The organism is Escherichia marmotae, from assembly GCF_002900365.1.
GTDB classification, from domain to species: domain Bacteria; phylum Pseudomonadota; class Gammaproteobacteria; order Enterobacterales; family Enterobacteriaceae; genus Escherichia; species Escherichia marmotae.
Genome location: NZ_CP025979.1, coordinates 913,297 through 1,028,639, shown reverse-complemented (window position 1 = coordinate 1,028,639; position 115,343 = coordinate 913,297). Strand labels below are relative to the sequence as shown.

Here is a 115,343-nt window from a genome sequence, read left to right as displayed (position 1 = left end):
TCGGGTTGGCGAAGATCATGAAGTGCATGTTGATGTGCGGGTGATTTGCGCGACGCAGAAGAATTTGGTTGAGCTGGTGCAAAAAGGCGTATTTCGGGAAGATCTCTATTATCGCCTGAACGTGTTGACGCTGAATCTGCCGCCGTTGCGTGACTGCCCGCAGGATATCATGCCGTTAACCGAATTGTTCGTCGCGCGCTTTGCCGACGAGCAGGGAGTGCCGCGTCCGAAATTGGCTGCCGATCTGAATACCGTGCTGACACGTTATGGTTGGCCGGGTAACGTGAGGCAATTGAAAAATGCGATTTACCGTGCACTAACGCAACTGGATGGCTACGAACTGCGCCCACAAGATATTTTGCTGCCAGATTATGACGCTGCTACCGTCCCTGTGGGGGAAGATGCGATGGAAGGTTCGCTGGATGAGATCACCAGCCGATTTGAACGATCGGTATTAACCCAGCTTTATCGCAATTACCCCAGCACGCGCAAACTGGCAAAACGTCTGGGTGTTTCCCATACCGCGATTGCCAACAAATTGCGTGAATACGGCCTGAGTCAGAAGAAGAGCGAAGAGTAAACACGTAAAATGCCTGATGGCGCAATACCATCAGGCATAATAACTTACGCTTTCAGTACAGCCAGAGCTGCGTCGTAATCCGGCTCGGTGGTGATTTCATTCACCAGTTGGCTGAAAATCACATTGTCATTTTCATCAATTACGACAACTGCGCGCGCTGCCAGACCTTTCAAGGGGCCTTCAGCGATCTCAACACCGTAAGCTTTCAGGAATTCGCTATTACGGAAAGTGGAAAGGGTGATTACATTGTTCAGACCTTCCGCACCGCAGAAACGAGACTGGGCGAATGGCAGATCGGCAGAAATACACAGTACAACGGTGTTATCGATTTCTGTCGCCAGTTGGTTAAACTTACGTACTGATGCGGCGCAAACACCGGTATCAATACTCGGGAAAATGTTCAGCACTTTGCGTTTACCCGCAAACTGACCGAGGGTGACGTCAGACAGATCTTTTGCCACGAGAGTAAAAGTCTGCGCTTTGCTACCCACTTGCGGGATGGAATTGGCGACTGTAACCGGGTTGCCCTGGAAATGAACGATTTGTGACATGATTATCTTTCCTGTTTACATATAGTTAACGTCACATCTAGTTTATGCTAACTGTCAATAACACAGCAAACGCTATTTGCGCTTAATCCGCAAACCACCGCGGCAACAAGGAGTAAAGATGAGAACCGTAAAGGTATTTGAGGAGGCCTGGCCGTTACATTCCCCGTTTGTGATTGCGCGAGGTAGCCGTAGTGAAGCGCGTGTGGTGGTGGTTGAACTGGAAGAGGATGGTGTTAAAGGCGTAGGGGAATGTACTCCCTATCCGCGCTACGGTGAAAGTGATGCTTCGGTAATGGCGCAAATTATGAGTGTTGTGCCGCAACTGGAAAAAGGACTGACACGAGAAGAGTTGCAAAAAATTTTGCCCGCTGGTGCGGCACGCAATGCGCTGGATTGTGCGTTGTGGGATCTCTGTGCGCGTAAACAGCAGCAGACGTTAGCTGAATTTATCGGCATAACGCTTCCCGACACTATTACCACGGCGCAGACAGTGGTTATTGGTACGCCGGATCAGATGGCCAGCAGTGCATCAGCACTCTGGCAGGCGGGGGCGAAATTGCTGAAAGTGAAGCTGGATAACCATCTTATTAGCGAGCGGATGGTGGCGATCCGCGCAGCGGTTCCGGATGCGACGTTGATTGTTGATGCTAATGAATCCTGGCGCGCGGAAGGGTTGGCGGCGCAATGTCAGTTGTTGGCTGATTTAGGCGTCGCTATGCTGGAACAGCCGCTCCCGGCACAGGACGATGCGGCGCTGGAGAATTTTATTCATCCGTTACCCATTTGTGCTGATGAAAGCTGCCATACCCGCAGTAACCTGAAGGCGCTGCAAGGGCGCTATGAGATGGTTAACATCAAACTCGATAAAACCGGCGGGCTAACAGAAGCGCTGGCGTTGGCGACCGAAGCGCGTGCACAAGGTTTTAGCCTGATGTTGGGCTGCATGCTATGTACTTCACGCGCCATTAGCGCCGTTTTACCGCTGGTGCCGCAGGTCAGTTTTGCTGATCTTGATGGCCCGACCTGGTTGGCGGTGGATGTGGAGCCGCCGCTACAGTTTACGACCGGCGAATTGCATCTTTAGGATGCCAACGCAGTAAATTCGCCATTGCAAAGAGATACTTTTCGCTGGCTTCATCTGAGGAGACAGGCGGAAACTCGGCGGTAATACAGTGCAAGTTCAGATCAGCACACCAACTGCCGAAGGAGCCGGGCGTTTCATAGCCGACGCTGGTCACCAGCGGTAATTCAAACGCCTGAGCCAGCCATTCACCTAATTCACTGTGCCTGGGATCTTCAATACAAGCCAGCGGATCGTGAAAAGAGACTATCCAGGCGGGTTGGATACGATGAATGAGCTGGCACAACGCCTGGGTTTCAGGTTCTGAGCCTGGTTTATCTCCGGTCAGCAAGACCACGTCGCGCTTTTCGGCGGCGCTGTTCCAGCGGTACACCGTTTCACCTTCTTTCCAGTTCGCTGCAGGAAAGTTTCTGTTCAAATCCACACCATTAGCATTGGCTCGTAAACCAAGCTGGCAACCGTCAGGATTCACACAGAGCACGACATGATGGCGGCGCAGAGAAGGGGTTAATGTGCGTAATGCGCAGGAGAGGGTGACGACGGAAGAATTTTCGTCGCCGTGGGTGCCAGCCAGAATCAACCCACTTTCGCTGCTGGCTGCAGACGCCGGAAACCAGATCAATGGTGCACCTAATAATGAACGTCCGTAATGTTCGGTTCCTGGCGGAAAAGCGCCCCGTTCGGCGCGCGGGCGGGTCACGGTCATAATCGTCTCGAATATAAGAAGTATTACAGGCAGTGTTGTGCAAATTTTGCGGATTATCAAATCCTTTTCGACAACGATATGTTATCGATCCTTTATCACTTTTTTACCGGAAGTTATTTGCATTTCTTCAAGGAGAAACAAATAATTACGCATCAATCTTAACATCGTTTTGAGGGTATCTTATGAAGCACTCTGTTTCAGTCACTTGTTGTGCGCTGTTAGTCAGCAGCATTTCCCTGTCGTATGCTGCAGATGTTCCGGGCGGCACAGTACTGGCAGAGAAACAGGAGTTGGTGCGCCACATTAAAGATGAGCCTGCATCATTAGACCCCGCGAAAGCCGTGGGTTTGCCAGAGATTCAGGTCATTCGCGATTTGTTTGAAGGGTTGGTGAATCAGAACGAGAAAGGCGAGATTGTGCCTGGCGTTGCTACCCAGTGGAAAAGTAATGACAACCGCATCTGGACTTTTACCCTGCGCGATAACGCCAAATGGGCCGATGGTACACCGGTAACGGCACAGGATTTTGTCTATAGCTGGCAGCGTCTGGTGGATCCGAAAACGTTGTCTCCGTTTGCCTGGTTTGCCGCACTGGCTGGAATCAACAACGCCCAGGCAATTATTGATGGTAAGGCTACGCCAGCTCAACTTGGCGTCACCGCTGTTGATGCCCATACTCTGAAAATTCAGCTTGATAAACCGTTGCCCTGGTTTGTGAATTTAACCGCTAACTTTGCTTTTTTCCCGGTGCAAAAAGCCAACGTTGAAAGTGGTAAAGAGTGGACGAAGCCCGGGAATTTGATCGGCAATGGTGCTTATGTACTTAAAGAGCGCGTAGTAAATGAAAAGCTGGTCGTCGTGCCGAATACCCATTATTGGGATAACGCTAAAACGGTGCTGCAGAAAGTGACTTTCCTGCCAATTAACCAGGAGTCCGCCGCGACCAAGCGCTATCTTGCAGGTGATATTGATATCACTGAATCCTTCCCAAAAAATATGTATCAGAAACTACTGAAGGATATTCCAGGGCAGGTTTATACGCCGCCGCAGTTGGGGACGTATTATTATGCATTTAACACGCAAAAAGGGCCAACGGCAGATCAACGTGTCCGTCTGGCATTAAGCATGACGATTGATCGTCGTCTGATGGCAGAAAAAGTATTAGGTACAGGTGAAAAGCCGGCATGGCATTTTACGCCAGATGTTACCGCCGGATTTACGCCAGAACCTTCGCCGTTTGAGCAAATGAGTCAGGAAGAACTGAATGCCCAGGCGAAAACATTGTTGAGCGCTGCCGGATATGGTCCACAGAAACCGTTGAAACTTACACTGCTGTATAACACTTCGGAAAATCACCAGAAAATTGCTATTGCCGTCGCGTCGATGTGGAAAAAGAATCTTGGTGTAGATGTCAAATTACAAAATCAGGAATGGAAAACCTATATCGATAGTCGTAACACCGGTAACTTTGATGTTATTCGCGCCTCGTGGGTCGGGGATTATAATGAACCATCGACTTTCTTGACGCTGTTAACATCAACGCACTCAGGGAATATTTCACGTTTTAACAATCCGGCATACGACAAGGTACTGGCTCAGGCATCGACTGAAAATACCGTTAAAGCGCGCAACGCCGATTACAACGCGGCAGAGAAAATCCTGATAGAACAAGCACCGATTGCGCCGATTTATCAATATACTAATGGTCGGTTAATCAAACCGTGGTTGAAAGGTTATCCAATTAATAACCCGGAAGATGTGGCGTATAGTCGGACTATGTATATAGTGAAGCATTAATATGATGTCATCTGGCGCGGTTAAGCGCGCCAGATTTAACAATCCCGATAAAATCCCTTCTTTTTTTAAATCCTCCCTATAAAAAATCATTCCAACGATGGAATTTTGAAATTTTCTGGCAATATCGAACATAAATAATAATCAAATGTTTTATTTGTCAGGTGTATTACATACGCTGAATATAAGCTGTGCTTTACTTTTCTTTACAACGTAAAGTGAATTGCATTCCTGGTGAAATATCTTCATTAGAAAACAGACATACAGCTAAAAAATGGGGTGGTAAAATGAAAAAACTTTCAGCTATTCCGTTAGTTATCTCGTTATTATTCATTAATTATTCCTCTTTAACGCTGGCCGCAGAATCACTGCCCGATGCCTCATCGCTGGGACTGGAAAACTTAACGAATGATCTCTCCCGGCAAGAATTGTTTGTGAAAATTCTGGAATCGGATCCTTCGCGTGATAAAGAGTTTGATTCCTTTGCTGTAAAAAAATATTTTAAATTTCCGGCTGATGTTGCTTACGATTCAGTATTGAATCAACCACGACCCAGTTCTTTATTTGGTGTGGATATCAGCCATCATAACGGCAGGAACTTCCCGATCGAACTGTTGGCAAAAAATAAGTCTGTGTTCTTGTATATGAAGTCCAGTCAAGGAACACGTTATGTTGATCCTGAATTCGCCGGCTTTTGGCAGCGGGCCGGCGATACTGAACGAGGGATAAAACTTCACCGTGGAGCCTACCACTTTCTTTCCAGCGGTACACCGGCAGACGACGCAGAATTGTGGGGACGCAAGCAGGCAATGACGTTTGTCAAAGTTATCAAAGCTAACGGTGGGCTAAGGGCGACAGACATGCCACCGGCAGTGGATGTTGAGTGGGATGTGGATTCATTAACGGGTAAGGACCGCTGGCAGAAGCGCAAACCTGCGGAAATTATAACAATGATCAAGGCTTTTACCGCGCAGGTAGAAGCCGATTTAGGGCGTAAACCGGTTATCTACACTGCACGTGCGTGGTGGAAAGATGCCGTTGGTGGGGAAAATAGTTTCGCCCAGGTCGCAGAACATAAACTGTGGCTGGCTGATTACTCTAATCAGGCACAGGCCAGTGAAACCCCGCGTTCAATTAACCAGACAAAATGGGCAATCTGGCAGTTTACCGATGCTGCACAGCTTAATTTGGGATCGAGTAAGAAATTCGATGCCAGTATTTATAAAGGACCGACTGCTGAGTTTTATTCCACTCTTGGTGTTCAGGAGTTTTAAATTATGAATAAACGATGGCTAATTTTATGTAAATCGGCCCTTGGGCTGTTCATTGCAGGAATATCACTGGGAATGACTGACGTCCTGGCAGATGATATTTGCAAAAATGGTGCAATGGTCCCTGATGAATATTGTCATTTTTTTATCCATTATGGCTCTGAGAACCCTGGGAGACTGGATATCCGAATTAGTGACGCATTAAAAATACCTGATCAGGATGCAGCAAAAACTCGCTCCATCGGGTTGATTATTGCAATTTCAAAATATCCACTTTTGCATGAGGATATTCCTGCCGCAGCGGTAGATGGCCAAAGAATGGCTGATTTTCTTATCAACGGACAGAAGTTTGATGAGGTTATTTTATTAAAAGATCAGGATGCATCGCTGGATAATATTAATTATTTTTTGAAAGAATATCTACCTGCCAGAGGGACGATGTTTGATAAAAAAGCCCGTTTGTTAATTGCTTATTCAGGACATGGGCGTTTTGGTACTCAAAATGGTAATTCTGATAAAGCACCGGCATTTGTTTTGAGTAATGCTACAGATATCGATGGTTCAAAAGGGATGTATGAAATGCCAGCGCTGAATGCACAGCTTAATATTCTGGCAAAGCGTTATTTCCATGTTCTGACTTTAGTCAATGCTTGCTTTGGTTCTGGCTTGTATGGCATGACCATCGGAGCGGGTAACTCTAACTCGTACAGTAATCCGGGTGCGTATGCAATAGCTGCCGGTGACGATAAAACAGAGGTTTACTCGCTGGATGCAAAGCGCGGAAGTGTCTTTTTTGATACAATTATCAAAGGGGTAACGAATGGTGTTGCCGACGAACGTTTTGGTAAGTCATATATGGTAAAGGTAGATGGTAAGAAAGAATACTATGCCGGAATAACCAGAACGTTGAGTTTATTTATCTATGTTAACGATAATATTCAGATATTAATGAAAAGCTGGATGAACAAGGGAAGGGGTTACATTTAAGTGATGCCTGGATTGGTGCAACAGAAATACCCGCAGGCCCTGGGGGATTCTTCTTCATCAATGAGCCTGCGGCAAGTCGTCTGGATAATAAGACTCAACTGGCTGCGGGAAAAGCAGGAGAGTTTACTAATATCGATGTGGCATCATTCTCTATTGATAAGCCAGATTCTTCCCCCGCAGATAATCAAGAAAAAGATAATAAATCAATTGAGATTCCTTATGGTCCCGTAAGTGCAATTCCCAATCGTCCTGATATTCGTATTTTTAAAACGCCGGAGATTTATCCGATCCATGGACATGATATTTCATCTAATGATGGTGAGATCGACTGGAAATTGTTTCAGGAAAAATCGTCTGCGCGTTTTGTATATACGAGAGTAGTTGGCTGGAGAGGTCCAGATTCATCATTTAAGTCTCACTGGAAACAATTAGCTGATTCCAAATTTGACCGTGGAGGTTATTTCAAATTTGATTTTTGTCGCACTCCTGAAGCACAACTGGAAACGGCAAAAAGCCTCCTGTCTGCTGATCCAAATATGTTACCGCCCGGTATTTTATTGGTAAATCCTGAAGGTGAAGATACAACTCAACTAGCCTGTTTTAAAAAATCGGGAATGGCGAAAGCACGTAATGATATTTTGCACTTTGCTGGTCTGGTCTATCAAAATTATCATAAGACCCCCATATTTTATGGCAATCATAATAATCTGTCCCACTTCATGGATAGTCGATTCGAGCAGTATATGGTGTGGATGGGGTATTGGGGACAAGCTGGCGTGAAGCTTGAGGGGCGCAATCCCTGGACGCTTTGGCAATATTCAGGGAATGAAACTGTACCGGGGATCGGCCACAGCACTGAGTCGGAAGTTTTCTTTGGTACTGAAGAACAGTATGTTCAGTTTAAAGCGGGTGAGAATAATGTAGCACTGGCTGCTGTTAATTGAAAAAATAAATAAGACTGGATGGCAAATATGTATATCGCCATCCAGTTTCTACGGGTTGTTACTTCATCTGATCCGGCGGTGTAATATTATCCATATACAACGTCTGGCTTGGGAAGGCAAAATCTGCGCCATGCGACTGTACAATATCGATAATCTTCAAATAAACATCCTGTTGGACTGCCAGCCATTCGGCCCATACCGTGGTTTTGGTAAAGCAATAAACCATGATATTTAATGACGAGTCAGCAAACTGGTTGAAATAGACCAGTAAGGTTTGTCGCTGATCGATGTCGGGGTGATTTTTCAGCATTTCGCGTACAGCTTCGACAACGGCACCCACTTTTGCCGCGTCTTCATAACGTAAACCGATGGTCGTAGTAATACGACGGTTGGTCATGCGTCCCGGGTTTTCTACGCTGATAGACGAAAACAGCGAGTTTGGCACGTACAGAGGACGGTGATCAAAGGTGTTTATTTTAGTGATACGCCAGCCAATTTCTGCCACCGTACCTTCGATATTTCTGTCCGGTGAACGGATCCAGTCGCCAATGCTAAAGGGGCGATCGAAATAGAGCATAATCCCGGAAAAGAAGTTACTCAAAATATCTTTACCGGCCATACCGACAGCAAGACCACCAATACCACCGAAGGTCAGCAACCCGGAAAGGCTCATACCAAAATGTTCACCGTAAAGCAGAACAATCACCACAATTATGCAGATTTTGATGATACGTGACATAATCCGCGCACTGGTGATATCACGGCCTTTTTTTATCTGTTGTTTTTCAAACTGGTTAATCAGAAGGAATAACTTAACCGTCAGAATAAGCGCAATCAGTGACGTACAAATAAAATCAACGGCGTCTGGTGTGATAAATTTGAGTTTGTAATTTTCAATGACATAATTAATGATGCTGCCAACAGCACTAATAATTATGGTGTAGATCAAAAATTGAACCGCATGGAATAAGAATCCTTTCTTGTTACGATTCCCACGACGAAACAAAAAGCTCATCAGAATCAATGCTGCGCAGCTACCGAAAATAATGACCAGATTAAGCGCATTATTTGTAAACAGTTCAGCGATCATTGTTTTATCAGGCTCCTCCAGATTGGTTGAAGTCATGCCGGAAACCCCTGGCGGGGCTATTTTACCGCGACAAATGATTCATATCATCAATAGTAAGGGAAGGAAGTAGCAACATCAGCGAATTGATCAATAGATTGATGATATAAACGTCAACAATCTGACGCCTTCAGAGCAGACAACGACAAAATGTCATGGTATTGTTACGCATAAGTAACAGAGAGTTTGTTTGCACAAGGATTACATTATGATCATGATGAAATTAAAGTCAGCGAGGGGAAGAAAGTTTCTCTTAGGCTTGTTGGCGGTTTTTATTATTGCGGCGTCGGTGGTGACTCGCGCAACCATTGGTGGTGTTATTGAACAATATAATATTCCGCTGTCTGACTGGACGACATCAATGTATGTGATTCAATCTTCGATGATTTTCGTGTACAGCCTGGTTTTTACCGTGTTGCTGGCAATCCCGCTGGGAATTTATTTCCTCGGCGGCGATGAGAAATAAGCAAGAAGAAAAGGCCCGAAGTATCGGGCCTCGTGAGTAATTAAAGAACGATTAATCGTCGTCGTCTTCTTCTTCGTCATCCAGTTCAACAGGCGTCTGGTATTGATCGGGTTTGATTACCAGCAGGTCGCAACGGAGATGATCAATCACCTGTTCCGCCGTATTGCCAAGGAATGCCGCGGAAATTCCGGTTCGTCCTACGGTGCCAAGAACGACAATTCCTGCCTGCAAATGTTCCGCCAGATCAGGAATCACTTCTTCCGGCAGACCTTTTTCGACGTGCGTCATGTTTTCATTAATACCGAATTTCTGCCGCAGGGCTTTCATCGCCAGCAAATGTTGTCCGCGGATAGCGTCGTTATAAACGCTTGGATCAAATTCCGGCAGCTCAATAGCAATATTAATAGGAGTAACGGGATACGCGCCAACCAGATGGACTTCGGTGTGATTCACCTGTGCAGCCAGTTCAATCGTCTCTTTCACCAGTTTTTCATTGAGAGCATTATGATACGGCTCTTCGCTGGCGAGATTTACTGCCACCAACGCCTTACCGCCTTCCGGCCACGGTTGATCTTTCACCATCCACACCGGACTTGGGCATTTACGCAACAGATGCCAGTCGGTAGGGGTAAAGATAACCGCTTCCAGACGATCATGTTGGTGTGCCATTTTCAGGACTAAATCGTGCCCACCGCTGACCACTTCCTGAATGATGGCTTCGAAAGGACGGTTATGCCAGACCACTTTGATTTCAATGGGGACGCCAGCGTTAAGATAATATTTCGCCTGCTCGTGTATCCACGCAGTTCGCTGACTGATAACACCCTGACGCATGGCGGTGCGCTCGTCCGGGGAGAGCAGGGTAGTCATTTCGTATGAGAAATCATAAATCGGCAAAAAAGCTTTAATTTTGCCACCAATCCGTTGATGTAAATAAACAGCTCGCCGTAATGCTGGTTGATCGTCCTGGTTAGGATCGATAACAACGAGCATGTTCTGATACATAGCCATACAGGGTCTCCTTACAACAACTGTCAATGCAGTTTGTAATTAAAAGATTAACCCATATCTGGTGAATGAAACAGTGATGAACCTTCTGCCAGATCAATAAATCAGAAAAATTTAATGATATGACAGAAGGATAGTCGATTATGCGGAAAAATCAGGCGACGTTGCGCGTATGACCAGCAAGCAGGGCCAGCGCATCGTTATTTTCGATGGTGATGTATTTACCTTTGACTGCCAGCATGCCGCTTTTTTGGAAGCGTCCCAGCAGACGGCTGATGGTTTCTACCGTCAGGCCCAGGTAGTTGCCGATATCGCCACGAGTCATCGTCAGGCGGAATTCACGAGGGGAGAAGCCGCGTTGGGCAAAACGACGGGACAGGTTGTAGATAAAAGCAGCCAGACGTTCTTCTGCATTTTTCTTCGACAGCAGCAGAATCATGTCCTGATCGCCTTTAATTTCACCGCTCATCAGACGCATCATCTGCTGACGCAGATTCGGCATTTTACCAGACAGATCGTCCAGTGTTTCGAACGGGATTTCACATACCATTGACGTTTCCAGCGCCTGGGCGAAGCTAGGGTGATGACCGCTGCCAATAGCGTCAAAACCTACCAGATCGCCTGCTAAATGGAAGCCAGTGATTTGCTCGTCGCCTTGCTCTGTGATGGTATAACTTTTAATCGTACCGGAGCGGATGGCATAAAGCGATTTAAGTTCATCACCAGCCTTAAACAGCGTCTGGCCTTTCTGAATAGGCTTCTTTCGCTCAATGATATTATCAAGCTGATCAAGCTCATGTTCGTTTAGTGTGAACGGGATGCAAAGCTGACTGATGCTGCAATCCTGGCAATGGATAGCACAACCGCCAGACTGAATGCGCCGTATAATTCGCTTTTCCGGGATCATAGGTCTGCTCAAGCCGTAATTGATATTTGTCAATTTTAACATCTTTTTAGGGAGCAAGTAAGTCTAAGCAAACCTTAACAGCGGAGAATTCCGATAATAGATGTAAATATATATCTATCTACTTGAAAATTCTTAAATTATTAAGGATGGCTTTACATAAAACTGTGAGCAAACCGGCACAAATTGTTTAAGGTCTACAGCAGTAGATAGCCTTCATGGCGCAATAACCACTCTTTTCGCTGCACTCCGCCTGCATATCCGGTCATCGTGCCGTTTCGTCCAATAACCCGGTGGCAAGGTACGACAATACTGATCGGATTTGAACCGTTCGCCGCGCCAACGGCGCGCGCTGCGCCCGGACGACCCAGATGTTCTGCCAGTTGACCGTAATGCATTACCTGGCCACAAGGAATAGTGCGCAATGTTTTCCACACTTCCCGCTGAAATGGAGTACCACCAGTAGCGGTAGGAAGGGTATCAATAATGCTAAGATTACCGGCAAAATAGTCGCGAAGTTTGTCGCTAAGACCGCCGGGATTGGTTGCGGAAATTCGCTCATAACCTTCTTTGCGATAATGGATGTCCAGCAATTGCACCATGCGATCACTGTACTCTTCCCATTCAACCGCCCGCAGACGGAATTGTTCATCGCAAATCACCCATAGTGGACCCAATGGGGTGGCAATTTTTTCTTCAAGTAATCTCAGCATCCGTTCTCTCTCAAGACAAACGTGGGTAAAACCCGGACTAATCAGTAGACCGACAAGATACCATGCCAGCAATATCAGCAGCCATACCACCAAGAATATAAGAGGAGACAGTAAGGCTAACAAATTGTAGGTATCCAGTTTGGCGGCTGGCTTATATCGTTGCAGAAGTCAGAGAAACAGAGATATTAGTGCTGATGGTTATATAGAGGTGCAAACAATGCAAAAAAGGGGGCAGGCAGCCACTGCTGATCGCGTTTTTAGTCTGCGAATGTGATTATCTTCTGCGCACGCATAAAAAAATAGAGCCTGTCGACATCCGCCAGACTCTACAGTACACACAGCAGTGCATCCGCGTCTTTATTCCGGCCTGGGTTCCTGTCTGCCGGTGACAGTGTTATAACGGTTTTACCACTCTGTTGCCAATTTTCTTCAGTGACCGGTTTCACGAAAATATAAGTTAAATCAGCCGCTATACAACTGAGTCATCATGCATTAATGCTTCGCCGTAATATATGTTGTTCCTAATCTGCATACGGGAAATTGCGCCAGACCGTTGTCGGCCTGATGGGGCACAGTTATTATATCGCGCTCTGTATTGCGTGAGGATGCTACATGAACCCTGACGACAAATCGCTGTTTCTTGACGCCATGGAAGATGTCCAGCCACTGAAATGCGCTACTGATGTCTACTGGCATCCAACGCGTAACCAACGTGCGCCGCAGCGTATAGATACGCTGCAACTTGATAATTTTCTCACCACCGGATTTCTTGACATTATTCCACTAACCCAGCCGCTGGAATTTCGTCGGGAAGGGTTGCAACATGGGGTGATTGATAAGCTACGCAGCGGCAAATATCCGCAGCAGGCCAGCCTGAATTTACTGCGCCAGCCGGTGGAGGAGTGCCGTAAAATGGTATTCAGTTTTATTCATCAGGCGCTGGCGGACGGCTTGCGAAATGTGCTTATTATTCATGGCAAAGGGCGGGAAGATAAATCACACGCGAATATTATTCGTAGCTATGTGGCGCGTTGGCTGACGGAGTTCGAAGACGTACAGGCCTATTGCACCGCACTACCGCATCATGGCGGTAGCGGGGCATGTTACGTCGCGCTGCGTAAAACGGTGCAGGCGAAGCTGGAAAACTGGGAACGCCACGCTAAACGTAGTCGATAATTAAATGACGCTTCCGCGTTTTTGAATATATCAGGCGGCTAACACGCGGTTGCGTCCGTCATTTTTTGCCCGATACAAGGCATCATCAACACGCTTAAACAGTTCATCGATGTTTTCATTTCCTTCGTGATGCGCCACGCCAATACTGACTGTGAAGCGCGGTAAGCCCGAAATACTCACTTTTGCCACGCTCAAGCGGATAGTTTCAGCCAACGAAAGTGCAGTATCCAACGGGGTTCTCGGCAACAATAAGACGAACTCTTCCCCCCCCAACGAAACACCAAATCGCCTTTGCGGGCGCAACTTTCAAGAGTATGGGCAAGCGAGCATAACACTTCATCTCCTTTCTGATGACCGTATAAGTCATTGATATGCTTAAAACGATCGGTGTCGATGAGCAACAAACTATAATCCTGAGCTATTGCCAGGTGCTGCATCTGTCCGGGGTCAGTTATGTGATAAAACTGCCGACGGTTGAGTAATCCCGTTAGTGCATCATGGTGGGCTGCATGTTCCAGTTGTTCCTCCAGCCGTTTTTGCTCTGTAATATCATGTACGATGCATAACATTAACCTGTCGCCGTAAATCTCAATTGGCCCGGCATAAGTTTGCACATGCCGAATGGAGCCATCTGCCAGTTTATGGACAAAATTGAGAGGCTTATGGCCGCCGGGCAACCGTGAAATTTCATGCATGACTGGCATGATGCGACGCCCAAGCATATTTATTTCCCAGGTGTGCTTCTGACACATTGTTTCATGGTTGTAGCCGTAGATATTGAGCGCGGCCAGATTAGCATCGACGATTTGGCCATCACGTGAGGGATCAATTAACAGCATCGGTGCAGAGTTGGTCAGAAAAAAACGAGCATAAAACCCTTGTTTTTTACGCTGATAATTCGCTGAACGACTGGCTTTTAACCCCAGTGTTGCTGGAGTTTCCATTCCTTCGAAGATAATTACTTTTCCCGTCTCACTCATCTCTTTGAGGGGCAATCGGCAGCTTAATGCCGCCTCTTCACCATTACGCTGGACAGTGAGAATTTCTACAATATCGAGCTGGTTATGCAAGTCTGTGAGGTATTTAAGAAGCTCGTTTTGCGAGGAGATGGAATAGAGGCCGGTACGTAGCTGACTAAAGGTGAGTTCTTGCATCAAAAGTCGCGCTGCACTATTGGCATAAATTAATTGTTCTTCAAAGGGTGAAACGATCCAGACAGGACTGGTTAATAAGTCCAGAGTATTGAAGTTGTGCGTATTCATTGAAATCCCGTTATTTTTATCAATCTTTTGTTACTACCTGATCGCAAAAATGCCACGACAAATGATCAGATAATTCTGATAATGATAGACGCTATTTAACGCTTTACACGTTTTCAAATCAGGAAAAGTATTTTGCTTTCTGTATTTAATTTTGACAGGACTTTATTAATCATTTCAGGGTAATGGGGTGATGAGATGTTGCGTAAGATGACCAGAAGACTAGACTACAAAATAATGCGTTGACAATGGAGGCACTGTGGAAGTGATTAAGGGAGCGGACGTAAATGTCCCGGATGCAGTATTTGCCTGGATGTTGGATGGTAAAGGCGGAGTTAAACCGCTGGAAAATACAGATGATATAGATGAAGCGCATCCTTGCTGGCTCCACCTCAATTATGTGCACCATGACAGTGCCCAATGGCTGGCGACAACACCCTTGTTGCCAAATAACGTACGCGATGCGCTGGCGGGGGAAAGCACGCGGCCCAGGGTCAGCCGTCTTGGGGAAGGGACGTTGATTACTTTACGCTGCATTAATGGCAGTACTGATGAACGTCCCGATCAACTGGTCGCCATGCGTGTTTATATGGATGGACGGTTAATTGTCTCGACCCGACAACGTAAAGTGTTGGCGCTGGATGATGTGGTTAGCGATCTGGAAGAGGGAACCGGCCCGACCGATTGCGGTGGCTGGCTGGTGGATGTGTGTGATGCGTTAACCGATCATTCCAGTGAGTTTATAGAACAACTGCACGATAAAATTATCGACCTGGAAGATAATCTGCTCGATCAACAAATACCGCCGCGCGGTTTCCTGGCGTTGCTGCGTAAACAATTAATTGTGATGCGTCGCTATATGGCACCGCAGCGTGATGTTTATGCTCGCCTTGCTAGTGAGCGTCTGCCGTGGATGAATGACGACCAACGCCGCCGAATGCAGGACATTGCCGATCGTCTCGGACGCGGCCTGGATGAGATTGACGCCTGTATTGCCCGAACCGGCGTGATGGCAGATGAAATCGCTCAGGTCATGCAGGAAAATTTAGCGCGTCGTACTTATACGATGTCGTTGATGGCAATGGTCTTTTTACCCAGTACGTTTTTAACTGGGTTATTTGGTGTCAACCTCGGTGGTATTCCTGGCGGGGGATGGCAATTCGGCTTTTCGCTTTTTTGTATTCTGTTAGTTGTTCTTATTGGTGGTGTTGCTTTATGGTTGCATCGTAGTAAATGGTTGTAACAAAAGAAAATTTGTCTACTTCCTGTATATAAAAATGCCGTAAAGTTTGAGCGAAGTCAATAAACTCTCTACCCATTCAGGGCAATATCTCCCTCGCAGGTGAATGCAACGTCAAGCGATGGGCGTTGCGCTCCATATTGTCTTACTTCCTTTTTTGAATTACTGCATAGCACAATTGATTCGTACGACGCCGACTTAGATGAGTCGGCTTTTTTTTGCCTGTAATTTTTCAGCGTCTACCCTTTAAGAGTCCACCCCATGACCGGAGGGAAATATGACGACACTCATTTATTTGCAAATTCCTGTCCCTGAACCCATTCCTGGCGATCCCGTACCAGTGCCAGATCCCATCCCTCGTCCGCAACCCATGCCAGACCCGCCGCCAGATGAAGAACCGATTAAATTGTCGCATCGTGAGCGTAGATCTGCGAGGATACGCGCCTGCTAATTTTGCGTCGATGACCACGAGAATAGATTGTGACCGCTTTTTCTACCCTGAACGTTTTGCCTCCCGCCCAGCTCACTAACCTTAATGAGTTGGGCTATTTAACCATGACGCCGGTGCAGGCCGCCGCGCTTCCGGCGATCCTTGCCGGAAAAGATGTTCGCGTGCAGGCGAAAACTGGCAGCGGCAAAACGGCGGCATTTGGCCTTGGCTTGTTACAGCAAATTGATGCGTCGCTGTTTCAGACCCAGGCTTTAGTGCTGTGCCCGACCCGTGAACTGGCGGATCAGGTTGCCGGAGAGTTGCGCCGGCTGGCGCGTTTTCTGCCGAATACCAAAATCTTGACCTTATGCGGCGGCCAGCCGTTCAGCATTCAGCGCGATTCGCTGCAACATGCGCCGCATATCATCGTGGCAACGCCGGGTCGTTTGCTCGATCACCTGCAAAAAGGCACTGTATCGCTGGATACCCTGAATACGCTGGTAATGGATGAAGCCGACCGTATGTTGGATATGGGATTTAGCGACGCAATTGATGACGTCATCCGTTTTGCGCCTGCTTCTCGCCAGACGCTTCTGTTTTCTGCAACCTGGCCGGACGCAATTGCCGCGATTAGCGGTCGTGTACAACGCGATCCTTTAGCGATTGAGATTGATACGTCAGATGCTTTACCGCCTATTGAACAACAATTTTATGAGACATCCAGCAAAGGCAAAATTTCGTTGTTGCAGCGGTTATTAAGCTTGCATCAGCCATCATCTTGTGTGGTGTTCTGTAATACAAAAAAAGATTGCCAGGCTGTGTGTGATGCTCTGAATGAAGTAGGGCAAAGTGCATTGTCGTTACATGGCGATCTGGAACAACGCGACCGCGATCAGACGTTGGTTCGTTTTGCCAATGGTAGCGCACGTGTGCTGGTGGCGACCGATGTCGCGGCACGTGGTCTGGATATCAAATCTCTTGCGCTGGTGGTGAACTTTGAGCTGGCGTGGGACCCTGAAGTTCATGTACATCGCATCGGGCGTACTGCGCGAGCGGGGAATAGCGGTCTGGCGATCAGTTTCTGTGCTCCGGAAGAGGCGCAGCGGGCGAATATCATTTCTGACATGTTGCAGATAAAACTTAACTGGCAAACGCCGCCAGCCAGCAGCGCCATTGTGCCGCTGGAAGCAGAAATGGTGACGTTGTGCATTGATGGTGGGAAAAAAGCGAAAATGCGTCCAGGAGATGTGCTGGGGGCGCTGACGGGGGATATTGGTCTGGATAGCACAGATATTGGCAAAATTGCCGTTCATCCAGCACATGTCTACGTCGCAGTGCGTCAGTCTGTTGCCCATAAGGCATGGAAACAGTTACAGGGCGGAAAGATTAAAGGGAAAACGTGCCGGGTGCGGTTATTAAAATAACGAAATGTTGAATTGCCGGATGCGACGCTGGTTGCGTCTTATCCGGCCAGCACAAGAATAGCCCGATAAGCTTGCGTATCGGGCGCTATCCTGGTTATTTCACTTCAACCACATTCAGGCGTAACTCATCCAACTGATTTTCATCTTCTTCAGGCTGCCAGCCCGCGGGTTGTAGTGGTAGCTCTTCGCGATCAAACGCCAGATCACCGCCGTTAACCACTTCAGAACCGTGGGTAATGCCTTTGAAATCGAACAGATTGGTATCGCACAGATGTGACGGCACCACATTCTGCATCGCGCTGAACATTGTCTCAATACGCCCTGGATAACGCTTATCCCAATCACGCAACATATCGGCAATCACCTGACGTTGCAGGTTAGGCTGTGAACCGCACAGGTTGCACGGAATAATCGGGAACGCTTTCGCATCGGCAAAACGCTGAATGTCCTTTTCACGGCAATAAGCCAGCGGACGAATTACGATATGTTTGCCGTCATCGCTCATCAGCTTTGGTGGCATACCTTTCATCTTGCCGCCGTAGAACATGTTTAAGAACAGCGTTTGCAGGATATCGTCACGATGGTGACCCAGTGCGATTTTCGTCGCGCCCAGTTCTGTTGCCGTGCGGTAAAGAATACCGCGACGCAGACGAGAGCAGAGTGAGCAGGTGGTTTTGCCTTCCGGGATCTTTTCTTTCACGATCCCATAAGTATTCTCTTCAACAATTTTGTACTCAACGCCCAGCTTTTCAAGATACTCCGGCAGGACGTGCTCCGGGAAACCGGGCTGCTTCTGGTCGAGGTTAACGGCAACCAGCGAAAAACTGATTGGCGCGCTTTGCTGCAAATTCCGCAGGATCTCCAGCATGGTATAGCTGTCTTTTCCCCCGGAAAGGCAAACCATAATGCGGTCGCCATCTTCAATCATATTGAAGTCAGCAATGGCTTCGCCCACATTGCGGCGCAGGCGTTTTTGTAATTTGTTCAGGTTGTATTGTTCTTTCTTACTAATTTCTTGATTTTGCAACATTTAATAGTAGCTCAATTCATTATATGGCATCAGAAGAGTATGCATCATGCCGGGATATCCGACAGCAGAAGTCTGATATAAAAACAGTGGCGTGTATGGTACGGATTAGAGGGGAAAATGTCAGCACATTTGCGAAATGAATCAAAAAGCCCGCAGCGACGTGCGGGCGTTAGTTATTAGCGCACGACCAGCACTGAACACTCTGCATGACGTACTACGGCAGCGGCGTTAGAGCCGAGCAGGTAGGTGGTAATATCCGGTCGATGGGAGGCAATGATGATCATATGAGCAGGGATCTTTTTCGCCATTTCCAGAATGCGGTCTTTTGGCGAACCTTCTTCAACATGGATATGCACTCTGTCAGTCGGCAGTTTGAATTTTTTAATGACTTCTTCCAGTTGCGATTTGGCTTCCGCTTTCAGGTCATCCATTGCCGGTAACTCTGCGGAATACGCTAAACCCAGAGAGGCATAGTAGGGCAGCGAAGGTATTACCGTCAGGAAATGAACCTCTGCATCATCAATTTTTGCCTCGGCTTCAACGTGACTAATCACGCGTTGAGTTAATTCTGAGTCGGAAATATCGATAGGGACAAGAATCGTTCTGTTCATAAAACCTCCTGTTTTAGTATCCGCATAAAGTGTAACGCCAGATGACACTTTTTGTGTAATGACGGAGTTCACATTTTTAATTTAGATTAAGCAGGATTCAATAAGTAGAAAAAGCCCGCCAGAGAGGCGGGCAGGCAGGATTAGAACTGATAAACCAGATCTAAAGCGACAATATCATCGGTAGAGATACCGTTGGCAGCGTAGAAGCTGTCATCTTCATCCAACAGGTTAATTTTATAGTCAACATAGGTTGACATATTTTTGTTGAAATAATATGTCGCGCCAACATCTGCGTATTTGACCAGATCTTTATCGTCAACACCGGCTGGATTATCAACACCACCAGCAGCGTTCAGGTCACGCCCTTTAGACATCAGGAAAGACACTGCCGGACGCAGGCCAAAGTCAAACTGATATTGGGCGGTGACTTCAAAGTTCTGGGTCTTGTTCGCAACGGCGTAATCACTGTTGCCAAATGGCGTCATATTACGTGTTTCGGAATACATGGTTGCCAGGTAGATGTGATCTTACCCACCAATAGTGGACACAGGACTAAGTGAGTAAACTCTCAACCAGAGGTGACTCATGACAAAACCAGTATCAATCAGCAAGAAGCCCCGTAAACAACATACGCCTGAATTTCGTAACGAAGCCCTGAAACTCGCTGAACGCATCGGTGTGGCCGCCGCAGCCCGTGAACTCAGCCTGTATGAATCTCAGCTTTATGCCTGGCGCAGTAAACAGCAGCAACAAATGAGTTCGTCAGAGCGCGAAAGCGAACTGGCCGCTGAAAATGTCCGCCTTAAACGACAACTGGCGGAGCAGGCTGAGGAACTGGCCATCCTCCAAAAGGCCGCGACATACTTCGCGAAGCGCCTGAAATGAAGTATGTCTTCATCGAAAATCATCGGGCAGAGTTCAGCATCAAAGCGATGTGTCGTGTACTTCGGGTTGCCCGCAGCGGCTGGTATGTCTGGCTCAGGCGTCGTCACCAGATGAGCCTGCGCCAACAGTTTCGGCTCACCTGCGATACCGCTGTTCATAAGGCATTCTTTGAGGCAAAGCAGCGATACGGTGCTCCCCGCCTTGCTGACGAACTGCCGGAGTTCAATATTAAAACCATTGCCGCCAGCCTGCGTCGTCAGGGGCTGCGGGCGAAAGCCGGCCGGAAGTTCAGCCCGGTCAGCTACCGTGCACATGGCCTGCCCGTATTGGAGAATCTGCTGGAGCAGGACTTCAGCGCCAGCGGCCCGAACCAGAAGTGGGCGGGTGACATCACGTACTTGCGTACCGATGAGGGCTGGTTGTATCTCGCAGTAGTCATCGACCTGTGGTCACGCGCCGTTATTGGCTGGTCGATGTCACCGCGAATGACAGCACAACTGGCCTGTGATGCACTGCAAATGGCGTTGTGGCGGAGAAGACGCCCGGAAAGCGTCATTGTTCATACGGACCGTGGTGGTCAATACTGTTCAGGGGATTATCAGGCGCTGCTGAAGCGACACAACCTGCGTGGCAGTATGAGTGCGAAAGGCAACTGTTATGACAATGCCTGTGTGGAAAGCTTCTTTCATTCGCTGAAGGTGGAATGTATCCACGGGGAACGCTTTAGCAGCCGGGAAATAATGCGGGCAACGGTGTTTAATTATATCGAGTGTGATTACAATCGCTGGCGTCGTCACAGTGCCTGTGGCGGTCTCAGCCCGGAACAATTTGAAAACCATAATCTCGCTTAGGGCCGTGTCCACATTACGTGGGTAGGATCAATGTTGTTAGCATCATATTTTAACCCGGCAGTCCACGCATCGGCTTTATCGCCACCCGCCACAGTATGATTAACCTGATCATTGGTGCGGTCTGAGGAGGTGTATGCTGCACCCGCACTAAAGCCCATACCTAAATCGTAGGTTGTGGAAAGACCCCAGCCGTCGCCATTTTCATGACGAACATCACGTCCGTTATTAGTACCTTCCTGACCATTGCTCGCGCCTTCGTTGTTACCCTGATATTGCAAAGCGAAGTTCAGTCCATTAACCAGACCGAAGAAATCAGAATTACGATAAGTTGCTACGCCATTAGCACGACCGGTCATAAAGTTGTCCGCATTCGTGTAGGAGTCACCGCCAAATTCTGGCAGCATATCGGTCCAGCCTTCTATATCGTACATTACGCCGTAATTACGTCCGTAATCGAAAGAACCGTAATCAGCAAATTTCAACCCGGCGAATGCCAGACGAGTCCAGGATTGATTTTTTGAGGATTCAGTATTGTTTGCCTGAATATTGTATTCCCACTGACCATAACCAGTGAGTTGCTCGTTAATTTGTGTTTCGCCTTTAAAACCAAGACGTGCATAGCTCTGATCGCCATCTTTCGCTGAACTATCAGAAAAATAATGTAGACCATCAACTTTGCCATAAAGATCCAATTTATTGCCGTCTTTATTATAAATTTCTGCCGCATGAGCAGCTCCTGCGGAGAGCAGGGCAGGAATTAAGAGTGCCAGTACTTTGCTTTTCATTGAAAAAATCCTTTAGTTATTTTATTTGCCTTTCTTTCCCTGTTCGGGAAGGGAAAACATCCTAAAGGAAAAGTTCCATTAGCCGATAAGTATCATTTGTTACGTCTTAAGTAAAACCTTAATCAAATAATTCTTGAGAAATGATAATAAGTTTGATGAATGTTTTAGTGGTGATATATATAAAATAAAAATTATACATTTAAAAAGTGATGCGTTATTCTGCGCGGGTTATATGCCTTTATTGTCACAGATATTATTTTCTGTTGGGGCATTGCTACGATTACTTATTTCCCAACAAATAAAAAGACAAGCCCGAACTTTCATTCGGGCTTTTTTTTTGTTCAGGATAATCCTTACCCTGTTACTCTACTCGGTGCCACTTTTATCCGTTTTCCCCGCCATTTGCGCGAGGAAATCATAGCGTTTTTGCAGATCGGCTGCGGCATCTTTCCATAACTGTTCCGCCACTTCTGGCTGTTGCGAATTCAGACGGCGGAAACGTTGTTCATGGAGCAATGTTTCTTCCAGAGCCTCTGATGGTGGACGTGAATCCAGCGCCAGTGGCAGTTTGCCTTCATCGGCACGACGTGGATCAAAGCGATACAGCGGCCAGAAGCCGGTTGCGGTGAGTTGGCGCATCTGGTCGTGACTCAATGCCAGGTCATAACCGTGCTCTTCACATGGACTGTAAGCAATGATCAGTGACGGCCCTGGATACGCTTCCGCTTCCTGAATCGCTTTCACTGTCTGGTTCAGTTGCGCACCGAGAGAAATCTGCGCCACATAAACATGACCGTACATCATCATACTGACGCCGAGGTCTTTACGCGCTTTGCGTTTGCCGTGTTCACCAAACTTCGTTACTGCACCAAGAGGGGTTGCTTTCGACGCCTGACCGCCGGTATTGGAATAGCATTGCGTATCCAGTACCAGAATGTTGACGTTTTCCGTCAGACTTAATACATGATCCAAACCACCGAAGCCGATATCGTAAGCCCAGCCGTCGCCACCAATCAGCCATATTGATTTTTCCACCAGCGCATCAGCGTCGCGCAGCAGTTCATGAGCTTCAGCGATATCCTTTAGTTGCTGGCGCAACGCGGCAACCTGTTCGCGACGAACCTCTGGCGTGGCATCTGATTTCAACGCTGCCAGTAACTCCGCCGGGATTTTATCGGCAAACTGATCCAGCAGACGCAAAACACGGACACGATGCTGATCGACCGTCAGGCGGAAGCCCAGGCCAAATTCGGCATTATCTTCAAACAGTGAGTTCGCCCAGGCCGGACCACGACCGTTTGCATCAGTGGTATACGGTGTGGATGGCAGGTTACCGCCATAAATCGACGAACATCCGGTGGCGTTAGCGATCAACATTCGATCGCCATAGAGCTGAGTAAGCAATTTGATATACGGCGTCTCGCCACAACCGGAACAAGCACCAGAATATTCAAACAGCGGTGTGATCAATTGCGATGTACGAATATCAATACGTTCCAGTTTACTGCGGTCGATTTCTGGTAAGTTGAGGAAGAAGTCATAATTGATTTTCTCTTCTTCCACATGCTCCAGACGCGACATCATATTGATGGCTTTGATATCAGGATCCTGACGGTCTTTCGCCGGGCAAACTTCAACGCACAGATTACAGCCGGTGCAATCTTCCGGTGCGACCTGCAACACATATTTCTGCCCGCGCATATCGCGCGATTTCACATCCAGCGAATGCAGGCTGGCAGGGGCGTTTTCCATTGCTTCCGGCGGAACCACTTTTGCGCGAATAGCGGAGTGTGGGCAGGCGGCGACACAGTGGTTACATTGGGTACAGAGTTCCTCTTTCCAGATGGGGATCTCTTCGGCAATATTGCGTTTTTCCCAACGCGTTGTGCCCATTGGCCATGTGCCGTCTGGTGGTAGCGCCGAAACGGGGAGGGCATCGCCAAGTCCGGCGAGCATTGCAGCGGTGACGGTTTTAACGAAATCAGGCGCTGCATCGGAAACCACCGGTGGCCGATTCGCACTGTGCGGATTTACCGGTTGCAACGGGACTTCTTCCACGGATTCACGCGCCAGCGCCAGTGCCTGCCAGTTGCGTTCCACCAGATCCTGACCTTTGCTGCTGTAGCTTTTGGCAATTGCGCCCTGCAATTCAGCCAGGGCACTGTCGCCAGGCAGAATTTGCGTCAGGTGGAAAAAGGCCATCTGCATTACGGTGTTAATGCGCGCTGCCAGTCCACATTCACGGGCAATTTTCGCTGCATTAATCACATAAAAGCGAGCTTTCTTCTGATTCAACACCGCCTGAACTTCTTGCGGCAGCCGCGACCAGACTTCTTCGGCACTGTACGGAGTATTAAGCAGGAAAATACCGCCAGGTTTCAGGCGTTCTGCCATCTGATATTTGTCGATAAACTGCAACTGGTGGCAGCCAACAAAGTCAGCTTGTGAAATCAGATACGCGGATCGAATTGGATGCTCGCTCACACGCAGGTGAGAAACTGTCAGACCACCGGCCTTTTTGGAATCGTATACAAAATACCCCTGTGCATACCACGGGGTGGAATTACCGATAATCTTGATATTGTTTTTGGTCGCGGAAACGCTGCCGTCACTGCCCAGGCCGTAAAACAGGGCTTCCAGCTTCGCGGAGTTTGGCAGGGTATTTTCTGGCAATGGCAGTGACAGATTGGTCACATCATCATAAATACCCACGGTAAATCGTGGTTTTGGTTTGGCTGTGTTAAGTTCGGCAAATACTGCCAGCACACAGTCCGGGCCAAACTCTTTGGAAGACAGACCATAGCGCCCACCAATGACGCGAGGCAATGCCTCACGCTCGCCATTATTAAAGGCTTCTGCCAGCGCGGTCATCACATCCAAATAGAGTGGTTCTGCCTGGGCACCCGGCTCTTTGGTGCGATCCAACACCGCTACGCTGCGTACGGACTCCGGTAGTGCTTGTAGTAAGTGTTTGGCGGAAAACGGACGATATAGTCGAACTTTCAGCACCCCAACTTTTTCGCCACGGGTCAGCAATTCGTCTACCACTTCTTCACAGGTGCCAATAGCAGAACCCATCAGGATTATCACCCGTTCTGCCTGTGGATGACCGTAATACTCAAAAGGCTGATACTGACGACCCGTAGCGGCGGCGAAATCATTCATTGCCTGTTCAACATGGTCGTAAACTGCGTTGTACCATGGGTTAGTTGCTTCACGAGACTGGAAGTAAGTGTCAGGATTGGCGGATGTACCGCGGATCACCGGATGTTCCGGATTCAGCGCACGGGCGCGATGAGCATCAATTTCTGCCTGCGGTATCAGTTCAAGAATAGTGTCGTCGGCCAGTGGAACGATTTTGTTGATCTCGTGGGAAGTACGGAAACCATCAAAGAAATGAATAAATGGCACACGGCTTTTTAGTGTCGCGATTTGCGAAATGAGGGCGAAATCTTGCGCTTCCTGAACGTTTGCCGCACACAACATGGCGCAACCGGTCTGGCGCACCGCCATCACATCTGAATGATCGCCAAAAATAGAGAGCGCATGAGTAGCGACGGTTCGCGCCGCCACATGCAGTACAAACGGTGTCAGTTCGCCCGCCAGTTTGTACAATGTCGGAATCATCAGCAACAAACCCTGCGATGATGTAAACGATGTAGAGAGTGCGCCCGTTTGCAAAGCGCCATGCACAGTCGCGATAGCGCCAGCTTCGGACTGCATTTCAACTACGCGAGGTGTATCTCCCCACACGTTTTTCAAGCCGTTTCCGGCCCAGGCATCAGCCTGTTCTGCCATCGTGGAACTCGGGGTAATAGGGTAGATGGCGATAACTTCACTGGTGCGAAATGCCACCGAAGCTACCGCGCCATTACCGTCAATTGTGATCATACGACACCCTTACATTGCGCAAATGAGGGGCACACGAAAAAGCTGCGCGCCCAGTAGTTATCTCTCAATTTTAGCAAATGGCTTTCTGTTGCATTTTCGCTTTTGTGTCCCCCATATCCGCATAATGAATGTTTCGATCAAGCACCGGGCAAAAAATAGCGATAAAAAAGTAACAATGCGTTGCAACACACATAGTAGTTCTCGACGTAACCGCCTGGGCTGCCTATTATTTAGGGCGGTGTCGTTTGGCTTAAAGATTAGAGGAAGTAAAGATGCGAGCAGCGTTGTGGGTAGGGTGTGCCGCTTTATTGTTGTCTGCGTGTAGTAGTGAACCTGTTCAGCAGGCAACCGCGGCGCATGTGGCGCCTGGTTTAAAAGCGTCCATGTCCAGTAGCGGTGAAGCAAATTGCGCAATGATTGGTGGTTCGCTATCCGTTGCCCGTCAACTTGACGGAACGGCTATTGGGATGTGTGCATTACCTAACGGCAAACGCTGCAGCGAACAGTCGCTTGCCGCCGGAAGCTGTGGCAGCTACTAATTGACCAAATCTGCCAGTTTATAAGTTAATGTCTGTTTCGCGGTTGCCAGCGTCAACTGGTTGGCGGTCAGATCTACCTGCGCACCTTCTTTCAGCATTTCGCTGATGGTGTGATCGAGTTCGTTAAGCTGTGGGTTGGCACACATCATGCGGGTCATTGCCAGTCCTTTAACTTTCAGTTCTCCGCCCGAAAGTTTACCCTCTCCGCTAAAGCGGTTACACATGTTGCCGGAAATCATCATCTTTTCCCCAAAGCTGATTTCTGGCGGGTTTTTATCGCTGGCAACAGGTTGACCGTTAACACTTTCCAGTACAAACCGGTGATGCTGTAACTGTTCTGGCGTTACAGCAATTTTGTCATTACTTACACATCCCGCCATCAGCAGGCTTAGTGCGACTAGCGCGGCAACTTTCTTCATTTTAGTTCTCAACTTAAGGTATAAATCAGGTGCTGATTGCCGGATGCAACGCTGGGGCGTCTTATCCGTTCAACAGAACTTATTGTAAGAATAGCGGATGAAAGATCTTTGGGGATTATCTGAATAAGCTCCCCTGATTTGCAGGGGAGCAGCATGTTTAAACCAGTTCGTTCGGGCAGGATTCGCCTTTTTCCAGATTGCTCAAGTTTTGCAGCGTAGTCTGGGAAATACTGGTCAGAGCTTCTGCCGTCAGGAAAGCCTGGTGCCCGGTAAACAGTACGTTATGGCAGGCAGACAGACGACGGAACACGTCATCCTGAATCACATCGTTGGATTTATCTTCAAAGAACAGATCGCGTTCGTTCTCATACACGTCCATCCCCAGCGAGCCAATTTTCTGGTTTTTCAGCGCTTCAATTGCCGCCTGGGAATCAATCAATGCGCCACGACTGGTGTTGACGATCATTACGCCGTTTTTCATCTGATCAAACGCCGCCTCATTCAGCAGGTGGTAGTTCTCCGGCGTCAGCGGGCAGTGCAGGGAGATAACGTCTGATTCAGAGAACAGGGTCGGCAGATCGACATATTCCACGCCGAGCTCCAGCGCCGCCGCACTTGGGTATGGATCGAACGCCAGCAGACGCATACCGAAACCTTTCAGAATACGCAGCATCGCTACGCCGATTTTACCGGTGCCGATAACACCTGCCGTTTTGCCATACATGGTAAAGCCAGTCAGGCCTTCCAGAGAGAAGTTGGCGTCACGGGTACGCTGATACGCGCGGTGAATACGGCGGTTCAACGTCATCATCATACCGATAGCGTGTTCAGCGACGGCTTCCGGATCGTAGGCTGGAACACGGACTACTTTCAGCCCCAGCTCTTTTGCCGCGTCGAGGTCAACGTTGTTGAAACCGGCACAGCGCAGGGCGATATATTTAACGCCGTGCTTTTTCAGTTCTTCCAGCACCGGGCGGCTGCCGTCATCATTTACGAAAATACATACCGCTTCGCAGCCATTGGCGGTTTTGGCGGTTTTTTCTGTCAGCAGAAAGTCAAAAAATTCCAGCTCAAAGCCAAAGGACTCGTTCACCTGTTGCAGGTACTTCTTGTCGTACTGTTTTGTGCTATATACGGCGAGTTTCATAAGACTTTCTCCAGTGATGTTGAATCACGTTTAAGCTACTAAAAATATTTTACAAAAATTCAAATATAATTGAAAGCTGTGGTGATATTGAAAAATCCATCAACAACTATGCTTAGTGTAGGCGCAACCTTCAACTGAACGGTTAAACATGCCACAATACCGGTATTGAATGCTTAATTTTTCGCTAAATCAGGATATTAACTACCCATGTTGGGTAAATATAAAGCCGTTCTCGCGCTGTTATTACTGATTATTCTTGTGCCGTTAACGTTGCTGATGACGCTCGGGCTGTGGGTTCCTACGCTGGCGGGTATCTGGCTGCCGCTCGGTACACGTATTGCATTAGATGAAAGCCCGCGCATCACGCGTAAAGGTTTAATTATTCCCGATCTCCGTTATCTGGTGGCGGATTGCCAGTTGGCGCATATCACCAATGCCAGCCTTTCACACCCCAGCCGCTGGTTATTGAACGTTGGCACAGTGGAGCTTGACTCTGCTTGCCTGGCAAAATTGCCACAGGAAGAGCCCTCTCCGGCAGCGCCGAAAACCCTTGCGCAGTGGCAATCCATGCTGCCTAACACCTGGATCAATATTGATAAACTGATCCTTTCGCCCTGGCAGGAATGGCAGGGAAAACTCTCTCTCTCGTTGACCTCTGATATCCAGCAACTGCGTTATCAGGGCGAAAAAGTTAAATTTCAAGGCCAGCTTAAAGGGCAACAACTTACAGTCAGCGAACTGGATGTCGCCGCGTTTGAAAATCAGCCGCCGGTAAAACTGGTAGGGGAATTTACCATGCCGCTGGTGCCGGATGGGCTTCCTGTCAGTGGCCATGCTACCGCGACCTTGAACTTGCCACAGGAACCGTCACTGGTGGATGCTGAACTGGAGTGGCAGGAAAATAGCGGGCAATTGCTTGTGATGACACGGGATAACGGCGATTCATTGCTCGATTTGCCGTGGCAAATTACCCGTCAGCAATTGACGGTCAGCGATGGTCGCTGGAGCTGGCCGTATGAAGGTTTTCCCCTGAGTGGGCGATTGGGTGTTAAAGTCGAGAACTGGCAGGCCGGGCTTGAGAACGCGTTGGTCAGTGGACGCCTGAGTGTGCTGACTCAGGGGCAAGCAGGGAAAGGCAATGCGGTGCTTAATTTTGGCCCAGGAAAATTGAGCATGGATAACAGTCAGATGCCACTGCAACTGACCGGTGAAGCAAAACAGGCTGATCTCATTCTGTATGCCCGCTTACCGGCACAGCTAAGCGGAAGTCTGACTGACCCAACGCTGGCCTTTGAACCAGGCGCGTTATTACGTTCAAAGGGAAGAATCATCGATTCACTGGACATCGATGAAATTCGCTGGCCTTTAGCGGGGGTAAAAGTCACTCAACGTGGTGTTGACGGTCGCTTGCAGGCCATTTTGCAGGCCCATGAAAATGAACTGGGCGACTTTGTGCTACATATGGATGGTCAGGCGAATGATTTTCTCCCGGATGCAGGGCGTTGGCAGTGGCGTTACTGGGGCAAAGGCAGTTTTACCCCGATGAATGCCACCTGGGATGTCGCAGGAAAAGGTGAGTGGCATAACAGCACGATTACGCTTACCGACCTCTCGACCGGGTTCGATCAGTTGCAATATGGCACGATGACAGTAGAAACGCCGCGCTTAATTCTTGATAAACCCGTTATCTGGGTGCGTGACGCCCAGAATCCGTCTTTTAGTGGTGCGCTTTCGCTGGATGCAGGACAAACGCTTTTCACAGGCGGTAGTGTGTTACCGCCATCAACCTTAAAATTTAGTGTCGATGGACGCGATCCGACGTATTTCCTCTTCAAAGGGGATTTACATGCTGGTGAGATTGGCCCGGTACGGGTGAATGGCCGCTGGGGCGGTATTCGCCTGCGCGGCAATGCCTGGTGGCCTAAACAATCGCTGACCGTATTCCAGCCGCTGATCCCGCCAGACTGGAAGATGAATCTACGCGATGGTGAACTGTATGCCCAGGTGGCGTTTTCTGCCGCGCCTGAGCAGGGCTTCCGTGCAGGGGGGCATGGCGTGTTGAAAGGTGGCAGCGCGTGGATGCCAGATAACCAGGTCAACGGTGTCGACTTTGTACTACCGTTCCGTTTTGCCGACGGTGCGTGGCACCTGGGAACGCGGCGACCTGTGTCATTACGTATTGCTGAAGTGGTTAACCTGGTGACGGCAAAAAATATTACTGCCGATCTTCAGGGGCGTTATCCGTGGACCGAAGACGAACCCTTGCTACTGACGGATGTGAGTGTTGATGTTTTAGGTGGTAACGTGCTGATGAAACAATTACGTATGCCGCAGCACGATCCGGCGCTGTTACGGCTGAATAATCTCTCTTCCAGTGAACTGGTTAGCGCCATCAATCCAAAGCAATTCGCTATGTCAGGGGCATTCAGTGGGGCATTGCCGCTATGGCTTAATAATGAAAAATGGATTGTGAAAGATGGCTGGCTGGCAAACGCAGGCCCCATGACCTTGCGCCTGGATAAAGACACGGCGGATGCAGTAGCAAAAGACAATATGACCGCAGGGACTGCAATCAACTGGTTGCGCTATATGGAAATTAGCCGTTCATCGACAAAAATTAATCTGGATAATCTCGGTGTGTTAACCATGCAGGCAACGATCAGCGGTAATAGCCGGGTTGATGGTAAAACGGGCACGGTGAATCTTAATTACAGCCACGAAGAGAATATTTTTACGTTATGGCGCAGCTTACGCTTTGGCGATAATCTCCAGGCGTGGCTGGAACAGAATGCCCGACTCCCGAAAACGGGTTGCCCATCAGGAAATGAGTGTGAGGAAAAATAATGAAAATAATGATAACCGCGTTCGCGTCCTCTTTTATGTTGCTTGGTTGCACGCCGCGCATTGAAGTGGCTGCGCCGAAAGAGCCAATCACCATTAATATGAACGTTAAAATTGAGCATGAGATCATCATCAAAGCAGATAAGGACGTTGAAGACTTGCTCAAAACCCGTAGCGATCTTTTTTGAGGTAATGATGAAAAGAACATTACTGATAATGGTGTGGACTGTTTGCCTGATGAGCAGCAGTGCGATGGCGTTAACCCTGAATGAAGCCAGAAGTCAGGGGCGGGTAGGCGAAACATTTAATGGTTATCTGATGGCACTGAAAACGGATGACGAAACGCAGGCATTGGTAAACGATATTAATAAAGCTCGTGCGCTGAGTTATCAGCAACTGGCCAGACAAAATAATGTCTCAACTGAGGAGATTGCAAAACTGGCAGGGCAGAAACTGGTCGCTCGCGCTAAACCGGGAGAATATGTGCAGGGGATTAATGGGAAATGGCTGCAAAAATAAAAAACGTAAAGCAGCGGTAATTAATTTCGTATTCAGAAAGATCAGTTACCGTTCAAAACGGTACAAATTATACCTACAGACCTCCGCCAGATTGATTGCGGCGCTGTTTTTGCTTGTTGGCGCTCGTTTTTACGCATCCGCATTCAATAGTCATTTATTCACTTTCCGTTCATTTCTATACTGATTTTTCTTAATCCGCTTTATTACAGGGCAGGGTGTTATGAGCAGCAACACATTTACTCTCGGTACAAAATCCGTTAACCGTCTGGTTACGGCGCGATGCAACTGGCAGGACCTGGTGTATTCGGCCCACCGAAAGATCGCCATGTCGCGATTACCGTGCTGCGTGAGGCACTGGCATTGGGCGTCAATCACATTGATACCAGCGACTTTTATGGTCCACACGTTACCAATCAGATTATCCGCGAAGCGTTACATCCTTATTCCGATGACCTGACTATCGTCACCAAAATTGGCGCTCGCCGCGGTGAGGACGCCTCCTGGTTGCCGGCATTCTCTCCAGCAGAACTGAAAAAAGCGGTGCACGATAACCTGCGAAATCTGGGGGTGGACGTGCTGGATGTGGTGAACCTGCGGGTGATGCCTGACGATGGACATGGCCCGGCGGAAGGGTCGATTGAAGCCAGCCTGATCGTGCTGGCTGAGATGCAACAACAAGGGCTGGTAAAACATATTGGCCTGAGCAACGTAACACCAACGCAGGTTGCAGAGGCGCGCAAGATTACAGAAATTGTTTGCGTGCAAAACGAATACAACATTGCCCATCGTGCGGATGACGAATTAATTGATTCTTTGGCCCGCGATGGCATTGCATATGTGCCGTTCTTCCCGCTCGGGGGCTTTACGCCACTGCAATCCTCCACGCTCTCTGATGTCGCAGCAAGTCTTAATGCGACACCGATGCAGGTGGCGCTGGCGTGGCTGTTGCAACGTTCACCGAATATTTTGCTGATCCCGGGAACGTCTTCCGTTGCGCATTTACGGGAGAATATGGCAGTAGGGGAATTAGCGCTACCTGATGATGTGTTGGCAACGCTGGACAGTATTGCGAAAAAGGCGAGTTAAGTAAAAAAGCCTCCCGCACTCGCGGTAGGCTTCTTAAAACTTATGCTGCAACAATTGCTTCAATTGCTTCAATTGCCGCTTTAGCGTCTGTCTGCGCTTTTGCTGCCATTTCCGGCCCGTAAGCGATACCTTCAGCAAAGACAAAGTTCACGTCAGTAATGCCGATAAAGCCAAGGAACGTAGAAAGATACGGGGTCACCAGGTCTGTAGGCCCATCCTTATGGATACCGCCACGGCTGGTAATAACAATGGCTTTTTTACCGGTTACCAGACCTTCAGGACCGTTCTCGGTGTAGCGGAAAGTAACGCCTGCACGCGCAACCAGGTCAAAATAGTTTTTCAACTGAGTAGAGATGTTGAAGTTGTACATCGGTGCTGCAATCACGATAACGTCATGCGCTTTCAACTCGGCAATCAGTTCATCAGACAGTGCCAGGGCTTCCTGCTGGCGCGGAGTCAGCGGCGCGTCACTCGGACGCAGAGCGCCAACCAGTTCGCCATCCAGCACCGGAACCGGATTTGCAGCCAGGTCGCGGACGGTGATTTCATCAGCAGTGTGCTTTTCACGCCACTGTTCAACAAAATAATCAGACAACTGACCAGACTGAGAGTACCCTGCCAGGATGCTGGATTTAAGAACTAATACCTTGCTCATGGTGTTTCCTTATAGATGTTTGAATGGGCGATGCCCTGTTGCTTGTTGACACTTTATTCACAATCCTGCCACAGAGATAGCGCAATATATCGAAGTCTATGTTCGAATTTATTGAACAACACATAAAAAGCCGCGATGTGGTACTCTATATCTATCATTTAAAAGAAAATTAATCAGGCACAACGCTGCCCTTTAACGTTATGACAGAACAACAAAAATTGACCTTTAACGCCTTACAGCAGCGGTTGGATTCGTTAATGCTGCGTGACAGACTGCGTTTTTCCCGCCGTCTGCATGGGGTGAAGAAGGTTAAAAATCCTGATGCACAACAGGCCATTTTCCAGGAGATGGCAAAAGAAATTGACCAGGCGGCAGGGAAAGTCCTGCTACGTGAAGCGGCGCGTCCGGAGATTACTTATCCGGACAATTTGCCGGTTAGCCAGAAAAAACAGGACATTCTCGAAGCGAGCCGTGACCACCAGGTGGTGATTGTCGCCGGAGAAACAGGTTCCGGTAAAACGACGCAGTTGCCGAAAATCTGTATGGAACTGGGGCGCGGGATTAAAGGGCTGATTGGCCATACCCAGCCTCGTCGACTGGCAGCCCGTACCGTGGCGAACCGTATTGCGGAAGAGTTGCAGACCGAACCGGGTGGCTGCATCGGTTATAAAGTCCGTTTCAGCGATCACGTCAGTGATAACACGATGGTCAAGCTGATGACCGACGGTATTCTGCTGGCGGAAATCCAGCAGGATCGCCTGCTGATGCAGTACGACACCATCATCATTGACGAAGCGCACGAACGCAGCCTGAACATTGATTTCCTGCTCGGTTATTTGAAAGAGCTGTTGCCACGTCGCCCGGATCTGAAAGTCATCATCACTTCCGCGACCATCGATCCGGAACGCTTCTCTCGCCACTTTAACAATGCGCCGATTATCGAAGTCTCGGGTCGAACTTATCCGGTAGAAGTGCGTTATCGACCAATAGTTGAAGAAGCGGATGATACCGAGCGCGACCAGTTACAGGCGATTTTCGATGCCGTAGACGAATTGAGCCAGGAAAGCCCCGGCGACATTTTGATCTTTATGAGCGGCGAGCGGGAAATTCGCGATACCGCCGATGCGCTGAACAAGCTGAACTTACGCCATACGGAAATATTGCCGCTTTATGCGCGGCTTTCAAACAGCGAACAAAATCGCGTCTTCCAGTCACACAGCGGGCGGCGCATTGTGCTGGCGACTAACGTCGCGGAAACCTCGCTGACTGTGCCGGGTATTAAATACGTGATCGACCCAGGTACGGCGCGCATCAGCCGCTACAGCTATCGCACCAAAGTGCAGCGTCTACCGATTGAGCCAATTTCGCAGGCTTCAGCCAATCAGCGTAAAGGCCGTTGCGGACGCGTATCAGAAGGGATCTGTATTCGTCTTTATTCGGAAGATGATTTCCTTTCTCGTCCGGAGTTTACCGATCCGGAAATTCTGCGTACCAACCTGGCGTCGGTTATCTTACAGATGACCGCACTGGGGCTGGGCGATATCGCTGCGTTTCCGTTTGTTGAAGCGCCGGATAAACGCAATATTCAGGATGGTGTGCGCCTGCTGGAGGAGTTAGGTGCAATCACCACCGACGAACAGCAAACCGCATATAAACTGACACCACTTGGTCGTCAGTTATCACAGTTACCGGTTGACCCGCGTCTGGCACGCATGGTGCTGGAAGCGCAGAAACATGGCTGTGTAAGGGAAGCGATGATTATCACTTCCGCGCTCTCCATTCAGGACCCTCGTGAACGCCCGATGGACAAACAACAGGCATCGGATGAAAAACATCGTCGTTTCCACGATAAAGAGTCCGACTTCCTGGCGTTTGTGAATTTGTGGAATTATCTCGGTGAACAGCAAAAGGCGCTCTCTTCAAACGCCTTCCGTCGCTTGTGCCGCACTGAATATCTCAACTATCTGCGCGTGCGCGAATGGCAGGACATCTACACTCAGTTGCGCCAGGTGGTGAAAGAACTCGGCATTCCGGTAAACAGTGAACCGGCGGAGTATCGCGAAATTCATATCGCATTACTGACCGGTTTGCTTTCACATATCGGCATGAAAGATGCGGATAAACAGGAATATACCGGCGCACGTAACGCGCGTTTCTCTATCTTCCCTGGTTCTGGTTTATTCAAAAAGCCGCCAAAGTGGGTGATGGTGGCGGAACTGGTAGAAACCAGCCGCCTGTGGGGGCGCATTGCGGCACGCATCGATCCGGAATGGGTAGAGCCGGTTGCCCAACATTTGATCAAACGCACCTACAGTGAACCGCACTGGGAACGGGCGCAGGGCGCAGTGATGGCGACGGAAAAAGTCACCGTTTATGGGTTGCCGATTGTCGCCGCGCGTAAGGTTAACTACAGCCAGATTGATCCTGCGTTGTGCCGTGAACTCTTTATCCGCCATGCACTTGTAGAAGGTGACTGGCAGACACGTCACGCTTTCTTCCGTGAAAACCTGAAACTGCGGGCAGAAGTGGAAGAGCTGGAACACAAATCACGTCGTCGCGATATTCTGGTAGATGACGAGACGCTGTTTGAATTTTACGACCAGCGCATTAGCCATGATGTGATCTCTTCGCGCCACTTCGACAACTGGTGGAAAAAGGTTAGCCGCGAAACGCCTGATTTGCTCAACTTTGAAAAGAGCATGTTGATCAAAGAAGGTGCGGAAAAAATCAGCAAGCTGGATTACCCGAACTTCTGGCATCAGGGCAATCTCAAGCTGCGTTTAAGTTATCAGTTTGAGCCAGGTGCGGACGCTGATGGCGTGACCGTGCATATTCCGCTGCCGTTGCTCAACCAGGTGGAAGAGCGCGGCTTTGAATGGCAAATTCCTGGATTACGTCGTGAACTGGTGATTGCGCTGATTAAATCGCTGCCAAAACCGGTACGTCGTAATTTTGTGCCTGCACCAAACTACGCCGAAGCGTTTTTAGGCCGCGTGACGCCACTGGAACTACCGTTGCTCGACAGTCTTGAACGTGAATTGCGCCGCATGACCGGCGTTACCGTTGACCGCGAAGACTGGCACTGGGATCAGGTGCCCGATCACCTGAAAATTACTTTCCGCGTGGTGGACGACAAAAACAAGAAGTTGAAAGAAGGGCGCTCATTACAGGAACTGAAAGAGGCGCTGAAAGGCAAAGTGCAGGAAACACTGTCTGCGGTCGCTGATGACGGTATCGAGCAGAGCGGCCTGCATATCTGGAGCTTTGGTCAATTGCCGGAAAGCTACGAGCAGAAGCGCGGCAATTACAAAGTGAAAGCGTGGCCTGCGCTGGTGGATGAACGTGACAGCGTGGCGATCAAATTGTTTGATAATCCACTGGAGCAGAAGCAAGCAATGTGGAACGGTCTGCGCCGTCTACTGTTGCTGAATATTCCTTCACCGATCAAATATCTGCATGAGAAGTTGCCGAATAAAGCCAAGCTGGGGCTGTACTTTAACCCGTATGGCAAAGTGCTGGAGCTGATCGATGACTGTATCTCCTGCGGTGTGGATAAATTAATCGACGCCAACGGTGGCCCGGTCTGGACGGAAGAGGGTTTTGCTGCGCTACATGAAAAAGTGCGTGCCGAACTGAACGATACCGTGGTGGATATTGCGAAGCAGGTCGAGCAAATCCTCACGGCAGTGTTCAACATCAACAAACGTCTGAAAGGGCGTGTTGATATGACGATGGCGCTGGGGCTTTCTGACATCAAAGCACAAATGGGCGGTCTGGTGTATCGCGGTTTTGTCACCGGTAACGGCTTCAAACGGCTGGGCGATACGCTGCGCTATTTGCAGGCGATTGAAAAACGCCTGGAAAAACTGGCGGTTGATCCGCATCGTGACCGTGCCCAAATGCTGAAAGTCGAAAACGTCCAGCAGGCATGGCAACAATGGTTCAACAAACTGCCGCCAGCGCGTCGTGAGGATGAAGACGTGAAAGAGATCCGTTGGATGATTGAAGAACTGCGCGTCAGTTACTTCGCCCAACAACTTGGTACGCCGTATCCAATATCGGATAAGCGTATTTTGCAGGCGATGGAGCAGATTAGCGGTTAACGGCTGTTATTTGGCTGATGAATCTAAAACCCGGTAAGCGTGTGCTGCCGGGTTTTTTCTTTATAAGATCTGAAGGATTCACTCTATCGCAACATTGAACGATTTTGCTGAATTTTTATCAACAGTCTTTCCTCAAATGTAAGCGGCTCGTCAGAACCGTATTGATATTTACTGAGAGCTCAGATCAACTTTCCAGGGCAACAGATCGCGTACCCGGTTTGCCGGCCAGTCCTGGATATGTTCAATGACGTAACGCAGCCACTTTTCTGGCTCCACATTGTTCAGACGGCATGTGCCGATCAGCGAGTACAACACCGCCGCATGTTCACCACCGCTGTCGGAACCCGCGAACATCCAGTTTTTCCGGCCTACGGCCACTCCCCGTAAGGCGTTCTCTGCGATGTTGTTGTCGATTTCCACCCAGCCATTACTGCAGTACACGTTCAGTGCATCCCACTGTTTCAGCAGGTATGCGAACGCTTTTGCCGTATCTGAGTGACGCGACAGTGTTTTCATCTGTTGCTGTATCCAGTCATACAGTGACTGCATCAGTGGCGCGGCTCTGGCTTTTCTTGCCGCCAGACGCTGTTCTGCTGAACAGCCCCGGACCTCTGCCTCGATAGCATACAGTTCACCGATACGCTGCAGGGCTTCCGTGGTGATGTCGGTGGGCGCTCTTGCATGCACATCGTGGATTTTTCTCCGGGCATGAGCCATACACGCGGCTTCCGTTATTCTGCCGGATTCGTATAACACCCGGTAACCACCGTAAGCATCGGCCTGAAGCACACCGCTGTAACCGGCCAGGTGATTTTGTGGATGGATACCTTTCCGGTCCGGACTGTACGCGAACCAGACCGCCGGGGGCATCTGTGAACCGGCGTTGCGGTCATCACGGACGTAGACCCACAGCCGGGCTGTCCGGGTTTTACCGCTGCCCGGCTCCTGGACCGGGACGGGGATATCATCGGCATGGACTTTACCGGGCATCAGCACATACTGGCGCAGGACGTCATACAGCGGCTCCAGCAGTTCAGCAACGGCACCGGTCCAGCGCCCCAGTGTGGCACGGCTCAGCTCCACTCCCTGACGACGGTATATTTCTGACTGGCGGTATAACGGCAGATGGTCTGCATATTTCCCGGTGACAACATGGGCCAGAAGCCCCGCTCCGGCATAACTGCGTGCAATGGGTTTTGAAGGTACTGGTGCCTGCACGATATGGTCGCACCGGCAACAGGCCAGTTTCGGACGTTGTGTTTCGATAACCTTAAAGGCGCTGCTGATAAGCTCCAGTTGCTCTGACACATCACATCCCAGAGAACTGAGTTCACCACCACAGGCAGGACAGCATTCCTCTTCCGGCCGGATAACCCGGGTTTCACGGGGAAGTGAGGCCGGTAACGGTTTACGGGCTGAAGACTGGCGCAGGGCGGATGGCAGTACCGGGTCATATTGCTCACCCAGCGTTTCCGCCATTTCTTCCTGAAGTGCGCTGATTCGCTCCTGAGCTTCCTGTATCTGCCGTTCGGTTTTTGCACGAAGTTTTTCTGAGCTTTTACCGAACTGCATACGTTGCAGTTTCGCAACCAGCGCCTTCAGCCGGTTGATTTCGGAAGCATAAGCCGCCACCCGCTGTGAGAGCAGGCGGTTGTATTCAGCCATCTGGCGGATGGTGTCCTGTTGCGTCTGCAACAGTGCCCGCAGGCGGGCGTTCTCATGAGCAAGTGAGGTGTCCATATCCTCACTTTACAACGGGTTATATGCGGATTCCAGCGCGTTCCGTTCGTTTCGGGTGCTTCCAGTTGATACCTTCAGGAAGCATGGATAACTGAGCCGGAGTAAGGTGCACCTTGCCGTCACGGGTGACTGGCCAGACGAAGCGGCCCCGCTCCAGGCGTTTGGTGAAGAGGCACAGTCCGTCACTGTCAGCCCACAACACTTTTATCTGGTCACCCCGGCGTCCGCGGAAGATGAACAGGTGTCCGGAGAACGGGTCATCCTTCAGGACGTTCTGAACTTTTGATGCCAGGCCGTTAAAGCCATTCCGCATGTCGGTGATACCGGCAACCAGCCAGATACGCGAACCGGCAGGGAGAGATATCATCAGTGGCTGCTCCCTTTTATTTCGCGGATAAGTGTCTGTAATAACGCCGGCGTCAGTTTACCTTTAAGCCTGAGAGTTCCGGCCGGCAGAACCAGCTCACAACACAGACTGTCGGACGGTGTATTTATCTGCTCTGGTTCCTGTGCGGGGGCCGGGATTTTATTATCCGGCTCCGGCGTTAACGTCACGGGAAGCAGTGCCGGCATATTTTTTCCGGAAGGCAGCAGGCCACCTTTCCGGTATTGATGGCGCCAGTTGAAGAGCAGGTTATCGTTGATTCCGTTTTCCCGGGCGATCTGCGCCACACAGGCTCCGGGCTGCAGTGACTGCTCCACTAAGGCGATTTTAAACTCATAAGGGAAGTTGGGCCGCCGGGGACGTTTTTTTACCACGGGGGCTTCGGATATAACGGTGCTTTCAGGACGTACGACTGGTACCGTGGAAAATTGTCCGTAAAGGCAGGCATCAAGTTCCTGCTCCGACATGCCTGCGGGCAAAGGCCACGAAAGGCCAGCTCTCCGAAAGCGCACGAACATACTAAACTGTTGATTTTGGTACACCCAGGCGACGCCCGGCCACAACCCGGGGTAAATGTTCTTCAAAGTGAAGACGTAAAGCTTCAGTGATCCAGGTCCGGTGTTTCATACGATAGTGTCCATTAAAAATGATGGACATTATTTTTGTAGAGCCGGAGGAAACAGACCAGACGGTTTAAATGAGCCGGTTACCCTCAAATACAGTATGAGTAAAACAAATATCAGGCTTACGAAGGAGGATAGAGAAAATACAACGTCTTCCTTTCAGAGTGCTCCGCTTCTCATTATTATCTCACGCAGTATTCTTAAGGGAACGAGAAGGAGGGACCATGAACATTAACCCGTTTCCGACGCTTTCAGCGACAACTATAGATGCCATAAACGTTATTGGTCGATGGCTGGCGCAGGATGATTTCTCTGGTGAGATGCCGTATCAGGCTGATTGCGTGATCCTCGCAGGTAACGCTGTTATTCCCACTATCGACGCTGCATGCAAGATTGCCCGCGATCAGCAAATTTCATTACTGATCAGCGGTGGTATCGGTCACTCGACAACCTTTTTATATAGTGCTGTCGCACAGCATCCACATTACAACATCATTCGTACCACGGGCAGGGCAGAAGCCACCATCCTTGCAGATATTGCCCATCAGTTCTGGCATATTCCCCATGAAAAAATCTGGATTGAAGACCAGTCAACGAACTGCGGTGAAAACGCCCGCTTCAGCGTCGCGTTATTGAATCAGGCCACAGAGCGCATTCACACGGCTATCGTTGTGCAGGATCCCACCATGCAGCGGCGCACGATGGCGACGTTCCGCCGTATTACTGCTGATAATCCCGATGCACCTCGCTGGTTAAGTTACCCAGGATTCGTACCACAAGTGGGGAATAACGCAGACAGTGTCGCATTTGTTAATCAACTGGAAGGATTATGGCCAGTTGAACGTTATTTATCGCTACTTACTGGTGAGCTACCACGTTTGCGTGATGATAGCGACGGTTATGGCCCCCGCGGACGTGATTTTATCGTTCACGTTGATTTTCCTGTAGAAGTCGCCCAGGCATGGCAGACGCTGAAACACGACGCTGTACTTATTGAAGCGATGGAAAGTCGTTCGCTACGTTAAAAATTGCCCGTTTGTGAAAAACCGTTGGCAAACGGGCATGATTCTTTACTTTTACTTCTGCCTTTTATTTCTTTCACACCTGTTTTTATGAAGCCCTTCACAGATTCGTCCTTCCACGATGCCGTTTCCGCAATGATTGATGTTTATTAACAATATATTTACTAAATAAAAACACAATAATCACAGGAGTCGCCCATGTCAGTACCCGTTCAACATCCTATGTATATCGATGGACAGTTTGTTACCTGGCATGGAGATGCATGGATTGATGTTGTAAACCCTGCAACAGAGACGGTTATTTCCCGTATTCCTGATGGTCAGGCTGAGGATGCCCGTAAGGCAATCGATGCTGCAGAACGCGCCCAACCAGAATGGGAAGCATTGCCTGCCATTGAGCGCGCCAGTTGGTTACGCAAAATCGCTGCCGGGATCCGCGAACGCGCCAGTGAAATTAGTGCACTGATTGTCGAGGAAGGGGGCAAAGTCCAGCAACTGGCTGAAGTCGAAGTGGCTTTCACGGCGGACTATATTGATTATATGGCGGAGTGGGCGCGGCGCTACGAGGGTGAGATTATTCAAAGCGATCGCCCGGGAGAGAATATTCTTCTTTTTAAACGTGCGCTTGGCGTGACCACCGGTATTCTGCCGTGGAATTTCCCGTTCTTCCTGATTGCCCGCAAAATGGCACCCGCTCTGCTCACCGGCAATACCATCGTCATTAAACCGAGCGAATTTACACCAAATAACGCAATTGCTTTCGCCAAAATCGTCGATGAAATTGGCCTTCCACGCGGCGTGTTTAACCTTGTGCTGGGGCGCGGTGAAACAGTGGGTCAGGAACTGGCGGGTAACCCGAAGGTCGCAATGGTCAGTATGACGGGCAGCGTCGCCGCCGGGGAGAAAATCATGGCAACTGCGGCGAAAAATATCACCAAAGTGTGTCTGGAACTGGGCGGCAAAGCGCCCGCTATTGTGATGGATGACGCTGATATTGAACTGGCAGTCAAAGCCATCGTTGATTCACGAGTCATTAATAGTGGGCAAGTGTGCAACTGTGCTGAACGTGTTTATGTACAGAAAGGCATTTATGATCAGTTTGTTAACCGACTTGGTGAAGCGATGCAGGCGGTGCAGTTTGGCAATCCTTCTGAACGCAACGACATTGCAATGGGGCCGTTGATTAACGCCGCGGCGTTGGAAAAGGTTGAGCAGAAAGTGGCTCGTGCTGTAGAAGAGGGCGCGAGAGTGGCGCTTGGTGGCAAAGCGGTAGCGGGGAAAGGGTACTATTATCCGCCGACAATATTGCTGGATGTTCGCCAGGAAATGTCAATTATGCACGAAGAAACCTTTGGCCCGGTGCTGCCTGTTGTCGCTTTCGATACGCTGGAACACGCTATCGCCATGGCTAACGACAGCGATTACGGCCTGACCTCGTCGATTTATACTCAAAATCTGAACGTCGCGATGAAAGCCATCAAAGGGTTGAAGTTCGGTGAAACCTACATCAATCGTGAAAACTTTGAAGCGATGCAAGGTTTCCACGCCGGATGGCGTAAGTCGGGTATTGGCGGTGCGGATGGTAAACATGGTTTGCATGAATACCTGCAAACCCAGGTCGTTTATTTACAGTCGTAATGTGTGAAACAGGCGGAGGCATTTTCCTCCGCCTGTATCTGTCAGAGTTTGGCGAATTTTTCCAGGGTGCGAATAAGCTGGGTGACAAAGCCATATTCGTTGTCGTACCAGGCGACTGTTTTTACCAGTTGCAAATCGCCCACGGCGGTAATTTCCGTTTGGGTGGCATCAAACACCGAACCAAAATGGCTACCAATGATATCGGAAGAGACTATTTCTTCATCGGTATAACCAAATGATTCGTTATTGTTTGTCGCCTTTTTAAGTGCATTGTTCACTTCTTCGGCAGTCACTTTTTTACCGAGAATAGACACCAACTCGGTGACAGAACCCGTTTTTACCGGTACACGCTGTGCATGGCCTTTCAGTTTACCGCTCAGTTCCGGGATCACCAGACCAATAGCTTTTGCTGCGCCCGTTGTATGGGGAATAATATTTTCTGCCGCCGCACGTGAAGCGCGTAGATCTTTACCACGCGGACCATCCACCAGTGACTGGGTGCCGGTATAGGCATGAATCGTCGTCATCGTGCCGACTTCTATTCCAAAATTGTCATGGAGTGCTTTGACCATCGGCGCAAGACAGTTGGTGGTGCAGGACGCCACGGAAACAATGGTGTCGTTGCCATCCAGCGTGTTGTCATTGACGTTATAAACGATGGTTTTCATTTCACCGGCAGGGGCGGAAATTAACACCTTCTTCGCGCCAGCATCCAGATGTGCCTGCGATTTCTCTGCGGATGTATAAAAGCCGGTACATTCAACAATGATTTCTGCACCTTTCGCTTTCCACGGAATATTTTTCGCCTCTTTTTCGGCGTAAACCGCAATACTTTTGCCATCGACAATAAGTGAATCTTCAGTGAAATCAACGCTCTAGGGGAACGGGCCGTAGTTTGAATCGTGTTTTAGCAAGTAGGCGAGAATTTTCGGGGATGTGAGATCATTAATGGCGACAACATCTATATTGCTTTTGACCTCCAGTAATCGACGCAATACCAGTCGACCGATACGACCAAAACCGTTAATACCAACTTTACTCATGGTTTTCTCCTGTCAGGAACTCGTGGGTGAAAATTAATCCTTTCCAGGCTTAGACCAGGATGGTGGGATGAGCAATCTACATTCTCGCAGTGAAACGTAACCTACTGAAAATGGGTGAACAATATTTAATGAAATTTTGAGAAAAGCTGGTTATGTTAACAATAAATTGTTTTAAATCAGGAAATGTTATGGAAAATAAATACTCAAAGTTACAAATCGGTATTCACTGGCTGGTCTTTTTACTGGTTATCGCAGCTTACTGTGCGATGGAGTTTCGTGGATTTTTCCCGCGAGCCGATCGACCGGTTATCAACATGATCCATGTTTCCTGTGGCATTTCGATTTTCGTACTGATGGTGCTTCGTCTCGTGCTAAGACTGAAATATCCAACGCCACCAATTGTGCCTAAACCAAAGCCAATGATGACGGGGCTTGCGCATCTCGGGCATCTGGTCATTTACTTGCTGTTTATCGCACTGCCGATAATTGGCATGGTGATGATGTATAACCGTGGCAATCCGTGGTTTGCGTTTGGTGTGATGATGCCTCATGCCTCATGCCTCATGCCTCATGCCTCAGAGGCCAATTTCGATCTGGTAGATACCTTAAAATAGTGGCATGAAACGCTGGCAAATCTGGGGTATTTCGTTATTGGGTTGCATGCCGCTGCTGCATTGGCGCACCACTATTTCTGGAAGGACAATACGCTTCTGCGCATGATGCCGCGTAAGCGTTCCTGACAACAGTAAAAGAAAACGCCTGTACTAAACCAGACCCGTGGTACAGGCGAAGAATACGGGTCTACATCGGAAGCACCTATTATATTTATTTGTATGACAAATAAAACCAGAATTCGTGTTTATATGTTTGCCTGGCCAATATTTAATCAAATTATCTTTCTATTAAGAGCGTTACTCAATTTCCCCCAATCCAATCTTTGATCTCCCTAAGTGAAATAAAAACTGTCCGGCGTATAACTTTTGTACCGAACATAAGATTCGGCAAACCATGGAGGTTATATGAAGAAGTTGTCATTTATTTTACTGATAGGATTACTGATGTCTTTTTATGCTGATGCAGGGCGAAAACCTTGTTCCGGTTCGAAAGGGGGGATCTCTCACTGCACTGCTGGCGGCAAATTTGTCTGTAACGATGGTTCTATCAGCGCATCGAAAAAAACGTGCACTAACTGAAAAGTAAAAAGGGGTGCCATGAGAAAATGAACCTGCCAGCCAGATACGCGGGGAAAACTCCCTGCGCTGCCCTTACCTGGACGTGCAGGCCATGAGGGCTGCCACCTCCTTTTCACCGTCCCGGAACCGCAGTTCATAGAGCGTTTGTCGGGTCAGGAGTGTGAATGCCAGTATTGTGAAACAAATAATGAGCAGACACGCCACCAGGGGGCGCTTCATAGCCTTTCTCTTTGCCGGATGGCGGGTAAGAGGCTAACATCCGAATTGTGTGGTTCATTCGTTGGCCTCGTTTGATAGCATTATCGATCGGGGCCTTCGTCCTTCTGATTCCCGGTTTCTTCATTCCGGCGGTAATAATCTCTCATCGCAATAATTGTTGTAAAAATGTGATATGAACAGGTTTTTGGCAGTAAGCAATTACCGTCAAGTGCCGATGACCCTCTATCGGGAGTAAACCTGGAAGAGAGATCACGGTCATGAATACAACATCCTCACACCGCTCAGGCTTTTTATATCACATCAGATTGGTTCCGTTATTTGCCTGCATTCTTGGCGGCATATTATTTCTTTTTGCTTTGAGTTCAGCCCTGGCTGGATATTTTCTCTGGCAGGCTGACCGCGATCAGCGAGATGTCACCGCCGAGATCCAGATTCGCACGGGGTTAGCAAATAGCTCTGATTTTTTGCGTTCAGCCCGAATCAATATGATTCAGGCCGGGGCGGCGAGTCGGATCGCAGAAATGGAAGAGATGAAGAAAAATATTGCACAAGCAGAATTGCAGATTAAACAGTCGCAGCAAGGTTATCGCGCTTACCAGAATCGCCGTGTGAAAACACGTGATGATGAAGCTCTGGATGCTGAATTAAATCAACGTTTTCAGGCTTATATAACAGGTCTTCAACCCATGTTGAAATATGCCAAAAATGGCATGTTCGAAGCGATTATTAATCATGAAAGTGAGCAGATCCGAGTGCTGGATAATGTTTATAGCCAGATTTTAAACAACGCTGTTGAAATACGTAGCGCCAGAGCAAATCATCTGACGGAGCAGGCGCATCAGCGCACTCGACTGGGGGTGATGTTTATGATTGGTGCGTTTGTGCTTGCCCTGGTCATGACGCTGATGACCTTTATGGTTTTGCGTCGGATAGTGATTCGACCTCTGCAGCATGCTGCGCAACGCATTGAACAAATTGCCAGTGGCAATCTGACAATGGCTGACGAACCTTCTGGGCGCAGTGAAATTGGCCGTTTAAGCCGTCATTTGCAGCAAATGCAGCATTCGCTGGTGATGACTGTCGGGACGGTACGTCAGGGGGCGGAGGAGATTTATCGCGGCACCAGCGAAATTTCCGCTGGCAATGCCGACCTTTCTTCGCGCACTGAAGAACAGGCCGCGGCGATTGAACAAACCGCTGCCAGCATGGAGCAACTCACTGTGACAGTGAAACAGAATGCGGATAATGCCCACTACGCAAGCCGTCTGGCGCAAGAGGCTTCCATTAAAGCCAGCGATGGTGGGCAGACGGTCTCCGGCGTGGTGAAAACGATGGGGGATATCTCCAGCAGTTCAAAGAAAATTTCTGAAATTACCGCCGTGATCAACAGTATTGCCTTCCAGACAAATATTCTGGCGCTCAATGCAGCCGTTGAAGCCGCGCGGGCCGGTGAGCAAGGGCGCGGATTTGCTGTCGTTGCCAGTGAAGTGCGTACACTCGCCAGCCGTAGCGCTCAGGCAGCGAAAGAAATTGAAGGCCTGATCAGTGAATCAGTCAGATTAATTGGGCAAGGAGCTAATGAGGTGACGACAGCAGGGAAAACCATGAGTGCCATAATGGACGCTGTGGCGAGCGTCACGCATATCATGCAGGAAATAGCTGCTGCGTCGGATGAGCAAAGCAGGGGCATAACGCAAGTCAGTCAGGCGATTTCTGAAATGGATAAAGTGACGCAACAGAATGCCTCACTGGTGGAAGAGGCTTCTGCGGCGGCGGTATCCCTTGAAGAGCAGGCGGCGCGATTAACTGAAGCGGTAGATGTATTCCGTCTGACGAAACAATCTGCACCGGCAGCTCAACGAGTGGCGGGGGATTCAGTTAGTCTGGTAACGGCGTGAAAAGATTAAAGAAGGGATCTCAAGATCCCTTTACCTTTCAGAACGGCATTGATTTCCGAATGGCGTTAATCATTAGCTGACAGCCGGAAGAGAGCGTCGCATCTACGCGTGTTAGTATTCCAATAGGTTCGCCAGCACCCTGTCCCGAAACAGGCAGCGCCACCAGCGTGGCATGACGCAGATCGTCTTTTACTGCGCCAGAAGGGACAAACCATACATAGTCATATTCAACCGTAAGCTGACGTGAAAGAGAGGCTGAAAGCGTTTCGATACAACCCGAAGGAATTTTACAACCCTGGCTCTGTACTAGCGCATCTGAATGTTGGCGTGGTGCAGTGCCTTCCGGTGATACGACAACAGGCCATTCCAGTACCCGACTTAGCGTCACGTTTTCCTGCAGGAGTGGGTGATTAGGCCGGACAACCAGTTTCAGTGATTCGAGAAACAGCAATTCATAATTAAGCCCGGTCATCAGTTCAGGATCTGACATCCGGCCAACACCGATATCGATTTCTCCTGTTTTTAATCCGGCCAGAATCATGGTGTTACTCATGGTGGCGACTTGCAGAGTGGTCTCTTTTTGTTGTTGATGAAACTGACCGATAACGGAAGGCAAGATCCCCAGCGCAGCAGTAGGTAATGCACCAACTCTTACAACATCATTGTTAAGTCCTTCTTTACGATTAAGCGCCTGACCAGCGGTGTTGATGGCGTCAAGCACTCTGACTGCATGGGTTAAAAATTGCTCGCCGGGTAAGGTAAGTTGTGCGCCCTGACGTCCACGGTCAAATAAGCGAGCGCCCGTCAATTGCTCCAGTTCATTCAGTGTCTTAGAGAGCGCAGGTTGGCTCAGATTAAGGGTTTCAGCCGCGCGCCCCAAAGTTCCTTGTTGTGCGACAGCTACGAATGTATGAAGGTGGCGCAAACGGATGCGCTGACTAAACAGACTATTTTTTTCCATAAGCGATGTTAAAAACGAAGCTGTGCCGCTGACAAGTGAAGTTGTTTAATTATGATAACCTGATTGCAAAATATTATTAACATTTAAAGCAATTTTGTTACCTTGGAATGTCCAGCTTTGCTGATTTCGCGGGGAGATCACAGTTTGTAAATTCTTCACACCAGAGTGAATGCAGTTACCTACACTCCAGATTATCGACCACTGGAGGCAGATATTATGGCGAACAGCATCACGGCGGATGAGATTCGGGAACAGTTTTCGCAGGCAATGTCTGCCATGTATCAGCAAGAAGTTCCACAGTACGGTACGTTGCTGGAACTGGTAGCTGATGTAAATCTGGCTGTGCTGGAAAACAATCCCCAATTGCATGAAAAAATGGTTAATGCGGATGAGCTGGCGCGACTTAACGTTGAACGTCATGGCGCGATACGTGTGGGAACTGCGCAGGAGCTTGCTACATTACGGCGGATATTCGCCATTATGGGGATGTATCCGGTGAGCTATTACGATCTCTCGCAGGCGGGCGTGCCGGTACATTCCACGGCATTTCGTCCTATCGATGATGCCTCGCTGGCGCGTAATCCTTTCCGGATTTTTACCTCATTACTTCGCCTTGAGCTTATCGAAAACGAAACCTTACGCCAGAAGGCGGCGGAGATTTTGCATCAGCGCGATATCTTTACCCCGCGTTGTCGACAACTGTTAGATGAATATGATCAGGAAGGTGGCTTTAGCGAAGCACAGGCGCGGGAGTTTGTGCAGGAAGCTCTGGAGACGTTTCGCTGGCATCAGTCGGCAACGGTGGATGAAGAAACCTATCGCGCATTGCATAACGAACATCGACTAATTGCTGATGTGGTCTGTTTTCACGGCTGCCATATTAACCACCTGACGCCACGTACCCTGGATATCGACAGAGTTCAGTCGATGATGCCCGAATGCGGTATCGAACCCAAAATTCTGATCGAAGGACCGCCGCGCCGCGAGGTGCCGATTTTACTGCGCCAGACCAGCTTTAAGGCGCTGGAAGAGTCGGTCATGTTTGCAGGGCAAAAGCAGGGGACGCATACCGCGCGCTTTGGCGAGATAGAGCAACGCGGTGTGGCGTTAACGCCGAAAGGACGGCAACTGTATGATGTACTTCTGCGTAATGCCGGAACAGGACAGGATAATCTCACACACCAACTTCATCTGCAGGAAACCTTTAGTGCCTTTCCGGACAGTGAATTTCTGATGCGACAGCATGGATTGGCATGGTTTCGTTATCGCCTGACGCCGTCGGGTGAGGCACATCGTCGGGCGATTCATCCCGGTGATGATCCTCAACCTTTGATCGAACGTGGTTGGGTCGTAGCGCAACCTATTACTTATGAGGATTTTCTGCCGGTTAGTGCTGCGGGGATCTTCCAGTCGAATCTGGGCAATGAAACGCAAATGCGCAGTCGCGGCAATGCCAGCCGGGAAGCTTTTGAACAGGCGCTGGGGTGTCCGGTGTTTGATGAGTTTCAGCTCTATCAGGAAGCGGAAGAACGCAGTAAACGCCGCTGTGGTTTGCTTTAAAATTCGGTGCATCCGACTTTGCAAAAATTTGCCTGATTTTACAAACGAATCAGGCTCTTCCCATCGACAAAAAAAAATGCCAATTTGTGCAGATTCTCTGTGTCTAACAATTGGATTATTAATAAATATTGTCTAGAGTGAGCGGTTATAAACAAGCATTTTCTTGCCGCTGAATACGACCAGCGCGGGACCATTCACTACACCAGAAGGACTCACTTTCAGGTATGGATCGTAGACGATTTATTAAAGGTTCAATGGCTATGGCCGCCGTGTGCGGGACTAGCGGCATTGCTTCTCTTTTTTCTCAGGCTGCGTTCGCAGCAGAATCGGACATTGCCGACGGGCAAACCCAGCGTTTTGACTTCTCTATTTTACAGTCAATGGCGCATGATTTAGCGCAAAAAACGTGGCGAGGCGCGCCGCGTCCGTTACCCGATACGCTGGCGACAATGACGCCTCAGGCCTATAACAGCATTCAATACGACGCCGAAAAATCGTTATGGCATAACGTTGAAAATCGCCAGCTTGACGCTCAGTTCTTCCATATGGGAATGGGATTCCGTCGCCGCGTGCGCATGTTCTCTGTCGATCCGGCAACTCATCTGGCGCGCGAAATTCACTTCCGCCCGGAGTTATTCAAATACAACGATGCGGGTGTCGATACCAAACAACTGGAAGGGCAAAGCGATCTCGGCTTTGCGGGGTTCCGAGTGTTTAAAGCGCCAGAACTGGCGCGCCGCGACGTAGTTTCTTTCCTCGGTGCCAGTTATTTCCGTGCTGTTGATGACACTTATCAATATGGTTTGTCGGCGCGTGGTCTTGCGATCGACACTTATACCGACAGCAAAGAAGAGTTCCCCGACTTTACCGCTTTCTGGTTCGATACGGTAAAACCGGGTGCAACCACCTTTACCGTTTATGCGTTGCTCGATAGTGCCAGCATTACCGGTGCCTATAAGTTCACCATCCATTGTGAGAAGAGCCAGGTGATTATGGATGTTGAGAATCACCTGTATGCGCGCAAAGACATTAAACAACTGGGCATTGCGCCGATGACCAGCATGTTCAGTTGTGGTACTAACGAACGTCGGATGTGTGACACCATCCATCCGCAAATCCATGACTCCGACCGTCTTTCCATGTGGCGGGGTAATGGTGAGTGGATCTGCCGTCCGCTGAATAACCCGCAAAAATTGCAGTTCAATGCCTATACCGACAACAACCCCAAAGGGTTTGGTTTATTACAACTGGATCGCGACTTCTCCCATTATCAGGACATCATGGGCTGGTACAACAAACGCCCAAGTCTGTGGGTGGAGCCACGTAACCAGTGGGGGAAAGGCACTATCGGTTTGATGGAGATCCCGACAACTGGGGAAACGCTGGATAACATTGTCTGTTTCTGGCAACCGGAGAAAGCAATTAAAGCGGGCGACGAACTGGCGTTCCAGTATCGTCTGTACTGGAGTGCGCAACCTCCTGTTCATTGTCCATTAGCGCGAGTTATGGCGACGCGTACCGGCATGGGTGGTTTTCCGGAAGGCTGGGCACCAGGTGAACACTATCCGGAAAAATGGGCGCGTCGTTTCGCCGTCGATTTTGTCGGTGGTGATCTGAAAGCAGCAGCGCCGAAAGGGATTGAACCGGTCATCACGCTTTCCAGTGGTGAAGCGAAGCAAATCGAAATTCTCTACATTGAACCAATAGATGGTTACCGTATTCAGTTTGACTGGTATCCGACCTCGGACTCTACCGAACCGGTTGATATGCGGATGTATCTACGTTGTCAGGGCGATGCCATCAGTGAAACATGGCTGTATCAATATTTCCCACCAGCACCGGATAAACGTCAGTATGTTGACGATCGCGTGATGAATTAATCGTCTTTTCTTCGGCACCTTCTTCCGGAGGGTGCCGTCTGGTTAAACACGATCCTGCTCGCATTTTTCCTTACGCTAAATGAGTAATCTGATGGTGTGTATTTCAGATACACCTTGTCAGCCACTAACAGGGAGTGCGTATGTTTCCAGAATACCGAGATTTAATATCCCGTCTGAAAAACGAAAATCCTCGCTTTATGTCCTTGTTCGATAAACACAATAAACTTGATCATGAAATTGCCAGAAAGGAAGGTTCTGACGGTCGAGGGTACAATGCGGAAGTGGTTCGCATGAAAAAACAAAAGTTACAGTTAAAGGATGAGATGCTTAAAATCCTGCAGCAGGAGAGCGTCAAAGAGATGTAAACTTTCTAAGCCGCCAGCAGGGCGGCTTTTTAAACTGATGTAAGGATTATGACCGAGACGATTAAAGTGAGTGAATCACTTGAATTACGTGCCGTTGAAGAAAGACACGTCACACCGCTGTATCAATTAACCTGTAAAAACAAAACCTGGTTACAACAATCGTTAAACTGGCCGCAGTTTGTGCACAGCGAAGAGGACACGCGAAAAACGGTGCAGGGCAATATGATGTTGCATCAACGCGGCTATGCCAAAATGTTCATGATTTTCAAAGAAGATGAACTCGTCGGCGTTATCTCATTTAATCGTATAGAACCGCTGAATAAAACGGCGGAAATCGGCTACTGGCTGGACGAGTCCCATCAGGGACAGGGGATTATTTCTCAGGCGCTGCAGGCGTTTATTCATCATTATGCCCGGATCGGTGAGCTACGACGCTTCGTGATCAAATGTCGGGTGGACAATCCGCAAAGCAACAAGGTAGCCGTGCGTAATGGTTTTACACTGGAAGGTTGTCTGAAACAGGCTGAATTCCTTAACGATGCTTACGATGATGTGAATATATACGCGCGCATTATCGATTCACAATAATCCCGCCAGAGGCGTTCGTGTAATACGTTCCTCGCCGTTAATAACTTTTGGACCACGTACATGAATAGCGTCGCCATCAAAGGCTTCGACGACGGCGTGGTCGGTTATCTCCACATGGTTTTCAATCATTACCGCGCCTGTAATGCAACTGTCACCTTGTATGATAACGTGCTCGTCGAGCAGAATCGGACCACCACGCACAATGGCGTTACCACCAACCAGAACATGATGCTTTAACACACAATTACCTTCTACCGTGGCATGTTCCGCTACCTGGGAACTGTAGTGAAGGGTGGGAATGGCATCTTCTCCTGTCCCGGCAATCACACGTGCATGACCGTAGACTTTCGCACAGTCGCACAGCCAGACGTTGTTTTCTTCATTGCCTTCAATACGGGCAAAATCAAAAACTTCGGCGCGATGCTCAATAAATGCATACCGGACGACGGCATCGCCATAAATTTGCGCCTGATGGACAACTCGCGAGGTGCTAACCCTGGCGCGATCATAAATTTGCAGCAGAAGATGGTGGTCGGGCGTTAGCCCTTGCGCGGCGACAATCATTGAATGTTGATCGATACAGGCATGACCAAAAATTCTACACTGACCACATATTAATGAGTCTTTAATCGTGACGTTGTCACTTATATGTGCACCCTGGCTGATTTCACTATTATCGATCCAGGTGTTATCCGTTGCGTAGACCTCCCCCCGCAGCACGCAACTACCGGTGATACGCGTATTACCGGAAACAACCGTTCCGCCGAAAGCAATGGTATTCTGGTCGTAAATCCAGCAATTTCCCTCCTGTGCCAGCGCCGTTTCGCTATCGATCCAGCCGCCAGCGGTTCCCGTTATCACATCGTTAAAATCGGCTACGGCAATAATCTGCCGTAATAACACACTCTTTTTATCGCCATCTTCCTGATAACTAAAGGCTCGCTGTTCTTCACTGAGACGATATTTGCGCATAGCGTTTTCCCGCAGGTGACTTACTATAACCGTAGCAAATTCTGCGACTCTGGCTATGTTTGAGAAATTTCCATAAAATGCATTTCAAATATACTTTATAAATTAAACAAAATGAGTAAGAAGATACAGAGCGATAAAGTGCTCAATTTACCGGCTGGCTACTTTGGCATTGTGTTGGGAACGATAGGGATGGGGTTTGCCTGGCGCTATGCCAGCCAGGTTTGGCAGGTCAGTCACTGGTTAGGTGATGGTCTGGTGATCCTGGCGATGATCATTTGGGGATTACTGACCACGGCATTTATTACCCGGCTGGTGCGCTTTCCGCACAGTGTGCTGGCAGAAGTGCGCCATCCGGTGATGAGCAGTTTTGTTAGTTTGTTTCCGGCAACGACGATGCTGGTAGCAATTGGTTTCGTGCCGTGGTATCGCCCGTTGGCAGTGTGTCTGTTCAGCGTTGGCGTAGTGATTCAACTGGTTTACGCCGCCTGGCAAACTGCCGGATTATGGCGCGGTTCTCATCCTGAAGAAGCGACGACACCGGGGCTTTATTTGCCGACTGTTGCCAATAACTTTATCAGCGCAATGGCCTGTGGTGCGTTAGGTTACACTGATGCCGGTCTGGTTTTTTTAGGCGCTGGCGTCTTCTCCTGGTTGAGTCTTGAACCGGTGATCCTTCAACGGCTGCGTAGTTCGGGTGAGTTACCCACGGCGCTGCGGACATCGCTCGGTATTCAGCTTGCCCCTGCGCTGGTCGCTTGTAGCGCCTGGTTAAGCGTTAACGGCGGCGAGGGTGACACACTGGCGAAAATGCTTTTCGGTTATGGGCTGCTGCAACTACTGTTCATGTTGCGCCTGATGCCGTGGTATCTCTCGCAACCGTTTAATGCCTCATTCTGGAGTTTCTCGTTCGGCGTATCCGCGTTGGCAACCACCGGTTTGCATCTGGGTAGCGGCAGCGATAATGGTTTTTTCCATACGCTGGCGGTGCCGCTATTTATCTTTACCAATTTTATTATCGCATTACTGCTCATCCGTACTTTCGCGCTTCTGATGCAGGGGAAATTATTAATCAGAACTGAGCGCGCCGTTTTAATGAAATCCGAGGACAAAGAATGATCATTCGTGATGAAAACTACTTTACTGATAAATATGAATTAACCCGCACACATTCCGAAGTTCTGGAAGCCGTGAAAGTGGTTAAACCGGGTAAAACGCTGGATCTGGGCTGTGGCAATGGTCGTAATAGCCTTTACCTTGCAGCTAATGGTTTTGATGTTGACGCATGGGATAAAAATGCTATGAGCATTGCTAACGTTGAGCGCATTAAAACCATTGAAAATCTGGAAAATTTACGTACTCAGGTTGTCGATCTGAATAGCCTCACGTTTGATGGACAATACGATTTTATTCTTTCTACTGTGGTGCTGATGTTCCTGGAGGCGAAAACCATCCCAGGGCTGATTGCGAATATGCAGCGCTGCACAAAACCCGGCGGTTACAACCTGATTGTGGCGGCAATGGATACCGCTGATTTCCCATGTACTGTCGGCTTCCCATTTGCCTTCAAAGAGGGGGAGTTGCGTCGATATTACGAAGGCTGGGAGATGCTGAAATACAATGAAGACGTTGGTGAACTACACCGAACCGACGCCAACGGTAATCGTATTAAACTACGTTTTGCTACTATGTTGGCGCGCAAAAAATAATCAGAAAAGGACAATGCGTATGGAAATGCTTCGCGTAGAGATGATTAACGGCTGTTCTTTTCGGTAGGCATGTTTTTTATCAATATGGTGTGAAATAAATCACAAGAAGCGAAGTTTTTTATTAGCTTAACATCCTGAAGATTAACAATTGATGATTGACTCAGCCCCCTTTTCGTCATTGACTATATTGTCAGAAAAGGGGCTGGAAAATTTATTTTCAACAACACTTTTTTTGCCACAACATGAAGCGGCGCTTTTTGCTATAACTTAAAAAGTAATATAATTATCTCAGGAAATTATTCATGCGTACCACATCGATTGCGAAAGTTGCGGCTTTATGCGGTTTGTTGGCTCTGTCTGGTTGTGCCTCTAAAATCACCCAGCCGGATAAATATTCTGGTTTTTTAAACAATTACTCCAACCTTCAAGAAACAACGTCAGCAACGGGCAAACCGGTATTGCGCTGGGTTGATCCAAATTTTGATCAAAGCAAATATGACAGCATTGTCTGGAATCCGATCACCTATTACCCAGTGCCAAAAGCCTCTACCCAGGTAGGGCAGAAAGTTCTGGATAAAATTTTGAGCTATACCAACACCGAAATGAAAGAAGCGATTGCGCAGCGTAAACCACTGGTGACTACCGCTGGCCCACGTAGTCTGATTTTCCGTGGTGCTATTACCGGTGTTGATACCAGCAAAGAAGGGTTACAGTTCTATGAAGTTGTTCCTGTCGCATTAGTTGTTGCGGGGACGCAAATGGCGACGGGCCACCGTACCATGGATACCCGCTTGTACTTTGAAGGTGAGCTGATTGACGCGGCTACCAACAAACCGGTGATTAAAGTGGTTCGCCAGGGCGAAGGTAAAGACCTGAATAACGAAAGTACACCAATGGCTTTCGAAAACATTAAGCAAGTTATTGATGACATGGCGACTGATGCCACCATGTTTGACGTTAACAAAAAGTAATACCAGTCGCGCCATCGTAAGATGGCGCTTCTTATTATCGGTTTCTACCAGCCATTAAATTCAACATCACGTAACAGACGCCACCGGCAATTAATCCCCAAAACGCTGAACCAATCCCAACCAATGTCAGTCCGCTCGCCGTTACCAGAAATGCTACCACAGCAGCGTCGCGCTCACGTTCATTATGCAACGCCTGACACAAACTGCCGCCAATGGTACTTAACAGCGCCAGACCCGCCAGCATCTGGATCCAACTTACGGGCAGGGTAGCCATCATGCCCGTAATGGCACTGCCAAATAAACCCGCCAGTAAATAAAAGACGCCAGCCGTGGCGGCGGCCAGCCAACGGTGATCTTTGTCCGGGTGCGCTTCCGGGCTTTGGCAAATAGCAGCAGTAATTGCCGCAATCCCTACGGAATAAACGCCAAACGGAGAAAATAGAAGTGCCAGTAGTCCAGTAAAGACAATCAGCGGCGAAACGGGAACCGAATATCCAGCCGCTTTCATCGCTGCAATCCCCGGCGCGTTTTGCGACGCCATCGTCACCAGAAAAAGTGGTAGCGCAACACTTAAACTGTGAGAAAACGAAAATTCTGGATCGATATAAGCAGGAAGAACGGGTTTAAAAACAACATTTTTTGTGACAACGTCACCTTGCAGTATTACCACCAAAATTCCGACAACTATAGCCGCGATTACGGCATAACGTGGCGCAAAAGCCTTCGTCGCCAGCCAGACCAGCAACATACTTCCGCATAACGTAAACTGACCATCCAGGCTGGCAAACGCCTGTAAACCAAAGCGTAATAAAATCCCGGCCAGCATCGCTGCTGCAAGAGAATGCGGAATAATGCGCATCAGGCGGGCAAATAATCCCGTCACACCACAGAGGACAATCAACGCGTTCGTGACCATAAAAACGCCGATGGCTTCGTTAAGCGTGAGTCCCTGCAATCCTGTTACTAACAAAGCCGCGCCAGGCGTTGACCATGCGGTCAGAACCGGCACGCGATACCACAATGTCAGGGCAAGAGTACTGAACCCCATTGCCAGTCCCAGTGCCGTCATCCAACCGGAGATTTGCGCAGTGGTGGCACCCGCGACAATCGCTGCCTGCCATATTATTGCCGCCGAACTGGCGTAGCCGATCAATACCGCCAGAAATCCCGCCAGTAATGTAGGTGGAGGAACAGAAAACAGACGCATAATCACCTCGTGCGTTATAGCGGACAGGCACCGTAGCATTTGTCCGTTATAACGCACAAGTGATAAACTCCTGTTTTGCAGGAGGAGTCGCATGGAAAATCTCGCTCACTATTTATCCGCCACGCTTAAATATCTTCGTCAGCAACGAGGCTGGAGTCTTTCTCGACTGGCAGAAGTTACGGGCGTTTCTAAAGCGATGTTAGGGCAGATTGAACGTAATGAATCCAGCCCGACGGTCGCGACATTATGGAAAATCGCCACCGGAATGAACGTGCCGTTTTCGACGTTTATTTCGCCGCCGCAGAACGCTATACCATCAGTTTATGATCCACAACAGCAGGCGATGGTGATCACCTCGTTGTTTCCTTATGATCCACAACTCTGCTTTGAACACTTTTCGATCCTGATGGCTCCTGGCGCAATAAGTGAATCGACGCCACACGAAAAGGGGGTGATTGAACATGTCGTCGTCATCGAAGGGCAGCTTGAACTGTGCGTTGATGGCGCGTGGCATAGTCTTAATCGTGGAGAAGGCATCCGTTTTGCCGCCGATGTCGCTCATGCCTATTGCAACCGTGACGAGCAAAGCGTGCATTTTCATTCCCTCATTCATTACCCACGTAGTTAAACAGGAAAACTATTTCGCAACGTCACGCTTGTGGCTAAAATAGCCGCCATTTTTCAGCTACTGGATAAGAAAGTGACCGTATCTTCTCATCGCCTTGAACTGTTAAGCCCGGCACGCGATGCCGCCATTGCCCGCGAAGCTATTTTGCACGGTGCCGATGCTGTTTACATCGGTGGCCCTGGTTTTGGTGCCCGTCATAACGCCAGTAATAGCCTGAAAGATATTGCCGAACTGGTGCCATTTGCTCATCGTTATGGCGCAAAAATTTTCGTCACCCTTAATACCATTTTGCATGACGAAGAACTGGAACCGGCGCAGCGGTTGATTACCGATCTTTATCAGACCGGCGTTGATGCACTGATTGTGCAGGATATGGGGATTCTGGAACTTGATATTCCACCGATTGAACTGCACGCCAGCACGCAGTGTGATATTCGCACGGTGGAAAAAGCGAAGTTCCTCTCTGACGTTGGCTTTACGCAGATCGTGTTGGCGCGTGAGCTTAACCTGGAACAGATCCGCGCGATTCATCAGGCCACAGACGCGACCATTGAGTTCTTTATTCATGGTGCACTGTGCGTGGCATATTCCGGTCAGTGCTACATTTCTCATGCACAAACGGGGCGTAGCGCCAACCGTGGCGATTGCTCACAGGCGTGCCGTTTACCATACACGTTGAAAGACGATCAGGGGCGGGTGGTTTCCTATGAAAAACATCTGCTGTCGATGAAAGATAATGATCAGACTGCCAATCTTGGCGCTCTGATTGATGCTGGTGTGCGCTCCTTCAAGATTGAAGGGCGTTACAAAGATATGAGCTACGTGAAGAATATCACCGCGCATTATCGCCAGAGGCTGGATACCATTATTGAAGAACGTGGCGATCTGGCACGTGCTTCATCTGGTCGTACCGAGCACTTTTTTGTACCTTCGACGGAAAAAACCTTCCATCGTGGCAGTACAGACTACTTTGTTAACGCGCGTAAAGGCGACATTGGCGCGTTCGATTCCCCGAAATTTATTGGCCTGCCAGTGGGTGAAGTATTGAACGTTGCTAAAGATCATCTCGATGTTGAGGTCACCGAACCGCTGGCTAACGGCGATGGTCTGAACGTAATGATTAAACGTGAAGTCGTCGGCTTTCGTGCCAACACGGTAGAGAAAACGGGGAAAAACCAGTACCGCGTCTGGCCAAATGAGATGCCAGCAGAGCTGCATAAAATTCGTCCACACCATCCGCTTAACCGTAACCTTGACCATAACTGGCAACAGGCGCTGACCAAAACCTCCAGTGAGCGCCGGGTCGCTGTAGATATTGAACTTGGCGGCTGGCAGGAACAACTCATTCTGACGTTAACCAGCGAAGAGGGCGTCAGCATCACTCATACCCTGGATGGGCAATTCGACGAAGCGAATAACGCCGAAAAAGCACTCACCAATCTGAAAGAGGGATTGTCGAAGCTGGGGCAGACTATCTATTACGCTCGTGATGTACAAATTAACTTGCCGGGGGCGCTGTTTGTGCCAAACAGCCTGTTAAATCAGTTCCGTCGTGAAGCCGCCGAAATGCTGGATGCCGCGCGTCTTGCCAGTTACCAGCGCGGCAGTCGTAAACCGGTTGCTGATCCTGCGCCGGTTTATCCGCAAACGCATCTGAGTTTCCTCGCGAATGTTTACAACCAGAAAGCGCGTGAATTTTATCATCGCTATGGTGTGCAACTGATTGATGCGGCGTATGAGGCACATGAAGAGAAGGGCGAGGTTCCGGTGATGATCACCAAGCATTGTCTGCGCTTTGCTTTCAATCTGTGTCCGAAGCAGGCGAAAGGCAATATCAAAAGCTGGAAGGCAACACCAATGCAACTGGTTAACGGCGATGAAGTGTTAACGCTGAAGTTTGATTGCCGTCCATGTGAGATGCACGTCATCGGCAAAATCAAAAATCACATTCTGAAAATGCCGTTACCGGGAAGCGTTGTTGCATCCGTAAGCCCGGATGATCTGCTGAAAACATTGCCGAAGCGGAAAGGATAAACCGCAAGTTTTCAGGGTTATTCACAGCTCATTGAATCTGCATGATATTGTTGGCCGGATAAGGCGTTCACGCCGCATCCGGCAACAAACGACTCAACTCTGACCCGCTTCTGGTTTACGTGATTTTTGCCAGTAAAAATGCTCGCGTAAGCCTTCTGCCGATTCTTCCGCAACGGCGCGCAATTCATCGCTGTCCGCTTCATGGCGCAGTTGATGATCCACATTTTTCACCCATAAAAACTCATGTCCTTTGTGTCCTGCCATTAGTTGCCCGGAGAACAGCGCGCAGGTTAATAAGACTACCGATAACGCCTTCGTAAACATCCTGCCACCTTTTTCTTACCTTTTGCCGCTATGATGCCGACAGTTTCTTGAGGTTATTATTCTGTTTTGCAAATTAGCGCAAAGAAATTCTGGAATCTGCCTTCCTGATTTTGCATTGCATTCTGCCGTTGCGGCGATTAAGTGCTATTTTCGAGCAAATTACACACGGAGGTAAACACTAATGTTTACTTTGTTGATATACTCAGCGGCAGGGAGGCGATGTGAAACAAAGCGAGTTCAGACGTTGGCTCGAATCTCAGGGCGTCGATGTAGCGAATGGCAGCAACCATTTAAAACTCAGGTTTCACGGGAGGCGCAGTGTCATGCCGCGTCACCCCAGCGAAGAGATTAAAGAACCATTGCGTAAAGCAATTCTGAAACAACTCGGTTTGAGTTAATCGCCAATTAAAAAGGTTAATGACATGCGAGAGACAGTCGAAATTATGCGTTATCCCGTCACTCTTACACCCGCGCCGGAAGGCGGTTATATGGTTTCTTTTGTGGATATCCCCGAAGCGTTGACGCAGGGAGAAACGGTCGCTGAAGCGATGGAAGCAGCAAAAGATGCCTTACTGACCGCATTTGATTTTTATTTTGAAGATAACGAACTCATCCCGTTACCTTCGCCATTGAATAACAACGATCACTTTATTGAAGTACCTTTAAGTGTTGCTTCTAAGGTATTGCTGCTAAATGCTTTTTTACAGTCAGAAATCACTCAGCAAGAGTTAGCCAGACGAATTGGCAAACCTAAACAGGAGATTACTCGCCTATTTAATTTGCACCATGCGACAAAAATCGACGCCGTCCAGCTCGCGGCTAAGGCGCTTGGCAAAGAGTTATCGCTGGTGATGGTTTAATTACAGTTAACACAAAGTTGTCATTTTTAACAACTGATATAGACTGCCGGATCACCTGCACACTATAACGATTCAAAAATGAAAAAATACCAGCAACTGGCGGAACAATTACGCGAGCAAATTGCGTCAGGCATCTGGCAGCCCGGCGATCGTCTGCCTTCGTTACGTGAACAGGTGGCGCTTTCTGGCGTGAGCTTTATGACCGTCAGCCATGCCTACCAGTTGCTCGAAAGTCAGGGACATATTATTGCGCGGCCGCAGTCGGGTTATTACGTTGCGCCACAGACAATAAAAATGCAGAAAGCGCCAGTCATTCCGGTCACACGTGATGAAGCTGTCGATATTAATACCTATATTTTTGACATGTTGCAGGCCAGTCGCGATCCGTCGGTAGTGCCGTTTGCCTCAGCCTTTCCCGATCCGCGGCTTTTCCCACTGCAACAATTGAACCGCTCGCTGGCGCAAGTAAGCAAAACCGCCACGGCAATGAGCGTGATCGAAAACCTACCGCCAGGGAATGCCGAGCTTCGCCAGGCTATTGCTCGCCGCTATGCCTTACAGGGTATCACCATTTCGCCTGATGAAATCGTCATTACCGCCGGTGCATTAGAGGCATTAAATCTCGGTTTGCAAGCAGTCACAGAACCGGGCGATTGGGTGATAGTAGAGAATCCTTGTTTCTACGGCGCGTTGCAGGCGCTGGAACGATTACGGCTGAAAGCGTTATCGGTGGCGACGGATGTTAACGAAGGGATCGACCTTCAGACGCTGGAACTGGCGTTACAGGAGTATCCGGTGAAAGCGTGTTGGTTAATGACTAACAGCCAGAATCCGCTCGGTTTTACCTTAACGCCGCAGAAAAAAGCGCGGTTGGTAGAGTTGCTCAACCAGTACAACGTGATGCTGATTGAAGATGATGTCTACAGCGAGTTGTACTTTGGGCGGGAAAAACCGCTGCCTGCAAAAGCCTGGGATCAATATGATCGTGTGCTGCATTGCTCATCATTCTCTAAATGCCTGGTGCCAGGTTTTCGTATCGGCTGGGTCGCCGCAGGAAAACATGCGCGTAAAATCCAACGCTTGCAATTGATGAGTACGCTTTCCACCAGCTCACCGATGCAACTTGCGCTGGTGGATTACCTTTCGACACGCCGCTACGATGCCCATCTGCGTCGTCTACGTCGACAGCTTGCGGAACGCAAACAACGCGCCTGGCAGGCGCTGCTGCGTTATCTGCCTGTGGAAGTCAAAATACACCATAACGACAGTGGTTATTTTCTCTGGCTGGAACTTCCCGAACCGTTAGATGCGGGAGAATTAAGTGTTCAGGCACTGGCACATCACATCAGTATTGCGCCTGGTAAAATGTTTTCTACTGGCGAAAACTGGTCACGTTTTTTTCGTTTTAATACTGCATGGCAGTGGGGAGAACGCGAAGAACAAGCGGTAAAACAATTAGGCAAACTTATTCAAGAGCAGTTGAAATAGATTCCAATTTAATTTCCCTCCGGTTGAGCAATAGGAAATTCGAATAGCTCCAGTATTCCTTAACCCCTTGTCTATACTCCAGAAGATAGCCTCTAAAATTGCGTAATGCGCGTTAGCTCACAACCTGACTAAATATTTTCAGGGCCGAAGGTACGCCTGCAATGCGCCGTCTATGGTTAAACAGGGAGATATTTTTACGGCACGGCTGCTGACAATAATGACAACAGGAGTAAGACCTATGAGCAAGACATTTGCCCGCAGCAGCCTGTGTGCGCTAACCATGACTTTAATGACCGCCCACGCCGCCGAACCCCTCACTAATTTAGATAAACCGGAAGGACGACTGGATATTATCGCCTGGCCGGGATACATCGAACGTGGACAAACCGATAAACAATACGACTGGGTTACGCAATTCGAAAAAGAAACAGGTTGCGCGGTAAATGTGAAAACCGCCGCCACTTCCGATGAAATGGTCAGCCTGATGACCAAAGGCGGTTACGATCTGGTCACGGCGTCCGGTGATGCTTCACTGCGTTTGATTATGGGTAAACGTGTGCAGCCGATTAATACCGCACTGATCCCCAACTGGAAAACACTCGACCCACGCGTAGTAAAGGGCGACTGGTTTAACGTTGGCGGCAAAGTTTATGGCACGCCGTATCAGTGGGGGCCGAACCTGCTGATGTACAACACCAAAACCTTTCCGACGCCACCGGATAGCTGGCAGGTTGTCTTTGTGGAACAGGAACTGCCGGACGGTAAGAGCAATAAAGGCCGCGTACAGGCTTATGACGGCCCTATCTATATTGCCGATGCCGCGCTGTTCGTCAAAGCGACTCAGCCGCAGTTGGGCATCAGCGATCCGTACCAACTGACCGAAGATCAATATCAGGCGGTGCTGAAAGTACTTCGCGATCAACATGGTTTGATCCATCGCTACTGGCATGACACCTCTGTACAAATGAGCGATTTCAAAAATGAAGGCGTGGTAGCTTCCAGCGCATGGCCATATCAGGCCAACGCATTGAAAGGCGAAGGACAACCGATCGCCACCGTCTTCCCTAAAGAGGGCGTCACCGGCTGGGCTGATACCACTATGCTGCATAGCGAAGCAAAACATCCGGTTTGTGCCTACAAATGGATGAACTGGTCATTAACACCAAAAGTGCAGGGTGATGTGGCAGCCTGGTTTGGCTCACTGCCTGTGGTGCCGGAAGGCTGTAAAGCCAGTCCGTTGCTGGGCGATAAAGGCTGTGAAACTAATGGATTTAACTATTTCGACAAAATCGCCTTCTGGAAAACGCCCATCGCAGAAGGGGGAAAATTTGTCCCATATAGCCGCTGGACGCAGGATTACATTGCCATTATGGGCGGCCGCTAATTCGCTGGGGTGTTTTATGACGTACGCAGTGGAGTTTGACAACGTTTCTCGGTTGTACGGTGACGTGCGCGCGGTAGATGGCGTCAGTATTGCGATAAAAGATGGTGAGTTCTTTTCAATGCTGGGGCCGTCCGGCTCCGGCAAAACCACCTGTCTGCGACTAATCGCTGGATTCGAACAGCTTTCTGGCGGGGCAATTACTATTTTTGGTAAACCCGCCAGCAATCTGCCACCGTGGGAGCGGGATGTTAATACCGTTTTCCAGGACTACGCGCTGTTTCCCCATATGTCGATTCTCGATAACGTGGCCTACGGGTTGATGGTCAAAGGCGTTGATAAAAAACAGCGTTACATCATGGCGCAAGAGGCGCTGGAAAAAGTGGCGCTTGGTTTCGTGCTGCAACGTAAGCCGTCACAGCTTTCCGGTGGTCAACGCCAGAGGGTCGCCATCGCCAGAGCGTTAGTGAACGAACCGCGCGTGTTGCTACTGGATGAGCCGCTCGGCGCACTGGATCTTAAGCTGCGCGAGCAGATGCAACTGGAACTGAAAAAGCTGCAACAATCCCTCGGAATCACTTTTATCTTTGTCACCCACGATCAGGGCGAAGCATTATCGATGTCCGATCGCGTGGCGGTTTTCAATAATGGACGTATTGAGCAGGTTGATTCACCGCGCGATCTCTATATGCGTCCGCGTACGCCATTTGTCGCGGGATTTGTCGGGACATCCAACGTTTTTGAGCCGCTGATTGCGGAGAAACTTTGCGGCATGATGGGGAGCTTCGCATTGCGCCCGGAACATATCCGCCTCAATACACCTGGCGAAGTGCAGGCCAATGGCACGATCCAGGCGGTGCAATATCAGGGGGCGACGACTCGTTTTGAACTGAAACTTAGCGGCGGTGAAAAACTGCTGGTCAGTCTGGGCAACATGACGGGCGAAGAACTACCCGCCACGCTCACGCCTGGTCAACAGGTGATGGTTTCCTGGTCCCGCGATGTGATGGTGCCTCTGGTTGAGGAGAGGTGAATGGCGATGAACGTATTGCAGTCACCTGCGCGCCCCGGCATGGGGAAGATGTCGGGTTTTTTCTGGCGTAAACCGGGGCTTGGGTTGTTTTTACTGCTGCTTGGCCCGTTGATGTGGTTTGGCATCGTCTATTTCGGCTCGCTGCTGGCACTGTTATGGCAGGGGTTTTATACCTTTGATGATTTCACTATGTCGGTAACGCCGGAACTGACGCTGGCGAATATACGCGCACTGTTTAACCCGGCTAATTACGACATCATCATCCGCACACTGACGATGGCAGTGGCGGTGACCATCGCCAGCGCTATTCTGGCCTTTCCGATGGCGTGGTACATGGCGCGCTACACCAGCGGCAAAATGAAAGCGTTTTTTTATATTGCGGTGATGTTACCGATGTGGGCGAGCTACATTGTTAAAGCCTATGCCTGGACGTTATTGCTGGCGAAAGATGGCGTAGCGCAGTGGTTTTTGCAACATCTGGGGCTGGAGCCACTGCTGACGGCGTTCCTGACACTTCCGGCTGTGGGCGGCAATACACTGTCTACTTCCGGGCTGGGGCGTTTTCTGGTGTTTCTTTATATCTGGCTGCCGTTCATGATCCTGCCTGTGCAGGCAGCGCTGGAGCGTTTACCCCCGTCACTGCTGCAGGCATCGGCAGATCTCGGCGCGCGCCCACGGCAAACTTTCCGCTATGTGGTGTTACCGCTGGCGATCCCGGGTATTGCCGCAGGTTCTATCTTTACCTTCTCGCTAACGCTGGGCGACTTTATCGTTCCGCAATTGGTGGGGCCGCCGGGGTATTTTATCGGCAACATGGTCTACTCCCAGCAGGGGGCGATTGGCAATATGCCGATGGCTGCAGCTTTCACTCTGGTGCCGATTGTTCTTATCGCACTGTATCTGGCGTTCGTGAAACGCATGGGGGCGTTCGATGCACTCTGAACGTGCACCGTTGTTCCTCAAACTGGCGGCCTGGGGCGGCGTGCTTTTTCTCCATTTTCCCATCTTGATTATCGCCGCCTATGCGTTTAACACCGAGGAAGCCGCATTTAGTTTTCCACCACAAGGCTTGACGCTGCGCTGGTTCAGCATAGCAGCACAGCGTAGCGATATTCTTGATGCCGTGACACTGTCACTTAAAGTGGCGACGCTGGCGACATTCATCGCGCTGGTGTTAGGAACACTGGCGGCCGCGGCGCTCTGGCGGCGTGACTTTTTCGGCAAAAGCGCCATTTCACTGTTACTGCTGTTACCCATTGCATTGCCTGGCATTGTCACTGGTCTCGCACTATTAACGGCCTTTAAAACGATCAATCTGGAGCCAGGCTTTTTCACTATCGTGGTTGGTCATGCGACTTTTTGCGTGGTGGTCGTCTTCAACAATGTCATCGCCCGTTTTCGCCGTACCTCGTGGAGTCTGGTGGAAGCGTCAATGGATCTTGGAGCCAATGGCTGGCAAACCTTCCGCTACGTAGTGTTGCCGAATCTCAGTTCGGCGTTACTGGCGGGGGGAATGCTGGCGTTTGCCTTGTCGTTCGATGAAATCATCGTGACGACTTTTACCGCGGGTCACGAACGGACGTTACCACTGTGGTTGCTCAATCAGCTTGGGCGACCGCGTGATGTACCGGTAACCAACGTTGTGGCACTGCTGGTTATGTTGGTAACAACCTTGCCGATCCTGGGGGCCTGGTGGCTAACCCGTGAAGGCGACAAGGGTCAATAACCACTGAAATGGGAATATGCTATGCAACATAAGTTACTGATTAACGGAGAACTGGTCAGCGGCGAAGGGGAAAAACAGCCTGTCTATAATCCGGCAACGGGAGAAGTATTACTGGAGATTGCCGAGGCAACCGCAGAGCAGGTTGATGCCGCTGTTCGCGCGGCAGATGCCGCATTTGTCGGGTGGGGGCAAACCACGCCGAAAATGCGTGCGGAATGCCTGCTGAAACTGGCGGATGTTATCGAAGAGAACGGTCAGGTTTTTGCCGAACTGGAGTCCCGTAACTGTGGCAAACCGCTGCATAGTGCTTTTAATGATGAGATTCCGGCGATTGTCGATGTCTTTCGCTTTTTCGCCGGCGCTGCGCGCTGCCTGAATGGTCTGGCGGCGGGTGAATATCTTGAAGGTCATACATCAATGATTCGCCGCGATCCATTAGGTGTTGTGGCCTCTATCGCCCCCTGGAACTACCCGTTGATGATGGCAGCGTGGAAACTGGCTCCGGCGCTGGCGGCGGGGAACTGCGTAGTGCTTAAACCATCAGAAATTACACCGCTGACTGCGTTGAAACTGGCAGAACTGGCGAAAGATATCTTCCCGCCAGGCGTGATCAACGTACTGTTTGGCAGAGGTAAAACGGTGGGTGATCCGCTGACCGGACATCCAAAAGTGCGCATGGTGTCGCTGACGGGGTCTATCGCTACCGGTGAGCACATCATCAGCCATACAGCATCATCCATAAAGCGCACCCACATGGAACTGGGCGGTAAAGCACCAGTGATTGTCTTTGATGATGCAGATATTGAAGCAGTGGTCGAAGGTGTGCGCACCTTTGGCTATTACAATGCCGGACAAGATTGCACTGCTGCCTGTCGTATCTACGCGCAAAAAGGTATTTACGACGCGCTGGTGGAAAAACTAGGTGCCGCAGTGGCAACGTTAAAATCTGGTGCACCGGATGATGGTGCCACAGAGCTGGGGCCGTTAAGCTCACTGGCACATCTCGAACGCGTCAGCAGGGCGGTGGAAGAGGCGAAGGCGACGGGACACATTAAGGTGATCACCGGCGGTGAAAAACGGCAGGGTAACGGCTATTATTATGCGCCTACACTGCTGGCCGGTGCGTTACAAGAAGATGCCATCGTTCAAAGAGAGGTATTTGGCCCGGTAGTGAGCGTGACGGCCTTCGACAACGAAGAGCAAGTGGTTAACTGGGCGAATGACAGTCAGTACGGGTTGGCCTCTTCGGTGTGGACGAAAGATGTCGGTCGGGCGCATCGCGTGAGCGCTCGTCTGCAATATGGCTGCACCTGGGTCAATACCCACTTCATGCTGGTCAGTGAAATGCCGCACGGCGGGCAGAAACTTTCTGGTTATGGCAAAGATATGTCACTTTATGGGCTGGAAGATTACACCGTAGTACGCCACGTAATGGTTAAGCATTAAGGATAGTGTTGTAAATCTGGAGAGTGTGAGAGGATCTAACCTACTGTCAGAGAGTTGATTTCTCTCTGACAGTACGTGCTGCGTGCAATATCGCTACATCAAATAAACCAACCAAATCTCATAGAGATAAGAGTAAACAACCCAACAGCAGCAAAGAGATTTATCAGCACTACAGTTTTACTGGAAACGTTCATTTTTGCCACCTTTTGTCATAGCCCCTATGTGTATAGTACGGGTTGGGAAAATCCGCAATCATACTCATTCTGAAGATGGACAAGAGCATGCCGTAGGTTATTGAATTTATCTTAAATGGATTGAAAACTTGATGTGCATCAAGAAATGACGCATATTTGCGCGCGTTTTATTCACCTGGCTGGATGCCTGTACATGTCTCTTTTTCAATGTTTGCTTGTTTTTTATGCTGTTATGGCAGTAATCGCCTTTCTTATTACCTGGTTTCTTTCCCACGATAAGAAGAGCATTCGCTTTCTGAGCGCCTTTCTGGTGGGGATCACATGGCCGATGAGTTTTCCAGTGGCGCTACTGTTTTCACTGTTTTAAATCTTACTCGCTGGCTTGACGGCACAACGCAGACTTATATCATTTGAGTGAATCGATAAATTTCACAAGTGGCTAAGGAGAAAGTATGTCGCATCTGGATGAGGTCATCGCGCGCGTGGATGCCGCGATTGAGGAGAGCGTCATTGCCCATATGAACGAATTGTTAATCGCCCTGAGCGATGACGCAGAGTTAAGCCGGGAAGATCGCTACACCCAGCAACAGCGTTTGCGCACAGCAATCGCCCATCACGGACGCAAGCATAAAGAAGATATGGAAGCGCGCCACGAACAGTTAACGAAAGGTGGCACCATCCTCTGATTAAAACGTGCGTCTGGCCACCAACCAGGCGCCAACTACCAATAAAACCGCTCCGCAAATTGGACCAATCAACGCCCGAAGTGGCACGCCATGACTGCGGAAAATATCCAGTACCAGACCTCCAATAAGTTGGCTGGCGACCAGTACTGCAATGGTCGTTGCCGCCCCCACATTTTGATACCCGCTGATACTGGCGAAGACAAAAAATGATCCCAGCAAACCAGGGATTAGAGTCCACCAACGCACGCTGGACACCAGTTCGCCAAACCCTGCCATCCCTTGTTTAAACCACAAAATAGACACGAACAGCACAATTCCCACCAGTGAGTTCAGTAGCATGGCGATGAGAATGGTGGAGGAGGTCTGAGTGATGCGCACCATCAATGTGTTTTGCACTACCAGGCCAATCCCGGCGGCGATCAAAAAGGCAAGGGTAAGCGACTGATTCATCCGATAGCGTCCGGTTCACTGCGTTCGTCGAGTTGCAACTGCATAAAGGTGAGATCCAGCCAGCGACCAAATTTAGTGCCTACCTGCGGCATTTGTGCGGTGACGACAAATCCCAGCGACTGGTGTAGATGCAGCGAGGCCTGATTTTGCGACTCGATCCCGGCAACCATGACATGCTTCCCGCAATCCCGCGCTTCATCAATCAACCGGCTTAACAATTTGCGCCCAAGACCTTTGCCCTGATGATCCGGATGAACATATACCGAATGTTCCACTGTATGGCGAAAACCGTCGAAACTACGCCAGTCACCAAATGAGGCATACCCCGTGACAACGCCATTTTCTTCGCTCACCAGCACCGGATAACCGGATAATGTTCGCGCTTCAAACCAGGCGATTCGGTTATCTGCATCCACCGTTTGGTCGTTCCAGATAGCCGCCGTATACAACACGGCGTGGTTATAAATTTCTGCAATTGCAGCACAATCGGCTTTGCGGGCAAAACGGATGGACATGTCGAGCCTCTATAAAACATCGAATAGTAATGATGCTATCAATACTATCGAAAACAGCCGGAAGCAACGCAATCTACAATGAAATTATTGTGTATTGCTGGACGAATGTGATGCATACAAACACATCTAACCACGTGAGCCTGCTACCATTGATGGATTCATGCCAAAAGCACAGGAGATCATTATGGGGCAACAAAAGCAGCGTAACCGCCGTTGGGTTCTGGCCTCGCGTCCGCATGGAGCGCCGGTTCCGGAGAATTTCCGTCTGGAAGAAGATGACGTTGCCACGCCAGGTGAAGGTCAGGTGTTACTGCGCACAGTTTATCTGTCGCTGGACCCATATATGCGCGGGCGCATGAGCGATGAGCCATCCTATTCACCACCGGTTGATATTGGTGGCGTGATGGTTGGCGGCACGGTGAGCCGGGTGGTGGAATCAAATCATCCGGACTACCAGCCTGGCGACTGGGTGCTGGGCTACAGCGGCTGGCAGGACTATGACATATCCAGCGGTGATGAACTGGTGAAACTTGGCGATCAGCCACAAAACCCTTCGTGGTCGCTGGGTGTGCTGGGGATGCCTGGTTTTACCGCTTATATGGGCTTGCTGGATATCGGTCAACCTAAAAAGGGGGAAACGCTGGTGGTTGCTGCTGCAACCGGCCCTGTTGGCGCAACGGTGGGGCAAATCGGCAAACTGAAAGGCTGTCGGGTGGTGGGTGTTGCCGGTGGCGCTGAAAAATGCCGCCATGCTACTGATGTACTGGGTTTCGATGTTTGCCTTGATCACCATGCGGATGATTTTGCTGAGCAACTGACGAAGGCGTGTCCGAAAGGTGTTGATATCTATTATGAAAATGTGGGCGGTAAAGTGTTTGATGCCGTGTTGCCGTTGCTCAATAATCCGCGCGCATTCCTGTCTGCGGCTTAGTGAGCGGCTATAATGCGACGGAATTGCCATCTGGTCCGGATCGTTTACCGTTGCTGATGGCCACGGTGCTGAAAAAACGTATTCGTCTGCAAGGCTTTATTATCAGCCAGGATTATGGGCACCGGATCCATGAGTTCCAGCAGGAGATGGTGCAATGGGTGAAAGAGGGGAAAATCCATTATCGCGAGCAAATGACCGACGGTTTAGAAAATGCCCCACAGACTTTTATTGGCCTGTTAGAAGGTAAAAACTTCGGCAAAGTCGTTATTCGTGTGGCGGATGACAATTAACAAAACAGGTGGCGGTGTTATACCGCCACCACGTAATATTATTCAAACCGCCATGCGAGATTTACGCCAATACCATAATTCCGTCCAGGTGCTGGCTCGTAATATCGGCCATTGGATTCATTAACAATCACCGATCCGACATATTCTTTGTCGAATAAATTATCGACCCGGCCAAATAAATCCACCGTCATATTGCGGTAATTATATTTATAGCCGGTAAACAAACCAACGAGAGTATAAGAGGGCGCTTTTGCCGTGTTTTCGTCATCAGCCATAATATCGCCCATATATCGCGCTTCTGTACCGGCATACCAGCCTTCTTCTGGTACGTAACCTAAAGACGCAAAGCCCATATTGCGGGCGATCCCTGGCATCCGGTTACCATTACAGTTCTGATCGTTACAAACGTTGCTGCGATATGTTGCATCAAGCCAGGTCCACGACGCTTTTACGCGGAAATCTCCGGCGAAACGTTGATCCCACGCCAGCTCGGCTCCCTGACGACGCGTCTTCCCGGCATTTTTATAAGTGGTACGCCCACCGCTACTGCTATCGACAACGATTTCATCATGAGTATCGGTCTGGAACACTGCGAGGCTAAACAGACCATCGCCAATACGCGTTTTACTGCCGATTTCGATTGTATCGTTGGTGGACGGTTTTAAACCAAAGTTCATCCCGCTTTGCCCATCGGCACGGTATGAAAGTTCATTAATGGTCGGCGTTTCAAAGCCGCGTCCCGCTGCCAGATAGATATTCCAGGCATCGGTGATGGCGTATTTTAACGATCCGGCTGGCAGCCATTTGTGATAACTGGCATCTCCGCTGTCATCGCCGTTACCGGGAGTAATGTAATAATCGTTGGAATCAAACCATACTGAGCTATAGCGCACGCCAGCATCCAGTGACAGTTTGTCAGTCAGTTGCCACTGGGTCTGTAAATAGGGATCGACGTTCCACATCAGATTACGCTCGTCGCGGCGCAAATCACCTTTTTGCCCGTATTCTGGTATGCCGTAATTCAAGCGGAAGTTATTGTAGCCCTTGCGGTTTTCACTCATGTTTTCATAGTTTAAACCGGTGGTTAAAGTGAACGGAACACCCAGTTCGCCGCGGTGTGTCCAGCGACTGTCTATTCCCTGATAATGGCGTTGCAGCGTAATCACGCCGCCTGCGTGTGACGGGGTAAGTTGTGGTGCCATCGGGATTGACTGGTACTGGGTCGTTTCACGCTCACCCGCGTACATCATCACGCTCATCTCATCGCTGGCGCTAAGACTACGCTCATAACGCACTCCAGCCTGAGTTTGCTTGATGGTTTTCCGTGTATCGTACTGTTCAGCGCGAGGAGCTTGTTGCGGATCCGCTTTCCATTCTGCTTCGGTCAACCCACCGGGGTCGTTTGCTTTGATATCCACACTATTAAAAATCAGGCTTAATTTGCTGGCATCATCAATACGTACGCCCAATTTGGCATTGGCTAAATTTTTCTGTGCACCACTATGGTCACGGTAGCCGTGGGTCGTAAAACGTGTGGTCGAAACGGTGTAATCGACATCGCCAGCCTGTGTGCCGTCACCCATTGCTCCCGTTGCCTTCAACCCGTAACGCCAGCTACCAAAACTGCCATAGTAACTGCTGGCTTCAATGCCTGACGGTTGTTGCCCCGTTTGTGTGGTGACATTCATCACCCCACCGGAAGCGTTGCCATAGAGGGCGGAAAAGGGGCCACGCAGTACTTCCACGTTTTGCACGCTACTTAAATCGATATTAGACGTTTGTCCTTGCCCGTCGGGCATGGTGGCGGGAATGCCGTCCACATACAGGCGAATCCCGCGGATCCCGTAAGTAGAGCGGGAACCAAATCCACGAATCGACAACTGTAAATCCTGCGCATAGTTCTGCCGGTTTTGTACCTGTAAACCAGGCACGCTGGTCAGTGATTCAGACAAGTTAATGCGAGGTGTTGCCAGGCGCATCTCTTCGCCATCAACCACACTGACCGCCGCTGGGGTATCCAGCTCTGAAACCACCTGTGGTGTGGCACTCACAATCATGGTTTGTTCATTGGCGGCAAAAACGGATGGGGAAAGGACAATCAGCGCAGATAAAACAGTCTGTCGGACGGAAAAAATCTTCATGAAAAAAGCCAGGTTAAGAATGGAAAAACATCGCTATGGTAATGAATTTGTAAATTTATAGAAAACAAAACGGCACGATACGTTAACCAATTGAGAAAATTGTAGTCGTAACAGCAAGAAATACTCCACATTTGAGAAAATAATGATTACCATTCCCATTTATAACAAGGGTGTAACGAAGATTACGCTCAGCGAAGCATTGTGAAGCAGCAAAAATATCGGTTCATCAAAGGGAGTCGTCATGCATTTACGTCATCTGTTCTCATCGCGTCTGCGTGGTTCATTACTGTTAGGTTCATTGCTCGTTGCTTCATCGTTCAGCACGCAGGCAGCGGAAGAAATGCTGCGTAAAGCGGTAGGTAAAGGCGCTTACGAAATGGCTTATAGCCAGCAGGAAAATGCGCTGTGGCTCGCTACATCGCAAAGCCGCAAACTGGATAAAGGCGGGGTGGTTTATCGTCTCGATCCGGTCACTCTGGAAGTGACTCAGGTGATTCATAATGATCTCAAACCGTTTGGCGCCACCATTAACAATGCCACCCAGACGTTGTGGTTTGGTAACACCGTAAACAGCGCGGTCACGGCGATCGATGCCAAAACGGGCGAAGTGAAAGGGCGTCTGGTGCTGGATGATCGTAAGCGCACGGAAGAGGTGCGCCCGCTGCAGCCGCGTGAACTGGTAGCAGATGATGCCACGAATACCGTTTACATCAGCGGTATTGGGAAGGAGAGCGTGGTCTGGGTGATTGACGGTGAGAATATCAAACTGAAAACTGCCATCCAGAACACCGGTAAAATGAGCACTGGCCTGGCGTTGGATAGCAAAGGCAAACGTCTCTATACCACCAACGCTGACGGTGAATTGATTACTATCGACACCACCGACAACAAAATTTTGAGCCGTAAAAAGTTGCTGGATGATGGCAAAGAGCACTTCTTTATCAACATTAGTCTCGATACCGCCAACCAGCGTGCGTTTATCACCGACTCCAAAGCTGCGGAAGTGCTGGTGGTTGATACTCGTGAAGGCAATATTCTGGCGAAGGTAGCGGCACCGGAATCACTGGCTGTGCTGTTTAACCCGGCGCGTAATGAAGCCTATGTGACACATCGTCAGGCAGGTAAAGTCAGTGTGATTGACGCGAAAACCTACAAGGTAGTGAAAACGTTCGATACGCCGACCCATCCGAACAGCCTGGCGCTGTCTGCCGATGGCAAAACGCTGTATGTCAGTGTTAAACAAAAATCCACTAAACAGCAGGAAGCTACCCAGCCGGACGATGTGATTCGTATTGCGCTGTAATCGACACAGGGGAGTTTGTCTTTCGTAGGTCTGATAAGGCGCTAGCGCCGCATCCGGCAAGCGGAGCACAATGCCTGATGCAACGCTGTCGCGTCTTATCAGGCCTACAACACGCATAATTATTTGATTTATTTAGAGTTTGTTAGCCGGATAAGGCATTTACGCCGCATCCGGCTTTAAACCGGGCAATTTTGCAATTAACTCGCCGTTTCAGGCTTAAACACAATTTCCTGTTTTTCTTCATCTTCCTCGATGACTGGCGCAGTGCTGTGAACTTCGGCAACGCGTTTACGCACACCAAACCAACCCACAACCAGCAGAATACCGATAACCGGCAGTGCCGCGATGGTATAAGTCCCGTTCGGATAATCGAACGCCATCAGCACCAGGACGCACAGTAAAAACAGTAAAGTCAGCCAGGAAGTGAAGGGCGCGCCGGGGAGTTTAAAACTGACTTCCTGCGCTTTACCTTCTTTAATCGCTTTACGCAGGCGCATCTGGCAAACAATGATAAACGCCCACGAAGCGATAATTCCCAGCGACGCAAAGTTCAACACAATCTCAAAAACGCGCGACGGCACCAGATAATTGAGGAATACGCCGACAACATACACGACCAGCGTCGCCAGAATCCCGGCATACGGAACATGCTGGCGACTCATTTTCGCCATAAAACTTGGTGCAGAACCGCCCATTGCCATTGAGCGTAAAATACGTCCGGTGCAGTACAGGCCAGAGTTCAGGCTGGAGAGTGCGGCGGTCAGCACCACGATATTCATAATGCTGCCGATGTACGGCACGCCAAGTTTAGAGAAGAACGTCACAAACGGACTTTGCCCCGCCTGATACGCGCTCCACGGCAATAACATCACCAGCAACAACACGGAACCGACATAAAACAGACCAATACGCCAAATCACGCTGTTAATGGCTTTAGGCACCATGGTCTGCGGATCTTTACATTCTCCGGCGGCAGTTCCCACCATCTCAATGGAAGCGAAAGCAAATACTACGCCCTGAATCAACACCAGTGCAGGCAATAAACCGTGGGGGAAGATACCGCCATTATCGGTAATTAAATGAAATCCTGTGGTGTTGCCATCCAGTGGCTGACCGCTACCGAGGAACACTGTACCCACGACCAGAAAGGTAACAATGGCGAGAACTTTAATCAGCGCAAACCAGAACTCCATCTCTGCAAACCATTTTACACCTATCATATTCATGGTGCCGACGATGGTTAATGCCCCGAGCGCAAATACCCATTGTGGAATATCGCCAAACGCGCCCCAGTAATGCATATACAGTGCAACTGCAGTAATATCGACAATCCCGGTCATTGCCCAGTTGATGAAGTACATCCAGCCAGCAACATAAGCGGCTTTCTCACCCAAAAACTCACGGGCATATGAGACAAAACTGCCACTGGAAGGGCGATGTAATACCAACTCACCCAACGCACGCAAAATAAAAAACGAAAACAAGCCGCAGATTAAATAAACCAGTGCCAGTGCTGGTCCCGCCATTTGTAGTCGGGCACCTGCGCCTAAAAACAAACCAGTACCAATCGCGCCACCAATGGCGATCATCTGCACCTGGCGATTACCCATCGCTTTGTGATAGCCCTCTTCGTGGGCATTAAGCCAGCGGCGTTTCGCTGCGTGTTGATCTGAAGTATCTGTGTCGTGTTTACTCATTGCGCTCCCTGAGTTTCTCGCTAAAAGGTTATATATGACACCACATGGTTTGTTTATTCACCGTGGCAATGACAGCCTTCACCATTATTCTTTATGGGTATAACTGTCGGCGCAGAATCCTACCTGTTATCGTGTAACGATGCAAAATGATCCCGCTCTAAATGTATGGGTATAAAAGCGACTGACGACAAAATAGCAATCTGGTGAAATTATGACTGATACAACTATTGTTGCGTTGAGGGTACTCGATTGCAGACCAGATCTTTTGTTCCTCGTTCGTCGCTCTGAACGCCCGTGGTTTCAGTGGTCACTAGTGTGGTTGGTCGCCAACATATCCCTTCGCTGATTATCACTGAACAGTGAGGGACTGGCGTATGACTGGTTTCAGGGGAATACAACTCTTAAAACATTACTTCAATATAATTTTAATATGTATATCATTCTCGATATTAATTTATGAAGTGAATTTGATATATTCCGAATTCATGATTTACATTACTAATGTATGGAGCATCACGTTAAGATAGCCACGTGCAGATCATGATATCAGGATGGGGCGGTAGCGTTTACAGATATTAATTGATGAGGATTATGTTATCCGTGCAATCATTTGCATCAACTATTGATATTGAAGATAGATAAACAAAGATACTGAGAGTTAATGTTAAGTAATCGTAATGGGAAACTTTGATAACTTGCTTTGATTTCATTGTCTATGAAGATGATGTCATCAACACTGCATAAAGTTGAAATGTTGAACATCAAAGAGAACTCTATTTAATAAATAATAAAAGAGCGTTTGTTTTTTATCTGAAAAATATTATTTCCAGGAGGAATGAGATGTCATTAAGGAGAATGACATCTGGTGAATTAACATTAGCCAGATCGATTTTTGAGAATACAATTGATTATAACAAGGTATGGATCCACAATGAAAAACACTTGCCAGGTCAAGGGGAAAGTGATCTTACCCACCAATAGTGGACACAGGACTAAGTGAGTAAACTCTCAACCAGAGGTGACTCATGACAAAACCAGTATCAATCAGCAAGAAGCCCCGTAAACAACATACGCCTGAATTTCGTAACGAAGCCCTGAAACTCGCTGAACGCATCGGTGTGGCCGCCGCAGCCCGTGAACTCAGCCTGTATGAATCTCAGCTTTATGCCTGGCGCAGTAAACAGCAGCAACAAATGAGTTCGTCAGAGCGCGAAAGCGAACTGGCCGCTGAAAATGTCCGCCTTAAACGACAACTGGCGGAGTAGGCTGAGGAACTGGCCATCCTCCAAAAGGCCGCGACATACTTCGCGAAGCGCCTGAAATGAAGTATGTCTTCATCGAAAATCCTCGGGCAGAGTTCAGCATCAAAGCGATGTGTCGTGTACTTCGGGTTGCCCGCAGCGGCTGGTATGTCTGGCTCAGGCGTCGTCACCAGATGAGCCTGCGCCCACAGTTTCGGCTCACCTGCGATACCGCTGTTCATAAGGCATTCTTTGAGGCAAAGCAGCGATACGGTGCTCCCCGCCTTGCTGACGAACTGCCGGAGTTCAATATTAAAACCATTGACGACAGCCTGCGTCGTCAGGGGCTGCGGGCGAAAGCCGGCCGGAAGTTCAGCCCGGTCAGCTACCGTGCACATGGCCTGCCCGTATTGGAGAATCTGCTGGAGCAGGACTTCAGCGCCAGCGGCCCGAACCAGAAGTGGGCGGGTGACATCACGTACTTGCGTACCGATGAGGGCTGGTTGTATCTCGCAGTAGTCATCGACCTGTGGTCACGCGCCGTTATTGGCTGGTCGATGTCACCGCGAATGAGAGCACAACTGGCCTGTGATGCACTGCAAATGGCGTTGTGGCGGAGAAGACGCCCGGCAAGCGTCATTGTTCATACGGACCGTGGGGGTCAATACTGTTCAGGGGATTATCAGGCGCTGCTGAAGCGACACAACCTGCGCGGCAGTATGAGTGCGAAAGGCAACTGTTATGACAATGCCTGTGTGGAAAGCTTCTTTCATTCGCTGAAGGTGGAATGTATCCACGGGGGACGCTTTAGCAGCCGGGAAATAATGCGGGCAACGGTGTTTAATTATATCGAGTGTGATTACAATCGCTGGCGTCGTCACAGTGCCTGTGGCGGTCTCAGCCCGGAACAATTTGAAAACCATAATCTCGCTTAGGGCCGTGTCCACATTACGTGGGTAGGATCAAAGAACAGCGATGACCCCAAACGGGGAAATGTATTATCCTGATGCTGTTTATAGTTCAGATTTTTCATCGCAAGCAATGCCTGGCGATCGTGAAACAGTAGCTGGTGCTTCTCACTTGTTTATTCATGAAATGATGCATGTTTGGCAATATCAGAAAGGGTATTCAGTTAAGTTGCGTGGTTTGTTTTCCTGGGCGGCAAATTATCATTACGATCTTAATTTACAGTCAATTGCTTCTTATTCAATGGAACAACAAGCATCTATAGTTGCTGATTATTGGCTATTGATTAACTATGGATTGGTAGCTGATTTGGCAAATGTTAACTATGTAGGAGATACAACTGAATCAGTGAATACTCTATCGGAAAAATACAAAAAGGTGCTTAATTTATTTCCTGCGGGCGTCATGTGAAGAGATTCTTTTTGTTGCTCTTTTTATCGGGATGCACTGTTGGTGATTATGTTCGTCCATTGTTGCCCGGTAATATATATTTACAAGACGCACGGGTTTGTTCAAAACCAGACGATGGGAATATGATTTTAAATTATATTTTTTGGAAGATGATATATATAGAATTACAGGTAAATAAATGAAAAATATTAGAGAATTAAATAATGCAGAATTCTCCGCGATTATTAACAATGCTTTACCATTCTTACATATTAATCCTATAAGCGAAGCTGTTTGTATTCATGCAGAAGCTTATAAAAGTGGTGTTGATGTTAACTATATCCGTAGCAACGTTGACTGGGAGGGGGGTTCTTCTTTAACTGAAGCGTTAGAAACGTTATACTATGAATTATTTAAAGGTGGTATTCCATCAGGAGAATTGTTGTTTTTTACCCGTTTAATAGAACAAAGAAAGGGAATTATGGTGTCATCTTAAAATCATCTCAGCTATTAGATTTTTTAATAAAAGAGCATTTGAAGATTTATCCTGAATGTTTTAATGTAGAAATGTGTAGCTTCGGTTTTTATTTTATAGATCACGAAATATTTTACGGCATGGAGCATCCTGATTTTTTATATAGTTTCTGTGTAAGATAATTAATAAAGTGAGGAGTATATTTCTCTTTCTTAATCGCCGGGAAAGCCAGATTAAATCTGGACTGACCCCATAAAGTTGGACAGTTCATGTTAAGCGGCTTTCAGGGTCTGGGTTCGGTATTCTACCGGACTCAGGCCTTTTAATTTCAGGCTGATCCGCTCGTTGTTATAATAATGGATATAGTCCTCTATCGCCTTCCTCAGTTCATTCAGATCGCTGAACCTGTTCAGATAAAAACACTCCGATTTCAGTGTGCCGAAGAAGTTCTCCATCACTGCGTTATCCAGGCAGTTCCCCTTGCGCGACATGCTTTGTGTTATTCCATGAGCCTTTAACTTTGCCTGATAGCCTGCCATTCGATATTGCCAGCCCTGATCCGTGTGCTGCAACGGTGCATCCTCCGGTCCGAGAACTGAGAATGCATCGTGCAGCATCGTATTCACCATCTCCATCACCGGCCTTTCCGACAGGCTGTAGGAGATAATTTCCCGGCAGGGAAAGATCACGTAACGCTGATTTTTTGTACTAAATAATTCGCACTAAATGTTCAATAATTGATATATTCCTTATTACCTAAAGCTGTTTTTCATTGCTTATACATGATCAAATACTCCTTACATAATTAAGGAGAACAAAATGGAACTTAAAAAATTGATGGAGCATATTTCTATTATCCCAGATTACAGACAAGCCTGGAAAGTGGAACATAAATTATCTGATATTCTACTGTTGACTATTTGTGCCGTTATTTCTGGTGCAGAAGGTTGGGAAGATATAGAGGATTTCGGGGAAACACATCTCGATTTTTTGAAGCAATATGGTGAATTTGAAAATGGTATTCCTGTTCAGTAAGCGGCTCGTCAGAACCGTATTGATATTTACTGAGAGCTCAGATCAACTTTCCAGGGCAACAGATCGCGTACCCGGTTTGCCGGCCAGTCCTGGATATGTTCAATGACGTAACGCAGCCACTTTTCTGGCTCCACATTGTTCAGACGGCATGTGCCGATCAGCGAGTACAACACCGCCGCATGTTCACCACCGCTGTCGGAACCCGCGAACATCCAGTTTTTCCGGCCTACGGCCACTCCCCGTAAGGCGTTCTCTGCGATGTTGTTGTCGATTTCCACCCAGCCATTACTGCAGTACACGTTCAGGGCATCCCACTGTTTCAGCAGGTATGCGAACGCTTTTGCCGTATCTGAGTGACGCGACAGTGTTTTCATCTGTTGCTGTATCCAGTCATACAGTGACTGCATCAGTGGCGCGGCTCTGGCTTTTCTTGCCGCCAGACGCTGTTCTGCTGAACAGCCCCGGACCTCTGCCTCGATAGCATACAGTTCACCGATACGCTGCAGGGCTTCCGTGGTGATGTCGGTGGGCGCTCTTGCATGCACATCGTGGATTTTTCTCCGGGCATGAGCCATACACGCGGCTTCCGTTATTCTGCCGGATTCGTATAACACCCGGTAACCACCGTAAGCATCGGCCTGAAGCACACCGCTGTAACCGGCCAGGTGATTTTGTGGATGGATACCTTTCCGGTCCGGACTGTACGCGAACCAGACCGCCGGGGGCATCTGTGAACCGGCGTTGCGGTCATCACGGACGTAGACCCACAGCCGGGCTGTCCGGGTTTTACCGCTGCCCGGCTCCTGGACCGGGACGGGGATATCATCGGCATGGACTTTACCGGGCATCAGCACATACTGGCGCAGGACGTCATACAGCGGCTCCAGCAGTTCAGCAACGGCACCGGTCCAGCGCCCCAGTGTGGCACGGCTCAGCTCCACTCCCTGACGACGGTATATTTCTGACTGGCGGTATAACGGCAGATGGTCTGCATATTTCCCGGTGACAACATGGGCCAGAAGCCCCGCTCCGGCATAACTGCGTGCAATGGGTTTTGAAGGTACTGGTGCCTGCACGATATGGTCGCACCGGCAACAGGCCAGTTTCGGACGTTGTGTTTCGATAACCTTAAAGGCGCTGCTGATAAGCTCCAGTTGCTCTGACACATCACATCCCAGAGAACTGAGTTCACCACCACAGGCAGGACAGCATTCCTCTTCCGGCCGGATAACCCGGGTTTCACGGGGAAGTGAGGCCGGTAACGGTTTACGGGCTGAAGACTGGCGCAGGGCGGATGGCAGTACCGGGTCATATTGCTCACCCAGCGTTTCCGCCATTTCTTCCTGAAGTGCGCTGATTCGCTCCTGAGCTTCCTGTATCTGCCGTTCGGTTTTTGCACGAAGTTTTTCTGAGCTTTTACCGAACTGCATACGTTGCAGTTTCGCAACCAGCGCCTTCAGCCGGTTGATTTCGGAAGCATAAGCCGCCACCCGCTGTGAGAGCAGGCGGTTGTATTCAGCCATCTGGCGGATGGTGTCCTGTTGCGTCTGCAACAGTGCCCGCAGGCGGGCGTTCTCATGAGCAAGTGAGGTGTCCATATCCTCACTTTACAACGGGTTATATGCGGATTCCAGCGCGTTCCGTTCGTTTCGGGTGCTTCCAGTTGATACCTTCAGGAAGCATGGATAACTGAGCCGGAGTAAGGTGCACCTTGCCGTCACGGGTGACTGGCCAGACGAAGCGGCCCCGCTCCAGGCGTTTGGTGAAGAGGCACAGTCCGTCACTGTCAGCCCACAACACTTTTATCTGGTCACCCCGGCGTCCGCGGAAGATGAACAGGTGTCCGGAGAACGGGTCATCCTTCAGGACGTTCTGAACTTTTGATGCCAGGCCGTTGAAGCCATTCCGCATGTCGGTGATACCGGCAACCAGCCAGATACGCGAACCGGCAGGGAGAGATATCATCAGTGGCTGCTCCCTTTTATTTCGCGGATAAGTGTCTGTAATAACGCCGGCGTCAGTTTACCTTTAAGCCTGAGAGTTCCGGCCGGCAGAACCAGCTCACAACACAGACTGTCGGACGGTGTATTTATCTGCTCTGGTTCCTGTGCGGGGGCCGGGATTTTATTATCCGGCTCCGGCGTTAACGTCACGGGAAGCAGTGCCGGCATATTTTTTCCGGAAGGCAGCAGGCCACCTTTCCGGTATTGATGGCGCCAGTTGAAGAGCAGGTTATCGTTGATTCCGTTTTCCCGGGCGATCTGCGCCACACAGGCTCCGGGCTGCAGTGACTGCTCCACTAAGGCGATTTTAAACTCATAAGGGAAGTTGGGTCGCCGGGGTAATGCCAGTCAGTTAAGCAACTGACTGGCTCTTTTTCGGGGCTGTGGGGTATTTCCAGGGCCTCTCCTTTACCACTCTCGGGAAGGCCCTTTCCCTTCTTGTCGGTAATTTCACAAGTTGTCCCATACTTGCAAGATCGCGCATCAGCTCCGGTATACGTCCCGGTGAAGCGCCCTGCAATGTCATCAGCATTCTCATCACCATTCCGCATGATTCTGAGAAACTCAGTTGATTCGGCCAGTAACCTTTCAGATGTTCTGCCATTTTAATCATCTGATATCTCACCAGATTATAAGCCAGTAAGACACCCCACAGCTCTTGCTCCACAAGCTCCGGCTTTTTACTTCTCAGCGTCAGCCTGCTCAGTTGCATCGTCTGTTTTATCTCCCTGTATCCCAGTTCGATTTCCCAGCGATGACTGTACAGATCCGCCATTTCTCCTCCGGGGAAGCGCATGGCGTCCGTCATCGACGTCAGCAGATGGCAGACTTTTCCTTTGCGCGTCACGGTCAGCAGGCGGGCTGTCACCTCATTTCCCAGCCCCGGCCACTTTTTTCGTGCCTGCGGGCTGGTTTTCAGCTTCACCAGATGATCGCCTTTACCCAGTTTTCTGATCTCTTCATATTGCGCTCCCTTTCTGAGAGGGATCATCCAGTGGCGGTGTTCTCCCGCCTGGCTCCAGGCATTTAACAGTCCCAGTGAGTAATAACCTTTATCCATTAACGTCAGGGTGTTATCGCCGGTTTGTTCTATAAGTTGCTCAGCAAGCTCATTTTCGCTGTTCTTCATCGTGCCGAAGGCTGCAGCCGTCAGCAGATGGCTGGTCAGTTCCATCTGGCAGACCATTTTGACCTGCGGGTAGAGCGCCGGGTTCCCGGCATGTGTCTGGCGGGGGAAGGCTGCATCGTTCTCTGGTGTATCCGGTGTGCGCCAGAACACACCATCGATGGCCAGCAGGGTCAGGCCGCACCAGTGCGGATGCGGCGTGGCGTTATGCCAGAGCTGCGCTGTTTTCGTGAACACGCGGCGGACAGCCTCACTTCCCAGGCGCTGGCGGGCCTGAATAACGGCACTGGGGGCAACGAAGGGGCGATTGCCCGGTAGCATGATGTCCAGGCGATTCACAATCTGGTGAAGAGGTTCTTTACGCTCAAGCGCCATGCCAACAATACACCAGACCATCATTTCGAGGGGAAGACGGCGCTTGCGTAGCGTTACAGTACCTGATTCGGCAAGGCAACGAGAGATGAGTTCGGGGTCGAGGTAATCCCCCAGAGAAGTCAGTGGGTTACGCAGAGAATCGTAACGGGATACCAGATCAAGGGCCTGTCCAATGTGCATAAAAAAATCCGGAAACGAGTGAGCGTTTCCGGATTCTTACACAGCCACTGGATCGGTCAACTGATCCTTAACTGATCGGCATTAGGGCCGCCGGGGACGTTTTTTTACCACGGGGGCTTCGGATATAACGGTGCTTTCAGGACGTACGACTGGTACCGTGGAAAATTGTCCGTAAAGGCAGGCATCAAGTTCCTGCTCCGACATGCCTGCGGGCAAAGGCCACGAAAGGCCAGCTCTCCGAAAGCGCACGAACATACTACAAACTGTTGATTTTGGTACACCCAGGCGACGCCCGGCCACAACCCGGGGTAAATGTTCTTCAAAGTGAAGACGTAAAGCTTCAGTGATCCAGGTCCGGTGTTTCATACGATAGTGTCCATTAAAAATGATGGACATTATTTTTGTAGAGCCGGAGGAAACAGACCAGACGGTTTAAATGAGCCGGTTACCCTGTTCACGATACTATTGCCAGAGTTGTATCCTGTATCAGTCCTGTAAAATTTCATGAGTGCTTTATTAACTGGATGCGTGACTGCCATTCTTCAGATGATAAAGACGTCATCGCAATTGATGGAAAAACGCTCCGGCACTCTTATGACAAGAGTCGCCGCAAGGGAGCGATTCATGTCATTAGTGCGTTCTCAACAATGCACAGTCTGGCCATCGGACAGATCAAGACGGATGAGAAATCCAATGAGATCACAGCTATTCCTGAACTTCTTAACATGTTGGATATTAAAGGAAAAATTATCACAACTGATGCGATGGGGTGCCAGAAAGATATTGCAGAGAAGATACAAAAACAGGGAGGTGATTATTTATTCGCTGTAAAAGGAAATCAGGGGCGGCTTAATAAAGCCTTTGAGGAAAAGGGAGCGTAATCTGACTTGTCTCCCAAAGCTTACAAAGCCCACCGGTTCCGCCCGCTTTCTTTCGCCCGGTACAGCGCAGCATCGGCATCTGCAACTATTTGCTCAGTCGTTTTGGCGGGAGCAGAGCAGGTGATCCCCTGGCTAACCGTAACAAACGCACTTACAGAAGATGCCTGATGGGCAATCGCTGCCAGTTTAAGTTCTTGCTTAATTCTGGCTGCTATCTTTTCGGCTTCCTGCAAGCAGGTATTAAAAAGAATAATGGCAAACTCTTCGCCACCATAACGAGCGACCATATCTTCGGGCTGGCGAATTGCGCGTTGCAGTACATCGGCAACTTGTATCAAACAACGATCGCCCGCCGGGTGTTCGTAAGTGTCGTTGTAGCGTTTAAAAAAATCGACATCCAGAATAATTAGGGCAAATGAGGCCTCTTGTTCTACAGCATCACCTAAAATACTATCCAGCGCCCGTCGGTTTGCCACTCCCGTTAAGGGATCGCGATGAGCCAATGCGTCGAGGCGATTAATTAGCAGGTTGTTGTATCTGTTTTGTTGCCATGCTTCTTCAAACCAACGTAATAAAATAAAACGTCCACCATAGAGAGCGAGAGAAAAAAGGCACCAGATAACAACGAAATGAATATTTAAATGATGATTGAGCATAAGACTGGCTAACGGAATGGTAAACCATAATGGAATGATAAATGCGAGTAGTGATGGAGTATGAAAATACAATGCAACAATGGCGCTAAGCATTAATAATACACATAGCGGATAAGCAAAAGGTAGCGTCCAGTGTGCAATAAAATAAAAGCAACACCATGACCATAACAGGCTTAGAACGAACAATAACCGCTGAATATACAGTACGTTTTTGCGGGGGGTGACCAATAAAAGGCCACTGATCAGCAGAATGCCAAATGATGAAATATCAATAGTATGTACAAGGTTTTCCTCATTAAACCATGAAGTCATATCCTCATTGAATAAAATGCTTCGCAGCAAAATCATCGATGAAAAACCGATGTTAATCAAGGCAAACCACGGCAGGCTAATCGACATTCCAGAGCCTGTTTAAGATTCTGTGTAAATGCCTTTTCTCAGAAGTGACCGTCCAGGCGGTCACCGAACTCGATAATAAAGCGGCTCATTGCCATTCGCCAGTCCTTCAACGGCATCGTCCATTTCTGGGACGCAGACTGGATTGCCAGCCACACCACTTTTTTCACCGAGTCGTCTGTCGGGAACACTTTACGCTTTTTGAGCGCATGGCGGATCACGCTGTTTAGCGACTCGATGGCATTCGTCGTATAGATCACTTTGCGGATGTCCGTTGGATAAGCGAAGAACGTGGCAAGATTCGGCCAGTTAGCCTGCCAGCTTCGGCTTATCTGAGGATAGCGACAGTCCCAGGCCGCAGCGAACGCTTCCAGTGCCTGCTGGCCTGCCTCTTCCGTGGGAGCCTGATAAATCGCTTTCAGGTCGCGAGTGACGGCTTTGTAGTCCTTCCATGACACGAAGCGCAGGCTGTTGCGCACCATATGCACGATGCATAACTGGATGCGGGCCTTCGGATATACTGTGTTGATGGCATCCGGGAAGCCTTTCAGGCCATCCACACAGGCGATGAGGATATCGTTCAGACCGCGGTTTTTCAGTTCAGTCAGCACATTGAGCCAGAACTTCGCCCCTTCATTTTCGGCCAGCCACATACCCAGCAGTTCTTTCTGACCTTCGATATTGATGCCCAGTGCCAGGAACACCGATTTGTTGATGACGCGACTGTCCTGCCGAACTTTCAGGACGATACAGTCAAGATAAACAATGGGGTAAACAGCATCCAGTGGTCGGTTTTGCCATTCTACAACCTGCTCCATCACGGCATCGGTAACCTTTGATATCAGTGCCGGTGAAACATCTGCGTCATACAGTTCTTTGAACGCAGCAGCTATCTCACGGGTGGTCATCCCTTTGGCATACAACGAGAGGATCTGGTTATCCATCCCGGTAATACGGGTCTGATTTTTCTTTACCAGTTGTGGTTCGAAGGTACCGTCACGATCGCGCGGAGTACGCAGTTCCAGTGGACCGTCGCCTGTGATAACGGTCTTTGTGGAAAAACCGTTGCGGGAGTTAGCTCCTGGTCTGGACTGATTTTTCTCATACCCAGGATGGTGTGTCATCTCTGCATTGAGAGCGGCTTCAACGCTGAGCTTTTTCAGCAGCCGATCAAACTGACTGAGGTCTTCAGGGGTTTTGAGGTTTTTGGCCAGTTCGTTAGCCAGAGCCTGTAACTGTTTTTCGTCCATAAATTAACCTTCATTTGATGCTGGATTGAACATATCAAAATCAGGCAATTACACAAATCTATGTACAGGCTCGCTGTGTAAGAATCCGGAAACGCTCACTCGTTTCCGGATTTTTTTATGCTCATTGGACAGGCCCTTGATTTGGTATCCCGTTACGATTCTCTGCGTAACCCACTGACTTCTCTGGGGGATTACCTCGACCCCGAACTCATCTCTCGTTGCCTTGCCGAATCAGGTACTGTAACGCTACGCAAGCGCCGTCTTCCCCTCGAAATGATGGTCTGGTGTATTGTTGGCATGGCGCTTGAGCGTAAAGAACCTCTTCACCAGATTGTGAATCGCCTGGACATCATGCTACCGGGCAATCGCCCCTTCGTTGCCCCCAGTGCCGTTATTCAGGCCCGCCAGCGTCTGGGAAGTGAGGCTGTCCGCCGCGTGTTCACGAAAACAGCGCAGCTCTGGCATAACACCACGCCGCATCCGCACTGGTGCGGCCTGACCCTGCTGGCCATCGATGGTGTGTTCTGGCGCACACCGGATACACCAGAGAACGATGCAGCCTTCCCCCGCCAGACACATGCCGGGAACCCGGCGCTCTACCCGCAGGTCAAAATGGTCTGCCAGATGGAACTGACCAGCCATCTGCTGACGGCTGCAGCCTTCGGCACGATGAAGAACAGCGAAAATGAGCTTGCTGAGCAACTTATAGAACAAACCGGCGATAACACCCTGACGTTAATGGATAAAGGTTATTACTCACTGGGACTGTTAAATGCCTGGAGCCAGGCGGGAGAACACCGCCACTGGATGATCCCTCTCAGAAAGGGAGCGCAATATGAAGAGATCAGAAAACTGGGTAAAGGCGATCATCTGGTGAAGCTGAAAACCAGCCCGCAGGCACGAAAAAAGTGGCCGGGGCTGGGAAATGAGGTGACAGCCCGCCTGCTGACCGTGACGCGCAAAGGAAAAGTCTGCCATCTGCTGACGTCGATGACGGACGCCATGCGCTTCCCCGGAGGAGAAATGGCGGATCTGTACAGTCATCGCTGGGAAATCGAACTGGGATACAGGGAGATAAAACAGACGATGCAACTGAGCAGGCTGACGCTGAGAAGTAAAAAGCCGGAGCTTGTGGAGCAAGAGCTGTGGGGTGTCTTACTGGCTTATAATCTGGTGAGATATCAGATGATTAAAATGGCAGAACATCTGAAAGGTTACTGGCCGAATCAACTGAGTTTCTCAGAATCATGCGGAATGGTGATGAGAATGCTGATGACATTGCAGGGCGCTTCACCGGGACGTATACCGGAGCTGATGCGCGATCTTGCAAGTATGGGACAACTTGTGAAATTACCGACAAGAAGGGAAAGAGCCTTCCCGAGAGTGGTAAAGGAGAGGCCCTGGAAATACCCCACAGCCCCGAAAAAGAGCCAGTCAGTTGCTTAACTGACTGGCATTACACCAGAAATGGTGCCTTTTTTATTGCAGAAAAGCGAGAGGTAATTATGCGTAAACTTTATGCCGCCATTTTGTCCGCAGCCATTTGTCTGGCCGTATCCGGTGCGCCTGCATGGGCATCTGAACATCAGTCCACGCTGAGCACGGGGTATCTTCATGCCTTGACGAACGTTCCCGGCAGCGATGATCTTAACGGGATTAACGTGAAATACCGTTATGAGTTTACGGACACACTGGGGCTAGTGACGTCATTCAGCTATGCAGGAGACAAGAATCGCCAGCTTACCCGTTACAGCGATACCCGCTGGCATGAAGATTCAGTGCGTAACCGCTGGTTCAGCGTGATGGCGGGGCCGTCTGTGCGCGTGAATGAATGGTTCAGCGCGTATGCGATGGCGGGTATGGCTTACAGCCGTGTGTCGACTTTCTCCGGGGATTATCTCCGCGTAACTGGCAACAAGGGGAAAACGCACGATGTGCTGACCGGAAGTGATGACGGTCGCCACAGCAACACGTCTCTGGCGTGGGGAGCTGGCGTGCAGTTTAACCCGACCGAATCCGTGGCCATTGATATTGCTTATGAAGGCTCCGGCAGTGGCGACTGGCGCACTGACGGTTTCATCGTGGGTGTCGGTTATAAGTTCTGATTAGCCAGGTAACACAGTGTTATGACAGCCCGCCTGTTCAGGCGGGCTTTTTTGTGGGGTGAATATGGCAGTAAAGATTTCAGGTGTACTGAAAGACGGCACAGGAAAACCGGTACAGAACTGCACAATCCAGCTGAAAGCAAAACGTAACAGCACCACGGTGGTGGTGAACACGCTGGCCTCAGAAAATCCGGATGAAGCCGGGCGTTACAGCATGGACGTTGAGTACGGTCAGTACAGCGTTATTCTGTTGGTGGAAGGATTCCCGCCGTCACATGCCGGGACCATCACCGTGTATGAAGATTCCCAACCCGGTACGCTGAATGATTTTCTCGGTGCCATGACGGAGGATGATGCCCGTCCTGAGGCACTGCGCCGTTTTGAACTGATGGTGGAAGAGGTGGCGCGTAACGCGTCCGCGGTGGCACAGAACACGGCAGCCGCGAAGAAGTCAGCCAGCGATGCCAGCACATCAGCCCGTGAGGCGGCAACCCATGCGACTGATGCTGCAGGCTCAGCACGTGCAGCCAGCACATCAGCCGGGCAGGCCGCGACGTCGGCTCAGTCAGCGTCTTCCAGCGCAGGAACGGCATCAACAAAGGCTACTGAAGCATCAAAAAGTGCTGCCGCTGCAGAGTCCTCAAAAAGCGCGGCAGCCACCAGTGCCGGTGCGGCGAAAACGTCAGAAACGAATGCCGCAGCATCACAACTATCAGCAGCCACTTCTGCATCCACCGCGACCACGAAGGCGTCAGAAGCTGCCACCTCAGCCCGGGATGCGGCGGCCTCAAAAGAGGCGGCAAAATCATCAGAAACGAACGCATCATCAAGCGCCAGTAGTGCCGCTTCCTCGGCAACGGCGACAGCAAATTCTGCGAAGGCGGCAAAAACGTCCGAGACGAACGCTAAGTCTTCTGAAACGGCAGCGGGACAGAGTGCCTCAGCTGCGGCAGGCTCAAAAACAGCGGCTGCGTCGTCTGCCAGTGCAGCGTCAACAAGTGCCGGGCAGGCCTCAGCCAGTGCCACCGCCGCCGGAAAATCGGCAGAAAGCGCCGCATCGTCCGCTTCAACAGCCACAACGAAGGCTGGCGAAGCCACTGAACAGGCCAGTGCAGCAGCGAGGTCTGCTTCCGCAGCGAAGACATCCGAGACGAACGCGAAAGCGTCGGAAACCAGCGCAGAATCCTCAAAAACGGCTGCCGCATCGTCCGCCAGTTCGGCGGCGTCATCGGCATCATCGGCGTCTGCTTCAAAAGATGAGGCGACCAGACAAGCGTCCGCAGCGAAGGGCAGCGCCACGACAGCATCCACGAAGGCGACAGAGGCAGCTGGCAGTGCGACGGCGGCAGCACAGAGCAAAAGTACGGCGGAATCCGCGGCAACGCGCGCCGAGACAGCGGCAAAACGGGCAGAGGATATTGCATCCGCCGTGGCGCTTGAGGATGCGAGCACGACGAAAAAGGGGATAGTACAGCTCAGCAGTGCGACCAACAGCACTTCCGAGTCACAGGCGGCAACGCCAAAAGCCGTTAAGGCCGCGTATGACCTGGCTAACGGGAAATACACCGCACAGGATGCAACGACAGCACAGAAAGGGATAGTTCAGCTAAGCAGCGCGACCAACAGCACATCTGAAACGCTTGCCGCGACACCAAAGGCAGTAAAAACAGCCTATGACAATGCTGAGAAACGTCTGCAGAAAGATCAGAACGGTGCGGATATCCCTGGCAAAGACACCTTTACGAAAAATATTGGTGCCTGCCGTGCCTTCGGTGGGTCAGTAAGCACAATAACAGGAAACTGGACGACTGCACAGTTTATCGAGTGGCTGGATTCTCAGGGAGCATTTAACCATCCCTACTGGATGTGCAAGGGTTCCTGGTCTTATGGCAATAATAAAATCATTACTGATACTGACTGCGGTAATATTCATCTCGCCGGAGCTGTCATTGAAGTAATGGGGATAAAGTCAGCGATGACGATCCGCATTACCACACCGACCACCTCCACTGGTGGTGGAACAACTAACGCCCAGTTTACCTATATTAATCACGGAACAGATTATTCACCTGGCTGGCGAAGGGACTATAACTCCAGAAATAAGCTAACGGCATCAGAGATCGGGGCGTTACCGTCAGGTGGAACAGCAGTATCATCAGTTAATCTGTCTTCAAAAGGTCGGGTAACCGCGCTGACAGACAATACGCAGGGGGCAACAGGTCTTGAGTTATACGAGGTGTATAACAACGGATATCCAACAGCGTATGGAAATATCATTCACCTGAAAGGGATGACAGCCGTTGGCGAAGGTGAGTTACTCATCGGCTGGAGTGGTACAAGCGGTGCTCATGCTCCGGCATTTATTCGTTCACGACGGGATACGACCGACGCAAACTGGTCGCCGTGGGCGCAGCTTTACACCTCGGCTCATCCTCCTGCAGAGTTTTATCCAGTCGGTGCACCAATCCCGTGGCCATCAGATACCGTTCCGTCTGGCTATGCCCTGATGCAGGGGCAGACTTTTGACAAATCTGCATACCCGAAACTTGCAGCGGCTTATCCGTCAGGCGTGATCCCTGATATGCGTGGCTGGACGATTAAGGGCAAACCTGCCAGTGGTCGGGCCGTATTGTCTCAGGAACAGGACGGCATTAAATCGCATACCCACAGCGCCAGCGCATCCAGTACGGATTTGGGGACGAAAACCACATCGTCGTTTGATTACGGCACTAAATCCACGAATAACACTGGTGCGCATACCCATAGTTTAAGTGGCAGCACGAATGCAGCTGGTAATCACAGCCATAGAGATGGCCGTCGATTTAACCCCAGTGTTTTTAAAGATACTTATCAATATGGTTATACAAGCTCAGGTCAAAATACCTGGGGTGTACAAGGCTCAGTAGGTATGTCTACGGGGTGGTTAGCTAATACCAGTACAGATGGTAATCATAGCCACTCACTGTCCGGCACAGCAGCATCTGCAGGTGCACACGCGCATACTGTCGGTATTGGTGCTCATACGCACTCCGTTGCGATTGGTTCACATGGACACACCATCACCGTTAACGCTGCTGGTAACGCGGAAAACACCGTCAAAAACATCGCATTTAACTATATTGTGAGGCTTGCATAATGGCATTCAGAATGAGTGAACAACCACGGACCATAAAAATTTATAATCTGCTGGCCGGAACTAATGAATTTATTGGTGAAGGTGATGCATATATTCCGCCTCATACAGGTCTGCCAGCAAACAGTACCGATATTGCACCGCCAGATATTCCGGCTGGCTTCGTGGCTGTTTTCAACAGTGATGAGTCATCGTGGCATCTCGTTGAAGATCATCGGGGTAAAACGGTTTATGACGTGGCTTCCGGCGACGCGTTATTTATTTCTGAACTCGGTCCGTTACCGGAAAATGTTACCTGGTTATCGCCGGAAGGGGAGTTTCAGAAGTGGAACGGCACAGCCTGGGTGAAGGATACGGAAGCAGAAAAACTGTTCCGGATCCGGGAGGCGGAAGAAACAAAAAACAACCTGATGCAGGTAGCCAGTGAGCATATTGCGCCGCTTCAGGATGCTGCAGATCTGGAAATTGCAACGGAGGAAGAAATCTCGTTGCTGGAAGCATGGAAAAAGTATCGGGTATTGCTGAACCGTGTTGATACGTCAACTGCACAGGATATTGAATGGCCAGCACTGCCGTAGGGTAAAACATATAAATTCTATAATTAGATGTATCTTTCCATTTACGGCAAGGAAGGGGGCTTGGAAGACGTAAAGCATCTCACACCGAGATTATTTTTTATATGTCAGGTGTCTGAAGTTTTGCTTTGGCTCTTAAAATGGTTTGCCGCGAGGTTTTGAATTCCCGGGCAATGGCACTTATACTTACACCTGACTTAATTCGTTCGAATACCACCTGTTTCTGTTCTTCATTTAACACAGGTGGTCGACCAAAACGTTTCCCTGCGCCGCGGGCTCTTACTATCCCGGAATGAGTGCGTTCAAGTAAAAGGTCTCGTTCAAATTCAGCGACTGCTGAAATTACTTGCATCATCATTTTTCCTGTTGGACTGGTCAGGTCAATGCCCCCCAATGCTAAGCAATGCACTCTGATACCTGTTTCGGTCAGTTGTTCCACTGTTTTCCTGATATCCATTGCATTACAACCAAGGCGATCCAGTTTTGTCACAATCAATTGATCACCACATTTCAGGCGAGCAAGCAACCGGTTAAAACCAGGACGCTCACTGGTTGCTGCTGAGCCGCTAATGTGTTCTTCGATTATTTGCTGAGGTTTGATTTTAAAACCTGCACTTTCGATTTCCCGGCGTTGATTTTCGGTGGTCTGATCCAGCGTTGATATCCGACAGTAAGCAAAAATTCGAGACATAGTGAGACTCTATACGAAATTGGTGTTCATATCATAATGCATCTCAGAAAATAATTATGATTATTTTTGTGCATATTTGTATGTACACGTTCGAAAATAAACGAATGCGTATGCAACCCCGTAATTTTGGTGAGACCCAAAATCGATTTTGTGAAAAATGGCTTTAACTCGGTTTGTTTTTCGAGTTCCGGGCGGACTCAAGGAAGAAGAATAGTGTTGCGTGTTATTTTAACCAGATTTCAAGTTGTTTGGTCGTGGAAAAGTGGAGCAAAATGTTGTTAAAGTGGAAAAATGATAAAAAAGTAAGTTTATTATATTACATTTTACCATTTAAATTTTGGTTGTCTTTAAGAACTGATATCGCTGTTTGTAATAATTCTTTGTTATCCAGCCATGATTTTTTCTTTATGTTTCCTTCAATGTAATCAAGCAATGTTCTGGTATTGATAGGTCTTCCCTGTTTTGCTACTTCCACTACAGCATCCCCTAGGATAATTCTTACTTCAGGAAGCTGCGCAGGGAACCACTTTAGGGTGTCTTTTGATTTCATGAAGATATTCCTTAAAATATTATTGATTTTCATTGCGATATTGTATGTCTGATTCAGGATATGTTGACTTATACATCGGTTTTGTCTGGGTTATTGGATATGCCAATCCCTAATTTTATTAGGGCATGACTAAAAATGCTGAATATGATAAGGAGAGATGTGATTATCAGTATGCTGTTCATATAGCCTCGAATTAGTAATGTGTTATATATGATATAGTTGACAATTTTTATCTTGGGTGTTCTTAAAGTTCGTAGATAAACATTGTCGTTTCAGGTATACAGGAATGCTAACAGGTGGCAGCAAAAATCAGGCGGTTTATGGCGCAAGCTGAAGCGGCAACTGCAAACTATCTTATGCAGAGACTCTACACGGATTGGGTTTAAAAGTATACATAGATAACAGTTTTTATCTGAAAAAGAAAAATATCAAGGTGATATAGCCTATATGCCTTTGATGCGGAGGAATGAATGTGATGGGAGTGATGTATCTGAATAGTTGAAAAACCGCAGACACGCCTTATGCAAGAACGTGCTGCGGTTGGCTGGTAAATTTTTCGATAGTGTGAGTATTGAATGATTTCCAGCCGTTCTTGATTTTACGCATAAATCCATGAAAAAACTACTTATCTGTTGGGGAGTTTTTTTGGGGCATATATGGGACAGAAATAGGCCCCAGATAGACACTGAGATCGAACTTAGGATGCTTTTTAAAAAATGCAACTATCTGAAAAAACCTAGAAAACGCCAAGGAAACCACAGGATGGGAAAAAATACCTGTGAATTATGGATTTTCAGTTGTACTCGCTCGGTGCAGCGTTAGTATTTCATGAAATATTTTTTCCGGAATCATCAGCCGCAATGGCGTTAATTCTGGCAATGGGAACCTACGGTGCTGGTTATGTAGCACGCATTGTTGGGGCATTTATTTTCGGCAAAATGGGCGACAGAATAGGGCGTAAAAAAGTTCTCTTTATTACCATCACTATGATGGGGATCTGTACTACCCTAATTGGTGTGTTGCCGACTTATGCACAGATTGGTGTTTTTGCGCCAATCTTGCTGGTGACTCTACGTATTATTCAGGGGTTGGGGGCTGGTGCTGAGATTTCCGGAGCTGGTACGATGCTGGCGGAATATGCGCCGAAAGGCAAACGCGGCATTATCTCCTCATTCGTCGCGATGGGAACGAACTGCGGTACTTTGAGTGCAACGGCAATCTGGGCCTTTATGTTCTTTATTCTCAGCAAAGAAGAGTTGCTGGCATGGGGATGGCGTATTCCGTTTCTCGCTAGTGTTGTGGTGATGGTCTTTGCTATCTGGTTGCGCATGAACCTGAAAGAAAGCCCGGTTTTTGAGAAAGTTAATGACAGTAAGCAGCCTGCGCCAAAAGCTGTTCCTTCTGGCAGTATGTTCCAGAGTAAGTCTTTTTGGCTGGCAACGGGTCTGCGTTTTGGACAGGCAGGAAACTCAGGTTTGATTCAAACCTTCCTTGCCGGATATTTAGTGCAGACTCTGCTGTTCAATAAAGCAATTCCAACAGATGCATTAATGATCAGTTCCATTATTGGTTTTATGACGATACCTTTCCTCGGTTGGTTATCCGATAAAATTGGCCGTCGTATTCCCTATATCATTATGAATACTTCAGCCATTGTACTGGCGTGGCCAATGCTTTCTATTATCGTAGATAAAAGCTATGCTCCAAGTACCATCATGGTTGCGTTGATTGTAATTCACAACTGTGCGGTGTTGGGATTATTTGCCCTGGAAAACATTACTATGGCAGAAATGTTCGGCTGTAAAAGTCGCTTTACCCGAATGGCAATATCCAAAGAAATAGGTGGTCTTGTTGCTTCAGGTTTTGGTCCTATTCTGGCAGGTATTTTCTGCACCATGACCGAATCCTGGTATCCGATTGCAATAATGATTATGGCTTATTCTGTTATCGGATTAATTTCCGCGCTGAAAATGCCAGAAGTTAAAGACCGCGATCTGAGTGCGTTGGAAGATGCCGCGGAAGATCAACCACGTATTGTAAGAGCTGCGCAACCTTCAAGAAGTCTGTAAATCCTGAATCCCTTCTTTTATGGAGAAGGGATTTTTTATTCATATAACAAGCCATTCATCTCATCTTGCCAAATTTAAATTAAAGGAATTGTCATGGGAAATAATTTGTTATCAGCGAAGGCTACGCTTCCTGTCTATGAGCGTAATAATTTGATACCTCGAATTGTTCATTTAGGTTTTGGCGCATTTCATCGCGCGCATCAAGGCGTGTATGCCGATATTCTTGCCGCTGAACATTTCAGTGACTGGGGATATTATGAGGTCAACTTAATCGGCGGGGAACAGCAAATCGTCGATCTAAAGCAGCAAGATAATCTCTATACCGTTGCGGAGATGTCCGCAGATGCCTGGACTGCTCGTGTCATTGGCGTAGTGAAAAAAGCGCTGCATGTGCAAATCGACGGTTTGGAAGCGGTACTGGCTGCCATGTGTGAACCGCAAATTTCTATTGTCTCCCTGACAATTACGGAGAAAGGTTATTTCCACTCACCGGCGAGCGGCCAGTTAATGTTGGATCACCCAATGATCGTCGCTGATCTGAACAATCCTCACCAGCCCAAAACGGCACCAGGGGTTATCGTCGAGGCGTTGGCACGACGTAAAGCGGCAGGGTTACAGGCATTTACGGTGATGTCGTGCGATAACATGCCTGAGAATGGTCATGTCATGCATGACGTTGTCACTTCTTATGCGCGTGCTGTCGACGAAAAACTGGCGCAATGGATTGTAGAAAACGTGACTTTCCCATCGACAATGGTGGATCGCATTGTACCCGCGGTCACGGCAGAAACACTGGATAAAATCGAACAACTCGCCGGTGTGCGTGATCCGGCAGGTGTTGCCTGTGAACCTTTCCGCCAGTGGGTGATTGAAGATAACTTTGTTGCCGGACGCCCGGAATGGGAAAAAGCGGGAGCCGAACTGGTTAGTGATGTACTGCCATATGAAGAGATGAAACTGCGTATGCTCAACGGCAGCCATTCCTTCCTGGCTTATCTGGGATATCTGGCGGGTTATCAGCATATTAATGATTGTATGGAAGATGATAATTATCGCCGTGCAGCGCTTACATTAATGTTGCAGGAACAGGCACCGACGCTGAAAGTGCAGGGGGTGGATCTGCAAGATTATGCTAACCGATTGATTGAGCGCTACAGTAACCCTGCTTTACGCCATCGGACCTGGCAGATTGCGATGGATGGTAGTCAGAAACTGCCACAACGTATGCTGGATTCTGTGCGCTGGCATTTGGCGCATGGCAGTTCATTTAATCTCCTGGCACTTGGTGTCGCGGGTTGGATGCGTTATGTCGGCGGTGTAGATGAGCTGGGTAATCCAATTGAGATCAGCGACCCGTTATTGTCTGTGATCCAGCAGACCGTACAAAATAGTGAGGAAGGGAAAGAACGCGTGCGGGCATTGATAGCGATTGAGGCGATCTTTGGTAACGATTTGCCGAACAATGCTTTATTCACAGATAAAGTAACAGAGGCGTATTTGTCTTTATTGACTGAAGGCGCGAAAGCAACCGTGGCAAAATATACCGTGGCGTAAAAACAGCAATGCCGCCATCGGCGGCATTCACACGCTTAGTTCATGCCGAGACGAATCAGGTCCAGAGGCGCGAGTTTTTCATCACAACCTTCAACAACCACGGTTTTTCCGCGGCGGATTTGCTCTGCGGTCAGACCTTCAGTATCAATCGACAGGATCTTGCCAGTGTGACCGGTGCCGCTAACCATAACACGGCTGCCAGTGGTGATTGCGTTACGGTTACGATCGTAGGTCGTCATAGGTGTTTTCTCCTTTCTGATTTACAGTCGAAGCCCACGTAACGGGCGCAATATAAATACTCCTGTCGAGTGAATATTTTTTTGTTTATGATCAAGTTCACATCTTTTTTGATGCTTGCATGAACCAGAAGAAGGGAATGGAGTCTCATCCCGGGTGGGATGAGAGGACATGAATTACTCTTCGCTAAACCAGTCGCTGTTTTCCTGGCGGATTTGCTGCACGGATTCACTTATTTCCTGCAAATGCAGTGTCATTGCTTTTTCTACCGCAGTGACATCATGCTTTTGTAGCGCAGTAAAAATATCCATGTGTTGGCGCAGCAACATATCTGGTGGCGAGACGTGGTCAAAACTCATATAGCGTACCCGGTCAATGGTCGCTTTCAGGTTTTCAATGGTGTCCCACGCGAGCTGACAGTCGGCAATCTGCGTCAGGATTTGGTGGAAGTTATCATCAAGTTCAAAAAAATCATCCAGTTGTTTGCGTTCAATGGCTATACGTTGCTGGTGGAGATTTTGCTCAAGCAGGTAGCACTGGCTATCGGTAATCATGGTCGCCGCTCTGCGGACTACGGCGCACTCAATGGCCTGGCGGATAAAACTACCGTTGCGTACCTGAGTCATGGAGATTTTATTGACGTAGCTGCCACGTTGCGGGCGAATTTGAATCAGGCCATTTTCCGCCAGCTTAATGAAGGCTTCACGAACTGGCTGGCGCGACACATTGAAACGAACAGAAACTTCTTTTTCCGATAACGGCGTACCCGGTGCAATCAGACAATGCACAATGTCGCGACGGAGAATACGATAAATCTGTTGATTGACTGGTTGCGTGGGATTGAGTTGTGTTTCGACGGTCATTCGTTCTTGCTTTTGAGTGGGTTAACTGGCAAGTCTACCACTTTTTTGTGACAAACAATAACCCGGCGGTTAGGCCGGGTATAAAAATTAATGGCGATGGATATTCAGTCCGGCATAGCTCTGGGTAACTGGCATCATTTCCAGAGTATTGATGTTAACGTGAGCCGGGAGAGTCGCCACCCACCAGACGGCTTCACAGACATCTTCTGGCGTCAGCGCAACGGTGTTTTGATAGGTTTTTTCCGCTTTACCGTCATCGCCTTTAAAGCGGACATTGGAAAATTCAGTACCGCCGACCAGACCTGGCTCGATGTCAGTGACACGAACCGCAGTGCCATGCAGGTCAGTACGCAGATTCAGGCTGAATTGACGAACGAATGCTTTTGTTGCGCCATAAACGTTGCCACCAGCATATGGCCAGCTACCTGCCGTTGAACCAATGTTAATAATATGACCTCGATTACGCTCAACCATGCCAGGCAGCACGGCACGCGTCATATACACCAGGCCTTTATTGTTGGTATCAATCATTGTTTCCCAGTCTTCGACACTGGCTTTATGTGCAGGTTCCATACCCAGCGCCAGCCCGGCGTTATTCACCAGAATATCAATGTCACGCCAATCGGCAGGAAGCGATTCCATCATCTCTTCAATAGCGGCGCGATTACGAACATCGAGCTGGGCGATATAAAGGTTATCGCCCAGCTCGTCTTTTAACTCCTGCAACCGCTCCTGGCGTCGACCCGTAGCGATAACTTTATGGCCTTGTTGAATAAAACGACGAGTAATGCATTCACCAAAACCTGCCGTTGCTCCAGTTACTAAAACGATCATCTCACTGTTCCTCAACGCTTTTGTGTGTCCCTTAACATAGCACGTGATGCTTAAGAGCAGGTAATACTGGTTTGCACTCCGTTACCAGTCAGCCTACGCTATGGGACACCTCGCGTTCAGGAGAAGAAAATGACAACAATGAACCCTTTCTTTGTGCAAAGCACACTGCCGTATCTGGCTCCCCGTTTTGATCAAATTGCAGATCATCACTATCGTCCGGCTTTCGACGAGGGGATGCGGCAAAAGCGGGCTGAGATTACCGCTATCGCGATCAACCCGCAGACACCTGATTTCACTAACACGATTTTGGCGCTGGAACAGAGCGGTGAATTGCTTACCCGCGTCACCAGCGTCTTTTTTGCCATGACAGCGGCGCATACCAACGATGAGTTACAGCGTCTTGATGAACAGTTTTCCGCCGAACTGGCGGAACTGGCTAACGATATCTATCTGAACGGCGAATTATTCGCGCGGGTGGATGCAGTCTGGCAGCGCCGCGGATCCCTGGGGCTTGATAGTGAATCCATTAGACTGGTTGACGTTATTCATCAGCGTTTTGTCCTTGCCGGAGCCCAACTTGAAGATGCGGATAAAGCAAAATTAAAAGTGCTGAACACCGAAGCCGCGACGCTGACCAGTCAGTTTAACCAGCGGTTATTAGCTGCGAACAAATCCGGTGGAGTGGTGGTTGACGATATTCAGCAACTGGCAGGCATGAGTGAGCAAGAGATTGCCCTGGCGGCCGGGGCGGCTCGCGAGAAAGGTCTGGATAACAAATGGCTTATCCCGCTGCTGAATACTACGCAACAACCGGCGCTTGCGGAACTCCGCGATCGTTCCACACGTGAAAAACTGTTCACTGTAGCCTGGACGCGTGCGGAAAAAAACGATGCCAACGATACCCGCGCTATCATTCAACGGCTGGTGGAGATCCGCGCGCAACAGGCAACATTACTTGGCTTCCCTCATTATGCCGCATGGAAAATAGCCGACCAGATGGCAAAAACGCCAGAAGCGGCACTCAACTTTATGCGGGAAATTGTTCCGGCGGCGCGTCAGCGTGCGAGCGATGAATTAGCGTCTATTCAGGCGGTTATCGGAAAACAGCAAGACGGTTTTAGCGCACAGCCGTGGGACTGGGCGTTTTACGCCGAACAGGTACGTCGTGAGAAATTCGATCTTGATGAGGCGCAACTCAAACCTTATTTTGAATTAAACACGGTACTGAATGAAGGGGTATTCTGGACCGCCAATCAGCTTTTCGGCATTAAGTTTGTCGAACGGTTTGATATACCGGTATATCACCCGGATGTGCGGGTCTGGGAAATCTTTGATCATAACGGTGTTGGACTGGCGCTATTTTACGGTGACTTCTTCGCCCGTGATTCAAAAAGTGGCGGCGCGTGGATGGGTAATTTTGTCGAGCAATCTACGCTCAATGAAACGCGCCCGGTAATTTATAACGTTTGCAATTATCAAAAACCCGCTGCTGGTGAGCCTGCCTTGTTGCTGTGGGATGACGTTATTACCTTATTCCATGAGTTTGGACATACATTGCATGGTCTGTTTGCCTGCCAGCGTTATGCCACGCTTTCCGGCACCAATACGCCGCGTGATTTTGTTGAATTTCCGTCGCAAATCAACGAACACTGGGCAACGCATCCGCAGGTGTTCGCCCGTTATGCCCGACATTATCAAACCAGAGAAGCCATGCCGGAAACTCTGCAACAGAAAATGCGCGATGCCAGCCTGTTCAATAAAGGCTATGAGATGAGCGAACTGCTTAGTGCTGCGCTTCTCGATATGCGTTGGCACTGTTTGCAAGAGAATGAGGCGATGCAGGATGTGGACGATTTCGAACAGCGGGCGCTGGTGGCGGAAAATATGGATCTTCCTGCTGTACCGCCACGTTATCGCAGCAGTTATTTCGCCCACATTTTTGGCGGAGGATATGCGGCGGGTTACTACGCGTATCTGTGGACGCAAATGCTGGCAGACGATGGTTATCAGTGGTTTGTTGAGCAGGGCGGATTAACGCGTGAAAATGGGCAATATTTTCGCGAGGCAATCCTCTCCAAAGGCAACAGCGAAGATTTAGAACGTCTGTATCGTCAATGGCGCGGTAAGGCACCACAGATTGCACCAATGTTGCAACATCGCGGGCTGGATGTTTAACTCTCCCATATTGCCCCGGACTGATTCCTGCCCGGGGCAATATATACTATGTTATTCATTTCTGTTTTTAGTTTCCCACTGCTATGTCTGGAATTGTTATTCGGTATCTCCGTACATTTGTAGAATTATAATACTGCCAGATGCTCTAATCCATCTGGCCATTGTTTTCCCCCTTCGGCATAATCAGTATTATATCTTCTGGCTTAAATTGAACCTGTTTTGCCAGATTTAATTATTTTTTTCTGCGTATTTTGTTTTAAATCACGCGGTTATGTTTTTATCCATTAGTAAATATTTTTCTATGGAATTGTTGACATAAGTTTTCTTTTCTCCCGTTACAATAGAACGCACAAGGAACTGTGAAAAAGGAGTGGCAATGATCAAGAAGACAACGGAAATTGATGCCATCTTGTTAGATCTCAATAAGGCTATTGATGCCCATTACCAGTGGCTGGTGAGTATGTTTCACAGCGTGGTAGCGAAAGATGCCAGTAAGCCAGAAATTACAGATAACCATTCTTATGGGCTGTGCCAGTTTGGTCAGTGGATTGATCATCTGGGGCCACTCGATAACGATGAATTACCTTACGTTCGGCTAATGGATTCTGCGCATCAGCATATGCATATCTGCGGACGGGAGTTAATGCTGGCTATTGTTGAAAATCGCTGGCAGGAAGCGCATTTTGACGCATTTCAGGACGGGTTACTTTCTTTTACCGCGGCATTAACCGATTACAAAATTTACCTTTTAACTATTCGTAGCAATATGGATGTTCTGACTGGCTTACCCGGTCGTCGGGTTCTTGATGAGTCCTTTGATCATCAATTACGCAATGCTGAGCCGTTGAATCTCTATTTAATATTGCTGGATATAGACCGATTTAAATTGGTTAATGATACCTACGGGCATTTAATAGGCGATGTGGTATTACGCACGCTGGCAACTTACTTAGCTACCAGGACGCGTGATTACGAAACGGTTTATCGCTATGGCGGCGAAGAATTTATCATCATCGTCAAAGCTGCTAATGATGAAAAGGCATGCCGTGCCGGAGTTCGTATTTGCCAGTTAGTCGATAACCACGCAATTGCACATTCTGACGGGCATATCAACATAACCGTGACCGCTGGAGTCAGCCGGGCATTTCCTGAAGAGTCGCTGGATGCGGTAATCGGAAGAGCAGACAGAGCAATGTATGAAGGTAAGCAGACCGGAAGAAACCGCTGCATGTTTATTGATGAACAGAGCGTGATTACTCGAGTTTAAACACCGTTTAACATTCATTGAGAAACGTGATGCTACTGTGTCAGCGATCCGCTACCAGTGCAGGAAAATGCCTGTTAGCGTAAAAGCAAAACACAAATCAATCCATGCAAGCATTCACCGCCGGTTTACTGGCGGTTTTTTTTCGCCGTCAGAAAAATCAGGCCCCTTGTACACAACTGTAACAAGGGGCCGGTTAGGTGAGGGATTATCTCCGTTCATTAGTCATCCCATTTGTGGCTGAAATACGCGGCCAGAAAACCAGAAAATAAAATTATTCCCAGTACGGCGATAAAAACATTCATATTACCCAGCATTATTTGCCTCCGTTTATGGTGTGGTGTATTTCCTCGCTTACCTTAATTTTCATCTCAATGAGGAAGATATTAGCAGAGGTAACCTAAACGAAGGCTGAATTAGGTGGTTAATGTGATGGTGGTCGGTTGTTTTTCCGATATTGTGAAGGGGATAATAAAAAACGCTGGTGAAAATGATGACGCAGTAACGCTGAATTACCAAACCCCGTCAGCTCGGCAATTTTATCGATGTTAAAAGCCGAATTTTGCAGATAATCCTGTACGCGTATTAATCGCCGTTGTCGCAGGAAAATAATCCGCAGCGCCGTATCACACTGGCACGGCTCGTCCGTCAACAAAGCACCGGCTGCCCCCACGTTCTGGTGCGAATACCTTTTAACATCAGCATCCACGCCGCAATGATCACCAACGCTAAGATGACAAACAGCGAGGAAGGCGGCATGGTAGTGAGCACGATACCACTCACCAGTGGATTTATCGCTGCGCCAAGCCAGCCTAATGACTGGGCGGAAAAATAACTGGCTTTCATCCCCGGCGGCGCAATATGGTCAATCAACATGTACTCACCAGGGGCATAAATGATCTCACCGAGGGTAAATACCGCGGCTGAAATTCCCCAAAGTAGCAGGCTGTTGCCGGAAAAGATAAACCCGATCAGACCGACGACAAAACAGAGGGTGCCCACCGTCATTAATGCGCGAATGTTGGTCGGATTAATGCGACGACCCACGGAATATTGCAACGTAACCACCATCGCAGCATTAACCGGAAGAACAACCGCGACCACCTTTTCGGCAAAATCGCCATCAGCAATCACCATCACATATTGTGAAATGCACGAGGCAAAAGCACCGCTCACGAAAGAAGCAAGAAAGGCAGAGCAGGTGAACCACAGCAGAGCTTTATCCTGTAACAAAACTTTTGGCGACCAGACGCTACTCGCCTCTGTGGCGATGATTTTCTCGCTGCGCTTTACCCAAATTTGAATGAAAAGCATGGGGAACGCGGAACAGATGGCGGCCAGCCAAAAGGGCAGATTGATGCTTTGCATCACCAATAGCGTGCCGATCGGTGGGCCGATGGTCCAGCCAATGTTGAGCATGGTGTAGTTGATCGAGAAGATCTTCGTTTTGCTGGTGGATGAAAGATTATCGGCAAACCAGGCTTTCAACACGGTAGCAAAAACGGAATAGGCGCAGTTGATGAGAGCAAAGAACAGCACCACCAGCGTTACGCTGTCCACCAGGGGAATGGCGATAAAACCGCTGGCGAAGGCGGTAATTGCCAGTAACATATAACGTTTCTTGTCGAACTTATCCGCCAGAATGCCAAATCCAAGGCTAAAAACCACGCCGATGGTTAGTGCAATTGTCATCGCATAACCGATCAGATCGACTCCCAGACCGTACTGGCGACTCAAATAAATGGTCATAAACGGTAGCGTGGCACCCCGTCCGATGGTTAATAACAACGATGAGGCGAGAAGGGCGCAGGTAGAGCGTCTCAGGGATAAGTTCATTTGGCTGTCCGGCGGTGCATTTTGTTATGTTTTGTTTTCGAGATGTAAAGAAATAGCATGGCAAAAATCCGAAGTATAGCGACTTATTTGCCATTAATGCCGTCGGAAACGATGGCTAACGAATCAACTGTTAAAGAAAAGTAAATTCAGCTAAGTTGATTGCTTACAAAAGATGAAAATTCAGAGGCGGTAGAATGTCGCGAAAAGATGGGTTATTGGCGCTACTGGTTGTGGTGGTGTGGGGGCTTAATTTTGTGGTCATCAAAGTGGGACTTCACAACATGCCACCGCTGATGCTGGCCGGTATGCGCTTTATGCTGGTCGCTTTCCCGGCTATCTTTTTTGTCGCACGGCCGAAAGTACCGCTGAATTTACTGCTGGGGTATGGTTTAACCATCAGTTTTGCGCAGTTTGCCTTTCTCTTCTGCGCCATTAACTTCGGTATGCCGGCTGGACTGGCCTCGCTGGTATTACAGGCTCAGGCGTTTTTTACTATCGTGCTTGGGGCGTTTACTTTCGGTGAGCGACTGCATGGCAAACAACTGGCGGGGATCGCCTTAGCGATTTTTGGTGTACTGGTGTTAATCGAAGATAGCCTGAACGGTCAGCATGTAGCGATGCTCGGCTTTATGTTGACCCTGGCGGCAGCATTTAGCTGGGCGTGTGGCAACATCTTCAATAAAAAGATCATGTCGCATTCATCGCGTCCGGCGGTGATGTCGCTGGTGATATGGAGTGCATTAATTCCCATTATTCCGTTCTTTGTCGCTTCACTCATTCTCGATGGTTCTGCAACCATGATTCACAGCCTGGTCACTATCGACATGATCACCATTTTGTCTCTGATGTATCTGGCGTTTGTGGCGACAATTGTCGGTTATGGGATCTGGGGGACGCTGCTGGGTCGCTATGAAACCTGGCGTGTTGCACCGTTATCGTTACTGGTGCCGGTAGTTGGTCTGGCAAGTGCGGCATTATTGCTGGATGAACGATTAACGGGTCTGCAATTTTTCGGTGCGGTGCTGATAATGGGTGGGCTGTATATCAATGTGTTTGGTTTGCGCTGGCGTAAAGCGGTGAAGGTGAGAGGCTAATAAGCCCCGATATCCCGGGGCCAGAATTAATTACATGGTGTGTTGATTATAATAAGGCACGCCCAGCGCATCCGACTTATCACTGCCTGTCCCCATGTGATTTAAATCGAAAGGGGGTTGTTCCTGCGATGGAGGAACAATCACTTCATCGCCGCAGGGAGTAACGACCGGCTGCGTAGTTTGTTCCGCAAATCCCTGCGCGGAAAAGAGAATAAGCGCGGTTGCTATTGCGGATAAAAGTGGTTTCATGATTGCCTCAAGTGACGTTGTCACGTTTTAACTAACTATTGTAATGATTCAATGGATGTAAAAAGCGCGATTCGCCCTGTATATTCGCCATCCGATATTTATGCGGCGGAACATCAAAATAGTTTTTGAAGGTGCGGGTCAGGGTTTGCTGGGACTCGAAACCATAACGTTCTGCCAGATAGAGTATTGGCTCGTTACTTTCTTTCAGCTTTTGCGCGATTTCCGTCATTTTACGGCTGCGGATGTATTGACCTAATGAATGGCCAGTTTCTTTTTTAAACATCCGTTGCAGGTGCCATTTGGAGTAACCTGAACGCTCTGACACTTTTTCCAGTGACAGTGGTGATTCCAGGTTGTCCTCGATCCAGTCCAAAATGCTATGAATAGTAATAGCGTCAGTATTGCGTCTGGACATCGTCATACCTCTTTTTTTGTTTACGGCAGGACTTTCTTAAGCAAATGCTCAAGCGTTGCCACTTCGTCCGCCGTCAGGTTTTTTGTTAATTCTTGATGCAGGTCCTGGCCAACTAATTGATGGCATTGTTCACATATTGCCGCGCCGCTGGCGGTGAGCTTTACCAGCACGCCGCGCTTGTCATTCGGGTTAGGCAACCGTTCCACCCAACCTTTACAGACCAGGCGATCCAGCATACGGGTCAGTGCTCCCAGGTCGACCGACAACACTTTTTTCAGCTCGACCGGTGTAATGCACGCTGCGCAGCGGATAGAGCAGAGCACCTTAAACTGTGCCGCAGTGATATCCAGCGGTGACAGATAATCGTTAAGCAGACGGTCTTTCTTCTGATTAACCATATAGATTAAGCGACCCAATGGGATGATTTCATTGAACAGGTCGCTGGTACTTTTCACATTAGTTGCCCTGGCAAGTAATTAGTTGCGGGGGATAATATTGCCCAGGCAAGTATAAGTCAAATGAATGGGTTGGCAGATGCCACGTTTTGCTAAATCGGTTCAAGTTTTGGTCAGCGCAATGCAAGGAAAGTTAAAGAATGAAACTTTCTCCTTGTTTACCCTTTATACTTTTCGCTGATAACTAAGAGACACAGGATAACAATCACCAATGTTAGATTTGTTTAAAGCGATTGGTCTGGGGCTGGTGGTGTTACTGCCGTTAGCTAACCCGCTTACTACCGTAGCGTTGTTTCTCGGTCTGGCGGGCAACATGAACAGTGCCGAACGTAATCGCCAGTCGTTGATGGCCTCAGTGTATGTATTTGCCATCATGATGGTGGCGTATTACGCCGGGCAACTGGTGATGGATACCTTCGGCATTTCGATTCCCGGTCTGCGGATTGCAGGCGGACTAATCGTTGCGTTTATCGGTTTTCGTATGCTCTTTCCACAGCAAAAGGCAACGGACTCTCCGGAGGCAAAAAGTAAATCGGAAGAACTGGAAGATGAACCCAGCACCAATATTGCTTTTGTGCCGCTGGCAATGCCAAGTACCGCCGGGCCGGGAACCATTGCGATGATCATTAGCTCGGCGTCCACTGTGCGTCAGAGTTCAACTTTCGCGGACTGGGTACTGATGGTTGCGCCGCCGCTGATCTTTTTCCTGGTGGCGGTCATTTTATGGGGAAGTCTGCGTAGCTCTGGTGCCATTATGCGGCTGGTGGGCAAGGGAGGAATTGAAGCGATCTCCCGCCTGATGGGGTTCTTACTGGTTTGTATGGGTGTGCAGTTTATTATTAACGGCATCCTGGAAATTATTAAAACTTACCATTAAAAAAGGCCCGAATGGGCCTTTGAGACTGATAACAAAAGCAAAATTGCCTGATGCGCTACACTTATCAGGCCTGATCTCTGCAATGTATTGAATTTGCGTGGTTTTGTAGGCCGGATAAGGCGTTCCCGCCGAATCCGGCACCGCGTTCGGGCCTTCCAATTATCGTGTCTGTTCTTCGAGTGCCACAGGCCAGCGGCGGAATATTATGATCGACCATATCAATGCGGCGAGTGCCGGAACTGCGCCCACATAACCAATCATCGACATCGACCAGTGCAGACTGACCTGATTACCCACCAGCGCCCCGGCACCAATGCCAATATTAAATATCCCGGAGAATAGCGCCATCGCAACGTCGGTGGCATCCGGTGCCAGCGCCAGCACTTTAACCTGCATCCCAAGCCCGATGATCATCATCGCGATCCCCCAGAAAATGCTCAGTACGCCGAGGTGTATCTCGCTACTTGCCGAAGGTAACAGTAACGCCAGGCACACCAGCAACAGCGCAATCGCAGCACTGACCAGAATAGATGCATACTGGTTACCAAGCTTACCGAAAATCAGGCTACCAATAATGCCCGCGCCACCGAGCATCAACAGCAATGCCGTGGCAAAGTTGGCGCTGAATCCCGCAACATTTTGCACAAAAGGTTCGATATAGCTGTATGCCGTGTAATGGGCGGTAACGACCACCACAGTCAGCAAATAAATGCTTATCAATGCCGGGCGGCGGAACAGTTGCGGAAGGCTTTTTAATGAGCCGGAATGTTCGCTGGGCAGTAATGGCAGTAGCTTGATGAGGCACAGAAGGGTAAGAAGCGCCCCGATACCGATCGCGAGGAATGTCGTTCGCCAGCCGAAATATTGCCCCACAATGCGCCCGATAGGTAAACCTAATACCATTGCCAGTGCTGTGCCGGTGGCAATTAAACTCAATGCCTGCGCTCGCTTTCCGGCGGGTGCCATACGGATCGCCAGTGACGCCGTAATCGACCAGAAAATAGCATGAGCGAAAGCTACGCCAATACGGCTGATCACCAGAACAGTAAAACTCCACGATAAAAACGACAGGATGTGGCTGGCGATAAACACCACAAACAGGCAGATCAGCAACTTGCGGCGTTCGACCTGACTGGTCATTAGCATAAAAGGCAGTGACATTAGCGCCACTACCCACGCATAAATGGTCAACATGATACCGACTTGTGCGGTTTGCATATGGAAGCTTTGCGCAATGTCAGAAAGCAGACCAACAGGAACAAATTCAGTGGTATTGAAGATAAAGGCGGCGACTGCCAGCGTAACTACCCGTAGCCACGCCACTTTGCGGGAAACAATATTCGTTGTCATAACAGATTATCGGGTGAGTTGCGAAAAGGTAATGAAATGATCTTAAAACGGTTAATGATCTGAATACAATGACTTTGTGACCTGTGTCGCGTTTTGCCGCTTCATGTTGTGCCAACTACTGCGTGAGTGGCAGGTACAACATACAGAGCAGAAAATTTTTTCATCATGCTTAGTCTGGCACATCCAGCAGCTCAATAAATGCCTCAAGCGGACGTGTTTTCGCACCGCGACGCCAGACCAGCCAGGTTGTTAACCAACGCCATTGCTCACCTAACGGCCAGGCTTCAACCTGATGATGCCCTGGCATACTTTCCAGCATAGAGCGAGGGATAAGCGCAATGCCTGCACCCGCGATAACACAAGCCAGCATGCCGTGATATGACTCCATCTCATGAATAGTCCCCGGCGCTGCGCCGTCAGCATGAAACCAGCGCTCAAAATGGCGGCGATACGAGCAATTGGCACGGAAGGCATAAATGTTACAGCCATTAACCTGACTGGCGCGGGTTACTGGCATATGCCCTTGTGGCGTGACGATCATCAACTCCTCGCGGTAAACCGGTATCCCGTCGATGGCAGTATGGCTGATTGGCCCATCGATAAATGCCGCATTCAGTTTCCCCTCCAGTACACCGTCCAGCATGGTGCCGGATGGGCTGGTAGAGAGTGAAAACTGAATTTTAGGGTAGCGACGGTTAAATTCAGCCAGCGTTGCCGGAATACGCACAGCGGCTGTGCTTTCCAGCGACCCGAGAGAAAACAGACCTTGCGGCTCATCGCCAGCTACAACGTTCCGCGCCTCATCCACCAGCGCGAGAATTTGTTGGCTATAGCGTAAAAAATTATGCCCGGCGGGAGAAAGCCGTAACCGCTGATTCTCGCGAATAAACAGTTCAACGCCGAGTTCTGTTTCCAGTTGGCGTATACGGGTCGTGAGATTAGAAGGTACACGATGCACTTTTGCCGCAGCCTGGGTAATGCTGCCTGCCTCAGCAACGGCGTTAAACATCTCCAGTTGGGTTAGATCCATAGTATTCTCAATTCGTGAATAAGTGGCTTAATATTATTCATTTTAAAGTAAGAGTAAATCTGCGTATCTTTTTACCCTGACTCATGAAGGAGATACCCCGATGACCATCACTCCGGCGACCCATGCCATTTCGATAAATCCAGCCAATGGTGAACAACTTTCTTCACTGCCGTGGGCTGGTGCTGACGATATTGAAAACGCTCTTCAGCTTGCGGCGACAGGCTATCGCGACTGGCGCGAGACGAGCATAGATTACCGGGCGAAGAAACTGCGTGATATCGCTAAGGCTCTGCGTACGCGTAGCGAAGAGATGGCGCAAATGATCACCCGTGAAATGGGTAAGCCCATCAAACAGGCGCGTGCCGAAGTGGTGAAATCAGCGAATTTGTGCGACTGGTATGCAGAGCATGGCCCGGCAATGCTGAAAGCTGAACCTACACTGGTTGAGAACCAGCAAGCGGTCATTGAATATCGCCCAATGGGGACAATCCTTGCGGTTATGCCGTGGAACTTCCCGTTATGGCAGGTCATGCGCGGTGCTGTTCCTATCATTCTTGCGGGTAACAGTTACTTACTTAAACATGCGCCGAATGTGTCAGGTTGTGCACAGTTAATTGCCCAGGTATTTCAAGATGCCGGTATCCCACAAGGCGTATATGGTTGGCTGAATGCTGACAACGATGGTGTCAGCCGGATGATTAAAGACCCGCGTATTGCAGCGGTCACGGTGACCGGCAGTGTCCGTGCGGGAGCGGCTATTGGCGCACAGGCCGGCGCAGCGCTAAAAAAATGCGTACTGGAACTGGGTGGTTCGGATCCGTTTATTGTGCTTAACGATGCCGATCTGGAGCTGGCCGTGAAAGCTGCGGTTATCGGACGTTATCAGAATACCGGGCAGGTATGTGCGGCGGCAAAACGCTTTATCATCGAAGAGGGAATTGCTTCGGCATTTACCGAACGTTTCGTAGCGGCTGCAGCGGCGTTAAAAATGGGCGATCCACGTGACGAAGAGAACGATCTCGGCCCGATGGCACGTTTTGATTTGCGTGATGAGCTACATCATCAGGTGGAAAAAACACTGGCGCAGGGGGCGCGTTTGTTACTGGGCGGAGAAAAGATGGCAGGGGAAGGTAACTACTATCCGCCAACGGTTCTGGCTAATGTCACCCCCGAAATGACGGCGTTTCGTGAAGAGCTTTTTGGCCCCGTTGCCGCAATCACCATAGCAAAAAATGCGGAACATGCGCTGAAACTGGCTAATGACAGCGAGTTCGGTCTTTCTGCGACGATCTTTACCGCTGACGAAACACGAGCCAGACAGATGGCAGCACGTCTGGAATGCGGTGGCGTGTTTATCAATGGTTTTTGCGCCAGCGATGCGCGAGTCGCCTTTGGTGGTGTGAAGAAGAGTGGTTTTGGTCGTGAGCTTTCCCATTTCGGTTTACATGAGTTCTGTAATATCCAGACGGTGTGGAAAGACCGGATCTGACGTCACATATTTAGCTCTGTTATACTCGCAGGTCTTTTCAGACCTGCGAGCAAGGAGCAGAGTGTGGCTGTCGCCATGGATAATGTAATTTTAGAAAACATCTTGCGGCAAGTGCGGCCGCTAATTGGTCAGGGTAAAGTCGCAGATTATATTCCGGCACTGGCAACCGTCGATGGCTCCCGCCTGGGGATTGCCATTTGTACCGTTGATGGGCAGCTTTTTCAGGCCGGAGACGCGCAAGAACGTTTTTCCATTCAATCTATTTCCAAAGTGCTCAGTCTCGTTGTCGCTATGCGTCATTACTCCGAAGAGGAGATCTGGCAACGCGTCGGCAAAGATCCGTCTGGATCGCCGTTCAATTCCCTGGTGCAACTGGAAATGGAGCAGGGCATTCCACGCAATCCGTTTATTAATGCCGGTGCGTTGGTCGTCTGCGATATGCTGCAAGGGCGGTTAAGCGCCCCGCGGCAGCGTATGCTGGAAGTGGTGCGCGGCTTAAGCGGCGTGTCTGATATTGCCTACGATACGGTGGTGGCGCGTTCCGAGTTTGAACATTCTGCGAGAAATGCGGCGATCGCCTGGCTGATGAAGTCGTTTGGTAATTTCCATCATGATGTAACTACCGTTCTGCAAAACTACTTTCATTACTGCGCACTGAAAATGAGTTGTGTTGAGCTGGCGCGGACGTTTGTCTTTCTGGCGAATCAGGGGAAGGCTTTTCATATCGATGAGCCAGTAGTAACGCCGATGCAGGCACGGCAAATTAATGCGCTGATGGCAACGAGCGGAATGTACCAGAACGCGGGTGAATTTGCCTGGCGAGTGGGGCTTCCGGCGAAATCTGGCGTTGGCGGCGGTATTGTTGCGATCGTCCCGCATGAAATGGCTATCGCGGTATGGAGCCCGGAACTGGATGATGCGGGCAACTCTCTTGCCGGTATCGCAGTACTTGAACAATTGACGAAACAATTAGGACGCTCGGTTTATTAATGCAGTCACTTGATCCACTCTTCGCGCGTTTATCCCGTTCAAAATTTCGCTCCCGCTTTCGTTTGGGTGTGAAAGAGCGTCAGTATTGTCTGGAGAAGGGCGCGCCGGTTATAGAACAACATGCGGCGGATTTTGTCGCTAAGCGTCTTGCTCCGGCATTACCGGCGAACGATGGTAAGCAAACCCCCATGCGTGGGCATCCGGTGTTTATCGCTCAGCACGCCACCGCGACCTGTTGCCGTGGTTGTCTGGCTAAGTGGCATGACATTCCGCAGGGTGTTTCGTTAAGTGAGGAACAACAACGTTATATCGTGACGGTTATCTACCACTGGCTGGTTATACAGATGAATCAGCCATAAGAATGGTGGTAAAAGCTAAAAGATCATCTGACTGATATCTTTCCTTGTCGCCGCTGTCAGCGAACATGCTATCCTTTATGAGAATTTACTTATTGCGTTGAGATAATTGCCATCCGCAATTGTATGGACAGATAATTAATGTATGTACACCCCATATCCACTTTCCGTTTGTTCCAGGAAGGTCATCTGCTACGTAATAGCATTGCAATTTTTGCGCTAACGACGCTGTTCTATTTTATTGGTGCAGAGCTACGCCTGGTTCATGAACTCTCTCTTTTCTGGCCGCTCAATGGTGTAATGGCGGGGGTATTTGCCCGCTATGTCTGGCTTAATCGTCTGCATTACTATGCTATCTGTTACGTGGCAATGCTGGCTTATGATGCCATGACCACCGAATGGGGGCTGGTCTCGCTGGTTATTAATTTATCCAATATGATGTTTATTGTGACCGTTGCTCTGTTGGTGGTACGGGATAAGCGTCTGGGGAAAAATAAATATGAACCAGTAAGTGCCTTACGGTTATTTAATTACTGTCTGATTGCCGCTTTATTATGTGCCATCGTCGGCGCGATTGGTTCGGTCAGTATTGATAGTCTTGATTTCTGGCCTTTGCTTGCTGACTGGTTTAGTGAACAATTCTCAACAGGCGTGTTGATTGTTCCTTGTATGCTGACGCTGGCAATTCCGGGAGTATTACCGCGTTTTAAAGCAGAGCAGATGATGCCTGTCATTGCGCTGATCGTGTCGGTCATTGCCTCAGTGGCGATTGGCGGTGCAGGGAGTCTGGCATTTCCGCTGCCGGCATTAATCTGGTGTGCGGTGCGCTATACGCCACAGGCTACGTGTCTGTTGACCTTTATCACCGGAGCGGTAGAAATCGTGCTGGTGGCTAATTCGGTGATTGATATCGCTGTTGGTTCGCCGTTCTCGATTCCGCAAATGTTTTCCGCTCGTCTGGGCATTGCCACGATGGCCATTTGCCCAATTATGGTTTCTTTTAGCGTGGCGGCGATTAATTCACTGATGAAGCAAGTTTCTCTGCGTGCCGACTTTGATTTTCTGACACAGGTGTACTCACGATCCGGTCTTTATGAGGCGCTGAAAAGTCCATCGCTGCAACAGACACAACATCTGACCGTCATGCTGCTTGATATCGACTATTTCAAAAGCATTAACGACAACTATGGTCATGAATGTGGCGATAAAGTCTTAAGCGTATTTGCTCAGCATATTCAGAAAATTGTGGGCGATAAAGGGCTGGTGGCGCGGATGGGGGGAGAAGAGTTTGCCGTTGCTGTACCTTCAGTGAATCCCGTCGATGGTCTATTGATGGCGGAGAAAATCCGCAAAGCTGTCGAACTTCAACCTTTTACCTGGCAACAAAAGACGCTCTATCTTACGGTCAGCATCGGTGTCGGTAGTGGATGTGCTTCATACAGTACACTAACTGATGACTTCAATAAATTGATGGTTGAAGCTGATACGTGTCTCTATCGCTCGAAAAAAGATGGGCGTAACCGCACCAGCACCATGCGTTATGGTGAGGAAGTTGTCTGACAGCTTTATTATTTTTCCGCTGTTTCAGAATAATGTGTTCTACCACTCTGGCGGTTGAATAAATACCGTCAGAACCATGATCTGCGCCACATTTTTCTCTTAAACCTGCTAATTAATCACCACGAGTTGATCAAAACAGGGGGGCAGCGTATTAAAGTTTGCTAATCTGTTATACCAATTCAAGCAGGTTGTATGACTAATCAAAAGGGAACCCATTGTGAAAACACTAAATCGTCGCGACTTTCCCGGTGCACAGTATCCAGAACGTATCATTCAGTTTGGTGAAGGTAACTTTCTGCGCGCCTTTGTTGACTGGCAAATTGATCTCCTGAATGAGCACACCGATCTGAATTCTGGTGTGGTCGTTGTTCGTCCGATTGAAACTTCATTCCCGCCGTCACTTAGCACTCAGGATGGTTTGTACACCACCATTATTCGTGGCCTGAATGAGAAGGGCGAAGCAGTCAGCGATGCGCGTTTGATTCGTTCTGTAAACCGT

102 protein-coding genes and 19 pseudogenes (2 of these 121 only partly in view) are annotated in these 115,343 nt (G+C 49.2%); 67 read left to right on the top strand and 54 right to left on the bottom strand.

Going from position 1 to position 115,343, the window contains the following annotated elements; all coding sequences use genetic code 11:
* Nucleotides 1–580, top strand: partial view of a transcriptional regulator TyrR gene (tyrR, locus tag C1192_RS05505; protein ID WP_001516475.1) — the end only. Its footprint begins 962 nt before the window's first position; only the last 580 of its 1,542 coding nucleotides appear in the window; its start codon lies off the left edge, out of view; its stop codon occupies nt 578–580.
* Nucleotides 581–624: 44 nt separating this feature from the next.
* Here the strand turns inward: tyrR and tpx are convergent, their stop codons facing one another.
* Entirely contained in the window at nt 625–1,131 is a 507-nt protein-coding gene (tpx, locus tag C1192_RS05500) for a thiol peroxidase (RefSeq protein WP_000078458.1), read from the bottom strand.
* Between the two features lie 118 nt (nt 1,132–1,249).
* Here tpx and ycjG point away from each other — a divergent pair, with 118 nt between their 5' ends.
* Nucleotides 1,250–2,215 (top strand): L-Ala-D/L-Glu epimerase, encoded by a 966-nt coding sequence (gene ycjG / locus C1192_RS05495; RefSeq protein ID WP_038354515.1) that lies wholly within the window; start codon nt 1,250–1,252, stop codon nt 2,213–2,215.
* On the opposite strand, the gene mpaA is transcribed toward ycjG, so the two are convergent.
* Entirely contained in the window at nt 2,190–2,918 is a 729-nt protein-coding gene (mpaA, locus tag C1192_RS05490) for a murein tripeptide amidase MpaA (protein ID WP_001516472.1), read from the bottom strand. The genes ycjG and mpaA overlap by 26 nt on opposite strands.
* 182 nt (nt 2,919–3,100) lie before the next feature.
* Between mpaA and mppA the strand changes: the two genes are divergently transcribed.
* From mppA to C1192_RS25625, 4 genes are all read left to right on the top strand, one after another.
* Nucleotides 3,101–4,714 (top strand): murein tripeptide ABC transporter substrate-binding protein MppA, encoded by a 1,614-nt coding sequence (mppA, locus tag C1192_RS05485; RefSeq protein ID WP_016262045.1) that lies wholly within the window; start codon nt 3,101–3,103, stop codon nt 4,712–4,714.
* Nucleotides 4,715–4,902: 188 nt separating this feature from the next.
* Nucleotides 4,903–5,985, top strand: a complete 1,083-nt coding sequence (locus C1192_RS05480; protein WP_233432056.1) for a glycoside hydrolase family 25 protein — start codon at nt 4,903–4,905, stop codon at nt 5,983–5,985.
* Between the two features lie 3 nt (nt 5,986–5,988).
* Nucleotides 5,989–6,969 (top strand): caspase family protein, encoded by a 981-nt coding sequence (locus C1192_RS25630; protein WP_241482939.1) that lies wholly within the window; start codon nt 5,989–5,991, stop codon nt 6,967–6,969.
* Between the two features lie 137 nt (nt 6,970–7,106).
* Nucleotides 7,107–7,913, top strand: a complete 807-nt coding sequence (locus C1192_RS25625; protein WP_241482938.1) for a glycoside hydrolase family 25 protein — start codon at nt 7,107–7,109, stop codon at nt 7,911–7,913.
* A gap of 58 nt (nt 7,914–7,971) precedes the next feature.
* Here the strand turns inward: C1192_RS25625 and ynaI are convergent, their stop codons facing one another.
* A complete protein-coding gene (gene ynaI, locus C1192_RS05470) occupies nt 7,972–9,003 on the bottom strand; it encodes a low conductance mechanosensitive channel YnaI (protein WP_001516470.1) in 1,032 nt (343 codons plus the stop codon).
* 244 nt (nt 9,004–9,247) lie between these two features.
* Here ynaI and C1192_RS05465 point away from each other — a divergent pair, with 244 nt between their 5' ends.
* The gene (locus C1192_RS05465; RefSeq protein WP_000605648.1) at nt 9,248–9,505 is read left to right on the top strand and encodes a DUF2534 family protein; all 258 of its coding nucleotides are present in this window, start codon (nt 9,248–9,250) and stop codon (nt 9,503–9,505) included.
* Nucleotides 9,506–9,556: 51 nt separating this feature from the next.
* Here C1192_RS05465 and uspE read toward each other — a convergent pair whose 3' ends face one another.
* The 4 genes and pseudogenes from uspE to C1192_RS26040 all read right to left on the bottom strand — a co-directional run.
* On the bottom strand, nt 9,557–10,516 hold the full coding sequence (gene uspE / locus C1192_RS05460) for a universal stress protein UspE (protein WP_001516469.1): 960 nt from the start codon (nt 10,514–10,516) through the stop codon (nt 9,557–9,559).
* A 151-nt stretch (nt 10,517–10,667) separates the two neighbouring features.
* Nucleotides 10,668–11,420 (bottom strand): fumarate/nitrate reduction transcriptional regulator Fnr, encoded by a 753-nt coding sequence (fnr, locus tag C1192_RS05455; RefSeq protein ID WP_000611910.1) that lies wholly within the window; start codon nt 11,418–11,420, stop codon nt 10,668–10,670.
* A gap of 194 nt (nt 11,421–11,614) precedes the next feature.
* Nucleotides 11,615–12,130 (bottom strand): methylated-DNA--[protein]-cysteine S-methyltransferase, encoded by a 516-nt coding sequence (gene ogt / locus C1192_RS05450; RefSeq protein WP_001516468.1) that lies wholly within the window; start codon nt 12,128–12,130, stop codon nt 11,615–11,617.
* Between the two features lie 10 nt (nt 12,131–12,140).
* A pseudogene (locus tag C1192_RS26040) lies at nt 12,141–12,295 on the bottom strand (p-aminobenzoyl-glutamate transporter); the annotation flags it as partial.
* 447 nt (nt 12,296–12,742) lie between these two features.
* On the opposite strand from C1192_RS26040, the gene smrA reads away from it, so the two are divergent.
* Nucleotides 12,743–13,306 (top strand): DNA endonuclease SmrA, encoded by a 564-nt coding sequence (gene smrA, locus C1192_RS05445; protein WP_038354513.1) that lies wholly within the window; start codon nt 12,743–12,745, stop codon nt 13,304–13,306.
* Nucleotides 13,307–13,336: 30 nt separating this feature from the next.
* Here the strand turns inward: smrA and C1192_RS05440 are convergent.
* A pseudogene (locus tag C1192_RS05440) lies at nt 13,337–14,568 on the bottom strand (diguanylate cyclase domain-containing protein).
* A gap of 195 nt (nt 14,569–14,763) precedes the next feature.
* On the opposite strand from C1192_RS05440, the gene C1192_RS25465 reads away from it, so the two are divergent.
* The 4 genes from C1192_RS25465 to dbpA all read left to right on the top strand — a co-directional run bounded on the left by C1192_RS25465 (nt 14,764) and on the right by dbpA (nt 17,659).
* Nucleotides 14,764–14,811, top strand: a complete 48-nt coding sequence (locus C1192_RS25465; RefSeq protein ID WP_214678597.1) for a hypothetical protein — start codon at nt 14,764–14,766, stop codon at nt 14,809–14,811.
* Nucleotides 14,812–14,824: 13 nt separating this feature from the next.
* Complete coding sequence (gene zntB, locus C1192_RS05435; RefSeq protein ID WP_000452014.1) at nt 14,825–15,808, top strand: zinc transporter ZntB; 984 nt, start codon at nt 14,825–14,827, stop codon at nt 15,806–15,808.
* Between the two features lie 274 nt (nt 15,809–16,082).
* A complete protein-coding gene (gene ynaL / locus C1192_RS05430) occupies nt 16,083–16,256 on the top strand; it encodes a proline-rich small protein YnaL (protein ID WP_001296046.1) in 174 nt (57 codons plus the stop codon).
* Between the two features lie 29 nt (nt 16,257–16,285).
* A complete protein-coding gene (dbpA, locus tag C1192_RS05425) occupies nt 16,286–17,659 on the top strand; it encodes an ATP-dependent RNA helicase DbpA (protein WP_038354512.1) in 1,374 nt (457 codons plus the stop codon).
* Between the two features lie 94 nt (nt 17,660–17,753).
* Here dbpA and ttcA read toward each other — a convergent pair whose 3' ends face one another.
* The 3 genes and pseudogenes from ttcA to C1192_RS05410 all read right to left on the bottom strand — a co-directional run.
* Nucleotides 17,754–18,689, bottom strand: coding sequence for a tRNA 2-thiocytidine(32) synthetase TtcA (gene ttcA / locus C1192_RS05420; protein ID WP_038354511.1), 936 nt, complete (start codon nt 18,687–18,689; stop codon nt 17,754–17,756).
* A gap of 176 nt (nt 18,690–18,865) precedes the next feature.
* On the bottom strand, nt 18,866–19,300 hold the full coding sequence (gene uspF, locus C1192_RS05415; RefSeq protein ID WP_010376343.1) for a universal stress protein UspF: 435 nt from the start codon (nt 19,298–19,300) through the stop codon (nt 18,866–18,868).
* Nucleotides 19,301–19,440: 140 nt separating this feature from the next.
* Nucleotides 19,441–19,827, bottom strand: a pseudogene (locus C1192_RS05410) (porin); the annotation flags it as partial.
* A 58-nt stretch (nt 19,828–19,885) separates the two neighbouring features.
* On the opposite strand from C1192_RS05410, the gene C1192_RS05405 reads away from it, so the two are divergent.
* Nucleotides 19,886–21,036, top strand: a protein-coding gene (locus tag C1192_RS05405) for an IS3-like element ISEc16 family transposase (protein ID WP_103194781.1) whose coding sequence is annotated in 2 segments (ribosomal slippage) — nt 19,886–20,147 and nt 20,147–21,036 — 1,152 coding nt in all. Because the reading frame shifts where the segments join, the coding sequence is not laid out codon by codon here.
* A 29-nt stretch (nt 21,037–21,065) separates the two neighbouring features.
* On the opposite strand, the pseudogene ompN reads toward C1192_RS05405, so the two are convergent.
* Together ompN and nifJ are read right to left on the bottom strand one after the other, a co-directional pair.
* Nucleotides 21,066–21,821, bottom strand: a pseudogene (ompN, locus tag C1192_RS05400) (porin OmpN); the annotation flags it as partial.
* Between the two features lie 366 nt (nt 21,822–22,187).
* Nucleotides 22,188–25,712 (bottom strand): pyruvate:ferredoxin (flavodoxin) oxidoreductase, encoded by a 3,525-nt coding sequence (gene nifJ, locus C1192_RS05395; protein ID WP_000628247.1) that lies wholly within the window; start codon nt 25,710–25,712, stop codon nt 22,188–22,190.
* A 272-nt stretch (nt 25,713–25,984) separates the two neighbouring features.
* Between nifJ and C1192_RS05390 the strand changes: the two genes are divergently transcribed.
* A complete protein-coding gene (locus C1192_RS05390) occupies nt 25,985–26,251 on the top strand; it encodes a putative hemolysin (RefSeq protein WP_001200698.1) in 267 nt (88 codons plus the stop codon).
* On the opposite strand, the gene hslJ is transcribed toward C1192_RS05390, so the two are convergent.
* Nucleotides 26,248–26,670, bottom strand: a complete 423-nt coding sequence (gene hslJ, locus C1192_RS05385; protein ID WP_001516437.1) for a heat shock protein HslJ — start codon at nt 26,668–26,670, stop codon at nt 26,248–26,250. The genes C1192_RS05390 and hslJ overlap by 4 nt on opposite strands.
* A gap of 157 nt (nt 26,671–26,827) precedes the next feature.
* Nucleotides 26,828–27,817: a D-lactate dehydrogenase gene (gene ldhA, locus C1192_RS05380; RefSeq protein ID WP_000762228.1), complete on the bottom strand. Its 990-nt coding sequence runs from the start codon at nt 27,815–27,817 to the stop codon at nt 26,828–26,830.
* Between the two features lie 207 nt (nt 27,818–28,024).
* Here ldhA and C1192_RS05375 point away from each other — a divergent pair, with 207 nt between their 5' ends.
* The 4 genes and pseudogenes from C1192_RS05375 (at nt 28,025) to C1192_RS05355 (ending at nt 32,263) form a co-directional block, all read left to right on the top strand.
* Complete coding sequence (locus C1192_RS05375) at nt 28,025–30,661, top strand: YdbH family protein (protein ID WP_038354777.1); 2,637 nt, start codon at nt 28,025–28,027, stop codon at nt 30,659–30,661.
* Nucleotides 30,661–30,846, top strand: a complete 186-nt coding sequence (locus C1192_RS05370; protein WP_000699961.1) for a YnbE family lipoprotein — start codon at nt 30,661–30,663, stop codon at nt 30,844–30,846. Before C1192_RS05375 ends, C1192_RS05370 begins: the two co-directional genes overlap by 1 nt.
* A gap of 7 nt (nt 30,847–30,853) precedes the next feature.
* Nucleotides 30,854–31,177, top strand: a complete 324-nt coding sequence (locus C1192_RS05365) for a YdbL family probable chaperone protein (RefSeq protein WP_000831645.1) — start codon at nt 30,854–30,856, stop codon at nt 31,175–31,177.
* A 220-nt stretch (nt 31,178–31,397) separates the two neighbouring features.
* Nucleotides 31,398–32,263, top strand: a pseudogene (locus C1192_RS05355) (aldo/keto reductase family oxidoreductase).
* A gap of 40 nt (nt 32,264–32,303) precedes the next feature.
* Here the strand turns inward: C1192_RS05355 and azoR are convergent.
* On the bottom strand, nt 32,304–32,918 hold the full coding sequence (gene azoR, locus C1192_RS05350; protein WP_038354778.1) for an FMN-dependent NADH-azoreductase: 615 nt from the start codon (nt 32,916–32,918) through the stop codon (nt 32,304–32,306).
* Between the two features lie 200 nt (nt 32,919–33,118).
* On the opposite strand from azoR, the gene hrpA reads away from it, so the two are divergent.
* Nucleotides 33,119–37,021, top strand: a complete 3,903-nt coding sequence (hrpA, locus tag C1192_RS05345; protein WP_038354779.1) for an ATP-dependent RNA helicase HrpA — start codon at nt 33,119–33,121, stop codon at nt 37,019–37,021.
* Between the two features lie 168 nt (nt 37,022–37,189).
* Here hrpA and C1192_RS05340 read toward each other — a convergent pair whose 3' ends face one another.
* The 3 genes and pseudogenes from C1192_RS05340 to tnpA (C1192_RS05330) all read right to left on the bottom strand — a co-directional run bounded on the left by C1192_RS05340 (nt 37,190) and on the right by tnpA (C1192_RS05330) (nt 39,803).
* Entirely contained in the window at nt 37,190–38,761 is a 1,572-nt protein-coding gene (locus C1192_RS05340) for an IS66-like element ISCro1 family transposase (RefSeq protein ID WP_103194767.1), read from the bottom strand.
* Nucleotides 38,762–38,780: 19 nt separating this feature from the next.
* Nucleotides 38,781–39,128, bottom strand: coding sequence for an IS66 family insertion sequence element accessory protein TnpB (gene tnpB, locus C1192_RS05335; protein WP_069906977.1), 348 nt, complete (start codon nt 39,126–39,128; stop codon nt 38,781–38,783).
* Nucleotides 39,128–39,803, bottom strand: a pseudogene (gene tnpA, locus C1192_RS05330) (IS66-like element accessory protein TnpA). Before tnpA (C1192_RS05330) ends, tnpB (C1192_RS05335) begins: the two are co-directional and overlap by 1 nt.
* A 190-nt stretch (nt 39,804–39,993) precedes the next feature.
* Here tnpA (C1192_RS05330) and ydcF point away from each other — a divergent pair.
* Entirely contained in the window at nt 39,994–40,794 is an 801-nt protein-coding gene (gene ydcF / locus C1192_RS05320; protein WP_038355796.1) for a DUF218 domain-containing protein YdcF, read from the top strand.
* A gap of 195 nt (nt 40,795–40,989) precedes the next feature.
* On the top strand, nt 40,990–42,429 hold the full coding sequence (gene aldA, locus C1192_RS05315) for an aldehyde dehydrogenase (RefSeq protein WP_001516431.1): 1,440 nt from the start codon (nt 40,990–40,992) through the stop codon (nt 42,427–42,429).
* 41 nt (nt 42,430–42,470) lie between these two features.
* On the opposite strand, the pseudogene gap reads toward aldA, so the two are convergent.
* Nucleotides 42,471–43,472: pseudogene (gene gap, locus C1192_RS05310) on the bottom strand (type I glyceraldehyde-3-phosphate dehydrogenase).
* A 188-nt stretch (nt 43,473–43,660) separates the two neighbouring features.
* Here gap and cybB point away from each other — a divergent pair.
* Both cybB and C1192_RS05300 read left to right on the top strand, forming a co-directional pair.
* Nucleotides 43,661–44,212 (top strand): annotated as a pseudogene (gene cybB / locus C1192_RS05305) (cytochrome b561).
* Between the two features lie 279 nt (nt 44,213–44,491).
* A complete protein-coding gene (locus C1192_RS05300; protein WP_000736410.1) occupies nt 44,492–44,665 on the top strand; it encodes a YdcA family protein in 174 nt (57 codons plus the stop codon).
* A 72-nt stretch (nt 44,666–44,737) separates the two neighbouring features.
* On the opposite strand, the gene C1192_RS05295 is transcribed toward C1192_RS05300, so the two are convergent.
* Complete coding sequence (locus C1192_RS05295; protein ID WP_236942003.1) at nt 44,738–44,851, bottom strand: Hok/Gef family protein; 114 nt, start codon at nt 44,849–44,851, stop codon at nt 44,738–44,740.
* Complete coding sequence (locus C1192_RS25620; protein WP_228929205.1) at nt 44,799–44,942, bottom strand: hypothetical protein; 144 nt, start codon at nt 44,940–44,942, stop codon at nt 44,799–44,801. Before C1192_RS25620 ends, C1192_RS05295 begins: the two co-directional genes overlap by 53 nt.
* 199 nt (nt 44,943–45,141) lie before the next feature.
* On the opposite strand from C1192_RS25620, the gene C1192_RS05290 reads away from it, so the two are divergent.
* Nucleotides 45,142–46,782: a methyl-accepting chemotaxis protein gene (locus C1192_RS05290; protein WP_038355797.1), complete on the top strand. Its 1,641-nt coding sequence runs from the start codon at nt 45,142–45,144 to the stop codon at nt 46,780–46,782.
* 37 nt (nt 46,783–46,819) lie between these two features.
* Here the strand turns inward: C1192_RS05290 and C1192_RS05285 are convergent, their stop codons facing one another.
* Nucleotides 46,820–47,743, bottom strand: a complete 924-nt coding sequence (locus tag C1192_RS05285; RefSeq protein WP_000414559.1) for a LysR substrate-binding domain-containing protein — start codon at nt 47,741–47,743, stop codon at nt 46,820–46,822.
* 216 nt (nt 47,744–47,959) lie between these two features.
* Between C1192_RS05285 and hglS the strand changes: the two genes are divergently transcribed.
* From hglS to rimL, 4 genes are all read left to right on the top strand, one after another.
* Nucleotides 47,960–49,303 carry a 2-oxoadipate dioxygenase/decarboxylase HglS gene (gene hglS / locus C1192_RS05280; protein ID WP_038355798.1) on the top strand — a complete coding sequence of 448 codons (1,344 nt, stop codon included), beginning with the start codon at nt 47,960–47,962 and terminating at the stop codon, nt 49,301–49,303.
* Nucleotides 49,304–49,527: 224 nt separating this feature from the next.
* Nucleotides 49,528–51,183, top strand: coding sequence for a glucan biosynthesis protein OpgD (opgD, locus tag C1192_RS05270; protein WP_061090526.1), 1,656 nt, complete (start codon nt 49,528–49,530; stop codon nt 51,181–51,183).
* 140 nt (nt 51,184–51,323) lie between these two features.
* Entirely contained in the window at nt 51,324–51,548 is a 225-nt protein-coding gene (locus C1192_RS05260; RefSeq protein WP_001516426.1) for an HP1242/YdcH family protein, read from the top strand.
* A 48-nt stretch (nt 51,549–51,596) separates the two neighbouring features.
* The gene (gene rimL / locus C1192_RS05255) at nt 51,597–52,136 is read left to right on the top strand and encodes a 50S ribosomal protein L7/L12-serine acetyltransferase (protein WP_001516425.1); all 540 of its coding nucleotides are present in this window, start codon (nt 51,597–51,599) and stop codon (nt 52,134–52,136) included.
* Here the strand turns inward: rimL and ydcK are convergent.
* The gene (gene ydcK, locus C1192_RS05250) at nt 52,128–53,108 is read right to left on the bottom strand and encodes a YdcK family protein (protein WP_038355799.1); all 981 of its coding nucleotides are present in this window, start codon (nt 53,106–53,108) and stop codon (nt 52,128–52,130) included. The two genes, rimL and ydcK, sit on opposite strands and share 9 nt — an antisense overlap.
* A gap of 123 nt (nt 53,109–53,231) precedes the next feature.
* On the opposite strand from ydcK, the gene tehA reads away from it, so the two are divergent.
* The 3 genes from tehA to C1192_RS05235 all read left to right on the top strand — a co-directional run bounded on the left by tehA (nt 53,232) and on the right by C1192_RS05235 (nt 55,785).
* Nucleotides 53,232–54,224: a dicarboxylate transporter/tellurite-resistance protein TehA gene (tehA, locus tag C1192_RS05245; RefSeq protein WP_024191883.1), complete on the top strand. Its 993-nt coding sequence runs from the start codon at nt 53,232–53,234 to the stop codon at nt 54,222–54,224.
* Nucleotides 54,221–54,814 (top strand): tellurite resistance methyltransferase TehB, encoded by a 594-nt coding sequence (gene tehB / locus C1192_RS05240; RefSeq protein WP_000586710.1) that lies wholly within the window; start codon nt 54,221–54,223, stop codon nt 54,812–54,814. Before tehA ends, tehB begins: the two co-directional genes overlap by 4 nt.
* A gap of 302 nt (nt 54,815–55,116) precedes the next feature.
* Nucleotides 55,117–55,785 carry a DUF3313 domain-containing protein gene (locus tag C1192_RS05235; protein ID WP_001261035.1) on the top strand — a complete coding sequence of 223 codons (669 nt, stop codon included), beginning with the start codon at nt 55,117–55,119 and terminating at the stop codon, nt 55,783–55,785.
* Nucleotides 55,786–55,819: 34 nt separating this feature from the next.
* Here C1192_RS05235 and C1192_RS05230 read toward each other — a convergent pair whose 3' ends face one another.
* On the bottom strand, nt 55,820–56,992 hold the full coding sequence (locus tag C1192_RS05230) for a benzoate/H(+) symporter BenE family transporter (protein WP_256734134.1): 1,173 nt from the start codon (nt 56,990–56,992) through the stop codon (nt 55,820–55,822).
* A 91-nt stretch (nt 56,993–57,083) separates the two neighbouring features.
* Between C1192_RS05230 and C1192_RS05225 the strand changes: the two genes are divergently transcribed.
* On the top strand, nt 57,084–57,620 hold the full coding sequence (locus C1192_RS05225; protein WP_000429073.1) for a helix-turn-helix domain-containing protein: 537 nt from the start codon (nt 57,084–57,086) through the stop codon (nt 57,618–57,620).
* Between the two features lie 72 nt (nt 57,621–57,692).
* On the top strand, nt 57,693–59,654 hold the full coding sequence (rlhA, locus tag C1192_RS05220; RefSeq protein WP_038355805.1) for a 23S rRNA 5-hydroxycytidine C2501 synthase: 1,962 nt from the start codon (nt 57,693–57,695) through the stop codon (nt 59,652–59,654).
* A gap of 93 nt (nt 59,655–59,747) precedes the next feature.
* Here the strand turns inward: rlhA and C1192_RS05215 are convergent, their stop codons facing one another.
* A complete protein-coding gene (locus C1192_RS05215) occupies nt 59,748–59,978 on the bottom strand; it encodes a DUF2554 family protein (protein ID WP_000494240.1) in 231 nt (76 codons plus the stop codon).
* Between the two features lie 221 nt (nt 59,979–60,199).
* On the opposite strand from C1192_RS05215, the gene hicA reads away from it, so the two are divergent.
* The 8 genes from hicA (at nt 60,200) to patD (ending at nt 67,912) form a co-directional block, all read left to right on the top strand.
* Nucleotides 60,200–60,376 (top strand): type II toxin-antitoxin system mRNA interferase toxin HicA, encoded by a 177-nt coding sequence (gene hicA / locus C1192_RS05210; protein ID WP_000813795.1) that lies wholly within the window; start codon nt 60,200–60,202, stop codon nt 60,374–60,376.
* A gap of 45 nt (nt 60,377–60,421) precedes the next feature.
* Entirely contained in the window at nt 60,422–60,838 is a 417-nt protein-coding gene (gene hicB / locus C1192_RS05205; RefSeq protein ID WP_077627724.1) for a type II toxin-antitoxin system antitoxin HicB, read from the top strand.
* A 78-nt stretch (nt 60,839–60,916) separates the two neighbouring features.
* Entirely contained in the window at nt 60,917–62,326 is a 1,410-nt protein-coding gene (locus C1192_RS05200; protein WP_000760662.1) for an aminotransferase-like domain-containing protein, read from the top strand.
* A 238-nt stretch (nt 62,327–62,564) separates the two neighbouring features.
* A complete protein-coding gene (gene ydcS, locus C1192_RS05195; RefSeq protein ID WP_000047463.1) occupies nt 62,565–63,710 on the top strand; it encodes a putative ABC transporter substrate-binding protein YdcS in 1,146 nt (381 codons plus the stop codon).
* Between the two features lie 16 nt (nt 63,711–63,726).
* Complete coding sequence (locus C1192_RS05190) at nt 63,727–64,740, top strand: ABC transporter ATP-binding protein (protein WP_038355801.1); 1,014 nt, start codon at nt 63,727–63,729, stop codon at nt 64,738–64,740.
* Entirely contained in the window at nt 64,741–65,682 is a 942-nt protein-coding gene (locus C1192_RS05185; protein ID WP_038355802.1) for an ABC transporter permease, read from the top strand.
* Nucleotides 65,672–66,466, top strand: a complete 795-nt coding sequence (locus tag C1192_RS05180; protein ID WP_000555487.1) for an ABC transporter permease — start codon at nt 65,672–65,674, stop codon at nt 66,464–66,466. Before C1192_RS05185 ends, C1192_RS05180 begins: the two co-directional genes overlap by 11 nt.
* Nucleotides 66,467–66,487: 21 nt before the next feature.
* Entirely contained in the window at nt 66,488–67,912 is a 1,425-nt protein-coding gene (gene patD, locus C1192_RS05175; RefSeq protein ID WP_038355803.1) for an aminobutyraldehyde dehydrogenase, read from the top strand.
* A gap of 98 nt (nt 67,913–68,010) precedes the next feature.
* Here patD and yncL read toward each other — a convergent pair whose 3' ends face one another.
* On the bottom strand, nt 68,011–68,106 hold the full coding sequence (gene yncL, locus C1192_RS05170) for a stress response membrane protein YncL (protein WP_071985532.1): 96 nt from the start codon (nt 68,104–68,106) through the stop codon (nt 68,011–68,013).
* A gap of 193 nt (nt 68,107–68,299) precedes the next feature.
* Here yncL and C1192_RS05165 point away from each other — a divergent pair, with 193 nt between their 5' ends.
* Nucleotides 68,300–68,473 carry a GhoT/OrtT family toxin gene (locus tag C1192_RS05165; protein WP_001516416.1) on the top strand — a complete coding sequence of 58 codons (174 nt, stop codon included), beginning with the start codon at nt 68,300–68,302 and terminating at the stop codon, nt 68,471–68,473.
* An 85-nt stretch (nt 68,474–68,558) separates the two neighbouring features.
* A complete protein-coding gene (ydcY, locus tag C1192_RS05160; RefSeq protein ID WP_000018633.1) occupies nt 68,559–68,792 on the top strand; it encodes a DUF2526 family protein YdcY in 234 nt (77 codons plus the stop codon).
* Here ydcY and C1192_RS05155 read toward each other — a convergent pair whose 3' ends face one another.
* Both C1192_RS05155 and C1192_RS05150 read right to left on the bottom strand, forming a co-directional pair.
* A complete protein-coding gene (locus C1192_RS05155) occupies nt 68,793–69,242 on the bottom strand; it encodes a DMT family transporter (protein ID WP_001076542.1) in 450 nt (149 codons plus the stop codon).
* Nucleotides 69,239–69,757 (bottom strand): GNAT family N-acetyltransferase, encoded by a 519-nt coding sequence (locus tag C1192_RS05150; protein WP_001516415.1) that lies wholly within the window; start codon nt 69,755–69,757, stop codon nt 69,239–69,241. The genes C1192_RS05155 and C1192_RS05150 overlap by 4 nt, the downstream gene beginning before the upstream one ends.
* 184 nt (nt 69,758–69,941) lie before the next feature.
* Here C1192_RS05150 and curA point away from each other — a divergent pair.
* A pseudogene (curA, locus tag C1192_RS05145) lies at nt 69,942–70,978 on the top strand (NADPH-dependent curcumin/dihydrocurcumin reductase).
* 38 nt (nt 70,979–71,016) lie between these two features.
* Here the strand turns inward: curA and pqqU are convergent.
* The gene (gene pqqU, locus C1192_RS05140; protein WP_000689392.1) at nt 71,017–73,119 is read right to left on the bottom strand and encodes a TonB-dependent receptor PqqU; all 2,103 of its coding nucleotides are present in this window, start codon (nt 73,117–73,119) and stop codon (nt 71,017–71,019) included.
* A 241-nt stretch (nt 73,120–73,360) separates the two neighbouring features.
* Here pqqU and yncE point away from each other — a divergent pair, with 241 nt between their 5' ends.
* Nucleotides 73,361–74,422: a 7-bladed beta-propeller protein YncE gene (yncE, locus tag C1192_RS05130; RefSeq protein WP_038355804.1), complete on the top strand. Its 1,062-nt coding sequence runs from the start codon at nt 73,361–73,363 to the stop codon at nt 74,420–74,422.
* Nucleotides 74,423–74,619: 197 nt separating this feature from the next.
* On the opposite strand, the gene ansP is transcribed toward yncE, so the two are convergent.
* Nucleotides 74,620–76,119 (bottom strand): L-asparagine permease, encoded by a 1,500-nt coding sequence (gene ansP, locus C1192_RS05125; protein WP_001516412.1) that lies wholly within the window; start codon nt 76,117–76,119, stop codon nt 74,620–74,622.
* A gap of 840 nt (nt 76,120–76,959) precedes the next feature.
* On the opposite strand from ansP, the pseudogene C1192_RS25875 reads away from it, so the two are divergent.
* From C1192_RS25875 to C1192_RS05095, 5 genes and pseudogenes are all read left to right on the top strand, one after another.
* Nucleotides 76,960–77,079: pseudogene (locus C1192_RS25875) on the top strand (type IV secretion protein Rhs); the annotation flags it as partial.
* 65 nt (nt 77,080–77,144) lie between these two features.
* Nucleotides 77,145–78,295 (top strand): annotated as a pseudogene (locus tag C1192_RS05110) (IS3 family transposase).
* Nucleotides 78,296–78,335: 40 nt separating this feature from the next.
* A complete protein-coding gene (locus C1192_RS05105) occupies nt 78,336–78,737 on the top strand; it encodes a type IV secretion protein Rhs (RefSeq protein WP_038355722.1) in 402 nt (133 codons plus the stop codon).
* Nucleotides 78,734–78,895, top strand: a pseudogene (locus tag C1192_RS26035) (lipoprotein); the annotation flags it as partial. The gene C1192_RS05105 and the pseudogene C1192_RS26035, both read left to right, overlap by 4 nt.
* A gap of 20 nt (nt 78,896–78,915) precedes the next feature.
* Complete coding sequence (locus C1192_RS05095) at nt 78,916–79,212, top strand: hypothetical protein (protein WP_038355721.1); 297 nt, start codon at nt 78,916–78,918, stop codon at nt 79,210–79,212.
* Between the two features lie 251 nt (nt 79,213–79,463).
* Here C1192_RS05095 and C1192_RS05090 read toward each other — a convergent pair.
* Nucleotides 79,464–79,862 (bottom strand): annotated as a pseudogene (locus tag C1192_RS05090) (IS3 family transposase); the annotation flags it as partial.
* A 148-nt stretch (nt 79,863–80,010) separates the two neighbouring features.
* Here C1192_RS05090 and C1192_RS05085 point away from each other — a divergent pair.
* Nucleotides 80,011–80,220 (top strand): annotated as a pseudogene (locus C1192_RS05085) (transposase family protein); the annotation flags it as partial.
* A 32-nt stretch (nt 80,221–80,252) separates the two neighbouring features.
* Here the strand turns inward: C1192_RS05085 and C1192_RS05080 are convergent.
* The 5 genes and pseudogenes from C1192_RS05080 to C1192_RS05060 all read right to left on the bottom strand — a co-directional run.
* Nucleotides 80,253–81,824: an IS66-like element ISCro1 family transposase gene (locus C1192_RS05080; protein ID WP_103194767.1), complete on the bottom strand. Its 1,572-nt coding sequence runs from the start codon at nt 81,822–81,824 to the stop codon at nt 80,253–80,255.
* A 19-nt stretch (nt 81,825–81,843) separates the two neighbouring features.
* Nucleotides 81,844–82,191: an IS66 family insertion sequence element accessory protein TnpB gene (tnpB, locus tag C1192_RS05075; protein WP_069906977.1), complete on the bottom strand. Its 348-nt coding sequence runs from the start codon at nt 82,189–82,191 to the stop codon at nt 81,844–81,846.
* Nucleotides 82,191–82,568: pseudogene (tnpA, locus tag C1192_RS05070) on the bottom strand (IS66-like element accessory protein TnpA); the annotation flags it as partial. The gene tnpB (C1192_RS05075) and the pseudogene tnpA (C1192_RS05070), both read right to left, overlap by 1 nt.
* Nucleotides 82,569–82,581: 13 nt before the next feature.
* Nucleotides 82,582–83,910: an IS4-like element IS4 family transposase gene (locus tag C1192_RS05065; protein ID WP_103194780.1), complete on the bottom strand. Its 1,329-nt coding sequence runs from the start codon at nt 83,908–83,910 to the stop codon at nt 82,582–82,584.
* Nucleotides 83,911–83,994: 84 nt separating this feature from the next.
* Nucleotides 83,995–84,306: pseudogene (locus tag C1192_RS05060) on the bottom strand (IS66-like element accessory protein TnpA); the annotation flags it as partial.
* Nucleotides 84,307–84,353: 47 nt separating this feature from the next.
* Between C1192_RS05060 and C1192_RS05050 the strand changes: the two are divergent.
* Nucleotides 84,354–84,782, top strand: a pseudogene (locus C1192_RS05050) (ISAs1 family transposase); the annotation flags it as partial.
* 29 nt (nt 84,783–84,811) lie between these two features.
* Here C1192_RS05050 and C1192_RS05045 read toward each other — a convergent pair.
* Both C1192_RS05045 and C1192_RS05040 read right to left on the bottom strand, forming a co-directional pair.
* On the bottom strand, nt 84,812–85,846 hold the full coding sequence (locus C1192_RS05045; protein WP_038355686.1) for a GGDEF domain-containing protein: 1,035 nt from the start codon (nt 85,844–85,846) through the stop codon (nt 84,812–84,814).
* A gap of 38 nt (nt 85,847–85,884) precedes the next feature.
* Complete coding sequence (locus tag C1192_RS05040; protein WP_103194764.1) at nt 85,885–87,093, bottom strand: IS256-like element IS1414 family transposase; 1,209 nt, start codon at nt 87,091–87,093, stop codon at nt 85,885–85,887.
* Between the two features lie 117 nt (nt 87,094–87,210).
* Here C1192_RS05040 and C1192_RS05035 point away from each other — a divergent pair, with 117 nt between their 5' ends.
* The 4 genes from C1192_RS05035 to C1192_RS05020 all read left to right on the top strand — a co-directional run bounded on the left by C1192_RS05035 (nt 87,211) and on the right by C1192_RS05020 (nt 92,909).
* Nucleotides 87,211–88,539 (top strand): IS4-like element IS4 family transposase, encoded by a 1,329-nt coding sequence (locus C1192_RS05035; protein ID WP_103194760.1) that lies wholly within the window; start codon nt 87,211–87,213, stop codon nt 88,537–88,539.
* A 59-nt stretch (nt 88,540–88,598) separates the two neighbouring features.
* Nucleotides 88,599–89,198, top strand: coding sequence for an Ail/Lom family outer membrane beta-barrel protein (locus C1192_RS05030; protein WP_038354572.1), 600 nt, complete (start codon nt 88,599–88,601; stop codon nt 89,196–89,198).
* Nucleotides 89,199–89,262: 64 nt separating this feature from the next.
* Nucleotides 89,263–92,334, top strand: a complete 3,072-nt coding sequence (locus C1192_RS05025; protein WP_072041566.1) for a prophage tail fiber N-terminal domain-containing protein — start codon at nt 89,263–89,265, stop codon at nt 92,332–92,334.
* Nucleotides 92,334–92,909, top strand: a complete 576-nt coding sequence (locus C1192_RS05020; protein ID WP_000885611.1) for a tail fiber assembly protein — start codon at nt 92,334–92,336, stop codon at nt 92,907–92,909. Before C1192_RS05025 ends, C1192_RS05020 begins: the two co-directional genes overlap by 1 nt.
* 97 nt (nt 92,910–93,006) lie before the next feature.
* On the opposite strand, the gene C1192_RS05015 is transcribed toward C1192_RS05020, so the two are convergent.
* The 3 genes from C1192_RS05015 to C1192_RS25070 all read right to left on the bottom strand — a co-directional run bounded on the left by C1192_RS05015 (nt 93,007) and on the right by C1192_RS25070 (nt 94,329).
* Entirely contained in the window at nt 93,007–93,597 is a 591-nt protein-coding gene (locus tag C1192_RS05015; RefSeq protein ID WP_000086527.1) for a recombinase family protein, read from the bottom strand.
* 316 nt (nt 93,598–93,913) lie between these two features.
* Entirely contained in the window at nt 93,914–94,147 is a 234-nt protein-coding gene (ydfK, locus tag C1192_RS05010) for a cold shock protein YdfK (RefSeq protein ID WP_000836768.1), read from the bottom strand.
* Nucleotides 94,148–94,215: 68 nt separating this feature from the next.
* Nucleotides 94,216–94,329 (bottom strand): YnaM/YnfT family protein, encoded by a 114-nt coding sequence (locus C1192_RS25070; RefSeq protein WP_120795384.1) that lies wholly within the window; start codon nt 94,327–94,329, stop codon nt 94,216–94,218.
* 603 nt (nt 94,330–94,932) lie between these two features.
* Between C1192_RS25070 and ydfJ the strand changes: the two are divergent.
* Nucleotides 94,933–96,216, top strand: a pseudogene (gene ydfJ / locus C1192_RS05005) (MHS family MFS transporter YdfJ); the annotation flags it as partial.
* A 93-nt stretch (nt 96,217–96,309) separates the two neighbouring features.
* The gene (locus C1192_RS05000) at nt 96,310–97,770 is read left to right on the top strand and encodes a mannitol dehydrogenase family protein (RefSeq protein WP_038354569.1); all 1,461 of its coding nucleotides are present in this window, start codon (nt 96,310–96,312) and stop codon (nt 97,768–97,770) included.
* Nucleotides 97,771–97,805: 35 nt separating this feature from the next.
* Here C1192_RS05000 and ydfZ read toward each other — a convergent pair whose 3' ends face one another.
* From ydfZ to ydfG, 3 genes are all read right to left on the bottom strand, one after another.
* Nucleotides 97,806–98,009 (bottom strand): putative selenium delivery protein YdfZ, encoded by a 204-nt coding sequence (ydfZ, locus tag C1192_RS04995; protein ID WP_000214710.1) that lies wholly within the window; start codon nt 98,007–98,009, stop codon nt 97,806–97,808.
* A 174-nt stretch (nt 98,010–98,183) separates the two neighbouring features.
* The gene (locus tag C1192_RS04990) at nt 98,184–98,870 is read right to left on the bottom strand and encodes a GntR family transcriptional regulator (RefSeq protein ID WP_000215557.1); all 687 of its coding nucleotides are present in this window, start codon (nt 98,868–98,870) and stop codon (nt 98,184–98,186) included.
* A gap of 87 nt (nt 98,871–98,957) precedes the next feature.
* The gene (gene ydfG, locus C1192_RS04985) at nt 98,958–99,704 is read right to left on the bottom strand and encodes a bifunctional NADP-dependent 3-hydroxy acid dehydrogenase/3-hydroxypropionate dehydrogenase YdfG (RefSeq protein ID WP_000636576.1); all 747 of its coding nucleotides are present in this window, start codon (nt 99,702–99,704) and stop codon (nt 98,958–98,960) included.
* A 129-nt stretch (nt 99,705–99,833) separates the two neighbouring features.
* On the opposite strand from ydfG, the gene dcp reads away from it, so the two are divergent.
* Both dcp and dgcZ read left to right on the top strand, forming a co-directional pair.
* Nucleotides 99,834–101,879: a peptidyl-dipeptidase Dcp gene (dcp, locus tag C1192_RS04980; RefSeq protein WP_038354568.1), complete on the top strand. Its 2,046-nt coding sequence runs from the start codon at nt 99,834–99,836 to the stop codon at nt 101,877–101,879.
* 376 nt (nt 101,880–102,255) lie between these two features.
* Nucleotides 102,256–103,146, top strand: a complete 891-nt coding sequence (dgcZ, locus tag C1192_RS04975; RefSeq protein ID WP_038354567.1) for a diguanylate cyclase DgcZ — start codon at nt 102,256–102,258, stop codon at nt 103,144–103,146.
* 114 nt (nt 103,147–103,260) lie between these two features.
* Here the strand turns inward: dgcZ and mgtT are convergent, their stop codons facing one another.
* From mgtT to ydeE, 4 genes and pseudogenes are all read right to left on the bottom strand, one after another.
* Complete coding sequence (gene mgtT, locus C1192_RS25460) at nt 103,261–103,365, bottom strand: protein MgtT (RefSeq protein WP_214678605.1); 105 nt, start codon at nt 103,363–103,365, stop codon at nt 103,261–103,263.
* Complete coding sequence (mgtS, locus tag C1192_RS04970; protein ID WP_000901364.1) at nt 103,365–103,460, bottom strand: protein MgtS; 96 nt, start codon at nt 103,458–103,460, stop codon at nt 103,365–103,367. Before mgtS ends, mgtT begins: the two co-directional genes overlap by 1 nt.
* A 107-nt stretch (nt 103,461–103,567) precedes the next feature.
* Nucleotides 103,568–103,750 (bottom strand): annotated as a pseudogene (locus C1192_RS04965) (helix-turn-helix domain-containing protein); the annotation flags it as partial.
* A 41-nt stretch (nt 103,751–103,791) separates the two neighbouring features.
* On the bottom strand, nt 103,792–104,979 hold the full coding sequence (gene ydeE / locus C1192_RS04960; RefSeq protein WP_038354566.1) for an efflux MFS transporter YdeE: 1,188 nt from the start codon (nt 104,977–104,979) through the stop codon (nt 103,792–103,794).
* A 194-nt stretch (nt 104,980–105,173) separates the two neighbouring features.
* Between ydeE and eamA the strand changes: the two genes are divergently transcribed.
* Nucleotides 105,174–106,073, top strand: coding sequence for an O-acetylserine/cysteine exporter (gene eamA, locus C1192_RS04955; protein WP_000087186.1), 900 nt, complete (start codon nt 105,174–105,176; stop codon nt 106,071–106,073).
* Nucleotides 106,074–106,103: 30 nt separating this feature from the next.
* Here the strand turns inward: eamA and marB are convergent, their stop codons facing one another.
* Genes marB through marR form a run of 3 tightly spaced genes read right to left on the bottom strand, consistent with a single transcriptional unit; the run spans nt 106,104 to nt 107,192 of the window.
* Nucleotides 106,104–106,322 (bottom strand): multiple antibiotic resistance protein MarB, encoded by a 219-nt coding sequence (gene marB, locus C1192_RS04950; RefSeq protein WP_000803534.1) that lies wholly within the window; start codon nt 106,320–106,322, stop codon nt 106,104–106,106.
* Between the two features lie 31 nt (nt 106,323–106,353).
* Nucleotides 106,354–106,737, bottom strand: coding sequence for an MDR efflux pump AcrAB transcriptional activator MarA (gene marA, locus C1192_RS04945; RefSeq protein ID WP_000091195.1), 384 nt, complete (start codon nt 106,735–106,737; stop codon nt 106,354–106,356).
* A 20-nt stretch (nt 106,738–106,757) separates the two neighbouring features.
* Complete coding sequence (gene marR, locus C1192_RS04940) at nt 106,758–107,192, bottom strand: multiple antibiotic resistance transcriptional regulator MarR (protein WP_000843428.1); 435 nt, start codon at nt 107,190–107,192, stop codon at nt 106,758–106,760.
* Nucleotides 107,193–107,403: 211 nt separating this feature from the next.
* On the opposite strand from marR, the gene marC reads away from it, so the two are divergent.
* The gene (gene marC / locus C1192_RS04935) at nt 107,404–108,069 is read left to right on the top strand and encodes an NAAT family transporter MarC (protein WP_000885037.1); all 666 of its coding nucleotides are present in this window, start codon (nt 107,404–107,406) and stop codon (nt 108,067–108,069) included.
* Between the two features lie 159 nt (nt 108,070–108,228).
* On the opposite strand, the gene ydeA is transcribed toward marC, so the two are convergent.
* Together ydeA and ptrR are read right to left on the bottom strand one after the other, a co-directional pair.
* On the bottom strand, nt 108,229–109,419 hold the full coding sequence (gene ydeA, locus C1192_RS04930) for an L-arabinose MFS transporter (RefSeq protein WP_000210461.1): 1,191 nt from the start codon (nt 109,417–109,419) through the stop codon (nt 108,229–108,231).
* Between the two features lie 169 nt (nt 109,420–109,588).
* Nucleotides 109,589–110,449 carry a putrescine utilization regulator PtrR gene (gene ptrR / locus C1192_RS04925; protein ID WP_038354565.1) on the bottom strand — a complete coding sequence of 287 codons (861 nt, stop codon included), beginning with the start codon at nt 110,447–110,449 and terminating at the stop codon, nt 109,589–109,591.
* A 100-nt stretch (nt 110,450–110,549) separates the two neighbouring features.
* Between ptrR and sad the strand changes: the two genes are divergently transcribed.
* The 5 genes from sad to uxaB form a co-directional block, all read left to right on the top strand.
* Nucleotides 110,550–111,938: a succinate-semialdehyde dehydrogenase gene (gene sad, locus C1192_RS04920; RefSeq protein WP_001516363.1), complete on the top strand. Its 1,389-nt coding sequence runs from the start codon at nt 110,550–110,552 to the stop codon at nt 111,936–111,938.
* Nucleotides 111,939–112,001: 63 nt separating this feature from the next.
* A complete protein-coding gene (gene glsB, locus C1192_RS04915; RefSeq protein ID WP_000257432.1) occupies nt 112,002–112,928 on the top strand; it encodes a glutaminase B in 927 nt (308 codons plus the stop codon).
* The gene (locus C1192_RS04910) at nt 112,928–113,287 is read left to right on the top strand and encodes a DUF4186 domain-containing protein (RefSeq protein ID WP_016248688.1); all 360 of its coding nucleotides are present in this window, start codon (nt 112,928–112,930) and stop codon (nt 113,285–113,287) included. The genes glsB and C1192_RS04910 overlap by 1 nt, the downstream gene beginning before the upstream one ends.
* 138 nt (nt 113,288–113,425) lie before the next feature.
* Nucleotides 113,426–114,844 (top strand): sensor domain-containing diguanylate cyclase, encoded by a 1,419-nt coding sequence (locus C1192_RS04900; protein ID WP_001516364.1) that lies wholly within the window; start codon nt 113,426–113,428, stop codon nt 114,842–114,844.
* A gap of 217 nt (nt 114,845–115,061) precedes the next feature.
* On the top strand, nt 115,062–115,343 hold the 5' end (the start) of the coding sequence (uxaB, locus tag C1192_RS04895) for a tagaturonate reductase (RefSeq protein ID WP_016248689.1). The gene runs 1,170 nt beyond the window's last position; 282 of the gene's 1,452 nt are visible here — the first part of the coding sequence; the start codon lies at nt 115,062–115,064; its stop codon lies beyond the right edge, outside the window.

Bases quoted from the DNA above. Each gene is read 5' to 3' on its own strand.
- tpx (WP_000078458.1), bottom strand. From the start codon at position 1,131: ATGTCACAAATCGTTCATTTCCAGGGCAACCCGGTTACAGTCGCCAAT.
- ycjG (WP_038354515.1), top strand. From the start codon at position 1,250: ATGAGAACCGTAAAGGTATTTGAGGAGGCCTGGCCGTTACATTCCCCG.
- mpaA (WP_001516472.1), bottom strand. From the start codon at position 2,918: ATGACCGTGACCCGCCCGCGCGCCGAACGGGGCGCTTTTCCGCCAGGA.
- mppA (WP_016262045.1), top strand. From the start codon at position 3,101: ATGAAGCACTCTGTTTCAGTCACTTGTTGTGCGCTGTTAGTCAGCAGC.
- C1192_RS25630 (WP_241482939.1), top strand. From the start codon at position 5,989: ATGAATAAACGATGGCTAATTTTATGTAAATCGGCCCTTGGGCTGTTC.
- ynaI (WP_001516470.1), bottom strand. From the start codon at position 9,003: ATGATCGCTGAACTGTTTACAAATAATGCGCTTAATCTGGTCATTATT.
- C1192_RS05465 (WP_000605648.1), top strand. From the start codon at position 9,248: ATGATCATGATGAAATTAAAGTCAGCGAGGGGAAGAAAGTTTCTCTTA.
- uspE (WP_001516469.1), bottom strand. From the start codon at position 10,516: ATGGCTATGTATCAGAACATGCTCGTTGTTATCGATCCTAACCAGGAC.
- fnr (WP_000611910.1), bottom strand. From the start codon at position 11,420: ATGATCCCGGAAAAGCGAATTATACGGCGCATTCAGTCTGGCGGTTGT.
- ogt (WP_001516468.1), bottom strand. From the start codon at position 12,130: ATGCTGAGATTACTTGAAGAAAAAATTGCCACCCCATTGGGTCCACTA.
- smrA (WP_038354513.1), top strand. From the start codon at position 12,743: ATGAACCCTGACGACAAATCGCTGTTTCTTGACGCCATGGAAGATGTC.
- ynaL (WP_001296046.1), top strand. From the start codon at position 16,083: ATGACGACACTCATTTATTTGCAAATTCCTGTCCCTGAACCCATTCCT.
- ttcA (WP_038354511.1), bottom strand. From the start codon at position 18,689: ATGTTGCAAAATCAAGAAATTAGTAAGAAAGAACAATACAACCTGAAC.
- uspF (WP_010376343.1), bottom strand. From the start codon at position 19,300: ATGAACAGAACGATTCTTGTCCCTATCGATATTTCCGACTCAGAATTA.
- nifJ (WP_000628247.1), bottom strand. From the start codon at position 25,712: ATGATCACAATTGACGGTAATGGCGCGGTAGCTTCGGTGGCATTTCGC.
- C1192_RS05390 (WP_001200698.1), top strand. From the start codon at position 25,985: ATGCGAGCAGCGTTGTGGGTAGGGTGTGCCGCTTTATTGTTGTCTGCG.
- hslJ (WP_001516437.1), bottom strand. From the start codon at position 26,670: ATGAAGAAAGTTGCCGCGCTAGTCGCACTAAGCCTGCTGATGGCGGGA.
- ldhA (WP_000762228.1), bottom strand. From the start codon at position 27,817: ATGAAACTCGCCGTATATAGCACAAAACAGTACGACAAGAAGTACCTG.
- C1192_RS05375 (WP_038354777.1), top strand. From the start codon at position 28,025: ATGTTGGGTAAATATAAAGCCGTTCTCGCGCTGTTATTACTGATTATT.
- C1192_RS05370 (WP_000699961.1), top strand. From the start codon at position 30,661: ATGAAAATAATGATAACCGCGTTCGCGTCCTCTTTTATGTTGCTTGGT.
- C1192_RS05365 (WP_000831645.1), top strand. From the start codon at position 30,854: ATGAAAAGAACATTACTGATAATGGTGTGGACTGTTTGCCTGATGAGC.
- azoR (WP_038354778.1), bottom strand. From the start codon at position 32,918: ATGAGCAAGGTATTAGTTCTTAAATCCAGCATCCTGGCAGGGTACTCT.
- hrpA (WP_038354779.1), top strand. From the start codon at position 33,119: ATGACAGAACAACAAAAATTGACCTTTAACGCCTTACAGCAGCGGTTG.
- C1192_RS05340 (WP_103194767.1), bottom strand. From the start codon at position 38,761: ATGGACACCTCACTTGCTCATGAGAACGCCCGCCTGCGGGCACTGTTG.
- tnpB (WP_069906977.1), bottom strand. From the start codon at position 39,128: ATGATATCTCTCCCTGCCGGTTCGCGTATCTGGCTGGTTGCCGGTATC.
- ydcF (WP_038355796.1), top strand. From the start codon at position 39,994: ATGAACATTAACCCGTTTCCGACGCTTTCAGCGACAACTATAGATGCC.
- aldA (WP_001516431.1), top strand. From the start codon at position 40,990: ATGTCAGTACCCGTTCAACATCCTATGTATATCGATGGACAGTTTGTT.
- C1192_RS05300 (WP_000736410.1), top strand. From the start codon at position 44,492: ATGAAGAAGTTGTCATTTATTTTACTGATAGGATTACTGATGTCTTTT.
- C1192_RS25620 (WP_228929205.1), bottom strand. From the start codon at position 44,942: ATGAACCACACAATTCGGATGTTAGCCTCTTACCCGCCATCCGGCAAA.
- C1192_RS05290 (WP_038355797.1), top strand. From the start codon at position 45,142: ATGAATACAACATCCTCACACCGCTCAGGCTTTTTATATCACATCAGA.
- C1192_RS05285 (WP_000414559.1), bottom strand. From the start codon at position 47,743: ATGGAAAAAAATAGTCTGTTTAGTCAGCGCATCCGTTTGCGCCACCTT.
- hglS (WP_038355798.1), top strand. From the start codon at position 47,960: ATGGCGAACAGCATCACGGCGGATGAGATTCGGGAACAGTTTTCGCAG.
- opgD (WP_061090526.1), top strand. From the start codon at position 49,528: ATGGATCGTAGACGATTTATTAAAGGTTCAATGGCTATGGCCGCCGTG.
- C1192_RS05260 (WP_001516426.1), top strand. From the start codon at position 51,324: ATGTTTCCAGAATACCGAGATTTAATATCCCGTCTGAAAAACGAAAAT.
- rimL (WP_001516425.1), top strand. From the start codon at position 51,597: ATGACCGAGACGATTAAAGTGAGTGAATCACTTGAATTACGTGCCGTT.
- ydcK (WP_038355799.1), bottom strand. From the start codon at position 53,108: ATGCGCAAATATCGTCTCAGTGAAGAACAGCGAGCCTTTAGTTATCAG.
- tehB (WP_000586710.1), top strand. From the start codon at position 54,221: ATGATCATTCGTGATGAAAACTACTTTACTGATAAATATGAATTAACC.
- C1192_RS05235 (WP_001261035.1), top strand. From the start codon at position 55,117: ATGCGTACCACATCGATTGCGAAAGTTGCGGCTTTATGCGGTTTGTTG.
- C1192_RS05230 (WP_256734134.1), bottom strand. From the start codon at position 56,992: ATGCGTCTGTTTTCTGTTCCTCCACCTACATTACTGGCGGGATTTCTG.
- C1192_RS05225 (WP_000429073.1), top strand. From the start codon at position 57,084: ATGGAAAATCTCGCTCACTATTTATCCGCCACGCTTAAATATCTTCGT.
- C1192_RS05215 (WP_000494240.1), bottom strand. From the start codon at position 59,978: ATGTTTACGAAGGCGTTATCGGTAGTCTTATTAACCTGCGCGCTGTTC.
- hicB (WP_077627724.1), top strand. From the start codon at position 60,422: ATGCGTTATCCCGTCACTCTTACACCCGCGCCGGAAGGCGGTTATATG.
- C1192_RS05200 (WP_000760662.1), top strand. From the start codon at position 60,917: ATGAAAAAATACCAGCAACTGGCGGAACAATTACGCGAGCAAATTGCG.
- ydcS (WP_000047463.1), top strand. From the start codon at position 62,565: ATGAGCAAGACATTTGCCCGCAGCAGCCTGTGTGCGCTAACCATGACT.
- C1192_RS05190 (WP_038355801.1), top strand. From the start codon at position 63,727: ATGACGTACGCAGTGGAGTTTGACAACGTTTCTCGGTTGTACGGTGAC.
- C1192_RS05185 (WP_038355802.1), top strand. From the start codon at position 64,741: ATGGCGATGAACGTATTGCAGTCACCTGCGCGCCCCGGCATGGGGAAG.
- C1192_RS05180 (WP_000555487.1), top strand. From the start codon at position 65,672: ATGCACTCTGAACGTGCACCGTTGTTCCTCAAACTGGCGGCCTGGGGC.
- patD (WP_038355803.1), top strand. From the start codon at position 66,488: ATGCAACATAAGTTACTGATTAACGGAGAACTGGTCAGCGGCGAAGGG.
- yncL (WP_071985532.1), bottom strand. From the start codon at position 68,106: ATGAACGTTTCCAGTAAAACTGTAGTGCTGATAAATCTCTTTGCTGCT.
- C1192_RS05165 (WP_001516416.1), top strand. From the start codon at position 68,300: ATGTCTCTTTTTCAATGTTTGCTTGTTTTTTATGCTGTTATGGCAGTA.
- ydcY (WP_000018633.1), top strand. From the start codon at position 68,559: ATGTCGCATCTGGATGAGGTCATCGCGCGCGTGGATGCCGCGATTGAG.
- C1192_RS05155 (WP_001076542.1), bottom strand. From the start codon at position 69,242: ATGAATCAGTCGCTTACCCTTGCCTTTTTGATCGCCGCCGGGATTGGC.
- C1192_RS05150 (WP_001516415.1), bottom strand. From the start codon at position 69,757: ATGTCCATCCGTTTTGCCCGCAAAGCCGATTGTGCTGCAATTGCAGAA.
- pqqU (WP_000689392.1), bottom strand. From the start codon at position 73,119: ATGAAGATTTTTTCCGTCCGACAGACTGTTTTATCTGCGCTGATTGTC.
- yncE (WP_038355804.1), top strand. From the start codon at position 73,361: ATGCATTTACGTCATCTGTTCTCATCGCGTCTGCGTGGTTCATTACTG.
- ansP (WP_001516412.1), bottom strand. From the start codon at position 76,119: ATGAGTAAACACGACACAGATACTTCAGATCAACACGCAGCGAAACGC.
- C1192_RS05105 (WP_038355722.1), top strand. From the start codon at position 78,336: ATGACCCCAAACGGGGAAATGTATTATCCTGATGCTGTTTATAGTTCA.
- C1192_RS05095 (WP_038355721.1), top strand. From the start codon at position 78,916: ATGAAAAATATTAGAGAATTAAATAATGCAGAATTCTCCGCGATTATT.
- C1192_RS05080 (WP_103194767.1), bottom strand. From the start codon at position 81,824: ATGGACACCTCACTTGCTCATGAGAACGCCCGCCTGCGGGCACTGTTG.
- tnpB (WP_069906977.1), bottom strand. From the start codon at position 82,191: ATGATATCTCTCCCTGCCGGTTCGCGTATCTGGCTGGTTGCCGGTATC.
- C1192_RS05065 (WP_103194780.1), bottom strand. From the start codon at position 83,910: ATGCACATTGGACAGGCCCTTGATCTGGTATCCCGTTACGATTCTCTG.
- C1192_RS05045 (WP_038355686.1), bottom strand. From the start codon at position 85,846: ATGTCGATTAGCCTGCCGTGGTTTGCCTTGATTAACATCGGTTTTTCA.
- C1192_RS05040 (WP_103194764.1), bottom strand. From the start codon at position 87,093: ATGGACGAAAAACAGTTACAGGCTCTGGCTAACGAACTGGCCAAAAAC.
- C1192_RS05035 (WP_103194760.1), top strand. From the start codon at position 87,211: ATGCTCATTGGACAGGCCCTTGATTTGGTATCCCGTTACGATTCTCTG.
- C1192_RS05030 (WP_038354572.1), top strand. From the start codon at position 88,599: ATGCGTAAACTTTATGCCGCCATTTTGTCCGCAGCCATTTGTCTGGCC.
- C1192_RS05025 (WP_072041566.1), top strand. From the start codon at position 89,263: ATGGCAGTAAAGATTTCAGGTGTACTGAAAGACGGCACAGGAAAACCG.
- C1192_RS05020 (WP_000885611.1), top strand. From the start codon at position 92,334: ATGGCATTCAGAATGAGTGAACAACCACGGACCATAAAAATTTATAAT.
- C1192_RS05015 (WP_000086527.1), bottom strand. From the start codon at position 93,597: ATGTCTCGAATTTTTGCTTACTGTCGGATATCAACGCTGGATCAGACC.
- ydfK (WP_000836768.1), bottom strand. From the start codon at position 94,147: ATGAAATCAAAAGACACCCTAAAGTGGTTCCCTGCGCAGCTTCCTGAA.
- C1192_RS25070 (WP_120795384.1), bottom strand. From the start codon at position 94,329: ATGAACAGCATACTGATAATCACATCTCTCCTTATCATATTCAGCATT.
- C1192_RS05000 (WP_038354569.1), top strand. From the start codon at position 96,310: ATGGGAAATAATTTGTTATCAGCGAAGGCTACGCTTCCTGTCTATGAG.
- ydfZ (WP_000214710.1), bottom strand. From the start codon at position 98,009: ATGACGACCTACGATCGTAACCGTAACGCAATCACCACTGGCAGCCGT.
- C1192_RS04990 (WP_000215557.1), bottom strand. From the start codon at position 98,870: ATGACCGTCGAAACACAACTCAATCCCACGCAACCAGTCAATCAACAG.
- ydfG (WP_000636576.1), bottom strand. From the start codon at position 99,704: ATGATCGTTTTAGTAACTGGAGCAACGGCAGGTTTTGGTGAATGCATT.
- dcp (WP_038354568.1), top strand. From the start codon at position 99,834: ATGACAACAATGAACCCTTTCTTTGTGCAAAGCACACTGCCGTATCTG.
- dgcZ (WP_038354567.1), top strand. From the start codon at position 102,256: ATGATCAAGAAGACAACGGAAATTGATGCCATCTTGTTAGATCTCAAT.
- mgtT (WP_214678605.1), bottom strand. From the start codon at position 103,365: ATGAACGGAGATAATCCCTCACCTAACCGGCCCCTTGTTACAGTTGTG.
- mgtS (WP_000901364.1), bottom strand. From the start codon at position 103,460: ATGCTGGGTAATATGAATGTTTTTATCGCCGTACTGGGAATAATTTTA.
- ydeE (WP_038354566.1), bottom strand. From the start codon at position 104,979: ATGAACTTATCCCTGAGACGCTCTACCTGCGCCCTTCTCGCCTCATCG.
- eamA (WP_000087186.1), top strand. From the start codon at position 105,174: ATGTCGCGAAAAGATGGGTTATTGGCGCTACTGGTTGTGGTGGTGTGG.
- marB (WP_000803534.1), bottom strand. From the start codon at position 106,322: ATGAAACCACTTTTATCCGCAATAGCAACCGCGCTTATTCTCTTTTCC.
- marA (WP_000091195.1), bottom strand. From the start codon at position 106,737: ATGTCCAGACGCAATACTGACGCTATTACTATTCATAGCATTTTGGAC.
- marC (WP_000885037.1), top strand. From the start codon at position 107,404: ATGTTAGATTTGTTTAAAGCGATTGGTCTGGGGCTGGTGGTGTTACTG.
- ydeA (WP_000210461.1), bottom strand. From the start codon at position 109,419: ATGACAACGAATATTGTTTCCCGCAAAGTGGCGTGGCTACGGGTAGTT.
- ptrR (WP_038354565.1), bottom strand. From the start codon at position 110,449: ATGGATCTAACCCAACTGGAGATGTTTAACGCCGTTGCTGAGGCAGGC.
- sad (WP_001516363.1), top strand. From the start codon at position 110,550: ATGACCATCACTCCGGCGACCCATGCCATTTCGATAAATCCAGCCAAT.
- C1192_RS04910 (WP_016248688.1), top strand. From the start codon at position 112,928: ATGCAGTCACTTGATCCACTCTTCGCGCGTTTATCCCGTTCAAAATTT.
- C1192_RS04900 (WP_001516364.1), top strand. From the start codon at position 113,426: ATGTATGTACACCCCATATCCACTTTCCGTTTGTTCCAGGAAGGTCAT.